This window comes from Streptomyces argenteolus (genome assembly GCF_042902585.1).
Lineage (GTDB): Bacteria > Actinomycetota > Actinomycetes > Streptomycetales > Streptomycetaceae > Streptomyces > Streptomyces argenteolus.
The window spans coordinates 1372544-1457847 of sequence record NZ_JBIBEG010000001.1; the positions used below are offsets into that span (position 1 = coordinate 1372544).

Genomic DNA, 85304 nt, shown 5'->3' on the forward strand with positions numbered 1-85304 from the left:
CCCTCCCCGACCGCGTGCAGTCGGCGCTGCTCCGGATCGCGCAGGGAGCCCTCGCGAACATCGCCGAGCACGCGGAGGCCACCATCGCCGCGCTCACCCTGACCCACCTGGACGACCGGGTCGTCCTCGACATCGCCGACAACGGACGCGGCTTCAGCCCCGCGCAGCAGGCGGCCCACCCCTCCGCCGGCGTACGCGGTCACGGGCTCCCGGCGATGCGGGCCCGCGTCCAGCAGCTCGGCGGGACCCTGACCATCGAGTCGGCGCCCGGCGAGGGCACCGTGCTGTCCGCCGCCGTGCCCCTCCCCCACTCACCCGCCCCCGCCGCCACGGAGGAACACGCATGACCGTACGGATCCTGCTCTGCGACGACCACGCCGTCGTACGGGCCGGGCTGCTCGCCCTCCTCGGCGGCGAGCCGGACATCGAGGTCGTGGGCGAGGCGGGCAGCGGCGAGGAGGCCGTCGCCCTCGCCTCCAGACTCGCCCCCGACGTCGTCCTGATGGACCTCCAGCTCGGCCCGGGGATCGACGGCGTCGAAGCCACCCGCCGCATCGCCGCGGCCGGAACCGTCCACGTGCTCGTCCTCACCACGTACGACACCGACGCCGACATCACCCGAGCCATCGAGGCCGGGGCCACCGGTTACCTGCTCAAGGCCGAGCGCCCCGAGGAACTGTTCGCCGCGATCCGCGCGGCGGCGCAGGGCCGCACCACACTCTCCGCACCGGTGGCCAGCCGCGTCATGGCCCGGATGCGCAGCCCCCGCCCCACCCTGACCGACCGCGAGCGCGACATCCTTGGCCAGCTCTCCCAGGGGCTCGGCAACCGCGACATCGCGCGCGCCCTCTTCATCAGCGAGGCCACCGTCAAGACCCACCTGGGCAGGATCTACGACAAGCTCGGCGTGGACACCCGGGCGGGAGCGGTCGCCGTCGCCAAGGAACAACGACTGCTGCCGTAGGGCACGGGTGCCTGAGCCCTTCAGCCGGCCCCACCGACCGGGGGGCACCCGCGACAGCTCGGACGACCCACCAGGGCCCGGACCCCACCGGGCCAGCCGCCCCACCAGGGCCCGGAACTCACCGGGCCGCCCGGCGGCCGTCCGGACCGGCGGACAGCGCGACGTCACGCGGGGACGAGCGGCGGGTGCTCCAGCACCCGGGGCTTGTACTCGACCAGCTGGATGCGGCCGTCGAAGGTGCGATGCTCGATCATCTCGAGGGCGACGTCCGGATAGCCGTCGTAGATGCGTTCCTCGCCCGTCGCCCCCGTGATCACCGGGAACATCACGACCCGGAAGCGGTCGACGAGTCCGGCGCGGAGAAGCGACCGGCACAGGCTGAGGCTGCCGATCGTGGTGAGGAGCCCCGAGCCACTCGACTTCATGGCACGGACCGCCTCGACGGCGTCGTCGCGGACGAGCGTGGAGTTGGCCCACGCCAGGGGCTCCTCCAGCGAGGAGGAGAACACCACCTTGGGTGATCGCGTGAGCTCGTCGACGGACGCCTCTTCCTCGGGCCTGAACTCGTCGAGGCCACTCGGGACCTCGCCCGCGGCGAAGCCCGACATCAGGCGGTAGGTGTTCGCTCCCATCAGGTGCGTGGCCTCGGGCTGCTCACCGAGCCATGCGAGGTACTCCGGGCCCTCGAGGCCCCAGAACCCGGGCCATCCTTCACCCGATGCACAGCCGTCGAGGGAGGTGATGAAGTCGACGAGAAGCTCCGACATGGCGGTCTCCTTTTCTAGGCTTTCACGAGCTTGGACCGGCCGGGAGCGGCAAACTCATCGGACGCGCTGCGCAGCGACGAGAAAACGGCCCGGCCGGCCGTCACGCCCGGCCGGGCCGAGTGCCACGCTCAGGGACCGGCCGCGCGGCAGGTGCGCGCCCGGTCGGCGCGCCGCGCACGCTGCCGTAGCCCTGCGCCCACGGATCGGCGCCGCAGGAGGTCCCGCCCCACGGTGACGGCCCGTCCCGCAGGGCTTCTCCCCGCCCGCCGCCGCACCCCGCCCCCGGCAGCCGCCGACCGCCACCCTGGGCCCGCCCGGCGCAACGCCTGCCCCTGGCATGACACCATCGAACCGTGCTCGACATCGGCTACTCCCTCTCCCGGCGCTTCCCGGACCCCCCGCAGACCGACTACCGCCGCGCGGACGTCCGCGCCCTGCGGCACGACCTGTTCTCCGGGGACGTCTACCTCGCCGACACCAAGGCCGACCGCGAAGTGTCCACAGCCTGGGGATGGGTCCCCGTGCTCGACTTCGCCTGGGCACTCTGCGACATCGTCGAGCAGATCGACCGCGACCCCCGGGGCAACCGCTCGCACCGCCGGCAGTTCGCGGAGCTGGACTTCACCGAATCGTCCGACCGCATGTTCTTCGAGCGCCGCTTCGGCTGGGTGGACGTCGAGGCCGACTGGATGCCCGGCGACGAGCCCCCGCTCACCTTCAGCCACTCCGTGCTGCGCCGCGAGGCCCGCGACTTCCTGCACGACCTCGTCGCCGACCTCGCCGACATGCACGAAGGGCTCGCGGACAACCCCGTCGTCTGGGACCTCCAGGCCCGCTTCCCCCGCATCTGAGCCCGGCCGCCCCACCTCCCCGCGGACGACGGCGCCCCCGCCTCAGGCCTCCACCCGCACCCCGATCTGCGCCGCGAACGCCGGAGCCAGCTCCATCAGCTGGAGCGGACTGATCACCGCGCCCGCCAGCCGCTCCACACCACGGGCGATGTCGAGCTCGGCGACCGTCCGCAGATCCACCGACTCCATCCGCGCGGAGCTGAAGTCGGCCCGCTTCAGCACACAGTCCCGGAACTCCACCCGGACCAGCTGCGCCTCCCCGAAGTCCGGCTCCGAGAGCACACAGCCCTCGAACACCACGTCCTTGAGCCGCGCCTTGCGCAGATTGAGGTAATCGATCTTCCCGCCCCGCACGAGCACCCGCTCCAGCACCGCACCGTGCAGCTGCACGCCACCCAGCCGGGCGTCCACGACCTCCACATCTCGCAGCGAGGCCTCCGCGAGGTCCGTGCCCACCCCCCGCACGCCCGTCAGCACCGAGTCGATGATCCTGGCCCGCCCCAGCTCCGTGCGGTCCAGGACGCAGCCGCTCAGCTCGCAGTCCATGAAACGCGCGCCGCGCCCCGACGCGTCGGCGAGATCCGTGCCCTCGAACCGCAGGCCGTCGTAGTCCCCGTCCGGCTCCAGCTCCGTCCCGCCGAACACCGTGAGCGGCGGAAGCCGGACCTCCGGCCGCCGTGCCGCCGCCACCCCGTCCTTCGCGCCCGCGCCCCTGCCGCTCCTGTTGCCTGTGCGTGCCATGCCCCCCATCGTGACGCACAGCACTGACATCGCCTCCGGCCCGATGTCACAGAACCGGCCCCCGGACCGTCCCCCGTGAAGAAACGCCCACCGCGAGGAGACCAGCCATGCAACGCATCCACGTCGTCGGCGGCGGCCTCGCCGGGCTCACCGCCGCCATCACCGCCGCGGAATCCCGTGTCCCGGTCACCCTTCACGAGGCGCACCACACCCTCGGCGGACGGGCCAGAACCTCGGACGGCCGCTACCTCACGAACGAAGGCCCGCACGCCCTCTACCGGCGCGGCCCGCACCGGACCTGGCTCCAGCAGCGAGGACTCCTGGGCCCGCTCGCCTCCGTACCGCCCCTCGAAGGCACACGCTTCCTCTTCCACCGCGGCGGCACCCTGCGCAGAACCCCTCCCCTGGGCATGCTGCGCCTGGCCCGCCGCGGCCCCGCACCCGTGGACGCCGACTTCCTCAGCTGGGCCGGCGGTCAGGTCGGCGAGGCGGGAGCCCGCGCGGCGGCCCACTACATGGGGGTGGCGCTCTTCCACCACGACCCCGGATCGCTCTCCGCCGCGTTCGTACAGGAACGGCTCCGCCGGGCCACGGCCCTCCCGCCCGAGGCCCGCTACCCGGTCGGCGGCTGGGCGCAGCTCATCGAGCGGATGGCCGCCCGCGCCTGGGACCTGGGCGTACGCATCAGGACCGGGACACGCGTCGGCCCCCGCGAACTGGCCGGGCTCCGGCGCGGCGGGCCCGTCGTCGTCGCCACCCAGCTCGACTCCGCCCGCACACTGCTGGAGGACCCCACCCTCACCTGGGACAGCGGCCGGACGGCCCTGCTCGACCTGGCCCTGCGGACCCGGCGCGGAGACCCGTTCGTCATCTCCGACCTCGACGCCCCCGGCTGGATCGAACGCTTCACCGCCCAGGACCCGACGCTCGCCCCGCCCGGCGAACAGCTCGTCCAGGCCCAGATCCCCCTCGCCCCCGACACACCGCGCGCCGACGCCGTACGCCGGGCCGAGGGCATGCTCGACCTCGGCTTCCCCGGCTGGCGCGAACGCACCACCTGGCGCCGCGAAGCCCTCGCCTCCGGCCGCACGGGCGCCGTCGACAAGCCCGGCACGACCTGGCGCGACCGCCCGGCCGTCGACCGTGGCGACGGAATCCTGCTCGCCGGGGACCAGGTCGCCGCACCGGGGCTCCTCAGCGAGGTCTCGTTCAACAGCGGCATCGAAGCGGCGGTCCTGGCCATGAAACTCCTCGGCACGACAGCACCGACCGCCACCCCCACCGCCTGAACGCCTCGGCAGAACGGCACGGCCGGGGCGCGGGAGACCCGGGGAAGCATCGCGGGAACCCCTTGACCTCAACCGCACGTGAGGTCGAAGGCTGGTCGCCCCAGCCGAAACCAGCCCCGGGAGCCCCGCCATGTACGCCATCCGCCTCCACGCCTTCGGCCCCGCCGAGAATCTCCTCCACGAACAGACCGACGACCCCGTCCCCGCCCCCGGCCAGGTCCGCATCGCCGTGGCCGCTGCCGGCGTGCACCTCCTCGACACCCACCTGCGCGAAGGCAGACCCGGCCCCTACCGGTCCACCACCGGCGAACTCCCCACGATCCCCGGCCGCGAGATCGCCGGCACCGTCGAAGCCCTCGGCGACGGCACCGACCCCTCCTGGCTCGGCCGCCCCGTCGTCGCCCACATCGGCATGGCCCCCGGCGGCTACGCCGAACTGACCGTCGTGGACGCCGCGAAACTCCACCCGATCCCCGAAGGCCTCTCCCCCGCCGAAGCCGTGGCCATGATCGGCACCGGCCGCACCACCCTGGGCATCCTCCAGTACACCGACCTCGGCCCCCACTCCGTCGCCGTCGTCACCGCCGCGGCCGGCGGCATCGGCACGCTCCTCGTCCAGTACGCCAAGAACGCCGGAGCCACCGTCATCGGCCTCGCGGGCGGACCCGCCAAGACCGCCCGCGTCACGGCGAACGGCGCCGACCTCGCCGTCGACTACACCCTCCCCGACTGGCCCCGCCACGTCCGCGCCCACCTCGACGCCCTCGGCCGCCGCGCCACCGTCGTCCACGACTCGGTCGGCGGGAACACCGCACGCGCCGCCGTCGACCTGCTCGGCGAAGGCGGCCTGCACCTCGTCCACGGCAACTCGGGCGGACAGGCCCTCTCCCTCAGCGAGGAGGAACTCACCGCACGCGGCATCACGTCACGCAACGTCCTGGGCCCCGCGATGATTGAGAAAGGCGGCGGCATACGGGCCCTGGAGACCCGCGCCCTGGCCGAGGCCGCCGCAGGACGCCTCCGCCCGGCCGTCACCCGCTTCCCCCTCGCCGAGGCAGCCGCCGCCCACCGCGCCCTCGAGACACGCGGCACGGTGGGCAAGGTCGTCCTCGTACCGTAGAAAAGCTCAGACCGTCCCGAGCTCCGCCAGCGCCCCGTCCGTCAGCCGGTACACCGTCCACTCCTCCTGCGGACGCGCACCCAGCGACTCGTAGAACGCGATGGACGGGGCGTTCCAGTCCAGCACCGACCACTCCAGGCGCCCGTACCCCCGCTCCACGCAGATCCGTGCCAGCTCCGTCAGCAGCGCCTTCCCATGACCGCCACCACGCCGCTCCGGACGCACGTACAGGTCCTCCAGATACACACCGTGGACCCCGCGCCACGTCGAGAAGTTGAGGAACCACAGCGCGAACCCGACCACCTCGCCGTCCTCGTCCGACACCGCCATGTGCGCGTACGCGGCGGGCCGCTCCCCGAACAGCGCCTCCCGGAGCTGCTCCTCGGTGGCCTTCGCCTCGTCGAGGGCCTTCTCGTACTCGGCGAGTTCACGGACCATGGCGTGGATGGCGGGGACGTCTTCAACAGTGGCTGTACGAATCATGGGCGCAGCCTAGACAGACACGACCGCCGCACGCCCCTCAGTTCCGTCCCAGCAGCCGCCGGGCGATCTCCACGTCACCCGCCGGCAACCGCCGCGCCCCGCCCCCCACCACCCAGAGCCCGTTCTGCAACACCCTCCCCAGCGTCCACGCCCGCGCCCGCTCCCGCTCCAGCCCCAGCACCGCAGTCAGCAGATCGAACCTCCACAGCACCTCACCGGCGTCGAAACGGTTCGTCAGCGCCGGGAACAGCTCGAAGCCCGGATCCCCCGCCAACGGCTTCGGATCCAGCGCGACCCACTCCCCCGCCCGGCCCTCCTCCGCGCGCCCGGCCAGGATGTTGCCGTCATGCAGGTCCCAGTGCAGCAACCGGTCCCCCGGCTCCCCGGCAACCTCCCGCACCGCCGCCGCACAGTCCAGCAACAGGCGCCGCTCGCCCCCGTCGGCCAGGCTCGCAGCCGCCCCGGGCGCCGCCCCCAGCATCCGCGCCGCCATGTCCCCGAGCCGCCGCATCCCGGGAGGCGCCGCCACACGCACCAGCCGGGCCGACGTCTCCGCGAGCACCCGCACCGCGGCCCGCGCATCGGCCACCCCGGCCAACGGCCGCCGCTCGTCCAGCCGTTCCAGCAGCATCGCCCCGGCCGCCGCGTCCTGCTCCAGCAGTCCCACCGCCCCCGCGCCCGCAGCGCCCCACACCCGCAGCGCCTCCGGCTCCCCCACCGTCTCCTCGTCCACCCGCTGCAACTTCAGCGCGGCCCCACTGCCGTCCCCGCGCACCACCGGGAGCACCAGCGCACAGACCCCGTGCATCGCCGGCCCGTCCCGCCGCAGACCCCATTCGTCCAGGTACGCGGCAGCCATCCCCGGCAGCGCGTCGGCGAACACCCGGCCCTCCGCCCCACCATGGGCGCACAGGCTCACGACCAGCTCGTCCGGAACCTCGATCACGACCCGAGCGTAGAGGTACCGTCCCTCCAGCGACACGGCTGGACACGGACAAGCAGGGGACACATGAGCACCGTCAGTACCGTCAACGGCGGCATATCGTTCTGGTACGCGAGCGAGGGCACCCCACCCCCACGCGAGCCCCTCCCCGGCGACAGCACCGCCGACGTCTGCATCGTCGGCGGCGGCTACACCGGGCTCTGGACCGCCTACTACCTCAAGAAGGCCGTCCCCTTCCTCAACATCACCGTCCTGGAAGCCAAGTTCTGCGGCTACGGCGCCTCCGGCCGCAACGGCGGCTGGCTCTACAACGGCATCGCGGGACGCGACCGCTACGCCCGGCTGCACGGCCACGACGCCGCCGTCCGCCTCCAGCAGGCCATGAACGCCACCGTCGGCGAGGTGATCCGCGTCGCAGGCGAGGAGGACATCGACGCGGACATCCACCACGGGGGCGTACTCGAAGTCGCCCGCACCCCGGCCCAGCTGGCCCGCCTGAAGGACCTCCACTCCGTCGAGATCGCCTTCGGCGAGACCGACCGCGTCCTGCGCGGCGCCCGCGAGACCGCAGAGCACATCCGCGTCTCCGGCGCCGTCGGCTCCAGCTGGACCCCGCACGGCGCGCGCCTGCACCCCGCCAAGCTGGTCAAGGGCCTCGCCGACGCCGTGGAGGCCCTCGGCGTCACCCTCCACGAATCGACACCCGTCACCGAGATCAAGCCCAAGCACGCCGTCACCCCGTACGGCACGGTCCGCGCCCCCTACGTCCTGCGCTGCACCGAGGGCTTCACCGCGGGCCTCAAGGGCCACCGCCGCACCTGGCTCCCCATGAACTCCTCCATGATCGTCACCGAGCCCCTCTCCGAAGCCCTCTGGGACACCATCGGCTGGGACGGCCGCGAAACCCTCGGCGACACCGCCCACGCCTACATGTACGCCCAGCGCACCGCCGACAACCGCATCGCCATCGGCGGCAGAGGCATCCCCTACCGCTACGGCTCGGCCACCGACAACGACGGCCGCACCCAGCCCGCCACCGTCGAGGCGCTCCGCGACCTGCTCGTCCACTTCTTCCCCACGACCGCGCGCACCCGCATCGACCACGCCTGGTCCGGTGTGCTCGGCGTCCCCCGCGACTGGTGCGCCACCGTCACCCTGGACCGCAGCACGGGCCTCGGCTGGGCCGGCGGTTACGTCGGCTCGGGCGTCGCCACCGCCAACCTCGCGGCCCGCACCCTGCGCGACCTGATCCAGCAGGACTCCGGCCAGGCGGGCCCCACCGAACTGACCACCCTGCCCTGGGTCGACCACAAGGTCCGCCGCTGGGAACCCGAACCCTTCCGCTGGCTCGGGGTCCACACCCTCTACGCCGCCTACCGCACAGCCGACCGCCGCGAGGCCACCTCGTCCCGCCCCACCACGGACCCCCTGGCGAAGGCGGCGGACCGCATCGCGGGGCGGCACTGACGCCGGCGGGCTTTCACGGGCACCTCCGCCTGCCGGAGCACGAACAACAGAAAGCCCCAGGTCACGACGGAGTGACCTGGGGCTTTTTCGAGCCCCCTGTCGGATTCGAACCGACGACCTACGCATTACAAGGGCCCACGAGATCCTCCGGGCTGGTGCCGGACGATGCCATAGAATCCCGTTTCCCCAGGTCAGGGACACCTGGCCTTGATCACTATGACGCTGGGTCCACCCTAGTGCTACCCAGTCCGCTCACGCAGCGCTCACGCAAGCGAGACGTTCGACGACCGAAAAACCGCAGGTCGCTGGCCTTCGAAAGACGACCATCCGTACGGGCCCTCACTCCTGGCCCTGCGTGACTCGCCCCCGAGCCGGGGGCCTCAAACCTCACCCCTCGGCTGGAGCCCAGGGGCTCCGGGCGCTTCCTTCCGATCATCGCGCTGACCGTTGAAGATGGCGGCGAGGTGGTGGTGGCTTCGTCATAGCGGGTGGCCGGCCCCACCGCCGCTTCAGGGTGAAGCGGTTGCACGCATGCGGTGAGGCAGGGCCCGTCCAGCGAGATCCGGAAGGGCCCTGTCTGGCCTTGCCGGGATCATCAACCCTTGCTGATCACGAGCCCTGCCATCGCGGCGCTCAACGTGAGAAAGGCTCCGAACGCCGTGCCAGCCTTCAGCAGGACAGCCGGAAGAGGGTTGCCGCCGAGGTGGTGCAGTACGCCCGTGATCCCTCCGCAGATCACGGCCGTTTCCACGGCTACCACCCCGCTCAACACCCAGATGACGATGTACTCGTATGACACCTGCAGCCCTCCTTCGTCGTTGTCCGGACCTACCTTCCACCCGTGATCGACACTTTTTGTTCACCATGCACAATGGTGCACAGAGATGAACAAGGGGATCGGGGGAGGGTGCGTGACGAACGACCCGCTGGCTGAACTGGGCCAGCGCCTGACTGACTTGCGTGTGATGAGCGGCTGGAACGTCAATCAGCTCGTCGCTAGGTGCGGTTCTCTGGGGCGGACAGTGATCAGCAACGCACTGAACGCCCGTAAGGGCCGGAAAATCCCATCTGCGGACACGGTCGTTAGGATCTGCCAGGCTCTCGGCGCGGACTCGACCCCGTTGCTTGAACTGCTCAGGCAAGCCAAGGAGGATCGGCGGACTCCGCCCCCCGGCCGCGAGCAGAGGACCGGAGCCGGCAGTTCGCCCGAGAACCCAGCTCTGAGGTAGACGATGCCGCCGACACTTCAGGCCGGTTCGACCCGCTACGACGCGAGAACCTGGAACGGTCAGTGCAGTGGGCGCTGGAAAGTGCTCCACCCGTCCCGCTTGCCTCGTTCCCTGCGGCGCCGGTCGAAGGTCTGTACGCCCTGTACTACGTGGGGTCGCACTCGCTCTATCGCCCGGTGTCCTCATCGGCTTGCGCGGTTCCGATCTATGTCGGCAAGTCCCTGTCGAGTGGGAAGTCTCGTAGCGGGATGGTCGTCCGGGGTTCCATGAATCGTCGGCTGCGCACTCATCTGAGATCGCTCAAGGACGTACACGACCTTGATGCCCAGGACTTCCTGGTGCGGTATCTCCCAGTAGACGAAATCTGGACGATTGGCCCTGAGCGGCTCATGATCGGTGATCACCGACCGGTCTGGAACGTCGTCGTCGAAGGCTTCGGGGTCCACATGCAGGGGAGCGTTCGGGCGCCAACGACCCCTCGGACATTCTGGGATGAGCTGCATCCGGGAAGGCCGCAGTCCGAGCGCCAGAGGGACGCCGAGTTGAGCCGCGCCGATCTGCAACGGGCGGTGCGGCAGCACTTCGCTCGCATGGCAAGTGACTAAAGCGCATGGCGTCGACCGACGGACCAGGGGCTGGGGGCGCCCGGACTACAGCATGCCCTTCTCCAACAGATCACGGATCGCGTCGTCTCGCCTGCGAACAACGATCCCGCCCATCCCCGGCGCTATACACAACGACAGCGGCTCCTGGAGACAGCCCCGCCTCCGCGAGTACCCCCAAGGGAATCTCGATGGCGCCTGCTTCGGAGATGGTGGCCTCGGCTGGTTCCCTGATCATTCCGCCAGTGTGCCACCGCCCACGGGTCGACTTAGAGCGTGATCAGATCGCTCCGGGGGGCCGCCCGGCCGCGCTCGTCGGAGGCGTTGCATGCAGCTTCAGGTGCTCGCGGACCGCTTCTCGGAGTGGCATGGGCCCCGATGGCTGGGAGCGCATCCCGTCGGCCCACGCCACACCGGTGTGGACCTCATGCCACTTTGGTCGCATCTGTTCGGCCTGGCGGGGCCCTCCCTGGGGGTTCACGCCGAAGCCCTCAAGTATCACGTTCCAGACAGGCTGGAGGTCTTGGATCATCAAGCGCTCGGCCATCGGCGTGAAGAGGTCGTCGGCGGGGAGGTAGCGGACGTAGAAGTCTTCCAGTTCGAAATCAGCGGCCGCTTTGAGCTTCCGCCGATGGGTCGAGAGTCGCTTCCAAAGCGGCGTTCCTGCCCACGCTTCGGCGACCTCAACGCCCTTGCGGCCGCCCTCAGGATCAGACTTGCCCACATAAATGGGCACCTCGAACGATCCGGAGATCGGCGCGTACAGCTCGTGGTCCCCCGCGTAGTAGATCGCGTAGATCCCGCAGCCGTTGAACGACCGGACCCTGTCCATCCGAATAGGCTCGCCGGACGTTAGCGCCCAGAGCACACTGCGCCCGAGGTTTTCCCGTCGAAGCGGGTCGTAGATGCTGTCGGCGCCAGCCTTTGGCGGCTCGTCCACGACGCCATCGAAGGGAAGTTGGGCTGACACGGCGGCTTCTCCGTTTCTTGTTCGGAATCGTTGGCTACTGGATGGGATGCTGGCCCGCGCGGGCTGGGTCAGCCCCCTGTTGTTGGCGGATCGACTTCGATGTCCCCTGCCGGCTCGGCCTCGGGCACGGCGTTGACGCGTTGGCCAGCGCGGTAGTACCGCCACGCGCTCTTGTAGTCACTGGGGCTGTCGTCGTACATGATCACGTAGCCCATGAGAGCGGCGACCTGCCATTTAGCCGGTATCTCCGCCGAGACCAGCTGGAAGACCTCGTCGGCGGTCATTGCGGCCGATGGCACGTGAACGCTTCGAGCCTTGAAGTCCGCCGACTTTCCGTACCTGAAGTTGTACGGGAGGCCAGCCTTGATCGTCTCCAGGAGTTCCTGCAGCGTCGTCTCGCCGGGCAACAACCCCTTGATCGGCCGGTCAAGATCGATGGGGAACACGACGTCGAAGTGGTTCTGCTTCAGGACGGTGCTGTCCCGCTGGCGGCCAGGATCCTTGTTACCGAAGCCGTTGTTGTTCCAGGGGATGTCGCCCATGCCCTTGTGGTGGGTGATGAGCAGCTGTTCCGGGGCGAGGGCGGAGAAGTCCTCGGCTACGTACAGGCACGAGAAGGCCATCTCGTCCGGGGAGATGTTGCGGCGCCCCGAAATCTTGCCGAGGTGGTTGCGGAGACGGGCCGGCAGGGACTTGTCGGCCTTGCCGACGTAGACGAACTCGCCGTTCAAGTAGAGCTGGTAGACCCCGGGCTTCTCCTTGAGCCGCGCGATGTTCGGCTCCGTGAGTGGAGCCCTGTCGAGTCCATCGAGGGCGGCGGCCAGCTGGTCACCGAGCGCCTTGGTGATGCTCAACGTGAAGTCCTTGTGGTACTGCGTCCCGTCGTCGGAGCCCACCACCGGCGTCATCGGTCCCACTCCCTTGTCGGCATGATCGCGGGCAGCCTATCGGCGACCTGCACACACTGACGAACCTTCAGCTCGAAGTGGCTTGAAGATCTACAACTCCGCGGTATGCTTTTGAAATGGCTGAACTGCAAGAAGGATCAAAGAAGGATCGCACGGGTGTCGAGCTCTTCGCTGGCGCCGGCGGTCTGGCCATGGCCGTCCACCGTGCCGGATTCCGCCCCCTGCTCTTCAATGAGTTCGCCAAGCGGGCGTGCGAGACCCTGGAGGCCAACGGGGCCCAGCGGCTGCCGGACGGCCAGAAGCCGACGCGGGCTCCCGAATCCGACGAGAAGGTGCCCCTCGTCGCGGGCGATGTCCAAGAACTCGACATGGACTACCTGGCCGGCGAAGTGGACGTCCTCGCTGGCGGCCCTCCCTGCCAGCCGTTCAGCCTCGGCGGCGTCGCCAAGGGCGACGAGGACAAGCGGAACATGTTCCCCCAGATGTTCAAGGCCGTCCGGCAGATCCAGCCGAAGGCCGTGATCTGCGAGAACGTCCGCGGTCTACTCAGGCCCTCATTCCGTCGCTACTTCGACTACATCCAGCGCGAGCTGGAGCTGCCTTTCGAGGAGCGAGTCGACGGCACCGACTGGGAGCAGCACTACGAGTACCTGCTGGAGCGCCGCGAGAAGGAGCTGGACGATCCCGGGAAGCGGTACGACACCGTCATGATGCCGGTGAACGCAGCCGACTACGGGGTCCCGCAGATTCGCAATCGCGTGATCATCGTCGCGTTTCGTCGCGACCTGAACGCCGACCTTGAGCTCTTCAAGGACCTCGTGAGGCCGACGCACTCCGAGACTGCCCTCTTCCGATCCATGGAGGACGGGAGCTACTGGGAGCGGCACGCGAATGTGCCCGACCACGTGCGCGAGTGGGTCATGGCCCGCCTCCCGAAGACCATGCCCATGGACGACGGCCTGCTCCCCTGGCACACCCTGCGTGACGCGATCGTCGGTATCGGTGACAACAAGCCACTGCCAGAGGTACCGGACGAGTGGCTGGACCGCACCGAGCACTTCCTCGGCGGGTTCACGGAACACGTCGGTTGGCCCGGTGCCCGCATCTACGACGGGCACACCCCCAACGAACTCGACCGCCCGGCGAAGACCGTCAAGGCCGGCGTGCACGGCGTGCCCGGCGGCGAGTCGGTCATGCTCCTGGACGAGCTGGTAACCGACAAGGCCGCTCAGGGCGGCGTCCGGTACAAGTACCGGTACATGACGGTTCGCGAAACCGCTCGCGTCATGACCTTCCCCGACACGTGGGAGCTCAAGGGCCCGCGGGGGGAGAAGATGCGCCAGCTCGGCAACGCCGTACCCGTTGCCCTTGGCGAGGTCTTCGCCAAGGCGGTCGCCGCCGTCCTGGACGAGGCGGAGGAGCGCCAGAAGTGACGGCGCCCACCAGCAGAGCGCAGAGCGGCTGGAAGCACGACCCGCCGCCGGACCGGGCGTGGAAGGGGCGGCCCGGCAGGGCACGCTCCGCCATCGCCGCTGAGCAGGACCGGGCGGCCGGCGGTCGTCACAGACGATCTGTGGACCTCGGCGAGGGGCGCTTCGCCCGGGCCTCTGTGGAGCTGAAGGTTCTTCCCGACACACGACGCATTCGCGCGTACCTGCGCTGGTCCGACGGCGGCAAGTCCCCGGCCCGCTACCTCGGACAGGTCGAGCACGAGACCCGGGCCGCGAACCTCGCCGAGGGTTGGAGGATGGCCTGGGAAAAGGGCCTTCTCACCGAGGAACCGCCGGCTGAGGGCTCCTGGGCTTCCTCGCCATCCGTGCGTGCGGTGATGCGGGGCAACAGGAACAAGGACACCCGGCCAGAGCTGCGACTCCGCTCCTTGCTGCACAAGCAGGGCCTCCGCTACCGCGTGGCGGCACGGCCGCTTCCCGAACTGCGACGAACCGCCGACGTGTTGTTCTCCAAGCCAAAGGTTGCGGTCTTCGTTGACGGCTGCTACTGGCACGGATGCCCCGAGCATCTTCGGGAGTCACACAAGAACGCCGAGTTCTGGCGTAGCAAGATCGAGGGCAATCGCGCTCGCGATGCCGAGACCGACCGCCTGCTTGGTGAAGCGGGGTGGACCGTCGTCCGCGTCTGGGAGCACGAAGATCCTGTGGATGCCTGCGCTCGGATCGAGGGCATAGTGCGACAGGCATCAAGGGACTCGACCGGTTAAAGGCAGCATCCGGGAAGTGCGTTCGCGGCTACGTGCTTGACTCCACCATTGAGGCATGAGGCATGGCATGAACGATTCGATCGTTGAGTGGGCGACACTGGTGGCGGAGGCAGAGCTCCGGAGTCCCCTTCCCCGCCGGTGGGCGCATACGCGAGGTGTGGCTAGTCGTGCGGCCGAGGTTGCGTCCGCTATAGGCAATGACGCCGCCCTACTCGTCGCCGCCGCCACGCTGCACGATGTCGGGTACGCGCCTCGGCTGGCTCTCACAGGGTTCCACCCGCTGGACGGTGCTCGGTTCCTCCGCGACAAGCACGGGGCCGACGAGCGGCTGGTGCGGCTGGTGGCCAACCACTCGTTTGCGCTCCTTGAGGCAGAGGAGCGCGGGTTGCGCGAGGAGCTTACGACGGAGTTTCCCTTGCTGGAGCAGCCGCTGCTTGTGGACGCCCTCGTGTACTGCGACATGACCACGACGCCCGACGGGGGCCGGACCACCGCGCAGGACCGGGTCGCGGAGATCCTCAGCCGCTACGGGGACGACAGTGTGGTCGGGCGGTTCATTCGCCGGGCGGCACCGGAGATCTGCGCCTCCGTGGAGCGAGTGGAAGCCGCTGTTGCGGCTCAGCCTAGGTAGGGGTACGTGCCGTCGAGGTAGTCGCCGATCTGCTGGCGCATGCTGGGGTGGATGTCGTAGTCGTCCAGGTCGTTCGGCTGGACGTAGCGGACGCCGTCGGCTTCGTCGTTGATCGTGGGCTCGCCGCCCACGGGACGGCCGATGTAGGTGTTCTCGTACTGCTGGCGGATCTCACCGTCCGTGTAGGCCACGATGTGGTTCGGGTTCGTGTAGACCCCCAAGAATCCCGTGACCTCGGCGATGATCCCGGTCTCCTCCAGGCATTCGCGCACGGCGCACTGGGCAGCCGTCTCGCCGATGTCCTGCGCGCCGCCCGGCAGGGCCCACTGGCCGGTGTCCCTGCGGCGCTGGAGCAGTATGGCGCCGTTTTCGTCGACGACGAGGAGGTTGTTGGCGGGGATGAGCGTATTCGCCTTGGGGGCCTTGGGGTCGTTGTAGTACTCAGTCCTGCCCATGTGACGAGGGCCCCTCCTGGTCTGGTGTCCAGGGCCGTGCGGTGGCCCAGACAGCTTCGAAACTCTGAGCGTAGTTGTCGAACCAGCCCGTGGTGTCAGCTCTGCGGAGATGCAGGATGGGGTTGGCGCTGGCCGGTTGGCCCCAGACGTGTGGGTTGGCCAGGAGGTTGTTGTCGTAGCGGAACATGGAGGTGTAGAGCGTGGTGTCGTGCAGTCTTACCTCGCAGCCTGCATTGGAGAGTAAAGGCCGGTAGTAGGTGAGGGAGGCGCGGATCTTGGCGGCGAGGGTGTCGCCGATGCCCTCCTCTCGGCCTCGAATGGCTACTGCCTGGCCGTTCGAGTCGCCGAAGCAGAGCCGCACTCGAACCCCGTCCGATGCGCGCTCGGCGAGCATCTTTGCGACGTGAGGGTTGGACTGGGCGAAGAAGGTGCCGGAGAAGACGAGGACGCCGATCTGCTCCTGCGCACCTTTGAGCAGCGACAGCCACGTGTCCCGTGGGACGCTCGCTCGGTTCTGGTAGGTCGTGACCAGTTCCGGCTCTGACCCGGCGGACTGCTGTTGGGCACCACGTACCGGTGTCGGCCACAGGAACAGTTCCTCCACCCGCAAGTGCCGTGCGACGCGGAAGCGGTGGCGAGCGTGGGGCACACGTCCGCCGAGCCATCGGCTCACCGTCTTGGGGTCTACCTCGCAGACTTCGGCTAGGGATTCGGGTGGGATGCCGCGCTGGGCGAGTACGGAGTGCAGTCGCTCGTTCACAGGCGCCATACAAGCTGAAGGGGCCGGGAGCGGCAAGGACGTTCCGGGACGTTCTGCGGGGCGTCGACGGCACGACCAGGGTGCTTACGCTGGGCGTATGGAGCTCATCGTCCTGTGGGACATCGACCACACGCTGATCGAGAATGCCGGGGTCAGCAAGGAGATCTACGCCGCTGCCTTCACAGGGCTGTCGGGGAAAGAGCCCATGGGGCCGGCGCGGACGGAAGGTCGCACGGATCGCCTGATCATGCGCGAGATGTTCCACCGAAACGGTGTGGCTGAGCCGGACTGGGCTGCTGTCGAGGAGGCCCTCACGGCCGCAGGTGCCGCGCGTCTGTCCGAGCTCAGCCGACGCGGAACAGCGTTGCCTGGCGTGCGTGAGATTTTGAAGGAAGCCTCCGTACGCAGTGCCTGGGTGTCCTCGGTACTCACCGGCAATATCGCGGCCAACGCCCGAGTGAAGGTATCGGCCTTCGGTCTCGATCCCCTGCTTGATCTGCAAGTTGGCGCCTATGGTGCTGACGCCCTCCAGCGGCCGGACCTGGTTGCTGTCGCCCGTGATCGTGCCCAACAGCTGCGAGGCGCACCAGGCGACGTGCCCGTCGTGCTCGTGGGCGATACACCCAGGGACGTCGCGGCCGCAATCTCCACGGGTTCCGACATCATCGCGGTCGCCTCCGGCGTCCACAGCGCCGAGGAACTGGCCGCTGCCGGTGCGCATAGGGTTCTGCCCGACCTGACGGACACCGCTCATGTGCTCGGAATCCTGGAGACATTTGCGGCGTCCTGAAAACGTCCCAGGACGTCCTTGGAGCGTCCCGATCCGCGGTGACGGGGTCCGTACCTGTCCCGCCAGTATCGGGTCTCCCACCAGGCAATCGCCCGAAGGAGACCCTCGTGATCAGCGAAGTCACCGGGATCCGCAGAATCCGGATGCTGTACTTGCAGCTGCTGTACCGCTGCAACTTCGAATGCCTGCACTGCTTCCACGGCAAGCGGCTCCAGCACGCCGACGCCTTCACCGCGGACGAGGCGATCAACCTCCTCACCCTCATGCGCGACCAGTACGGCACCGACGCTGTCACCCTGCTGGGCGGCGAACCGTTCGTCTACCGGGACCTCACCCAGGTCGTCCAGTACGCCAAGCGGGACCTGTGCCTGCGGGTCGAGATCTGCACCAACGGCTACCGGATCGAGCGCCGGCTGACCGAGATCGCCCCCGACCTGGACCTGCTCCGGGTATCGCTGGAGGGCATCGGCTCGACCAACGACCACATCCGCAAGTTCGGAAGCTACCGCAGCGCGCTGAGCGCCCTCGAAATCGCCCAGCGACTCGGTGTCCGCACCGGAGCCACCATGACGGTCACCTCACGCAACATTGAAGAGGTACTGCCGCTCGCTCGCGTACTCCAGGGCTACGGCGTGGAGCAGCTGAAACTGCACTGCCTCCGGCCGGTCGGCAACGCTGCCGATCACCCCGAGCTCCTGATCACCGACCCTGCGGCCTACGCCCGCCTTCGCGGCCGGCTGGATGCGGCCGACCTGGAGATCGAGGTGATCGTCGACGAGGACCTGTCCGAGGTCGGCGCCCCGGACTCCTGCCTTCCCGACGGGGGCCCCGTCGAAATCGAGCGGATCGAGGCCGACCCGCGCGGCGCGCTCACCATGTCCTGCAAGGCGGTCGGCAAGGACTCGCACGCGTTCTGGTACGACAAGCTGGCCGACCACATTGACCACCGGCCCTCCCCCACCGACGAGCTCACACTCGCGGTACCGGATGTGGTGTACGCCCGTGTCTGACGGTCCGCTGTTCGAGAGCCTCGAAGGGCTCCGCGGCACTGGAAAGTCGACCATCGCCCCGATGCTGGCAGCGGCACGCCACGCCGTCCTGGTCCCGACCGTGCCTCTCTTCTACCAGCCTCTGCGCCGAGAGGTGGACCGGCGTGGAAACACCGAGGCCCGGATGTGCTTCTACTTGTCCGCACTGTTCACCGTGACCGATGAGATCCGGCGTCTCCTTGCCGAGGGCACCCCGGTGGTCGTGGAGAGCTACTTCACGCGCTGTCTGGCTAACCACCAGGCACTCGGGTCCGCCCTCGGCGTCAGGCTCCCGCCCAGCTTGCCCCAGCCCGTGACGTACCAACTGACGTGCGGCAAGGGCGAGCGGGGGCGCAGGCTCGCCGAGCGCATCAAACCGGTCTCCCGCTGGGACGTCCTGGCAGAAGAGGTGGCAGACCGCGTCACCGACGCCTACACCCAGTTCCCGATGCACCACGTGGACACCACACATCTGGACCCCGACGAGGTCCTCCAGACGATCCTGTCCATCGACACGCAAGGAGCCCCCCACCGTGCAAACGCAGAGCCTGTGGGAGCACACCCTCACGTTCTTCCCCCAGTTCCTCGCCGCGCTGAAGGAGCGTGCCGCTCCTGACGCCACGGTCATGGTCGTGGGGGCGAGCGACGGAAAATTCGTCCTGCCCCTGGCTTCCGCCGGCTACCAGGTGATCGCGGTAGAGCACGACCCGCTCGCTCTGCATGGAGGCGAGGTCATCCTCCCGGGTGACAACCGGGCCCACGCGATGGGCCTCCTCGACCGCCTCAAGCTCGAATCACTCCACGACCGCGTGCAGATCGTGGAGGAGGACTTCCTCCAATGGGAGCCTTCGGGCCCGCCCTGCGATGCCATCTGGACCAGCTGCTCCTGGCATTACAGTGCCAACCATCATCGCCCGCTCGCTGATTTCGTCACCCGCATGCAGTCCTCTGTCGGCCGGAACGGCCTGTACGGCGCGGAGTTCATGATGCCCATCACCCAGCGCCAGCACCTGATCGAGCACTACACGTCCCCCGAGAAGCTCAGGCGTCACTTCATCGGCGACTGGGATGTCCTGCTGACCCTGCGCACGAACGAGTTCACCGAGCGAGCCCACATCGGCCAGCTCCAGGACCACACCCACCGAATGGGCCTGCTCCTCGCGGCCCGCACTCCCTCCTAGTACGAAGGAAGAACCCGTGAAGCACGAGTACGAGGCCAAGTTCCTCGCCATCGACGTTACCGGCCTCCAGGCCAAGCTGACCACCCTGGGCGCCACTCAAGCGTTCCCGCGTACCCTCCTGACCCGCAAGATCTTCGAGAACGACGCACTCGAAGGAGGCGCCTGGGTGCGGCTGCGGGATGAGGGCACTCGATCGACGCTCACGCTCAAGCAGGTCACCGACGCCACCACGATCAACGGCACCACCGAGATCGAGACCGAGGTCACCGACCTGCACGCCATGGCCGAGATCCTGCGCAGCCTCGGCATGCGCGAGGTCCGTTACCAGGAGAACTACCGCGAGGAATGGCGCCTCGGAGAGGTCGCCTTCGACTTCGACACCTGGCCGGACCTCCCCACCTTCGTCGAGATCGAGGGCCCCGACGAGGCATCGGTCCGCCAGGCAGCCGCCCTGCTCGACCTCGACTACTCCGAGGCCCGTTTCGGCAGCGTCGATGAGATCTACAAGAGCGAGTCCGGCCGGGACATCCTGGCCGAGCCCACTCTCCTCTTCGCCGACGCCGACAAGCAGGCTCCGGCCGGGGCAGCTGTCCCGAGCGAGTGATCTTGAGGACCGAGCTGTGTTGATAGAACTGGCCGTGACGCCTCGGGTCATACCCGGCATCGCCGAGTTCGCGCGCGGCGGTCTCCCCGCTGCGGCAGACACTGACGACGGCAATACGTGGACGGACGGATTCTGCTGGCTCTACTGCGGCCAGCGCTGGACCCGTGTGCTGTGGATCGGCCCGGTGAGTGTGGCCGGCGCGCAGGCAGCCATGTTCGCGTGCGGCCCGTGCATCCGCGTTTTGCAGGAGCAGGTCTGGCAATCCCTTCTCCTTCACGATGAACCGGCTCGTCAGGCCCCGGCGAGCACGGTCCCCGCGCCCGAGCAACCTGGCGAACGCCGTGTCGGAAGACATCGCGCGCGGGGCGGCCTGTTCAGTCGTGGATAAGGCCGTCGGAGGCATCGAGCCGGTGCCGCCCCCACAAGTGCTCTCGGAACAATGGCGCTCTCCGGCGGCTGGGCCGGTCACCAGGCGTGGTGACCGGCCCAGCCGCGGTCAGCGGCGAGGTCGGCTCGGCTGACTCGTGGGGGCGGTTGCCGCGCGCGGCTGGGTGCCATGGGGCGGCGCGCTGAAGGCTGAGGCGGTGGCGCTTCGCAGGCGGGCTGCTTCGGCGCGGCGGTTGGGTACGGGGTTGCGGCTGGTGTGCTGGATGCGGGTGATCAGGACACGAGCGGGCCTGTGGGCGGTGCTGAGCTCGCGGCGGACGGCGGCTTCTTTGAGGAGCTGGTGGGGTTTGTGGCCGCCGGCTTCGGCGTCGGCGAGGACCGTGGCGAGCGCGGGCCAGCCGGGGTCGGAAAGGATCCGCTCGGCGTGTTCGGGGACAGCTGCACGTACGTCGTTGGCCAGGATGCGACGGGTCTCCTCCTTGAAGGGCCGTGCTGCCAACTCGGTGAGCGTCGGACTGAGCGCGTCGGCGGCGGCTGACTGCAGGTGCTGAACGGCTTGGCGGGCGGCGTCGGCCTGGTGAGCGTGCCCCTTGGCCTCGTGCCAGCGTGCAGCAAGGATGGCGGCCCAGAGGAGTGCGGCGGTCAGGGCTGCAAGGGCGCTGCCCTCGGGGCCGGTGGCGGCGTGTGCGATGTCGCGGGCGGCGGTCCGCAGGGCATGGGCGGCACGATCTTCGGCTCGGACTTGTGACCACTGGGCACGGGCGAATGCCGCACTGGCTGAGCGCAGTTGAGCACGATGGTCGGCGGGCGCCGCCTGGGCGGTGGCTTCGAGCAGTTCGCCCAGAGCGCCGATGTTCGCTTGCATCCGTGCATCCTCGTCGGCGCTCGTGGAGGTGGACTCTGTGTGGAGGGTGTCGAGGGCTTCGGTGGCCTGATCCCAGGGAGTGATGGGTCGGTCGCGGCGGGCGGTGGGGTGTTCCTCGGGGGCGCCGGTCTCCAGGCGGGCCCTCAGCTTGGGCAGGGACAGGTCGGGGGCGATCTTCCCGCCGGGGTGGTAGATCTGCTCGCCGTCCTTGTTCAGGTCGCCGGGGCGGCCTACGGCGTAGCCGAGGAGGTCTCCGGAGGGGCCGCAGCGGGGCTTGACCAGGATGTCTCCGGCTTCGAGGTAGGCGAGGAGTTCCTCGGTGGTGGTGGCGTGGGGGATGGCGGCGCGGATGCGGTCCTGGAGCCATTCGCGGCTGGTCTGCTCCCAGCCGAGGCGATCGGCTTTGTGCATCTCGGCTTGGGTGGGGCGCCGGGTGCCGGTGCGGTCGCCCTTCTTCAGGCGGCGCAGCCCGTAGTCCTTCTCGATCTCCCGGCAGGCGTCGCCGACGCGGATGCCGCTGTCGTGGAGTTTGGGGCGTCGGCCGTCTTCGCGGACGGTGGTAGCGAGGATGTGGATGTGGTCGTCGGCGTGGCGTACGGCGATCCACCGGCAGGCAAGATCGTCACCTTCGGGGGCGATGCCGGCTGCCTGGACGATGCGTTGGGCGATCTCGCCCCACTCGGTGTCGGAGAGGTGGCGGTCTTCGGGTGCTGCGCGGACGGGGCAGTGCCAGACATGGTCGGTGACAGGCTTGCCGAACTCGCTGTTGCGCAGGCGTACGGGCTCGTCGAGGTGGCGGCTGAGTTCGGTCAGGGTGGCGTTCTCGTCTCGGCCGGGGTCGGGCATGCCGAGCATGGCGAAGCCGGTGACGAGGTGCGGGTCGAGGTGTTCGTCGTGCCGGCCGGGACCGTAGAGGTAGGCGAGCAGACCGCGGGTGTTGGACCCAGCCGGTTTGATGGCGGCGATCACGCGGATCAGCCCTCCCTCGGGTCGGAGGGTCCGCGCAGGGCCTCGGCGATCAGGCTGAGCAGGTGGTGGAGTTCGTCGAGGCGCTGGCGAATGTCAGGCGGGGTGAGGTCGCTGTTGAGCGCGCGGGCGATCTGATTGACGTTGGCTCCGATGCGGTTGAGGGCGCGCAGAACCTGGGCACGGAACATGTGGGTGCGGCGGCGGTCCTCGGACAGGGGGAGGTTCGCGGTGAAGCGGCCGTCGACGAAGGCGAGCACGATGTCGGCGGCGAAGCCCGATTCGCCCTTGTAGCCGTGCTCAGCTACGGCCTCGCGCAGGCTGGAGCGCTCGTCGTCGGTGAAGCGCAAGGGGCCGACGCGCTCAAGGCGCGCGTCGCCGGTGAACCGGCGGATCGTTGGCTGGACTCGCTGCACAGAGGGTTCGCCGACGACGGGGTCAGCAGGCGTCGGGCGGAGGATCATTTGCTGGGCGGCGTGAAGCCTGTCCGGGTCGGGGCCTTCCTCGGCCCCGGCCACTTGGTCCGGCGCCCCCTGTCGCTGGGCCGTCTCCGCCACCCCCGGGGCGGAAACCCCCGAAGACCGGCCTTGAGTCGGACTCGGGGTACTACTGGCTCCGCCAGGAGCCGTCCGTCCGAACGCCCGCCGCAGACGTGCGAGCAACGTGGGGGACTGCGCTGACGCGGAAGGCTCAGCGTGGGTGTCGTCGGGCAGATGCTGGTTGTGCGTCAAGGGAGCTGCTCCAGGTACGGCTGGGCGAGCGGGGCGGGGATGTCTGCGCGGCGGGGCCATCGCGTTGTCCACAGGTGTGAAAATCTGCGGGCCGGTTGGCCGTGCTCGGGTGACCGGATGGGTTCCGGTCACCCGAGCAGGCCGGCGTCAGCGCCTGGATACCTCGATACCGGCAGCTTCGAGTTCCGGCCGAAGCCTCTCCATCACCTCGGTCTGCCGCTCACTGCCGATCGTCAGGTCTCGGTCCTTCACAGCCGCTCGGAGCAGGCCGCGCGTGAGTTTGCCGTGCTGATGACCGGTGGCCCGGCCGATATCCGTCAGCTCCGCGATGGTCGCCTTCGGCGGTCGGCCACCGCTCGGCTTGCTCTCCGGCACCTGGGGTGCGGGTTCCGTCCGCTCGTCACTCGGGGCTTGCGCACCATCGGGAGCTGCGTCCGGCCGGTGGCTTTGGCTGAAGCCGCCGACTGGTCGCTCCTGCGCCTGTACGGAACCGGTGTCCGAATCTTCGTCTGACAGTGCGACGAGCTGGTGGATCTGTCGCATCAGGACGCCGAAGGCGACCATCGCGGCGGCCGGAGGAACGGCTGCGACCACGTAGTCGAGGAACGGTACGGTGCCCACGTTCCCGGTGCCGCTGACCCCGGCGACGTTCAACGCGATGGAGCTGACCGATCCGGCGGCGGTCACGGCGATCGCCCAGGGGTCGGTGACGCGGCGCAGTGCTGCGCGCAGCATGAGCAGTTCGCCCGCGATGATGAACGCGTCCAGGGTGGCGGGCCAGGCCCAGCGGCGGATGGGGGATGCTCCGAGCCCGTGCTGGCCGGCGACGTCGGCGAGGTGCGCGTAGGAGAGCCAGAACGCTCCGGCTGTCAGGGCGACGATGACGATGCCGGCCGCGCCGAGCACGAGCTGTTCGGCGTCAGCACGCTCCTTCGGCTGCCTTTCGGTGCGGTCGTCCTCTCGTAGCTGTGGTGATGGCGTGGTGAGGTGCGGGGCGGTCAAGCGGGAAGCTCCTGGGGGTAGTGGTGTGGGGCGTCTTTGCCGTCTCGGCCGTTGCACGTGCAGGTCAGCGCGGGACGGCAGCGCTCCGGACGTGCCGTCTCGGCAGGCAGCGCGTGCGTCTTGTCCCGACTCGGGACAGGGAAGTGGCGGCTCCCGATCCGGGTTCTGCCGACGAGCAGGGCCAGGTCTTGTTCCGACTCCGAACAAGGAGGCGCCGCCTGGGTTCGGTCTCTTCCTTGGGTCGGCTTGCCTCCTGCCGGGACGGCTGCGTTGCGGCAGCCGTCCCGGGGAGCAGGACTGCGACCAGCGGCGATACGGCAAGGACGCCTGGGACGGGGCAAGACGGATCCGGGCGGTATCCCCTGGCGGGCTGCCAGCGCGGGGACGTCTGCGTTGCCGTCTTGCCCTCGGCTGCCGTCTTGCCGGTGCGTGCTCTGACCTGCGAGATCACGGCAGGGACGGCAAGTACGGCAACCAAGAAGGGTGGAGTTCAGCCTTCGCCGCGAGGGGCATCGGCTGGGTGGACGGTGGGGCAATACCGCCGCCACGCGTCGAGGAATTTGTTGCGCGTATAGCCCTTGCGCTGCGACCGGTCAGCCATGCGCACGTTGCCGGGCCGGATGTCGTAGTCGCGCAGCATCCCGCTGAGCTCCCGGGAGGTCAGGCCGTAGCGCCCCCGCTCTCCCCACGGGGCTTCAGCGTCCGCGTTCAGGTAGTGCAGGAGATCCTCGGTGGAGAGGCTGTCCGCCTCCCGCTGAGCGAAGAAGACCCGCCGGATGTCGGCGAGGATGCGCGCCCCACTGGGGTGGTCTTCCTCGGCTGCCACTTCGGCGGCAACCATCCGCGCGCACGCGACCCGCGCGAGCCGGGGCCAGCGACCGCCCGCCAGATCGGCGACGGTCACCAGGGGCTCCCAGGTGTCGGCAGCACGATCCTCTACCGGCATGCCCGGCTCCAGGTTCGCGGCATCCTCCAGCAGCGGGCGGGCCCAGGCGTGGATGCGGTCGCGCAGCTCGTGCAGGGCCGGAATGTCGCGCCGCGAGCGGAAGGGTTTGACCTTCTCCCCCTCGGCCCTGCGGCGCATGCGGATGACGACCGACCGGTCCATGACCGTGTCCGGGAGGTCCCCGATTCCCGCGATGGCCGCCATGGCGAAGGTGGCGAACTTGTGCGGGGTGTGGTCGTTGCCGACGACCCGGGTGACGTACCGGCCGCGCTGATGGCCGGCGTTGAGGAGGCCGCGTGTCTCCTCGTTCTTCTCCGCGACCTTGGAGCCGAAGATGGTGTCGGCCTCGTCCACCAACAGCGTCGGCGGCTCCTCGCCGTCGATGGAGCGGAAGATGGCCGCTGGTGTGGTGTTGATGGTGAGCATCGGCTCGTGGACCGTCTCGGTCAGCACGTCCAGGAGCCGCGACTTGCCGCAGCGCTTCGCCGGCCCCACCACCGCCAGCCGTGGGGCGTGCTGCCACGAGGGCTGGAGATGCGTTGCCACCACCCACAGGGTGATCGCATCCAGCGCCTCGGATGAGGGTGGGATCACGAACTGGGCTATCTGGGAGCGCAGTTCGTCCAGCAATTCCGAGCCGGATGTCGGTTCCGCGTCCGGTATGGACTCCAATCCGCTCGCCGGATCCGCCTCGCTGGCGCTGCCGTCGGCCGTACCGTCGCCCGGGTCCGCCGTGGCGCTGCCGGCCTGAGTGGGGCGCAGGTGGGCGCCGGGCTGGCCGGGGATGGCTGTGGTGGGCCAGGCCGCTCGGGCAGGGGTGGAATAGGGCTCGGGGTTCTCGGGTTGCACTGGGCGGCTCCTCGTCTGGCGGTCTCGGGCTTGCACGCCCCTGCCGCCGGGTCGGTTCTCATGGGATTGCTGGGGAGTCCTGGGGCCTCCGGCGTTGCACCGCCGGAGGCTCTCCCTCTTCTCTCGGGCTTTTCGGCACCGCGAGCGACCACGGACAGTACGTCCAAGCCGCACCACAGTCCAGCGTTTCTGTGTCAGCTCAGCGCAGAAGCGTCTGCTATGCGGCAGGCAGTTCATGCCGCCAGTCCCAGCAGGGCCAACAGGTCTGCGGTCACCACCCGGTAGGCGTTCCCGAGCCTGAGCACCTTGCACGGGTACTGGCCACGCTTGGCCAGCTCGTACCCCTTGCTCCGCCCAAGCCCCAGCGCCCGGTTGCCTGTCTCCAGGTCAACGGCCGCAGGCAGCTCCAGAAGCTCCCCGCGACTCATTCCCTTCACTCGGCCGACCTCTTCGTTCTCGCGCATACGTGCTCCATCCATCACTGAGCCCACGGCGAACGCGGCTGCCGCGTCCGTCTCCAGGTCTTGGAATCAACGCTAGGCGAGTTAATGTGTCTTCATGACACAGCGCCGTAGCGACCATAGATCCAAGAAGGCCGACGACGAGGACGACGTCCTGGAGTGGGTGGACCAAGTCATGGCCACCGTGGCTGCAGAGGTCCGCAGACGACGGAGGGAACTGGGTTGGAGCGCGCAGGACTTGGCCGACAAGTGCGAGGAGATGGGTCACCCCATCCCCCGCAACGTCATCGCCAACATGGAGTCCAGGCGCCGCTCCAACCTGCCCCTGGTCGACGTCATGGTTCTGGCCCAGGCGCTGAACACGCCGCCCATCTGCCTCATCTACCCCGTCGGCTACGTCGACGACGTGCAGCGACTTCCGCTCCAGGACTCCACCTCCCCCCTGGACGCGCTGCGCTGGTTCACCGGGGAGGAGACCGAACTCGGCGCGGACGACGACATGCTCCGCTACTTCCGGGCCCACCAAGCCGCCCAGGAGCGACTGCGGAGCGCGCGACGCGACGAGGAGTACGCCCGCTACCACGCACAGACCGCGCCGAATGCCGACCGGAAGGCCGAGGCCCTCCGTTCCCAAGCCCGTGCCGCCGAGGCGGCCGACGGCGCCGCAAGCCGCCTGCGCAGAGTTCGCGCCTTCATCGAGGAAGAGGGCGTCACGCCCCCGTTTCTTTGGCCGGACGTGGCCGACGTAATCGACTCACCCGGGACCGATCCCGATACCACCGAGGAGAACGATCTTTGAAGGGCTCCACCTATCGCCGCTGCTCCTGCCGCGACCCCAAGACCGGCAAGGAACTCGGCACCTCCTGCCCCAAGCGCAACAGCAGGAACCACTGCACCTACTCCATACGCCAGGAGCTGCCATCCCGCGAGGACGGCAGCCGGTGCTCCTTCGCCCGGGGCGGGTACAGCAGCCTCAAGGCGGCTCAGGCCGACCTCGACCACGTACGCGCCCTCTTGGGGCTGGCCCAGTCGGACGACCCCGAGGGCATCGACCTCATCGCCGAGATGCTGGCCGAGGTCAGCCGCGAACGGTCGCCTCTGCCCGAGGTCGAGGAGACGAGGCGGCGGCTCAACGCCGGCCAGGACCTCATCGGCAGCCTGACCGTCGCCGAGTGGCTCGACCGGTGGCTGACCGGCAAGCGCATACGCAAGTCCGGCCTCAACCGCTACGAGACCGACATCCGCATCCACCTGAAGCCGCACATCGGCAACCGCCGTCTGGACCGGCTGCGCGTCAGCCACCTCAGCGAGATGTTCGCCGACATCCGCGACACCAACGCCCAGATCCTGGAGGACAACACTCAGCGACGTGCCGCACTCGACGAGCTGGCGACCGTCCCGTGGAAGGGCGTGGAGAACCGTGCCCGACGTAAGGCGATGAAAGCGGCCATCGACGAGATGGCGCCCTTCCGCCGCATCACCGGACCAGCCACGCGCCAGCACGTCAAGGCAACCCTCCGGGCATCGCTGAACGACGCGATCGGGCAGCAGATCATCACTTTCAACCCCGCCGCCCACGTCGAGATCGACCCCGCACGCAAGCCGAAGGCGCTCGTGTGGACCGACGAACGGGTCACCAAGTGGGAGCAGACGGGCGAGAAGCCGTCGCCCGTCATGGTCTGGACACCCCAGCAGACCGGCGCCTTCCTCGACTTCGTCGCCGAGGACCGGCTGTACGCGATGTGGCACCTCATCGCCTTCCGCGGCCTGCGCCGGGGCGAGGCGTGCGGGCAGCCATGGTCGGAGACGAACCTCGACACTCACTCCCTCACCGTCTCCTCCCAACTCGTGCAGGACGGCTGGGACATCGAGGCATCCGATCCCAAGACCGACAGCGGCTACCGCGTGGTCGCGCTCGACGACGACACCGTTGACGTACTGAAGCGCTACCGCGAACGGCAGGGCCGAGACCGCGAGAAGTGGGGTACGGCCTGGGTCGAGACCGGCCACGTCTTCACCCAGGAAGACGGCTCCTGGCTCCACCCGGGCAAGGTCACCGACCTCTTCGAGCGCCTTGTCGCCGCTTCCGGCCTCCCGCCGATCCGACTGCACGATCTGCGTCACGGTGCGGCGACGCTCATGCTCGCCGCCGGTATCGACATCAAGATCGTGTCGGACACCCTCGGCCACAGCGACACCCGGATCACCCGGGACATCTACCAGAGCGTCCTGCCCCACGTCGGCAGGAGCGCCGCCGAGGCCACCGCGAAGCTCGTCCCCCTCCAGCGCAAGGCCGAGGCCGAGAAGGCCGCGCTCAAGGCCGCGAAGAAAGAGAAGGCCAAGAAGGCCGCGGCCAAGAACGCCGGCAGGGCCAAGGGCGGCAAGGCGGGCAGCAAGGCGAAGGCCCAGGCCAGGGAGGCCAAGCGCCGGAAGTCCAAGAAGTAGGTGGCCGAGCGCCACGCTTACCAATCGCACACGCAGCGGCTCGGCGTTCCGCCCTGCGGGTGCGGCAGTAGGGTCCGCCGATGGGTCCAAGCGAGCAGCCTCCGGCCCATGCGAGGAAGGGCCCTGGGGCGACACCTCCATGGGGTGTGTCGCCCCAGGACTGGGTCAGCCGGACTCGCGCCCGAGTGACAGGACCATTTCCGGAAGCTCCCGCAGGTCAATCGAGATCTGCGTCAGCTGCACAACGAGTTCAGCCGCCCGAGCCTCCGGCATCGGCCGGCCAATGCCCGCTGCACGGGCGTGAGCGCGTACCTCGTCCAGGAACTCGGGTACCAGCTTGACCCCTTCCTGCAGCCCGTCGATCGTTGCCGCGATCTCGCGCAGAAGTCGTGCCACGGCAGCGGTATCGCTCTCCGGAGGCGGAGCCGTGGCACCTGGGTCAGCCTTGATCACGATGCGGCCTCGGACGGCCGCGGCCTTCGGGAAGACCTCGTTGAACCAGTCGCGGCTCGCCTCACCCTCGACGGTGTCGCCCTCCGCGTCGATACGGCGTGGCTGGTCACGACCCTCGTCCATCGTCGCCGCGATCTCTCGGAGAAGGCCCAGAGCGCGAGTGCGGTCGGCTCGCATCGCCTTTAGCGCGTTGGCAGTTCCTCGCCGAATCCTCAGCGCAACTTCCTCACCGTCTTCATCCTCGCTTGCAGCAGCGTGGACACGCTGCGCACCCATTGAGCCTCGGTCTGCTTCGACGATGTCGAACGCGGCCAGCCAGTTGGGTGCGCGGTAGAGGAGCAGTTCATCGAAGGCCACCACATCGGTCTCGGCGTCCTCCAGAAGGTCCGTCAGGATGCGCTCGGAAGGCGCGATGCCTTCTCTGGCTGTCTTGACGTCGAGTACGTCTGCGACACGCGGGTTCCACGGAGTTGAGAAGCTGACCGAGGTAAGAGCAGACCACGCGCGCAGTCGCTGATTCACATGTTCGCGGTTCAGCTGCGAGGGTGGGGGTTCGCTGAGGGAGGCACGAATAGCCCTACGTCGGGCAGTCTCCGTCTCTGTCGGGAAGAACTCCGTGAGCAGCCGCATCGACCGGATATCACGCTGAACAGAGATAGTCGCACCGACGGGCATCCCAGGGAGTTCACTGAGCGGCAGGTCACCGGTCAGGACATCCGCGGTGACTGGGTCAAGGATGCCCTCGTTAACGTAAGCACCGATGATCGTTCGGCCCAGCGCACGCGCCCGGTCATTGGGCTTGAACTGCAGTGGCGGATGCACGTGATCACGGCGGTTGCTGGTTTGCACGATCTGGTATAGCCGCTTCGGTGTTGGACTGCCAATCACCAGGTCGGAATCCACCACGGCCACCATGCGGGCACGGTAGGCACGTGCACTCACGTCGTCGTCAGCGACAGCCCGGCTGAGCTCTTCGTTCAGCTGGTCGGAGACCCTCTTCGACCAGAACGACGGATTGACCGACACGTCGTGCCCGCCTGCTCCGAGCTTCTCCATCGGAACGCCCGTCAGTACCTCCGCTGACGTCAGCCCGAAGAGGCTTTGCCTCGCCATCGTCCGGTTATTGCCACGTACTGCAGCCCATCCCCAGAAGTCCTGCTGGGGTTCTCCGGACCCGCTCGCGTCCTCAGCGGGGGTCACAGCCTGCTGTGCCACGTACAGGCACGGCTCGATCTGCCCGTTGAGCGCAAGGTCTTCTTGCAGATCGTAGGGACGGTCGCCGTCACGGGTGCCGAGCTCGTTGGCCGCACGCTCCACGACAGCAATGAGGTCCGCTCGACTGGCAACCTCGGTACGTAGAGCAGCAAAGGCCATCTCTTCCCCCTGGGCCGAGTGAACGGTCCATGCCCTGAGGGGTGGAAGAGCACGAGCTGGACCACCGATGGGATTGGCAGGGGACCGCCAGGCAGTACTCTGGCGCTCGTTCCGCTCCCAGACCATGCCGGCGTATCCAACCAACGGGACGGTCATGACGACCATGCTCCCGGCGTTGGTAGAGATCGACCGCACTCGTTCGGGACGCAGTCTGGCCGGTGTGTCGTGTGAGGCGCGAGTAATCAGGTCTTTCGGGCGACTGACGAACGGAGCGACGGCTTCCACTGCTGGCCTGGGCACATTGACCCCAGGCGTTGCAAGAACCGCGTCCGTGAACTTCTCTTGCCACTCCCGAGTCGGCGGTGGCGGGAAATGGGCTTCGTTGGTCGGTGCCATCAAGGCTGTGGGCCTTCCGAAATCGGCGGCCCAACGCGTGTGCAGGTAGCACGTCACGAGCACGAGCCGGGCCGCTGTCAACCAGCGGTTCCTTCAACCACTGGGAAGTGGGCCCCGACCTCGGAAGATCTGGTGCCGCCAGGCCGGTCACAATCCGCCTGACCGGCGGCACTTACCTACCTGGACGCCCTCTGTACTGATGCCCCGCACGGTCTTTTCCCCTGGCCGCCCGACGGCGGTGTGGGGTACGGCGACGGCCCTCCTGAGACTTCCGGCACGGGCCTTGCGGGCACACGCCAGCAACGGGCGCGCTCCGTGAACAGTTGTAGCACTATGTGTTCTTCCGTGTACGGCAAATACGAGAAGTGAAGGTCGCCTCCCTTGCCCCCGTACTCAGCGGCACTCGGATCACATGGGACACCCACAAGAACGCCCAAGCCCAGGCCGCCAAGAGCGCCTCCAGGCTGGTCCGCTCTGTCTAGCGGGAGACCTAGGCAGAAGAAGCGGCCCGCAAGGCGGAGACGACACAGAGGAAGGCCCAGTGCCACGAACTCGAAGAGGCCGAAACGGAAGAGGCAGTCGAAGTGGGGTCCGCCGGCCCGCTTGCTCGCGCACCGCTCACGCAGGCCCTCTCGCCACACCCCAACCATCCGGCACACCAGCCTCCGGACAACAGAAAACCCCAGGTCACGGACACCGTGACCTGGGGTTTCGTGGAGCCCCCTGTCGGATTCGAACCGACGACCTACGCATTACAAGTGCGTTGCTCTGGCCGGACTGAGCTAAGGAGGCGTGCGGGAGCAGTGTAACCAACAGCGCGGCCGGAATCCGCGCCATATTCGAGACCTCAGGCCTACTGACAGATCCCAAAACGCCAGGTAGCGTCACCTCAGGTTCACTCCAGTGGACCACACCACTCCCTTACTCGGATCGTCCGGCACGTTCCTGCCGGTGGAGGAGAAGAATCGCCATGGCCAGTGTCACGTTCGACAAGGCGTCCCGCGTCTACCCCGGCTCCACGAAGCCGGCTGTGGACCAGCTCGAGATCGACATCGAGGACGGCGAGTTCCTCGTCCTCGTCGGTCCTTCCGGTTGCGGCAAGTCGACCTCCCTGCGCATGCTCGCGGGTCTGGAGGACGTCAACGGCGGTGCGATCCGCATCGGTGACCGCGACGTCACGCACCTGCCCCCGAAGGACCGGGACATCGCCATGGTGTTCCAGAACTACGCGCTCTACCCGCACATGTCCGTCGCGGACAACATGGGCTTCGCGCTCAAGATCGCCGGTGTGAACAAGACCGAGATCCGGGCGAAGGTCGAAGAGGCCGCCAAGATGCTGGACCTCACCGACTACCTGGACCGCAAGCCGAAGGCGCTCTCCGGTGGTCAGCGCCAGCGCGTGGCGATGGGCCGCGCCATCGTGCGTGAGCCGCAGGTCTTCCTCATGGACGAGCCGCTGTCGAACCTCGACGCCAAGCTCCGCGTGTCGACCCGTACGCAGATCGCCTCGCTGCAGCGCCGCCTCGGCATCACCACCGTCTACGTGACCCACGACCAGGTCGAGGCCCTCACCATGGGTGACCGTGTCGCGGTCCTCAAGGACGGTCTCCTCCAGCAGGTCGACTCGCCGCGCAACATGTACGACCGCCCGGCGAACCTCTTCGTGGCCGGCTTCATCGGCTCCCCGGCCATGAACCTCGTCGAGGTCCCGATCACCGACGGTGGTGTGAAGTTCGGCAACAGCGTCGTCCCGGTCTCCCGCGAGGCGCTGACCGCCGCCGCGAACCGCGGTGACACCACCGTCACCGTCGGCATCCGCCCGGAGCACTTCGACATCGTCGAGCACGGTGGCGCCGCCGCGACCGGCCTCTCCAAGGCCTCCTCCGACGCCCCGGCGGGCCTGGCGGTCTCCGTCAACGTCGTCGAGGAGCTCGGCGCCGACGGCTTCGTCTACGGTGGCGCGCAGGTCGGTGGCGAGCACAAGGACCTGGTCGTCCGCGTCGGTGGCCGCGCCGTTCCGGAGAAGGGCACCGAGCTGCACGTCGTGCCGCGCCCGGACGAGCTGCACGTCTTCGCGACGTCGACCGGTGAGCGTCTGACCGCCTGATCCGCAGGAACCACGCCCACGGCCCCCGTCCTTCTCCAGGACGCGGGGCCGTTTGCGTGGCGCGGGCGGAATCGGGTTTTGGATCGGCGGGGCGCCAAATACCCCGGCACACCGGTCAATTCGACCTGCCTCGTCAACCTGTGATTCGAAAAGTCCCCTCGAACCATCCCCCGCAAGGGTGACGAAATGTCGCCACGTCGTCACTGGCCGCTACGCTCGCCTGCGTGACCCACACCGCGCGCCGCATCGGCCGAACCCTCGCCCTCGTACTGCCCGTCGTCATGGTGCTGTCCGGGACCCTCGCGGTCACCCGCGTGCAGTGGTCGGGGCAGGACACCGAGACCCAGTTGCTGACCGCCGCATCGGAGACCGTGTCGAAGCAGGCGAAGGCACGTGCTCCGCAGGACGTCCTGCGCGACAAGCTTCTGCTGGAGCTCCGCGAGAAGGACCCGGGTGCCGCGCTGACGAGCCTGCAGCGCACCGTCGAGGGCCGCCCCTCGCTGGCGAAGCACTGCATGTCGATCGCCAAGGCGCTGGGCAAGGCCGCGGTCGACCAGTACGGCCCGACGCGCGCCCACCGCTTCTCCCGTCCGGTCTGCGACACCTCCTTCGCCTCGGGAGTCGCTCAGTTCAGCTGAGCCGGGTGTGTCCGGGCACGGCATATCGTGCCTGGCATGCATACGTATCCGACGCAGGCCGTGATCCTGGCGGGTGGTCAGGGCTCGCGGCTGCGCCCGTACACCGATGACCGTCCCAAGCCGATGGTCGAGATCCCGGGGACCGGGACCCCGATCATCGGCCATCAGCTGTCCTGGCTGGCCGCCGAGGGCGTCACCGACGCCGTGGTCTCGTGCGGCCATCTCGCCGATGTGCTGCAGGACTGGCTGGCGTCCGCCGATCTTCCGTTGCGTGTCACGACCGTCGTCGAGACCGAGCCGCTGGGCCGGGGCGGCGGTCTGAAGCATGCCGCGACGCGGCTGCCCGATCCGTCGGAACCCTGGTACGCGACCAACGGCGACATCTGGACCCGCTTCTCGCTGCGGGAGATGGCCGCCTTCCACGCCGAGCGGGACGCCGTCGCGACGCTCGCTCTGGCCCGTCCGCGGATCCCCTGGGGTGCCGTGGAGACGGACACGTTCGGGCACATCACGGACTTCATCGAGTCGCCGCCCTCGCCGTATCTGATCAACGCGGGTGTGTACGTCTTCGCGCCGGCCTTCACCTCGATGCTGCCGGACCGCGGCGACCACGAGCGCACCACGTTCCCCAGGCTGGCCCGGGAGCGACGGCTGGCCGGGTACCCGCTGCCGCACGGGGCGTACTGGCGGGCGATCGACACCGCGAAGGACCTCACGGAAGCGGCCAAGGAACTCGGCGCCCACGCGGGCAGCTGAGCACCCGGCGGACGAGAGAGCCGCGGCGCCCAGGTGGGCAGCTGAGCGGGCCCGTGCGGACGAGAGGCCCACATTGCACCCGCGGGCACCTGAGCGCGCCCGGCGGGACGACAGCCCGCAGCGCACCTGCCGGGGCTTCGCGCGGCGGCAGGTGCGCTGGGGAGACGTAGCCGAGGGCGGCCACCGGATGTCCGGTGACCGCCCTCGTGGTGTGCGGTGCCTTCGTGGCCCTGCTCAGCCGAGCAGGCCGCCGATGGGGTTCTGGCCGGCGCCTCCGGAGGAGGAGGATCCGCCGTCGGAGTCACCGCCGTCCGAACCACCGGTCGTGCCGCCGGAGCTCGTGGACCCGGAGGAGCTGGGGCCGGTGTCACCGGTCGGGGGCTCCTGCGGGGCCGGTTCCTGCGGAGGTGCCTGGCCGGTGCCCTGGGTCTGGCTGGGGCCCGCGCTCGCGCCGGCGGAGGGGGCGGACTCGCTCGCCGGGCCGGAGCCCGGCGTGGACTCCTCCGCCGAGGGGGTGCCGGGGGCGCTGGAGGGGGTCGTCTCCGGGGTGCCGCCTTCGGGGGTGCGGGAGGGCTTGCGCTTCTTGCCCTTGGTCTCGTCGGGGAGGGGCGAGCCAGGGAGCTGGTTGGTCGGGTAGCTGTCGGGGCCCGGCACGGTGACGACCTCGGTGGAGCGGACCGCACCGCCCAGCATCGAACCGACCAGCAGGGTCAGGCCGACCACGACCGTGGCGACGACCGTGCCGCGCCGCAGCACCCGGCGGCGGAGGTCCCAGATCTCGGAGCGCGGGCCGAGCGTGCGCCAGGCCTCTCCGGCGAGGCGGCCGTCCAGGGAGTAGACGGGGGCGCCGGCGATGACGAGCGGGCTCCAGGCGGCCAGCAGGATGATGTCGGGGGTGTCGTAGGCGGCGGCGGTACGCCAGCTGACCGTCACCAGGAGGGCGGCGGAGAGCAGGGCGCCGAAGGCGGCCGCGACCCGCTGCCAGAGGCCGAGGACGGTCAGGACACCGACGATCACCTGGAGGAAGGCGACGGAGAGCCCGGAGCCCACGGGGTGGGACAGCGCGAAGTCCCGCAGAGGTTCGGCGAGGGCCCAAGGGTGCAGCGAGGTCAGCCACTTGACCATGGAGCCGCGGTCGCCGCCGTCGAAGTAGGCGGGGTCGCAGAGCTTGCCCATGCCGGCGTAGATGGAGAGGAAGCCCAGGATGACGCGCAGCGGCAGCAGGACGACGCCGAGGTTCATCCGGCGCCCCGGGTAGTAGGCGTGCCGGACGTTGTCGGCGTGGCGCCGCTCCCCGGTGGAGGCACCGCCCCTCGCCTCGTCGTCGGGGCCTTCGTGGGTGACGTCGTACGCGTCGTCGCGCGGGGTCTCGACGGCGTCGTAGGCGCCGACGGCCTGCCGCATGGGCGGCAGGAGTGGTCCGCTACGGCCGCCTCCGGGCTGGTGGGGCGGCCGGATGAGGGGGTTGGGCTGGGTCTCGTCGAGGCGCGGGATGACCTGCGTGCCGCCGCCCGCGTCGTCGTACCCCGGGCCGAAGTCGCCGCCGGAGCGGGTGTCGAGATGGCCGGCGGTGGAGTTCCGTACGGCCTGCAGGAGTCCGGTGGCTCCGGGGTCGCCCGGCTCGGACCTGCCGCTCCAGACGACGGGGGCCCGCCTCCGTCCTCCCGCGCCGCTCATGGCGGGGATCCTGGCCGGTGCGGGGCCGCCGACCGGGCGCAGCCGGGTGCGCTGACCCGGGGCGAGCTGTACCCGGAAGCTGGCGTGGCTGACGATGACCTGCGCGGGGTCGCTGTCCACCTTTGTCATGCTCAGGGCGGGTTGGTCGTCGAACCGAGGCGTTCTGGTGTCCACACTCATCTAACCGAGTGATGTGTGATTAGGACACTGCCTTGACGCGTCCGAAGTGTCCGAGACCCGTCAATACGTCTCCGCGCGGATCGGGTTCGCGCGCGAGAGGGGCCCTGGGTGAGTGGGGGCGTACCCCGCCCCGGCCGCTTCCTGCGGGGGACACCGCGTTCGTTCCGGCGCCCAGCCCTCGGACGGCCGACGAAGTTCCGGTCGGCGGCGTCCGGTCGTACCCCCTCCCGGCGCCCGTCCATGGGGTGAGGCGATGCGGAGATCTGCTGCCGCATCGAGTACGGCGCCCCGCAGACAGGTGACGTACGTCGTCCGGCCGGGCGGCAGTCCGGCGTAGTGGATTGCGCGTAGCGCCCCGTGCCGGAAAGCGTGCGGGGCGAAGGGCGGGCGCAACGGGCGTTGCCCGTGCACCGGTTCCGCAGCAGACGGTGCGCGCGGCCAAGGCCGGCCCCAGCCGACGGTCCACGCGACCCGGGGGCGGTCCCGGCCGACGGTCCACGCGGCTCAAGGCCGGCCCCCGCCGACGGTGTAAGGCCTCACGGCACGCCCACCGCCGGTCGCCCTGCGCGTCACGGCCGGTGGCGCCCCGCCCCTCGTCGGCCGCCCGCGAGGAACAGGCCGGTGCGCGTGGCGGCCGGCCTGACGACGGGCCCGCGCCCTGCCGTCCGGCTGCGGGCGTCCTCGCTGAGCAGCGCCGCGGGGCCCGTGACTACGGGTCCCCACGGCGTCCGGTGGCTCACGCCCTGCGGCGGGCCACCTCGTAGAGCACGATGCCCGCGGCGACACCGGCGTTCAGGGACTCCGCGCCGCCCGGCATGGAGATCCGGACCCGGTAGTCGCAGGTCTCGCCGACCAGACGGCCCAGGCCCTTGCCCTCGCTGCCGATCACGATGACGACCGGACCGGCCAGCTCCTCCAGGTCCTCGACGGTGTGCTCGCCGTCGGCGGCGAGACCGACGACCGTGAGACCGGCCTTCTGGTAGCCCTCCAGGGCGCGCGTCAGGTTGGTGACCCGGGAGACGGGGGTCCGGGCCGCGGTGCCGGCCGAGGACTTCCAGGCACCGGCCGTCATCCCGGCCGCCCGGCGCTCGGGGACGACGACACCGTGGCCGCCGAACGCGGAGACGGAGCGGACGATCGCACCCAGGTTGCGGGGGTCGGTGACGCCGTCGAGCGCGACGATCAGCGGGTCCTCGTTGTTGTCGTACGCCGCGGCCGTGAGGTCCTCGGGGTGCGCGTACTCGTACGGCGGGACCTGGAGGACGAGGCCCTGGTGGTTCAGGCCGTTCGTCATGCGGTCCAGCTCGGGGCGCGGGGCCTCCATCAGGTGGATGTTGCCGCGCTCACCGGCGAGCTGGAGCGCCTCGCGGACCCGCTCGTCGTTGTCGATGTACTGCTGGACGTAGAGGGTGGTCGCGGGGACGCCGTCGCGCAGCGCCTCGAAGACCGGATTACGGCCGACGACCATCTCCGACGTGCCCTTGGCACCGCCACGGCGCGGGGCGGGACGGCGGGCCGCGGCCTGCTTGGCCTGGGCGTTGGCCACCCGGTTCTTCTTGTGTCCCTTACGGGCGGAGGCGGGCGGCGTCGGTCCCTTGCCTTCGAGACCACGGCGTCGCTGGCCACCGCTGCCGACCTGCATGCCCTTCTTGTTGGACGTGCGGCGGTTCCTGCGCTGGCTGTTCCCGGCCATGACCTACCTGTTTCGTTGCTTCAGAAAAACGTCGTCAAGTGAAAGTGTGCCGCCCGGACGGCCGGGCGGCACATTTGCGCTGCTCACGCATGGTGCTGGTTCCGCTCAGCGCGGCCCGAGGGTCCACCGGGGTCCGCTGGGGCTGTCCTCGATGACGAGGCCGGACTGGTTGAGCTGGTCGCGGATGGCGTCGGCGGCGGGCCAGTCCTTGCGCTCGCGTGCCGACTGGCGCTGGTCGAGGACGAGCCGTACGAGGGTGTCGACGACGCCGTGCAGGTCCTCTCCGCGGTCGCTCTCGCCCGCCCAGTGGGGGTCGAGCGGGTCCAGACCCAGGACGCCGAGCATGGCGCGCACCTCGGCGAGGCGGGCGACGGCGGCTTCCTTGTCGTCGGCGGCGAGGGCGGAATTGCCCTGCCGGACGGTGGTGTGGACGATGGCGAGCGCCTGCGGGACACCGAGGTCGTCGTCCATGGCCTCGGCGAACGCGGGCGGCACTTCGGCGGCGGCCTCGACCGGGCCCCCGGCCTTCTCCACCACGCGCTGGACGAAGCCCTCGATCCGCGCGAACGCGGACTCGGCCTCGCGCAGCGCCTCCTCGCTGTACTCGATCATCGACCGGTAGTGCGGGGTGCCGAGGTAGTAGCGCAGGACGATCGGACGCCACTGCTTGACCATGTCGCTGACCAGCACGGAGTTGCCGAGGGACTTCGACATCTTCTCGCCGGACAGGGTGACCCAGCCGTTGTGCACCCAGTACTTCGCGAAGTCGTCGCCGAAGGCCTTGGCCTGGGCGATCTCGTTCTCGTGGTGGGGGAAGATCAGGTCGATGCCGCCGCCGTGGATGTCGAAGGCGGAGCCGAGGTACTTGTGCGCCATAGCGGAGCACTCCAGGTGCCAGCCGGGACGGCCTCGGCCCCAGGGCGTCTCCCAGCTGGGCTCCCCCGGCTTGACAGCCTTCCACATGGCGAAGTCGCGCTTGTCCCGCTTGCCGGTCTCGTTGTCGCCGGAGGGCTGGCGCAGGTCGTCGAGGTCCTGGTTGGAGAGCTCGAGGTATCCCTCGTACGAGCGGACGTCGAAGTAGACGTTGCCGTCGGCCTCGTAGGCGTGGCCCCGCTCGATGAGGCCCCGCATCATCTCGATCATCTCGGGGACGTGCCCCGTGGCGCGCGGTTCGTACGTGGGCGGGAGGCAGCCCAGGGCGTCGTAGCCGTCGTTGAACGCGCGCTCGTTCTCGTAACCGATGGACCACCAGGGGCGGTTCTGCTCGGCGGACTTCTTGATGATCTTGTCGTCGATGTCGGTGACATTCCGGATGAACGTCACGTCGTAGCCGCGGTATTCGAACCAGCGGCGCATGATGTCGAAGTTCAGCCCGGACCTGATGTGCCCGATGTGCGGGGCGGCCTGGACAGTCGCGCCACAGAGGTAGATCGAGACACAGCCCGCTGTGAGCGGGACGAAGTCACGGATCTGCCGGGCGTTGGTGTCATGCAGGCGAATAGTCACTCCTCAAGGGTAGTGGGCCCGCACCAGTGCCCAGCGCCCCCTGTGGAAAACGTGTCACAACTAATCGGTGACGCCGGTGACGGGCCCCGGTGCGCGGCGGCCCGCGGGCAGGGTCAGGGCCAGTCCCGCACCGGCCAGGGGGACGGCGGCGAGGACCGCCCACAGGAGGGGACCGGGTGCGTCGAGCAGCGTTCCGGTGGCCGCGCTGCCCACCAGGACGGCGAGGCCGGACACGGAGGACAGAGCCCCCGTGGCGAGCCCGAGCCGGCGGTCGTCCACCAGGTCGGGTACGAGCCCCCGCGCGGCCGGGACCAGCAGCATCTGCCCGAGCGTGAGCAGGACGACGAGCGCGGCACCGGGAAGCAGCCCCGCGGGCCCGCCGGGGGCGATCGGCACGACGGCGAAACCGGCGGCGACCACCCCGAGACCCGCGACGAGGGCGGTGCGGGGCGTGAAGCGGCGCACGGACCAGCGGGTCAGGGGCAGCTGCGCCACGACGACGAGCAGCGAGGAGAGCGCGAACAGCCCTCCGAGCGCCCCCTGAGAGCCGGTGGCGCGCTCCACCTCGCCGGGCAGGGCGAGGTAGAGCTGGTTGTAGGAGACGAGGTAGCAGCTGTACGCGAGGCACAGCGCGAGGAACGGCCGGTTGGACAGGATGCCCGGGGGAAGGCGGGATCCCGCTCCGGCGGGCGGGACGCGGCGTGGCCCGCGCGGCATCAGGCGGGCATGTCCCGCGAGTACGCCGACGAAGACCACGGCCCCGGCGAGGCACGCCGAACGGAAGCCGCCTCCCAGGAGGAGCAGCAGGCTGCCGAGCAGCGGCCCGATGAAGGCTCCGGCCTGTCCGGCGGCGGAGAACACCGCCAGCACCTGGGCGCGCGGGGTACCGGAGGCGTGCTCCTGGGCGACGGCGGCCCGGGTGGCCTCGGACTCGACGGCCGGCGAGAAGAGGGCTGCGGCGAAGCCGATGAGGAGGACCGCGCCGATCACGGTGGTGGTCGAGCCGGCCTGGGCGAGCCAGCAGAAGCCGGCGATGCGCAGGACGCAGCCGGTGAGCACGACGGGCCGGGGGCCGTAGCGGTCGGTGAGGGCGCCGCCGACGACGAACAGGCCCTGTTGGCTGAAGGTGCGCAGACCGAGCACGAGCCCGACGAGCCATCCGGCCATGCCGAGCCCGTCACCCAGGTGGGCGGCGAGGTAGGGCAGGACGGCGTAGAAGCCGATGTTGAAGGCGAACTGGGTGGCGGTCAGGAGCCGGACGTAGGACGTGAGCGCGGACGCCTCGGTACGCGCCCCGGCGGACTCCGGGGGCGTGGGCCGCTCGCCCGGCGACCGGGCGGCCTCCCTCTGCGAGGGCGTCTCGGTACGCGGCCCGGCGCTTTCCGGGTACGCGGACGCCTCCGTACGCGCCCCCGCGGCTTCCGGGGCCGCGGGCGCCCCTGTGTCCGCCCCCGTGTCCGCCGCCGCGCGCCCCGGGTGCGCCGTCATCCTCGGCCCCTGCCGCGCACGGCCGCCGAGGTCAGCACCGCGAGGGCGCCGAGGGCGGCCAGGGCGGCGGCGGGTGCGAGGACGGCCCAGGGGGCGCGCTCGGCGTAGGCCATGTTCTCGGAGAGCATGCGGCCCCACTCCGGCGCGGGGGCCGCCGTCCCGAGTCCGAGGAAGCCGAGGGAGGCGAGCGCCAGCGCGACGGCCGGGATGCGCAGCACGGCGTGGCGTACGACCGGCGGGACGACGCCCGGCAGGATGTGGCGGCGCAGACGGTGCCACCGTCCGGCGCCGAGGGCCCGGGCCACGGCCACGTGCGGGGCGGCCCGTTCCTGCGCGCAGAGCGCGGCGGTGTGCGCGGCGAGCGGGGCCCAGGCGACGGCCGCGACGGCGCCCGCCGCACCCCAGGGGCCGGGGCCCGCGACGCCCGCGACGAGGAGGCCGGCCAGGACGGCGGGCAGCGCGTTGGCCGTCTCGATGAGCGCCCCGGCGCGGACGGCGCCGGCGACCAGGCCCAGGACCAGGGTGACCGCGCTGACGGCGACGGCGGCGAGCACGGTCCTGGCGGCGCCGTGGGCGAGGCGGGCGAGCACGTCGCGGCCCAGGGAGTCGGTGCCCAGCGGGTGGGCCGCCGAGGGGGACGCGAGCCGGGCCGCGGCGTCGGCGTGGAGAGGGTCGCGCGCGAGGCCGGTGAGGACGACGGCGGCGAACACTGCCGCCAGGACCACCGCGGCGACGGTCACCGCGTGGCGCGTCGGGAGGGCCGGTGCGACCAGCGGAGGCAGGGCGCCGTCGGTACGGGCGGGCCCGAGCAGGGCCCGGGACCCGAGCCGGGCCGCGAGGCCCGCGGCGACGCCCAGGAGGAGCAGGAACAGCACGCAGGCCTGGAGCACGGGCAGGTCCTGGGCCAGCGCGGCGGCCAGGGCCGTCCCCCCGAGCCCGGGAACGGCGTAGAGCGTCTCGACGGCGACCGCGCCCCCGGTGAGGCCGACGACGACCAGGCCGAGCTGGGGCAGCAGGGCGGGCAGGACGCGGCGCAGTGCCTGGCCGGCGATCCGGCGGGCGGGCAGCCCGTGCGCGGTGGCGGCGCGCGCCCAGGGCTCCGCGAAGGCGGCGGGCAGCGCGTCGTCCAGCAGCCGCCCGAGCAGCGCTCCGGCGGGCACGCCCATGGCGAGGGCGGGCAGGACGATCTGCTCGGGTCCGCCCCAGCCGAGGGCGGGGAACCAGCCCAGCTGCACGGCGAGGACGGTGGCCAGGACCGCGGCGAGGAGGAACTCCGGCAGCGCGGCGAGCACGGCCGCGCCGGCTCCGGCCCGGGTGGTGACGAGCCTGCGGCGGGCCCCTCGCCGGAGTGTTCCCCCGGCGAGGGCGAGCGCGAGGAGCGCGGCGACGGTGAGCGATACGCCCATGAGGGTGAGGGAGACCCCGAACGCGGACGTCACGTCGGGGCCGACCGGCTGCCCGGAGACCCAGGAGTCGCCCAGGTCGCCGCGGAGCAGTCCGGCCGCCCAGGCGCCCAGTACGCGCAGAGGGCCGCCGTCGAGTCCGGTCTCGGCGCGGATCGCGTCGAGCACCTCCGGCGTCGGCGGCCGGTCCGCGTACCGGGCGTGCAGGATCGTCAGCGCCGGATCGGTACGGGTCAGCCTGGGCAGGAGCCCGATCACGGCGACGACGGCCAGCAGCGCACCGGCCCGTCCGGCCAGGTACCTCACGCGGTCAGCCGAGGCGGGTGTCGGCGGTGATGAGCGTGCGTTCCATCGGGTCGAGCGCGACGCCTTCGACCCGGGCGCCGTCGTACCCCTGCACGAAGCGCTCGTGGACGAGCGGCACGAGTGCGTCGCTGCCCAGGACTGCGGCCTCGGCGGTCATCTCGGCGCGGTGGCGGGCGCCGGTTCCGGTCTGCGCGGCGGCCTTGCCGACGGCGGCGTCGACGCGCTCGTCGCAGAGCTGGGAGATGTTGAAGCTGCCGTCGCAGGTGAAGTCGGAGGCGAGGTAGGAGAGGGGGTCGGCGGTGTCCAGCAGGGTGTTGCGGGCCTGGATGAACGCGTCGTACTTCCCGGCGAGCGCGTCGGCCTCCAGCTGCGCGTAGTCGCGGACGACCTGCCTGACGGTGAAGCCGCGCTTCTCCAGCTGCTGCTGGACGAGCGTGGCGACCTCGGGGAGTTCGGGGCGGTTGCTGTAGGTGGCGAGGACGACCTCCACGGTGCCGGCCACCTCGTCCCGGCCGGCGGCCTTCGCCCGGCCGGAGGGCGCTGTGCGCTGCCCCGCGGCCCAGGGGACGCCGGGGCCGAGGAGGCCCTGCGCGGTGTCGGCACGGCCCTCGTACACCCCGTCGACCAGGGCCTTCGAGTCGATGGCCTCGCGGGCGGCGGCGCGCATGGACGGGTCGGCGAAGACTCCGTGCCGGGTGTTGAGCGAGAGGCCGTTGGTCCGTGCGGAGGGGAACTCGTGGACGTACGCGTCGCCGAGCAGCGACGCCTGCGATATCGGCACGTATTCGGCCACGTCGACGGCGCGCGTCCGCAGCGCGTTGGCGCGGGCGGTGCCGTCGGCGACGAACGTGACGTCGACGCCCGGGGATTCGGCCTTGTCTCCCCAGTAGTCGGCGTTGCGCTCCAGGGTGGCCGCGACCGCGCCCTTGACGTCGGTCAGGGTGAACGGGCCGGTGGCGTGCCCGGCGGGGTTCACCTTGCCGTTCTCGTACGCGCCTGCGGACAGGATCGTGAGGGACGGGTTGGCGAGCCGTTGCGGAAGCAGCGGGTCCGCGTCCTCGGTGACGATCCGTACGGTGTCCGGGGCCGTTGCCGTGGCGACCAGGCTGGTGTCGGACAGCACCCGGGGCAGCGGGGACGCCTTGCCCGCCGCGGTGAGTGACCGGACGACCGCGTCGGCGTCGACCTTCGCGCCGTCCTGGAAGACGGCGTCGCGAAGGGTGAACGTCCAGGTGGTGGGGTCGGCCTGCTTCCAGGACGTGGCCAGGGCGGGCTGGGCCGCGCCGTTGCTGTCCAGGGTGGTGAGGCCCTCGACGACGGCGAGCCGGCTGAGGGTGACCGCGTCGTCCCCGTACGGGGACATGGCCTGGGCGGGCGGGAAGGCCATGACGACCCGGAGCCTCTGCGCGTCACCGTCTCCTCCGGAGCCGCCGGAGGAGGAACAGGCGGCGAGCGGGAGCAGCAGGGCGGCGACGACCGGCAGGGTGGCGCGGCGGTTTCGGAGCAGAGGCATGACGAAGACCCTATATGAAAACGATTATCATCAGATGTTCGGGACAGCGCGGCCGTCGGCCACCGGCATCGGCAGCTCGAAGTGGACGATGCCCTGCCCTCCCCCCGGCAACCGGCGTTCGTCACAGACCTCGTGGGCCATGGAACGCCAGAACGGCTCGGCGCCCGGTACGGCCGGGTCGGTGTGCAGATACAGCGAGGTGTAGCCGCCCACCGTCGCGGCGAAGGCACCGAGCTCCCGCACCAGCGCGCGGGCGAGGCCGTGCCTGCGGTGTCCGGGGCGTACGTAGACGCGGCACAGCTGGGCCGTCGTACCGGAGGGGAAACGGTCCGCCACCCACTGCGGGTTGGGCGGTGCCTGCGGACCGCGGTCGCGCACCGCACCCGTCGCGACGACCTCGTCACCGTGCAGGGCGACCAGGAGCGTGCACCGCGGGGGCAGCAGGTAGGAGCCTTCGAGGTCGATGATGTCGGCGTGCCAGCGCGGCACGTAACCCGACCGCAGGTCGTGGTAGACGGTGTCTAGCATCACGGCCCGCGCGCCACCGATGTCCTGTGCGGTGGCGGTCCGCAGGACGTATCCGCCCGCCACCGCCGGCCCGTACGGCATGGTCGTCGTCCCGGCGCTCGCACCCACCACTGACGCTCACCCTCGCTCTCGCCCGTACGGCACCCTCACCTGCCGCACCAGCGTACGTGCAAGTGATGTGCAATAAGACGGCGGGGCTCATGCGGGGCGCGAGACGCCAGGAGCCGCCGGGGGAACCTGCCCCACGCGGAGCAGCGCACCGCGCGGCAGGTCGGCCCCGGCGTTGCCGCTCCGCGTCGGCGCCGTCCACCGCGACGGACCGGCACGGCCCGCGTCAGCCCTCGGTGCGGTACACCAGGCCCGCGTCAGCCTTCGGTGCGGTACACCAGCGCGGTCGCGATGCCTGCGATCCCCTCGCCCCGGCCGGTGAACCCGAGACCGTCCGACGTCGCCGCCGAGAGCGACACCGGGGCTCCCACCGCCTCGGAGAGGACCTTCTGCGCCTCCTCGCGCCGCTTGCCGATCTTGGGGCGGAGGCCGACGACCTGGACGGCCACGTTGCCGATCTCGAAGCCGTCGGCGCGCACGATCCGGGCGGCCTCGGTGAGCAGGGTGACGCCCGAGGCACCCGACCACTCGGGCCGGCCGGTGCCGAAGTGCTGCCCCAGGTCACCGAGTCCGGCGGCGGAGAACAGGGCGTTGCAGGCGGCGTGCGCCACGACGTCGGCGTCGGAGTGTCCGGCCAGACCGGGCCCCTCGCCCTCCCACAGCAGGCCCGCGCACCAGAGTTCGCGGCCCTCCTCGAAGGCGTGGATGTCGGTCCCGATGCCGACGCGCGGGATCACGGGAGCGGGAGCGGACCGCGCCCGCACGGTCTCAGAATCCATCGTGTGCCCTCCGGCGTGCGAGAACGGCCTCGGCCAGCACCAGGTCCAGCGGCCGGGTCACCTTGAACGCCTCCTCGTGGCCGGGCACGACGACGACGGGCGAGCCCGTCCGCTCGACCATGCCGGCGTCGTCGGTCGCGCCCTCGCCGTCCACGGCCACGCTCTCGTGCGCCAGGACCAGCGCGTCCCGCGCGAAGCCCTGGGGGGTCTGCACGGCCCGGAGCCTCGCCCGTACGGGAGTCGAGAGCACCGGTTCCGGACGGCCCGGCTCGCCCGGCTCGACCTCCTTGACGGTGTCCGCGAGCGGAAGTGCGGGGACGACGGCCGGAGCCCCGTCCCGCACGGCCTCGATGACGGCGTCCACGGTGTCGACCGGCACGAGGGGCCGGGCGGCGTCGTGGACGAGCACCACGGAGACGTCCTCGGGCAGGGCGTCGAGGCCGAGCTTCACGGACTCCTGGCGTGTCGCGCCACCGGGGACCACGACGTAGTCGGTGCGCTCGGGCAGCGCGTGGCCGTCGATGAGGTTCTTGACCTCCGTCGCGCCGTCCGGCGGGGCGACCACGACGACGAGACTGACCGCGCGGGAGGCGGCCATGGCCCGTACGGCGTGGATCAGCATGGGGGTACCGCCGAGCGCGCGCAGCGCCTTGGGGGTACCGGGGCCGAGCCGGACCCCGCGGCCGGCCGCCGGGATCACCGCGGCGGTGCGGGAGGGGCTCGGTTCAGCAGGCGTCGGTGACATCGGTGACATCGGTTGCACTCCGAAGCTTCGGCAGGTTTGTTTCCACGGCCGACATGGGTATGGCCTGGGCGTGCCCCCGACCGTAGGTGGGGGGAGAGCCTGGCGCGACGCCGTGACCTGACCGGGAACCCTTCCGTGACCCCCGGTCGGCCGAGCCGCGCAGGGCTCGGTGGGGCTTGCTGAGGGGGACGGCACCGAAGCGACCTGCGGATCCGGGCGGATTCCGTCGTACCCGTGCCGGGTGCGAACATGCCGCAGCGCCCGACGACGTACCGTAAAAACGGCTGGTCAGCGGGCACCGCGGCATGATGTGTGACGACCGGATTCTTCAGCCGGTGGCACCGGTCGCCGGTGTCGTCCGGTTCAGGACGCGAGGACCTCGTCGAGCAGGGCCTCGGCCTTGTCCTCGTTCGTGTTCTCCGCGAGAGCAAGCTCGCTCACCAGGATCTGGCGGGCCTTGGCGAGCATGCGCTTCTCACCTGCGGAGAGTCCGCGCTCACGCTCACGACGCCACAGGTCACGCACTACTTCCGCGACCTTGATGACATCGCCCGAGGCGAGCTTCTCGAGATTTGCCTTGTAGCGTCGGGACCAGTTCGTCGGCTCTTCGGCGTACGGCGCGCGCAGCACCTCGAAGACCCGGTCCAGCCCTTCCTGCCCGACTACGTCGCGCACGCCGACGAACTCCGCATTGTCCGCCGGTACACGAACCGTCAAGTCGCCCTGGGCGACCTTGAGCACCAAGTAGGTCTTGTCCACGCCTTTGATCTGGCGAGTTTCGATAGCCTCGATCAGCGCGGCCCCGTGATGGGGATAGACCACGGTGTCGCCAACCTTGAACGTCATGTGACAGGTACCCCTTCCGTGGCTATCCAGAGTAACACGAGAACGGCTTCTCCTGAATGGCGTTTTCGCAGGTCAGGGCATATCTCGGGGCTTGACAACTGCGCCACGAACGTGCTGCGCGAGGCTTCCGGAAGGCGATATTCGCAGGTCGGAGCGGGCGTGCGGCCGGGCGGAAACACCCGCGTCACACGTGCCGGAAGCCCTCCAGAAGGGGCCGAACGTCCCGTTTTGTCGGATTCCGGATGGTGAACTTTCCGTACTCCGTTCGGACATCGATCACTCGTACGGACCTTAGCGTGCGTGGCCATTGAAATTGATCACCGTCCGGGCGCCGGGTGGATTATGCGCGGGAAATGCGCCACGGCCGGAAAATCGATCACCCGCCGATCAAGATGCCGCTCACCCGGGATTTGTGAACGGCGTGCGAAACGACATGGCCAGGAGGGGTACGGCCCGCGTACGGGAGCCGGCGCACCCTCGTACGGGAGCCGGCCGGAGCGCGGACGGCGGCCCGTCCGGGCGTGGCGAAGGCTTTCGGTCCACAGCTCGGCCGCCCGGAGGGGCGGGTCGGGTGCGGGCCCGGGAGGGCGGCTCGGTAACCTGAGCCCGCTGACACACACTTAGGGCGGCTTTACGGCCGCTCGGGCCTTCCTGTCCGCAGAGTCCGAAGTCCGCAGTCCGATCGTTCAAGGAGTTGCCGCCGCCGTGAGCCGCAGCCTTCGACACGGCGCCCTCGCCGCCACTGCCCTCGTGTTCTCGATCGCCACGCTGTCCGCCTGTGCGGCCGGCAACAACGCGCAGACGCTTCAGGTCAGGCCGGACAACGCGGCCACCACTGTCGGCTCCCTCAAGATCCAGAACCTGAACGTCATCACGCAGCCCGGGCACGAAGCCGAGGGCCCGGCCGTCATCGCCGGCACGCTGTTCAACGACAGCACGAAGCGTGAGGTCCTGGAGAAGATCACGCTGCCCGGGAGCAACGCCACGGTGAAGCTGAACGCCGCCAAGGGCAAGGGACCGCTCGTGGTCCCGGCCGGTGGGCGGGTCATCATCGGTGGCGCCGACAACGCCTCCGCCGTCATCGAGAACGGCCGCCAGGTCGGTGCCGACGGCAGTGTGCAGACCGTCGTCTTCACCTTCAGCGAGACCGGGGACGTCGAGCTCGGCGCCGCCGTCGTACCGGCCACCAGCTTCTTCGAGGGCTTCGGCCCGAGCACGCTGCCCACGCCGAAGCCCACGCCCTCGGAGTCCGAGACCGGCGCCACGGGCGAGCCGACCGACGGCACGTCCGAGAGCCCCTCGGCGACCGGCTCCGCCTCGCCGGAGGGCGAGGGCGCAGCTGCGCCCGAGGGCGACGCCGCCGCCGACACCCACTGATCACACGAGTGGGGGGTGACTCCCCCGGAGTCACCCCCCACTCGGCCTGCGGTCACGTCACCGGTACCGGCGGCACGCGGCCCGAGCCGGCTCGGGCCGCGTGCCCGGTCACCGGTCCACGGCACGAACCCGTTCAGCGCGCGTGCCGGGTCACCGGTCCATCGCGCGGACCGCACTCGGCCCGCGTGTTCTCGCCGTCCACGGCCGGAACCCGATCGGCCCGCGTGTCCGGTCACCGGTCCCAGTGACGCACCCCGCCTGCCGTCGCCGGTCCCCGGCCGGAACTAACTCCGCCCGCGGGTCGTCGCCGGTTTACGGCTCGAACTTGTAGCCCAGGCCGCGCACCGTCACCAGGTACCTGGGCGCACCCGGGTCGGGCTCGATCTTGGCGCGGAGCCGCTTGACGTGGACGTCCAGGGTCTTGGTGTCACCCACGTAGTCCGCGCCCCAGACCCGGTCGATCAGCTGCATACGCGTCAGCACGCGACCCGCGTTGCGGAGCAGCATCTCCAGCAGGTCGAACTCCTTCAGCGGGAGGTCGACCTTGCCGCCGGAGACCGTGACGACGTGGCGGTCCACGTCCATCCGGACCGGACCGGCCTCCAGCGCGGCCGGAGTGACCTCCTCCGGCTCACCGCGGCGGCGCAGGACCGCGCGGATGCGGGCCACCAGCTCCCGCGAGGAGAAGGGCTTGGTGACGTAGTCGTCGGCTCCTATCTCCAGCCCGACGACCTTGTCGATCTCGCTGTCCTTCGCGGTGACCATGATCACCGGGACGTTGGACCGGACCCGCAGCTGCCGGCAGACCTCCGTGCCGGGCAGGCCGGGAAGCATCAGGTCGAGGAGGACGAGGTCGGCGCCGTTGCGCTCGAATTCGTCGAGGCCGTCCGGGCCGGTGGCCGCGATGGCCACCTCGAACCCTTCCTTGCGCAGCATGTAGGACAGGGCGTCGCTGAAGGATTCCTCATCCTCGACGACAAGCACTCGGGTCACGGAAGAGCCTCCGGGGCAGGAAATGGTTCGTAAGAATCGGTCTCGTACGGTCCCTCGTCGTCGACTGCACCGTTGACGACGAGCGCTCCGCCGGTTTTGCGTCCCCGTACGACGCCCGACTCGGGCAGTCGCAGGGTGAAGGTGGAGCCCTGGCCTTCCGAGCTCCATACGGTGACCTCCCCGCCGTGCGAGGCGGCCACATGCTTGACGATGGCGAGGCCGAGACCGGTGCCACCGGTGGCCCGTGAGCGGGCCGGGTCGACTCGGTAGAACCGCTCGAACACGCGCTCGCGGTCCTTCTCGGAGATGCCGATGCCCTGGTCGGTGACGGCTATCTCGATCAGATCCCCGCCGGGCGCGGACAGCTTCCGCGCCGCGATACCGACGCGTGTGCGTGCGGGGCTGTAGTTGACGGCATTCTCCACGAGATTGCCGAGGGCGGCCGCCAGCTGGCTGCGGTTCCCCCACACCGTGAGGTCCGCCGCGCCGGCCGAGGCCATGGTGATCTGCTTGGAACCGGCCTGCTGCCGGCACCGGTCGATGGCCTCGGCGACCAGCTGTTCCACCCGTACGGGTTCGGCGTCCTCCAGCGGGTCGTCGTTCTGCACCCGGGAGAGGTCGATGAGCTCCTGCACGAGGTTGGTGAGCCGGGTCGCCTCGATCTCCATGCGGCCGGCGAACCGCTGCACCGCCTCCGGGTCGTCGGACGCGTCCATGACCGCTTCGGAGAGCAGGGAGAGCGCGCCGACCGGGGTCTTGAGTTCATGGCTGACGTTGGCGACGAAGTCGCGCCGTACCGCCTCTATGCGACGGGCTTCGGTGAGGTCCTCGACCAGCAGCAGGACCAGGCGTGAGCCCAGCGGGGCGACCCGCGCGGAGACGGCGAGCGCCTCGCCCCGGCCCGTACCGCGGCGCGGGAGGTCCAGCTCCACCTGTCGTATCTCACCGTCGCGCCGGGTGTCCCTGGCCATGTGGAGCATCGGCTCCACCGACAGGCGTCCGCCCCTGACCAGGCCCAGCCCGTACGCCGCGGAGCTGGCCTTGACCACGCTGTCGCTCTCGTCGAGCACGACGGCCGAGGAGCTGAGCACGGACAGGACCGTGTCGACCCCCGGGGGCAGGGCGGCATTGCCGTCCGGCCGCAGGGACGTACGCGTGGGCCGCCTCTGCTCGCGCTCGCTCCAGCGGAACGCCAGCATGGCGATCACACCGGTGCAGAGCCCGGCGATCGCGGCAGCTGCGGCGACCGCCGCGTTCACGTCCATGCTTCAAGGTTATGCGGGCTCGCCGACACTCTCCCAGCCATCCGGGTGCCTTCTCGAACACTCGTCGCCCAGAGTTCACCGAGGGGATAGAGCCGGTTCACTTGGTCGGCCGGAACCCGACGCGTAGAACCCGCACCGTGGCAACGTGGGGGTCGGCCCTAGACCCCGGCTCAGCAAGGATCTGGAGAGGGACTTCCATGCGCGACGCTTACCACGAGGAACTCGATTCGATCGGCGAAGGCCTGGTCGAGATGGCCCGGCTCGTCGGCTCGGCGATCGGACGGGCCACGACCTCCATGCTCGACGCCGATCTCAAGCTCGCGGAGAGCGTGATCGCCGCGGACCAGAAGGTCGACGACCTCCAGCACGACCTGGAGGCCCGCGCCATCGCGCTCCTCGCCCGCCAGCAGCCCGTCGCCACCGATCTGCGGATCGTGGTCACCTCGCTGCGCATGAGCGCCGACCTCGAGCGCTCGGGCGACCTCGCCCAGCACGTCGCCAAGCTGGCGCGGCTGCGCTTCCCCGAGTCCGCCGTGCCGCACGACCTGCACGCCACCATCCTGGAGATGGGCCAGCTCGCCCAGCGGCTGATGGCGAAGGCCGCCGAGGTCATCATCACCAAGGACGTCGACCTCGCGCTCCAGCTGGAGCAGGACGACGACGAGATGGACCTCCTACACCGCACGCTGTTCCAGCACCTGATGGACGACCGCTGGAAGCACGGCATCGAGACCGCCGTGGACGTGACGCTGCTGGGCCGCTACTACGAGCGCTTCGCCGACCACGCGGTGTCGGTCGCCAAGCGCGTCGTCTACCTGGTGACCGGCGAACACGCCGACGAGCTCCAGGCGGCCACGCCGGTCGAGGGGGCGTAAGGGGGCGCGGGGGCCGGGACGGTCGTACGTCAGTCCCAGCCCTCGTGCGCCGTTGATGCGCCCTCCAAGCTGGGCATGCAATGGGTGCGGGGGCGGCGCGGCATGCCTGCGGCCCCCTCGCCGTCGGCATGTGTGTCCCCACATGTGCCGTACGCCGTCGAGTCGTACGCCCTGAGGAGGGACCATGGCCGATACCCCCGTGACCGAACCCCAGCAGGAGACCCCGACCGAAGTGGTGCACCTGCCCCTGCTGGGAGCCTGCGGCTGCGGCTCGGGCTGCGGATGCGGCTGCCAGTCCGGCGCACCGTGCCAGTGCGGCGGCTGAGCCGGGCCGAATCCTGCGGCGGTGCCCCGTCACGGACGCGTGTCCGTAGCGGGGCACCGCCGTGTCGTCGGCACGTGGCCCGGCGGTGCGCCGCCGGGCCGCATCGGGCGCCTCAGACGGCGGGCTCGGCCAGGGGCCGGTCCTCGGAGGCCGTCCGTTCCCCGGGCCCGGTCCGGTGCACGGACGCCGTCAGGTCCCCGGGAACCGCCGGTTGCTCGGGCCCCATCGGGTCCGCAGACCCCGGACGGGCCTCGGGCCCCGTACGGTCTTCGGGCCCCGTACGGTCTTCGGGCCCCGTGGACGCGGCGACCACCGGTTCCGGCAGTTCCAGGTTCCGCATCAGCAGCCAGTAGCCCGCGGCCGTCACCGTGCCCAGCACCGCGCAGGTCGCCCACAGCCACCCGGCGCCGTAGTGGTCGATGACGAAGCCCGACATCAGGGGCGCGACGAGCGCCGCCACCGACCAGGACATCGTGTACATGCCCTGGTAGCGGCCCCTGCCGTGCGCCGGGGACAGCTGGACGACGATTCCCGTCTGCGTCGGCGCGTTGACGATCTCGGCGACGGTCCAGACGCACACCGTCAGCGCGTACACCCCGACCGACCCGGCGAAGGCGGTCAGACCGAAGCCGTAGCCCGCGAGCAGGGCCGAGAGGATCAGCAGCCGGCGCGGATCACGGTGCTGGATGAAACGGGTGACCGGGATCTGCAGGACCACGATCAGCACGCCGTTGACGGCGATCGCCGTGCCGAAGTCGGAACTGGACAGCCCGTCCGTGCCCATGGCCACGGGCAGCCCCACGTATCCCTGCTGGAAGATCAGCGCAACCAGGAAGGACAGGCCGACGACACCCATGTAGCGCCCGTCGCGCAGGACGGTGCTCAGCCGCACGTCGTCGGGTGCGGCGTCCCCGGCCTTCCGGGGCACCGCCTCCGGCCGGGATTCCGGCACCTTGAGGAAGACGACGACGGCGCACAGCAGCGTCAGAGCGGCTTCTCCCAGGAAGCCGGTCAGATAGCTGTACTCCGCGATGAAACCGGCTCCCGCCGAGGAGACGGCGAACCCCAGGTTGATCGCCCAGTAGTTGAGCGAGAAGGCCCGCACCCGGTCCTCGGGCCGCACGATGTCCGCCATCATCGCCTGCACGGCCGGCCGCGAGGCGTTGCTCGCCATGCCCACGACGAAGGCGACGCCCGCGATCGCGACCGGATGCACCATGAACCCGAGCACCGCGACGGACACAGCGGTCGAGAGCTGCGCGATCAGCATGGTGGGCCGGCGGCCCAGCCGGTCGGTCATCACCCCGGCACCGAGCGACGAGACGACCCCGCCGAGCCCGTGCAGTGAGGCGACGAGACCGGCGTACGAGGCGGAGTAGCCCCGGTCCAGGGTCAGATAGAGCGCCATGAAGGTGGCGACGAACGCCCCTAGGCGGTTGACCAGCGTGCTGGTCCACAGCCACCAGAACTCCCTGGGGAGCCCGGCGACCGTCTCGTGCGCCGCCTTTCTCAGGCCCGCGACAGACATAGGACTTCCCCCCGGGGACGCGCGTGTACGGATGCGTGCGGGCGGACGGTGTAAGCGGCCCAGCAACTGTCCGAACATTACGAAAGGGGCTTCCCCGGCCGCCACCGGATTGACGCCGACCGTCAATCGTGGGTTCGGCTTCCCGCCCCGTGTCCGCCCTGTGACCGAGCGCGCGGTGGGCGCGCGGGTTCGATTACGCTCGGACCCATGGCCGACGCACCGTACAAGCTGATCCTCCTCCGCCACGGCGAGAGCGAATGGAACGCGAAGAACCTGTTCACCGGATGGGTGGACGTAGACCTCACCGACAAGGGCGAGAAGGAGGCGGTCCGCGGCGGTGAGCTGCTCAAGGACGCCGGCCTGCTCCCCGACGTCGTGCATACCTCCCTCCAGAAGCGCGCGATCCGCACGGCCCAGCTCGGGCTGGAGGCCGCGGACCGCCACTGGATCCCCGTGCACCGCTCCTGGCGCCTGAACGAGCGCCACTACGGCGCCCTCCAGGGCAAGGACAAGGCCCAGACGCTCGCCGAGTTCGGCGAGGAGCAGTTCATGCTCTGGCGCCGCTCGTACGACACCCCGCCGCCCGCCCTCGAGGACGGCACCGAGTTCTCGCAGAGCGCCGACCCGCGCTACGCGACGATCCCGCCGGAGCTGCGCCCCCGCACGGAGTGCCTCAAGGACGTCGTCGAGCGCATGCTGCCGTACTGGTACGACGGCATCGTCCCGGACCTCCTCGACGGCAAGACCGTCCTGGTCGCCGCCCACGGCAACAGCCTGCGCGGCCTGGTGAAGCACCTGGACGGCATCTCCGACGACGCCATCTCGGGCCTCAACATCCCGACCGGCATCCCGCTCTCCTACGAGCTGGACGCCGACTTCCGCCCCCTGAACCCGGGCGGCACGTACCTGGACCCGGACGCGGCGAAGGCAGCGATCGAGGCCGTGAAGAACCAGGGCAAGAAGAAGTAACGCGACACCAACAAGCCCCCCACCTGCGGGTTCTCCGCGAGGTGGGGGGCTTTTTGGTGCGCTGGGCCGTCTGTGGGCCGTGGAAGGGACTTAGGGGCGTTGTCAAGCGTTCCGGAGCGCAGCAGTGAACGACGGTATGACCGGTATGCTGGTCCCGCCTCGTCTGAACCTCCCCTGAACTCCGCGTTAGAACGCGTGAGTTCGAAGGCTCCGACCCAATGAGTGGGTCGGTTGGAGGAGAAGGGAGGCGGTAGAGGTGAGTCTTGAGAAGGACAAGCCCCGCGGGTGGACCAGTGCCGAGAGGTGGCAAGTCTGGCTCGCAGGAGGTGGCCTACTCGTAGCCATTGCTACCAGCGTGATGCAGTTCGCTCGATGAGCGGGTCACGCGCGAGGTCGGCCGCGACCGGGAGCTGCACATGCAGCGAGCCCGGTCTACTGCTAGGCGACCGGGCTCGCTGACTGCATGAGGGCCTGGATCTGGTTGGAGCCGGATCCAGGTCCGCAGTATTTCTAGACACCAATCTCTCACGCGTGAAATCACGAATCAACTTTGTGAGCCTGTCCGCGAACTTTGCTCGCCCGCTCTTTCAGCGAACTTTTCCAGCACAATGTTCGGACAGATACAGCGTTGCTGGCCTCTGACCATGGTGTACGCATCACCGGTGATCACAGACCGAAGCCACAGCCTTCCTCGTATGCTCCTGGCTCGACGGCATCAGGTGCGCGTACACCCACAACGTCAAGCCGGGGTCGGAGTGCCCGACGTACTCGGCGAGCGCCTTGATGTTCTCCCCGGCGTCCAGCAGCACCGACGCGCAGAAGTGCCGCATCGCGCGCATGCCCTTCTCGCGTGACTCAGCGTGCGGAGCGCCGGCCGCCGGGGTCGGGATGGCTCCGGCCGAGGCCAGAGCCGGTGTCCACGCTTCCCCGTGCAACGAGGTGCGCCAGACATGACCACCGCGCGGTGACCGGCCGGGGTCCGCGTCGCAAGGCATCTGAAGAAGACACCTGTTGGCCCGCGCCGCCTCCCTTCAATTCGGTTGACGTCCAGGGGTGGCGTGGCGGACGTTCAGCCGGACCCACCGATGCGCCACAGCGACGGAGAGACGGTAGGCAGATGACTTTCAGCGGGGGGAACCCGAAGCCGGAGCGCGGGAAGCGTCCAGCGGCGCCTGGCGTGGTGGAGGCTGGCTCGCCGTATGAGCTGGGGCCGTCGGTCCACGGGAAGAGCGTCTCGGAGCAGGTGCACACCGCAGGGCGGGTCAAGGACTGCGGGACGACGTGGGAGTTCAGCTGGCCCGGGGTGTACTTCGAGGGCCGCATCCGTGGGACCGGGCTCGGTGTGATGATCGATTGCGCGGCGGCCGACTACGACGTCCAGGTCGACGGGGCCACCGTCGCCACCCTGGTCACACCCGGCGACACCACGCACTGGATCGACGGGTTACGGGACGGCGAGCACACCGTCCGGGTCGTCAAACGCAACGACACCCCGGGGAACACCAGCACGTTCGGAGGCTTCGTCGCGTCGCCCGGGGGCGCCGTGCTGAGCAAGCCGACGCCCCGGGACCGTCAGATCGAGTTCATCGGGGACTCCATCACCGTGGGCTACGGCAATGTGTCGGGCCCCGGCGACTGCGATCCGGAGCACGTAAAGCGGAACACCAACAGTGACGTGAGCCACGGCGCCCTCACCGCCCAGCAGTTGGACGCCGATTACCAGATCAACGGCTTCTCCGGCCTCGGCATGGTGCGCAATATCGCCGGCATCTGCCCGGACGTCACGTACCGGACCTACTACGACCGGGCCCTGCTGAACGTGGACGGCGACGTCTGGCAGAACCCCGGGACATGGCGCCCCCAGGTCGTGGTGGTCAATCTCGGCTCCAACGACTTCTCCGACCTCGCCCCCGGCGAGCCGTGGACCCCCGACAGCCTCGCAGTCGCCTACCGCACCGCCTACGGCGAGTTCCTTCGGAAACTCCGAGCGCGCTACGGGGCCGATACCGCCCTCGTGGCCGTCGGCTTCGACAGAAACGCCGAGCATGTGCGGCAGGTGGTTGCGGCGCGCAACGATGTCGGCGACAGCGGGGTCCACTACTGGTTCCTCGATCAGTCGGGCCTGGACTTCCTCGGATGTGACGGGCACGCCTCGGCTCGCGACGACCGGGCCATCGCCGATCGTCTTGTCCCGTTCCTCAGGAGCCTGCCGACGGGATGGTGAGGCTGCACCGCCGAAGTGGCCGCACGGACGACCGCGGCCGGAACGTCACGGTCGCCGGTCCCGACGAGCGCCCACGCCGTAGGAGACACGTCCACGCCGGGAGCCGTCTGGGCCGTCCGCGGCTCAAGGGCATCCGATGACGACCCGTGGTGCCCCGCTCGCCCGGTCCGCTCGCGGCGGGTGTGGACACGGGTCGCGCTCACGCCCGAGACGCCAAGCTCCGCTCGCCCGGGAGCAAGGGACTTGCCTTGGAGCGCAGTTCAACGTCTAGCGTCGGGCCTCATGACCACACCCCAGCACACGATCGGAACGGGCTTCGGTGCCCGGAGCACCGCTGACGACGTCCTCGACGGGATCGATCTGTCCGGCAGCACCGCGATCGTCACCGGTGGCTACTCGGGCCTCGGCCTGGAGACGACCCGTGCCCTGGCGGCGGCCGGGGCGCGCGTCGTCGTGCCCGCCCGTCGGCGGGCAGCCGCTCGGGAGGCGGTCGAGGGCATCCACGGGGTCGAGACCGACGATCTCGACCTGTCCGACCTCGACAGCGTTCGCGGTTTCGCCGAGCGGTTCCTGGATTCGGGCCGGCAGCTCGACATCGTGATCGACAACGCCGGAATCATGGCCTGTCCAGAGACCCGGGTCGGCCCGGGGTGGGAGGCGCAGTTCGCCACCAACCACCTCGGTCACTACGCGCTGATCAACCACCTCTGGCCGGCGCTCGCCCCCGGTGGCGCGCGCGTGGTCGCCGTGTCCTCCGGCGCCCACGGCATCACGGGCATCCGCTGGGACGACGTGCACTTCGAGCACGGCTACGACAGATGGCAGGCGTACGGGCAGGCGAAGACGGCCAATGTGCTGTTCGCCGTGCAGCTCGACGCGCTCGGACGCGACGCCGGAGTCCGGGCGTTCGCCGTACACCCGGGCAGCATTCTCACCCCGCTGCAGCGCCACCTCGCGAAGGAGGAGATGGTCGAAGCAGGCTGGATCGACGAGCAGGGCAATCCCACCGACCCCACCTTCAAGACGCCCGAGCAGGGCGCGGCGACGCAGGTGTGGGCCGCGACCTCTCCCCAGGTGGCGGGCATGGGCGGCGTGTACTGCGAGGACTGCGACATCGCCGAGCAGGCCGGCGACGGCTCGGACGGCGGCGTGCACGCGCACGCGACCGACCCCGGAGAGGCCGCGCGCCTGTGGGCCCTGTCGGCCGAGCTCACGGGCGTCGACGCCTTCGCGGCAGCGGAATAGAGGGGCCTGCGGGCGGGCCCGGCCCTCCGCTGTCGCGCGCCTGGCGCCACCCCGGCTGCCCTCCGGCTGCGGAACGTCGCAGGCGGAGGCCGGTTCACGGCTGACGGACCGTCGTTCGGGCCCTCAGCTGGGGTGACGCCGGCCGTGGAGCCCGACATCGAGGATGATCAGGAGCGCCACCGGGAGTGCGATCTCGGCAGGTGCGTCGATCCAGAGGGATGGCGGCCGACAGGAACAACGTTCCTTGGCGGACCTCGTTCCTGCGCCGCCCAGAGTTTTGCACCACGGGTGCACACCAAGCACATGCCCGGCTCATGTGAGGGTTTTCCTCGTACGGTTTCGGGAGCCGCCTTCGGCAGGCCTTGGCCTCCTCCCCCTGCGGCCGCACCGCGTGCGCGGCACAGTGGAGGGATGGACACAGAGCACAGCGCAGATCTCCTGGCCGCCCGGGCACTCGGTGTGGCGACCCGGTTGCCCGCGCAGGACCTGGAGCGGGCGCGGCGGTTCTATGCCGAGAAGCTCGGGCTGGAGCCCGTCGACGAGCGGCCGGGCGGGCTGCTCTACCGCGTCGGGGGGTGCGAGTTCGCCCTGTTCAGCTCGGCCGGCGCGGCCTCCGGCAGCTTCACGCAGATGGGGTGGCAGGTCGACGACATCGACGCGGTCGTGACCGAACTCCGTCGTCGTGGCGTGGTGTTCGAGGAGGTCGACCTGCCCGGCCTCCGGACCGAGGGCGGGATCGCCGAGATCGAGGGGAACTATCCGAGCAAGGGCGCGCGGGGGGAACGTGGCGCCTGGTTCCGGGACAGTGAGGGGAACTTGCTGGGCATCGGCCAGGCCGTGCCGTAGCAGCCGCCCCGCCTGCAACCCTGGACGGTCATGCGGGGCGCCACGGCCCGCCGCCACGGACGGTCCCGTCGCAGCTACCCGGCCCGCAGGCCCAGGCCCTCCCGTCGCAGCTACCCGCCCGCAGGCCCAGGCCCTCCCGTCGCAGCCACAGCCCGTAGCATCGGTCCGGCCCGTAGCCCCGGACCGTCCCGTGGCCCGGGCCGCGCCCCGTCGCCGTAACCCCTCCTCCGCAGCCGCGATCCGCCGCAGCCCGTCGCTCACGCATCCCCCTCGCACCCGCTAACGTGACCTGCACAACAGTCCGTTACCCAGGGACGCACCCCCGCCGTGAGGGGCGGGCAGGGCGCGGAGAGCAAGGAGATCGGGGAGAGCGATCATGGGCGAGTCTCTGAAGACCTTCGTCGGCGGCGCCGAAGTCGAGGTGCCCAACAGCATCCCGGCGATCCGAGCCGCGCTGCCCGAGGAGAGACGCGAGGAGTTCGACCACGCGATCAACGAGGCCGGGGTGCACGAGATCCAGGCCGTCATGCGGCACTGGATGCTCGAGTCCGTACCTGATCCCGAGGCCGAACAGATCCTGGACCGGCTGGCGCAGGACGAGGCCGAGAGGCGGAACGTCGCTTGAGTTTCCGCATCTCCTACGCACCGCCCGCCGATGACACCCTGGCCAAGATGCGCGACGGCGACTCGTTCCGGGCCGAGATGGCGCGCACGCTGGGCCTGGACCCCTACGGACACGCCTCGACCGCCGTGAAGCGCGAACGGGACCGGCGCGAGGCGACCGTCGGCGGGGCCATCGTCCTCTACTACGTCTCCGGGACCGTCCTGACGGTCACCGTCGTCAGGCTCGTCCCGCTGCCGTGAGTCCGGCGATCAACAGCACTAAGTCAAGACGTCGGCTCCCGAGTCCGCCTGACCGTCACTCGCGGTCGACCGCCGGGTCCGCCTGACGGTCACACGCCGAAGGCCGCCGAGCGCATCTGCCCCGGCCGCCACCCGCGCCCGCCCACGCGCCCGGCCGCGAGCGCACCCCGGTCACCGAACGCCCCGGTCACCGAACGCCCCGACCGTCGGCCGCCCCCGACCGTCGGTCAGGCTCTCAACCGCGCCCCACCGTACGGCCCGTGTCGCCGAGGGACTCCAGCAGACCGCGCAGCTCGCCCGCGATCCGTACGCGCTCCTCGCCCGTCAGCCCGGAGAGCATCCGCTCCTGGTTGTCCACGTGGTCGACCAGGACCCTGTCGATCAGGTCGCGCCCCGCGTCGGTCAAGGCCACATGGACGCTGCGGGCGTCCTCCTGCCTGCGGATACGGACGACGAGGCCGCGGGCCTCCAGGCGGTCGAGGCGCTGGGTGATCGCGCCGGACGTGACCATGGCCGACCGCATCAGGTCCGCGGGGGTCAGACGGTGGGGCGCCGGGCTGCGGCGCAGGGTGGCCAGGACGTCGAAGGCCGCCGCGTCGAGGCCGTGCGCGCCGAAGACCGTGCGCTGCTCCGCCTCGACGATCTGCGCCAGCCGCTTGATACGCCCGAACACCCCCATCGAAGAGGCGTTCAGCTCGGGATACTGCTCCGCCCACTGGGCCAGCACGCGGTCCACATGGTCACTCATCGCTCCAGTCTACCTATGACTTAGCGGTGAGATACCTACTTGCTTAGCGCTAAGCAAACGCTGTACGTTCTGACGCATGACGCAGGCCGCCGTTTCCCCGACCGCGCCGCTGGCGATCTCCCCGCGCCGCGACATCCACCCCCTCGCCACCGGCGGTGCCAGGTGAGTGACCACCGGGTCCTCCGCGACTCCGCCCTCACCGCGCTCGCCCCGCTGATCTGGGGCTCCACCTACCTCGTCACCACGGAACTGCTCCCGCCGGACAGGCCGTTGCTGGCCGCCACGGTCCGCGCCCTGCCCGCGGGCCTGATCCTGCTCGCATGGGGCAGGAAGCTGCCGCAGGGCAGTTGGTGGTGGCGCGCGGCCCTCCTCGGGCTGCTCAACATCGGCGCGTTCTTCTACCTGCTCTTCCTCGCCGCCTACCACCTGCCGGGCGGAGTCGCCGCCCTGGTGATGGCGGTGCAGCCGACGATCGTGCTCGGCCTGTCGGCGCTGCTGCTGAAGGCGCGGATCACGCCCGCCCACGCAGTCGCCTGCGCACTGGGCATCCTGGGTGTCGGCCTGCTGGCGCTGACCTCCCACGCGGCCCTGGACGCCGTCGGAGTCGGCGCGGGGCTCCTGGGCGCGGTGAGCATGGCGAGCGGGATCGTGCTCACGAAGCGCTGGGGGCGTCCGCCCGGTGTGGGGCTGCTGACGTTCACGGGGTGGCAGCTGACCTTCGGAGGCCTCTTCCTGCTGCCCGTCACCCTGGTCGCCGAAGGGCTTCCCGAGGCCGTGGACGGACGGAACGCCGTGGGCTTCGGCTATCTCGGGATCGTCGGGGCGCTGTTCGCCTACACAATGTGGTTCCGGGGCGTGGAGCGGCTGCCCGCCCTGGCCGTCTCCATGCTCGGCTTCGCCTCGCCGCTCGCCGCGACGGCCCTGGGCTATCTCGTCCTGGGCGAGACGCTCTCCCCGGCCCAGCTCGCGGGCTCGCTCCTGGTGGTGTGCGCCGTCGTGCTCGTCCGGCCCCGGACAGCGGGCGAGGGGCCGGGGGCCGGACCGTCCGGCCCGCCCCCGGCCCCTCGCCGTGTACGGATGATCAGCCGAGCTTCTTGACCTGGGCCGCGACGAGCTCCGTCGGCATCTCGAAGTCCGGGGCCGCCCCGCCGGAGACACCCAGGTTGAAGGAGAAGAAGGTGGCGACGGTGCCACCCTGACGGAGGCTCACGAGCTTGAAGGGCACCTGCTCGCCCTCCTCACCCATCAGGACCGTCCACGCGAGGGCCTCCTCGCCGCCGGTCACCTTCTCCTCGGTCAGCTTGGTGACCTTCTGCTTCGAGCCCTTCATGGTCAGGGAGAACCCGCCCTCGGCGCACGCGGCGGCCGACTCGCGCAGCTCGGCGAGGCTGTCGGCCGCGCCCTGACCCTCGTACGAGGCGAGGGTGACCAGCGAGGACGTGACGTCGAGCATGCCGGCGAGCGCGTCCTCGGGGTCCGCGGTCTCGTCCTTCTCGGGCTCCTGGACGACCTTGCGCCCGGCGTTGCCGACCGGCTCGCCGCGCTTCACACCGTAGAAGGCCTGCCCGATGGGCTCGCACTCCTTCTTGTCCACGGTGAGGTCCGCCGCCTTGCCGATGTCCTCCGGGCCGGTCTTCGAGATCTTGTGACCCGCGAGGTCGCCGTCCTCCAGGGACACCTTCTCCAGCTCGGCCGAGGTCAGCGCCTTGACCGCGGCGGGCTTGGACGCGGCGTCGTCCTTGGCCCCCGAGGTGCCGCCGTCGCCCTTGTCGCCGGAGTCCGAACCGCTGCATGCGGTGGCGAGCAGGGTCAGGGACGCCACGGCGGCGGCGAGGGCGGTACGGCGTACGGCAGTGGCGCGCATGGTGGTTCAACTCTCCGTCCGAAGGAGCAACAGCCCGCTTCCGGCGCGGAATTCGTCGCCGGCACGCGAGAACTGCCGCAGTGCGTGACACTCTACGATCGGACACCTGTCCGACGATCGGCCCGAGCGGTCACGGAATGTGATCGTGACTCCGCTGTGATCATCTTGTGAAGCCGCTGTGGGTCGCGCGCCCACCCGGTCGTGAGCAGGAGAGGAGCCGGGCCGTGCCCGTCGACACGACAACAGCGGTGCTCGAAGCCCTCGGGATCGACGCCCGCGAGATCACCTCCCGTGCGGCGCTCACCGGAGGCACCTACAACACCGTCACCCGCGTGAGCCTCCGGGACGGCAGCGACTGGGTGGTGAAGGTCCCGCCCGCTCACAGCACCGGGATGCGTTACGAACAGCGGCTGCTGACCAACGAGGTGACGTTCTACGAGGCAGCCTCGGCGCGGGGCGTCGAGGCGGTCCCGTCGGTCGTGCACAGCGAGCTCGACCCCCGGGCCCCGGCCGGTGCGTACGTCGTCATGACCGCGCGGCCCGGCCGGCCCTGGCACGAGGCCGCCGACGGGCTGACGGCGGGTGACACGGCCCGGCTGCGCAACGAGTTCGGGCGGATCGTGGGCCGCTTGCACAGCGTGACGGGCCCCGGCTTCGGTTATCCGGCCGAGCCCTTCGGCCCGCTCTCCCGCACCTGGCGCGAGGCGTTCACCGCGATGACCGACGCCGTGCTGGCCGACGCGGAGACGTACGGAGCGCGGCTGCCGCACCCCGTGGACCGGATACGCGAGACGCTCCGCGCGGCATCGGGCGAACTGGACGAGGTGACCCGGCCCGCACTCGTCCACTTCGACCTCTGGCAGGGCAATCTGCTGGTGACCGGGGAGCCGGGCGCCCACCGTATCGGGGGGATCATCGACGGCGAGCGGATGTTCTGGGGGGACCCGGTCGCCGACCTGGTCTCCACCTCTCTGTTCGGCGAACCGGAGGCGGATCCGGACTTCCTGGCGGGATACGCGGCCACGGCCGGCGGCCCCCTCGGCTTCACCCCGTCCGTACGCCGCCGGCTCAGCCTCTACCGCAGCTACCTCTACCTGATCATGCTCACCGAGACGGTGCCCCGCGGCGCCGGACCGGAGGCGCGGGCCTGGACGTGGAAGGAGGTCGCGCCGCGGCTGGAGGCGGCGCTGGAGGAGGTGGCCCGGCCGAGCTGACCGGCCGCCCCGCTCAGGAGGGGCGCTGGGTCAGATGCGCGAAGGCGTCCAGGTTCCTGGTGGATTCGCCGCGCTCCACCCGCCAGGCGTACTCCTTGCGGATCGCGCCGGCGAAGCCGAGCTCCAGCAGCGGGTTGAACGCGCCGTCCGCCGCTTCCAGGACCACGCCCAGCAGCCGGTCGAGCTCCTCGGGCGTGACGACCGAGAGCGGGAGCCTGCCCACCAGATAGATGTCGCCGAGCTGGTCGATCGCGTAACTCACTCCGAACAGGCGGAGGTTGTGCTCCAGGAGCCAGCGGTGCACGGCCGCTTCGTTCTCGTCCGGGTGCCGGATGACGAACGCGTTGAGCGAGAGGGAGTGCTGCCCCACGAGCAGCGAACAGGTCGTGGACAGCTTCCGGGTGCCGGGTAGTTTCACGACGTAGTTGCCGGGCTCGGGGCTCTCCCATTCGAGCTCCGCGTCGTCCAGCGTCGCCTCGATGACCCGCGTCGCTGCTGCCTCGTCGGATACGTCAGCCATGGTGCGAGCGTACGACAGCTCACGCGGACCCTCAGCCCGGGTGCGAGCCGGACGCGGCCTCAGCCGTGGTGCGAGCGTGCGCGGCGGCGGTGGTCGTGCATCGCCGCCGTGTACACGTCGGCGGTCGACGAGGCCGCCGTGTCCCAGCCGAACGACAGCGCGTGCGCCGCGGCGGCCTCGCCCATCCGGCCGGCCAGCTCCGCACTCTCGGCGAACCGGCCCAGCGCCTGCGCGTACGCCTCCGGGTCGTGCCCCTGGATCAGGAAGCCGCTCACCCCGTCCCGCACCGCGACGGGGAGGCCGCCCACCGCCGCCGCGACCACGGGCGTTCCGGCCGCCTGGGCCTCGATGGCGACGAGCCCGAAGGACTCGCTGTACGAGGGCATGACCAGCACGGACGCCGCCCGGAACCAGTCCGCCAGCTGGTCCTGCCCGACCGGCGGGTGGAAACGCACCACATCCGCGATGCCGAGCCGCGCGGCCAGCTTCTGCAGCCCTTCCGGCTTGGCGAGCCCGCTGCCGCTGGGGCCGCCCACCACGGGCACGAGGATGCGCGAGCGCAGCGAGGGATCGCGGTCCAGGAGCACGGCCACCGCGCGCAGCAGCACGTCCGGGGCCTTCAGCGGCTGGATACGGCCGGCGAACAGCGGTATCAGGGCGTCCTGCGGCAGGCCCAGGCGCGCCCTGGCAGCCGCGCGGCCGTCGGCGGGGCGGAAACGCTCCAGGTTGACCCCCGGGTGCACGACGGCGACGGAGGCGGGGTCGGCGTCGTAGAAGCGGACGAGTTCGTCGGCCTCGCCCGAGGTGTTCGCGATGAGCCGGTCGGCCGCGTGCACGATCTGCGTCTCCCCGATGACCCGCGCGGCGGGCTCGGGGGTGTCGTCCTCGGCGAGCGCGGCGTTCTTGACCTTCGCCATGGTGTGCATGGCGTGCACGAGGGGCACTCCCCAGCGCTGGGCGGCGAGCCAGCCCACCTGGCCGGAGAGCCAGTAGTGCGAGTGGACCAGGTCGTAGTAGCCGGGGCGCTGGCCGGCCCACGCCTGCATCACGCCGTGCGTGAAGGCGCAGAGCTGTGCGGGCAGCTCCTCCTTGGCGAGGCCCTCGTAGGGCCCGGCGTCGACGTGGCGGACCAGCACGCCGGGGGCCAGCTCCACCGACGGGCGCAGCCCGCCGGTGGTGGCCCGGGTGAAGATCTCGACCTCTGTGCCGATCGCGGCCAGGCGCGTGGCGAGCTCGACGATGTAGACGTTCATACCGCCCGCGTCGCCGGTGCCCGGCTGGTGCAGCGGGGAGGTGTGCACGGAGAGCATCGCGACGCGACGCGGCTTGCGGTGCCCCGCGAAACCGCCCGGGAAGCGGAGACGGGGTGCCGCACGGCTGCTGCCGAGCCGGGAGACGTACTGGCTCACGGGTCCGCTCCTCCTCTTCGCTCGGGGCATGACACATACCGGGCGCGGAGACCCTTCGAAGGGCGAGAACAGCGGAACACTGCCTTTCATTTCCGTTTTGCCAAACCATTACGTTGCTCTCGGCGCGCCGAGGGCCCTGTCACGCGTTCCGCCGTTCTCGCGGGCCTTCGCCGCTCCGCGCGTTCCCTCCAGGGCGTCGCATACGCTCTTCGTCATGCACCAGCGCCCCATCGGCACCGCGACCCGCGGGACCACCAACCCCAACCGGCTGCGCCGGATGGACCGCTGGATCGCTGCGACCCACGGCCCCGCCCTGCGCCGGAGCGACTCCCCCGTCGCGGTGGACCTCGGCTACGGCGCGGCGCCCTGGACCGCCGTGGAACTGCTGGAGCGACTGCGTGCCGCCGAGCCCCGCACGGCCGTGGTCGGCGTCGAGATCGACCCCGAGCGGGTCGCCGCGGCGCGGCCGTACGCGCGCGAGGGGCTCACCTTCGTGCACGGCGGCTTCGAGATCCCCCTGGCGGGCCGGCCGGCGCTCATCCGGGCCGCGAACGTGCTGCGCCAGTACGACGAGGGCGAGGTCGCCGCGGTCTGGCACCGCCTCTGCGCGCGCCTCGCGCCGGACGGGCTGCTGGTCGAGGGCACCTGCGACGAGATCGGGCGCAGGCACGTGTGGGTCGCCCTGGGCCCGGAGGGCCCGCGCACCGTCACCTTCGCGACCCGGCTCGGCTCCCTGGAGCGCCCCTCGGACCTCGCCGAGCGCCTGCCCAAGGCGCTGATCCACCGCAATGTGCCGGGCGAGCCGGTCCACGCCTTCCTGCGGGACCTCGACCGGGCCTGGGCCTCCGCCTCGCCGTACGCCTCCCTCGGGGCACGGCAACGCTGGATCGCGGCGGTACGCGCGGTCTCCGCCGACTGGCCGCTGACGGACGGCGTACGGCGGTGGAGGCAGGGCGAGATCACGGTGCGGTGGTCCGCGCTGCGGCCCGAGGCCTGATGCGGGCAGGGGTCGGCGGGCCGCCGTAGGGCCCGTGGGAAGATCACAGGGCATGCGGCGCGGGAGCACACGGCATCCGGCACGCGCGCTCCGGCGCACGGGCCGCGCGACCCCAGGACTCCGTGCGTGCGGCGCACGGACACGCCCCGCCCGGCGCTCGAAAGGAGCCGGATCCGGGAACACAAACGGATCACCGTTCGTCCCCCTGTGTGACGAGACGGCCTGCGTGCACCTCTGTTGCTTTACGGGACGACATGGCACGATCGCGTCGTCACCTGAACGTTACTGACGGTAAGTCACATGTCCGCGATCTGGCTTTCATGGCCTTTCGCCCGGAGGGGGAGCTTGTGAACCGACGCCACTGTGCCACTGCCGCGATCACTCTGGTCTGCGCACTGGCCCTGCTGACCGCGCCGGTCCAGGCCATGGCCGCCCCGATCCCCGAGCCCGGCCCGACGGCCGCCGCGCCCGCCGTGCCCACCGCCGGGAAGAAGAGCCTCGAAGAGGTGCGCGAGGAGATCGACACCCTCTACCGCAAGGCCGGCGCCGCCACGGACGCGTACAACCTCGCCCAGGAGCAGGCCGAGAAGCAGTCCAAGGAGATCGTCGCGCTGACCAAGGCGATCGCGGACGGGCAGGCGAGGATCGCCGAACTGAAGGACTCGGCGGGAGCGCAGGCCCGCGAGCAGTACCGCACCGGCGGACTCCCCCCGGGCGCCCAGCTGATGCTGAGCGGCAATCCCGACCTCTTCCTGGACGGCGTCAACCAGGCCCGGCAGAGCCAGCAGGCCACCAAGGGGATGCTGACGGAACTCGAGCAGGCGCAGGCCGACTTGGAGACGTACACCCAGGACGCCAGCCTCAACTGGGAGAAGCTGGAGGCCAACCGCGTCAAGCAGGCCAAGGCGAAGAAGAGCATCAACGCGCAGATAGCCGCGGCGAAGAAGCTCGAATCGCAGCTGGCCGAGGAGGAGCGGGCCAGGCTCCTGAAGCTGGAGCAGGACGCGGCGTCCACGGCACAGGCCGCCTGGCTCTCCTCCGGCGCACTCCAGGACATCAACCGCGAGGCGAGCGCCGGCGGGAAGCTTGCGGTGGCCTTCGCGACCGCCCAGATAGGCAAGCCGTACGTATGGGGAGCCGAGGGCCCCTCCTCGTACGACTGCTCCGGACTGACGTCCCAGGCATGGGCCGCGGCGAAGCGCCCGATCCCCCGGACGTCGCAGGAGCAGTGGCGCCTGCTGCCGCACATCCCCATCCAGGACATGCGCCCCGGTGACCTGATCATCTACCACAGCGACGCCAGCCACGTCGGGATGTACGTCGGCGACGGGTCGATCGTCCACGCCCCCCGGCCCGGCCGTCATGTCACGCTGGCGGGAGCGGGTTCGATGCGGATCCTCGGAGTGGTGCGCCCAGACAAGTAGGAGCAGGGCTCCGGGCGGACGGGCCTTCCGGGCCGGGTGACCTGGGCCACGGGGATTGTGTGCGGGGCGTGTCCGGCGCGTGATGTTTGTCATGACCCCTTGTCCCTTTCGTGCGGACGCGGCACGCCGGATCCGTGGTGGGACGCGGCTTATGGCCGTGCACAGGACGCAGGATGACCGCCGGGCGCCATTCCGTTCCCCCGCCGCGGACCGCTATCGTCCCCGTCGGCGGGTCGTCGATCGTCGTCCCGTCGCGCCCTCGGGGGGAGGGAAGGAAACCCGAATCGATGCCCGTACCCGTACCGCAGCAACGTGCCGTTCCCGCTGCGGAGACCACTCATGGCGCCGGCCTCACACTCCTGGTGATCGAGGACGACCCTGCGGGCACCTTCACCGTTCCCGAGCTGTCGTCCACCACCGGAGCGCGGGTCCGCGTCCGCACCGCCCGTAACCTCACCGAGGCGGGACGCCTGCTGACCGACGACGTCGACTGCATCCTGCTCGACCTCGACCTCGAACTGGCCTCGCCGCCCACCGCCGCGCGCGCCGAAGGCCGCGACGAGGGGACGGCCCAGCCGGACGAGCTCGCCACCCTCAAGCACGTCCTGCGTATCGCCCCGCAGCACGCGGTCCTCGCGCTCACCGCCGAGGGCGACGCGGAGCGGGCCGCCGAGGCCGTGCGCGTCGGCGCCCAGGACTACCTCTTCCGCGACGAGCTGGACGGGCGCCTCCTCAGCCGTGCCATCCGGTACGCCGTGGAGCGCAAGCGCGCGGACATCGCCCAGCACCAGCTGACCGAGTCCCGGCTGCGCGCCCAGGAGAACGCCCGCCTGGAGCGCGGGCTGCTGCCCACCCCCCTCCTCGAAGGCTCCGACCTCGCCTTCGCGGCCCGCTACCGGCCGGGCCGCAGCCGCGCCCTGCTCGGCGGCGACTTCTACGACACGGTCCGCACCCCCGACGGCACGGTCCACGCGATGATCGGCGACGTCTGCGGCCACGGCCCCGACGAGGCGGCGCTCGGCGTCGAGCTGCGCATCGCCTGGCGGGCGCTGACCCTGGCGGGGCTCTGCGGCGACGCGCTGCTCTCCACGCTGCAGCAGGTCCTGGAGCACGAACGGCAGAGCGAGGAGATCTTCGCGACCCTGTGCACGGTCGACATCGCTCCCGACGGCCGCCGCGCGGGACTGTGCATCGCGGGCCACCCCGCGCCGCTCATCGCCCGCCAGGGGCGCGCGGCTCATCTGCTGCCGTACGAGGACGGCGGCCCGGCACTCGGGCTGCTGCCGCACGCCCGGTGGCCGCGACGGCAGGTCGAGCTGGGCGGCTCCTGGAGCCTCATGATGTACACCGACGGCCTGATCGAGGGCCGCGTGGGCTCCGAGAGCAGCCGGCGACTGGGCCAGGACGGCATGGTCGCCATGGTCAACGGCCGGCTGGACGAGGGGCTCCGCGGCGAGGCGCTGCTGGAGGCCGCGGTCACCCAGGCACAGGAGCTGAACGGCGGCGAACTCACCGACGACGTGGCGGTCCTCCTGCTGGAACGCGACGAGACCCGGATACGCCGAAGGGGCGGGAACGCCTCGCGTTCCCGCCCCGGTGCCGCCTCGGTCGCGGGCGCTCAGCGCCCGCCGTTGTAGGGGCCGTACGGTCCGTCGCTGCTGGAGCCGCCGCGCCGGCCTCCGCCGCCCGACACCGCCTTGATCGCCGGGCGCACGTCCACCATGAAGACGATGGACGCGATCACACCCGCGATCTGCAGGAACAGGATCGGGATGACGAGGTTCACGAAGACGGTGACCCCCAGGATGATCAGCCAGAACGACTTCTTCTGCTTGTCGGCGGCCCGGTAGGCGTCCTCGCGCGCTGTCACGGCGAAGACCAGCGCGACCACCGCCAGCACGAGCATGGCCAGATACAGCAGCTGGAGGAACGAGCCGAAAGCTTCGAGCAACACGGTGAGCACCGCCTAGTCAGTGGATGAGCGCCTCGCGGCCAAGGTACCGGGACAACGACCCGGGCACCCTCAAAGGTGCCCGGACCGTTCTTCCGGTACTCATGGGACCGCTTCCGCCTACTTCGCGGAGGGGGGGGTGGTCTTCTTCGCGGCGGGCTTGCGCGCGGGCGCGGTCTTCTTCGCGGCGGGCGCCGCCTTGGACTCCACCGGCTTCGGCGCGCTCTTCTTGGCGACCGGGGCGGCCGGCTTCGCCGAGGTCACCGGCTTCGCGGGAGTCACCGGCTTCGTGGCGGCGTCGGACTTCTGCTTCGGCACCGGCTTCGGCTCCGCCTCGACGACGGCCGCGATCTCGACGATCTCGTCGGCCGTCTCGCCGCGCCAGATCCGCACGGTGTTCTCGCCGCGCTCGGCGACCTTCTCGTACGTCTCCCGGGCCCGGACCGCGTACTCGGCAGCAACACCCACGCTCCGCAGCGCCAGGTCCTGGGCGGTCTCGCCCAGCTTCTTCAGGTCGGTGTCCAGCGCCCCGAAGACCTCGCTCACCTTCGCCTGCACGCTGGCCTGCGCCTCCTTGGCCTGCGTGGTGACACGCTCCTGCACGGCCTTGGGGTCGGTGTTGCGCACGGCCTCGATCCGCTCGGGCGCCTCGGCCCGCAGCTGCTCGATCAGCGCGGGCACCTTGCGCGCCTGCTCCACGGCGAGGTCGGCCGTGCCGGCGGCGAAGTAGAGGGGGGTGGGGTCGGTGAGGGTCTTACGCAGGTCATCGGTGATGGCCATGACTGGGGTCCTCCCGGATCATCGGATTCAGTTCAGGGGTGGGTCTGCATCACTGCCGTCGGCCGTACGGGGGCCGCGAGCACCCGGACCGGCACCGTTCGCCCCCCCGGCACCGCTGTCCGCGTCGGCATCGATTCTGCTCTCCGCGTCCGCGGCACCGTGGGACTCGGAGCCGGTGTCGGGTGCGACATCGAATCCGTTCTCCCGGCGGAAGGAGTCGTAGATCTGCAGCAGCACGCTCTTCTGCCGCTCGTTGATCGACGGATCGGCCAATATGACCGCCCGCGTCTCCAGCTCCTCCCGCTCCCGCTCGTCGAGGATCCCGGCCCGCACGTACAGCGTCTCGGCGGAGATCCGCAGGGCCTTGGCGACCTGCTGCAGCACCTCGGCACTCGGCTTGCGCAGACCGCGCTCGATCTGGCTGAGATACGGATTGGACACTCCGGCGGCGTCGGCGAGCTGCCGCAGGGAGAGCTGCGCGGTACGCCGCTGCTCACGCAGGTACTCGCCGAGATTGCCGACGTTGAGTGATGCCATGCCCCGATGGTGCCCCACCCTTGCTAACTTTTGCAAGCGACCGCTTGCAAAAGTGTTCGCACCCTGGTGTGACGGGCTGGTGACCGTCCCGCGCCCGCGCCGGGCCGAGGGCCGCCAGGGGCGGTTCGCGCGCCCGTCGCCAGCCGTGTCCGCCCGGCGGCTCGGGGGTGGTCCTGCGGCGTGGCACGAGGTGAGGGCGACCGGGACCGCGTACCGCCCTCGGCGAAAAGGCTGTGCCCGTGGGTCACCCCGACGGCAGACTTGCCCCCCATGACGACCACTGATCCCAAGGCCGACCTGCACTTCTACCTCCAGTCGGCGCGCGACGCCCTGCTGTGGAAGCTCGAAGGACTGCGGGAGTACGACGCCCGGCGTCCGCTCACCCCGACCGGCACCAATCTGCTGGGCCTGGTGAAGCACGTCGCCAGTGTGGAACTGGGCTATCTGGGGGACACCTTCGGCCGGCCGTCCGGCGAAGCGCTCCCCTGGGTCGAGGAGGGAGCCGAGGACAACGCGGACATGTGGGCCACCGCCGACGAGTCGCGTGAGCAGATCGTGGGGCTCTACCGCCGGGCCTGGGCGCACGCGGACGCGACGATCGACGCCCTGCCGCTGGACACCGTCGGCACGGTGCCCTGGTGGCCGGCCGAGAGGGCCGAGGTGACCCTGCACCACGCGGTGGTGCGCGTGATCGCGGACACCCACCGGCACGCCGGCCACGCCGACATCGTGCGCGAACTCATCGACGGCGCCGTGGGGATGAACGAGGGCAACGGCAGTGTCCCGGCGGGCGACACGGCCTGGTGGGAGAAGCACCGCGACCGGGTGGAACGAGCCGCCCGGGACGCGGGCGGGGAGGCGTGACGCCGTGAGGGGAGGGCCGGGCCGCCGCGGCTGCCCGGCCACCGGTGTGCGGCAGGGCGCGAAGGCCGAAGCGGCGCCTCACAGGCTCCGCAGGCCACGGTCGGCGAAGGCGATCAGCCACTCGAAGCTCTCGTCGACGTCCGCGCTCCACCGGAAGCCGTCTCCCGCCTGCAAGGTGGAGAAGCCGTGGCAGAGGCTGCGCAGCATGCGCAGGGCGTGGGCCTCGTCGGGCTCGGCGATCTCGTAGCCGCGCAGGACCGCGGTGAACGCGTGGAGCAGCCTCTCCCCCGCGACGGCCAGCGGATCGTCCGGGCCGGTGGGTTCCACGCCGACCGTCGCGGCGTAGCGGCCGGGGTGCTCCAGCACGAAGGCGCGGAAGGCGCGGGCCGCGCCCGCCAGTGCGTCGCGGCCCGCACACCCCTGGATCGCGCTTCCGACGGCGTCGGCGGCCTCGCTCAACGCCAGCGCCGCGATACGCCGGTTGAGGTCCTCCTGGCCGCGTACGTGCTTGTACAGCGACGGGGTACGCACCCCCACCCGCTCGGCCAGCAGACCCATCGTCAGGCGGGCGATGCCCACCTCGTCGGCGAGGGCGGCGCCGGCCGAGACCACGGCGGCCGTGTCCAGGCCCGCCCTAGGCACGGGCGGCGTCCGGACGGAGGAAGGCGAGCACGAGTGCAACCACCTGGTCGGGGACCTGGTCGTGCGGGTAGTGCCCGGCACCCTCGATCATCTCCAGGCGGCCGAGGCCGGACGGCAGCGCGTCGACGATCGCCGAGCCCTCGGCGCGCGGGTCGGCCCAGTCGGGATCGAGCGTCCCCATCACGACGAGCACCGGGCAGCGGACGTCGCCGAGCTGGTCCCCCGCGTCGGTCGGCGCACTGCGGCCCATGCCCTGGAGGGCTTTCATCCGGCCCGGCTCACGGAGCATGGACTCGATGCGGCCGATCCGCCCGGCCCAGTCCGCCGGCTTCACACCGGGGTAGGCGACGTCGAGGTACGAGGACCACAGCGGCACGCTGCCGAACAGCCCCGCGCCGACCAGCCGCACCATGCCGCGCCGGCACCGCTTCACCCGCAGGTCTCCCGGGCTGATCGACTGCTTGCGGGTGAACGGCGCCAGTTCGACGACCGCGCTGACCAGCGAGGGCTCACGCGCCGCGGCGATGGTGGCCGCACCCCCGGAGAACGAGTGGCCGACGAGCACGGCCGGGCCGCCGAGGTGGCGGATCACGGCGAGCAGATCGCCCGCGACGGCGGTACGGCTCCACTCGGGCCAGCCGGTGCTGGACTCGCCGCAGCCGCGCAGATCGACCGCGGCGACCCGGTATCCCGCCGCCACCAACCGCGGAACCATCGCCCGGTACGCGGCGCGGCTGTCGCCCATGCCGTGCGCGAGAACGATCAGCGGCCCCTCTCCCGCGACCTCGTACGCGATCGTGCCGCCGTCGACAGCAAGGTGTTCCGTCATGACGCCCCTTCACAACCATCCGGCTAAGTTTGTTAGCTAAAAGCTACTGGTGTTAGCTACCCATGTCAACGGTGACAGCAAGGCCGGCCCACCGCGCCCCGACGGCGACGGGAGCCCCGCCCGGAGGCCGAACTCCGGGGCGCAGCCGGACCACCGGGGTCCTCGCGGGCCGCGAGGCGGGGCGAACGGAGGGGCGCCGCCCTCTCAACAGCAGGCCCCAGGTCCCGTAGCGTCGGATGCGTGAACGACCTCCTGCCGCTCCTGGTGCTCACCGTCGCGCTCCTCGCGGTGATGGGCTTCTTCCGGCTGCTGGTGGCCCGCGTCCGGCGGCGCGGCACCGCGGGCGCCGCCCTCACCGCCGCGCTGGCGTCGTACGACGAGGCGTTCCGGGTGACCGCGCACGACGCCCACCACGAGATCAGGGCGCAGGCCGACCGCAAGGCTCCCCTGCTCTCGCCCGACCGCCCGTGGGAGACGGGGCACGCGGCGGCGGCGCGGACCGGCCCGGCCCGACGCCCGGGACCGCGGCGCCGCGCGGGGCTCCTGTGGCGCCGGCGGCGGTCCGTCACCGGGTGAGCGCGCAGGCCCTCGAAAACCGGTCGACCGCCCTCACGCCTCGGCCTACCCTGACCGCATGCCGCCCGCCAAGACCTCGTACGTCTGCCTGCCGTGCAGGGCTTCGTACAAGCAGCCCTACGACAGGGAGCGGCCGGACCGCGTCTGCCCCCGGTGCGCCCGCGCGCTGATCCACGCCGGTTCCGCCTTCGCCCCTCCGCGGCGGCGGGACACCTCCGCGTGGCGTGCGCTCTCCGTGGTGCTGCACGCCGGCGTCCGCTTCCACAAGAGCTGTTGCGGAGGCCCGGGCTACCGCCCGCGCAGCCTGCGCGAGGTGAAGGAGCGCATGGCGTACGCGGAGTCCTCCGGCGAGCCCTTCGCCCGGGCGCTGGTCCGGTCGGAGCTGCCCGGATAACGTCCCCTTCGGGACGATCTGCCACGGTACTAGTTGCTACCCTGGGGGACATGACCGCCCTGACCCCCGCGAACACCGCGCCGGACCTGTCCTTCCTCCTCGACCACACCAGCCACGTCCTGCGGACCCGGATGGCGGCGGCCCTCGCCGAGATCGGGCTGACGGCACGCATGCACTGCGTCCTGATCCACGCGCTGGAGGAGGAGCGCACCCAGATCCAGCTCGCGGAGATCGGCGACATGGACAAGACCACGATGGTGGTGACCGTGGACGCCCTGGAGAGCGCCGGGCTCGCCGTACGCCGCCCCTCCAGCCGCGACCGCCGCGCCAGGATCATCGCCGTCACCGACGAGGGGGCCGAGATCGCCGTACGGAGCCAGGCGATCGTCGACCGGGTGCACAGGGAGGCGCTGGAGACACTCCCCGAGGGCGACCGCGAGGCCCTTCTGCGCGCCCTCGGCATGCTGGCCACGAACCACCTCGCCACGCCGGCGGAGAACCCGCGCCCGGTACGGCGCGCACGCCAGGGACAGAAGTAGACCCCGGGCCGGGGAGCCCCGGAAGCACCGCCAAAAAGGTCCGACAAATATAGTCTGCAACAAAACAATCTGCTACGGTCTTCTCTTGTGAGCCTTCCGACAGGAGAAGACCGATGACCGTCGACGCTTCCCGCACGATCTCCGGCACGTCCACGGCACCCCCCGCGCCCGGGAGCGCCGAGCCCGCCCGGCCCGCCCGTGACCGCGCGCTCGCCCTGGGAGTGATCGCCGCGGGGGTGCTGACACTCACTCTCGACGGCTCCATCGTCACCGTGGCGATGCCCGCCATCCAGCGCGACCTGGGGTTCACGTCCGCCGGTCTCAGCTGGGTGGTCAACGCCTACCTGATCGCGTTCGGCAGCCTGCTGCTGCTCGCCGGCCGGCTCGGCGACCTGCTCGGCCGCACCCGCATGTTCCTGGCCGGGACCGCCGTGTTCACGCTCGCCTCCCTGCTGGCCGGCGCCGCCACCACCCCCGCGGCACTGGTCGCCGCCCGCTTCCTCCAGGGCGTCGGCAGCGCGACGGCCTCCGCCGTCGCCCTCGGCATCCTCGTCACGCTGTTCCGCGAGCCACACGAACGGGCCGGGGCCATCGCCGTGTTCTCCTTCACCGGAGCGGCGGGCGCGTCGATCGGGCAGGTGCTCGGCGGGGTCCTCACCGACGCGCTCAGCTGGCACTGGATCTTCTTCATCAACCTGCCGATCGGTCTGGCGACCCTCCTGGTCGCACGCCGGGTCCTCCCGTCCGACCGGGGCATCGGCCTCGCCGCGGGCGCCGACGCGCTCGGCGCCGCCCTCGTCACGGCCGGCCTGATGCTGGGGATCTACACGGTGGTCACGGTGGAGGAGCACGACTGGATCTCCGTGCACACGCTCGGCCTGGGAGCGGTCTCCCTCGCGCTCCTCGCCGCCTTCACCGTCCGTCAGGCCACCGCCCGGACCCCGCTCATGCCCCTGCGCATCCTGCGGTCCCGCAGCGTGGCGGGGGCCAATCTGGTCCAGGCGCTCCTGGTGGCCGCCATGTTCTCCTTCCAGATCGTCGTCGCCCTGCACCTGCAGAACGTCCTCGGCTACGGCGCCACCGCGACCGGTCTCGCCCTGCTCCCCGCCGCCGTCGTCATCGGAGGCGTCTCCCTGGGGATCTCGGCCCGGCTGAACGCCCGGTTCGGCGAGCGCGCGGTCCTGCTCGCCGGGCTCGCCCTGCTGATCGGCGCCCTCGGCTTCCTCACCCGGCTCCCGGTGCACGCGCAGTACGTCACCGACGTGCTCCCCGTGATGCTCCTGGCGGCCGGTTTCGGCCTCGCGCTGCCCGCGCTGACCTCGCTCGGCATGTCCGGCACGGGCACGGACGACGCCGGGCTCGCCTCGGGACTCTTCAACACCACCCAGCAGATCGGCATGGCCGTCGGCGTCGCCGTCCTGACCACCCTGGCGGCGTCCCGCACCGAGCGGATGCTCGCCGCGGGCCATGACCGGGCCGAAGCGCTGGCGGGCGGATACCGGCTCGCCTTCACGGTCGGCGCCGGCCTGCTCGTCACCGCCTTCGCCGTGGCACTCCTGGTCCTGCGCCACTCGCCCTCCCGCATCCGCCCCTGAAGGAGCAGCACATGAACACCGTCGACACCGCCGAGGCCACCGGGCCGACGAGCGGACCCGCGCCCCGCCCCCTCACCGAGCCGGAGGCGTCACGGCTCCTCGCCGAGCAGCAGTTCGGGGTGCTCGCCGCCGTACGGAGCACCGGCCATCCGCACCTCTCGACCGTGCTGTACCGCTGGGACGCCGAGGAGCGGGTCGTGCGCGTCTCCACCACAGCCGGCCGCCTCAAGGCCCGGATGCTGCGCCGCGATCCCCACGCCTCGCTGCACGTACAGGGCGGTGACGTCTGGTCGTTCGCGGTGGCCGAGGGCGAGGCCGAGGTCTCGGAGAAGACCGTCCGTGCCGGTGACGCGGTGGGCCGTGAACTACTGTCACTCACACCGGGTTTCGACGACCCTGCGGAGGAACGCGCCTTCCTGGCCCAGGCGGTGGACGAGGAGCGCGTGGTGCTCCGGATCCGGGTGTCACGGATCTACGGAACCGCCCTCGACATGCCGTCCGAGGAGTGAGAGCGGCGGGCACTGCGGAGCGGTGCTGTGCGACGGACAGGGGGCCTGCCCCCAGCGCTCCGGAGCACCGTGCGCGGCGGGGGCGTACGGCCCGCGACGAGCAGCGACCCGGGTGGGCGGCCGGACCCACCGCACGCCGCTCACCCGCCGGTTCGTCCGCGCCCGTCCGCGGGAGCTGCGCCAAGCAGGCCGTCCTCCAGCTGCCGGAAGGCGACGTGGGCCGCCGCCACGGCGTCGTCGTGGACCTGCCCGGCGGTCTCACCCGCGTCGATCCGCCGCCAGTTCTCCATCGCCAGGATGCGCAGCACGGCGATGATCTGCCCCGCCGCGAGCTGCGCCGGAAGAGGGCTGCCGGGGTCCAGGGCGCGGGCGAGTGCCGCCTCCGACCGGCCCTGGTAGGCGTACATGCGGGCGACAAGTGAGGGCGTGCCGTAGAGCAGCCGGTGGTAGGCCAGCACCTCGGGGACGTCGCAGAGGCCGGTGACCGGGTCACGGCGGTCCAGGCCGTCCAGGTGGTGCAGGCGCAGCGCCTCCAGGGGCGTGGTGCCCTCGGGCCGGCCGGCGACGACGCGGGCCGACTCGTCCTCGTGGTCGGCGAACCGGTGCAGGACCAGGTCCTCCTTGGCCGGGAAGTACCGGAACAGCGTGGGCTTCGAGATGTCCGCCGCAGCCGCCACCTCCGCGACCGAGACCTGGTCGAAGCCCCGCTCCAGGAACAGGGTGATCGCCGCTTCGGAGACGGCCTCGTAGGTCTGCTGCTTCTTGCGTTCGCGCAGGCTCGGCTTGCGGGTGCTCATGACGGCTCACCCTTCCCGATCAGCAGTTCGACACCGTCGAGCACCCGCTCCAGCCCGAAGACGAAGTCGTGGTCGGGTGCGTCGGGCTCGTCCATGACCCCGGAGTCCAGCAGCCGGGTCAGCGCGGGATGGTGTACGGGGTCCGCGAGCCGCCGCACCGTCCGCTCCCACTGCGCCATCACCTCCTGGGGCGGGACCCCCTTCGCCTCGACGGCCGCCGCGATGTCGCTCATCAGCAGGGCCTCGTTCCGCACGAAGCCCGAGACCAGGAGGATGACGGAGATCTTGTCGCCCTCGCTCAGCCCGGTGCCCTCCATCGCCTGGAGCCCCTGCTCCCACCACGCGACGGAGTGCGGGCTGGCCGGCGGGCCCGAGATCGGGATGCGCAGGGACCACAGGTTGCGCTGGAAGACCCGGCGCTGGGCCCAGGCCCACTGGCTCAGCGCCTCCCGCCAGCCCGCTCCGTCCTCCAGTGCGGGCAGCGGCGAGGGGGCGCCCATGACGGCCTCCTGCATGAGGAGGTACAGCTCCTCCTTGGCGGAGACGTAGCGGTAGAGCGCCATGGTGGAGGCGCCCAGTTCCCTGGCGACCCGGCCCATCGAGACGGCCTGGAGCCCTTCCGAAGCGGCGACCGCCACGGCCGCGTCGACGATCCGGTCCAGTGTGAGGCCCGGCTTCGGCCCCTTGACCGGACGCTCCCGCAGCCCCCACGCGGCCTCGATGCTGGCCGGCAGGCCCGTGCCGCCCGCCGCACCGCTGTTCTCCGTCACCCGAAGCCGCCTTCCCCAGTACTGGCTTGCCACCATCCTAAGTTTGCGTAATGCTTACGCAGTAACGCGTATGCCATACGCATAAGGGGGATCCTCGTGCACGACGACGTCATGATCGAGGCACACGGCCTCACCAAGTCCTACGGAGGACCCGGCGCCCGGGTCCGCGTCCTGGACGGTGTCGGACTGCGGGTCGCGCCCGCCGGCATCCACGCCCTGCTCGGCCCGAACGGCGCCGGCAAGACGACGACCGTGCGCATCCTGTCCACCCTCACGACGCCCGACTCCGGTTCGGCGCGCGTCGCCGGGTACGACGTCGTCGCGGACCGGCGCCGGGTGCGCCGGCTCATCAGCCTCACCGGGCAGTCCGCCGCCGTCGACGAGACGCTGACCGGCCGGGAGAACCTCCGGATGGTGGCCCGGCTGACCGGACTGAGCCGCCCCCGGGCCCGGCAGCGGGCCGACGAGCTCCTCACCCGCTTCGACCTCCTCGACGCCGCGTCCCGCCAGGTCCGCACGTACTCCGGCGGGATGCGGCGCCGCCTGGACCTCGCCGCGGGCCTGGTCGGCTCGCCGGACCCCGGTGTCTACTTCCTCGACGAACCCACCACCGGCCTCGACCCCCGCAGCCGCCGCGAGCTCTGGCAGGTGGTCCGCGACCTCGCGGACCAGGGCGCCACGGTGCTGCTCACCACCCAGTACCTGGAGGAGGCGGACCAGCTCGCCGATCGCGTCGCCGTCCTCGACCAGGGCCGGATCGTCGCCGAGGGCACCCCCGCCACCCTGAAGTCACGCCTCGCCGGACACCGCCTGGACCTCGTCCTCAGCAGCCGCGAGGCCTATCTCCGGCTCGCCACCAGGGCCGTCCACCACTCCCCGGAGACCCTCACGCTCGGCATCCCCACGGACGGGACCGCAGCCCACGCACGCGCCCTGCTCGACGACGTCGATCCGCACCGCACCGACGTGGAGCGCTTCTCCCTGCACAGCGCCACCCTCGACGACGTGTTCCTCGCCCTGACCACCGGCCCCACGGAGGCACCGGCCCATGTCTGACGCACCCGGGATCCTGACCCACGCCACGGTCCTGACCGGCCGCAGCCTCCTCCTCAGCCGGCGCAACGTCGACGCCGTCATCACCTCGATGATGCTGCCGGTCCTGCTGATGCTGATCTTCGTCTACTTCTTCGGCGGGGCGATCGACACCGGCGGCGCCTACGACGCGTACGTCATGTACGTCGTCCCCGGCGTCCTGTTCCTCTGCGCCGGCTTCGGCTCGGCCACCACCGCGGTCGCGGTGAGCGAGGACATGAAGGGAGGCATCATCGACCGCTTCCGCTCCCTGGACATCGGCGGGACGCCGATCCTGGCCGGACACGTCGTGGCGAGCACCGTACGCAACCTGTTCTCCACCACGCTGGTGTTCGGCGTCGCCGTGCTCATCGGCTTCCGCCCCGCCGCCACACCTGCGGGCTGGCTCGCCGTCGCCGCGGTACTGCTCGCCTGCATCGTGGCGCTCTCCTGGCTCTCGGCCGCCGTCGGACTGCTCGCCCGCACCCCGGAGGCGGCCGGGGGCTTCAGCTTCTTCATGTCGTTCCTGCCCTACCCGAGCAGCGCGTTCGTCCCCGTCGACACCTTGCCGGACTGGCTCCACGGTTTCGCCGAGCACCAGCCGGTGACCCCGGCCATCGAGTCGCTGCGCGGCCTGCTGCTGGGCCGGCCGGTCGGCGACGCCCCCTGGATCGCGCTGGCATGGGCGGCCGGGACCCTGGTGGTGTCCGTGGCGCTGTCACGGGTGCTCTTCAGGATGCGGACCCGCTGACGCCGGGCCCTGGATCCAGCGGGCGTACGCACCCATGACCCGGCGGAGCGAGGGGACCGCGTCCAGGCCGAGCGGCACCCGGGCCCGCGACAGCACCTCGCGAACCCGGTGCGCGATCACCGGGAGCCGGCCCGGGACGGGCCCGGCTCCCGGCTGCTCCAGCGCGATGGCCCCCCGGATCACATCGGTGTAGACGGACTGCACGCGCTTGTAGGCGAGGAGCGTCGCCAGATCCTCCCGCCAGCCCCTGGCGCACTCCGGTCGCACGCTCTCCACCGCGCCGGCCCAGAGGCAGGCGGTCCGCCCGGCCTCCCGGGGGGAGTACCGCATCAGGTGCAGATGCGTGGCGAGGTCGTACAACGGATCGCCGATCATGGACAGTTCCCAGTCGATGGTCCAGAGATCGTCCGCCGCGTCCACGACGAAGTTCAGCCGGTGCAGGTCGCCGTGGACCAGCGTGAACGGCCGGCTGGTGAGGCCGCGCGACCGGGCCTTGATCGCGTCCAACGCCCTTTCGCCGACCCCGAGTTCACGGAAGAGCGAGCCGAAGCGGTCCTGGTGGAGGCGGTAGACCTGCTGCTCGGTGAAGGTGACCAGGCCGTCGAGGAAGGCGCCGGTGTCCCCGTCCGCCGGAGGGCCCACGGGATCGTGGAGCCGTCGCGCGCCGATCGAACCGGCGTCGAGTGCCACCAGCTCGCCGAAGAGCTGCCCCAGCTGCCCGGCATGGCGCGCGGAGAGCGTCCCGGCCGGGCTCCTGCCCAGGGTCCGCCCCTCGATGAACCGCTGGAGCAGGAGGTGCTCGTCGAGGACGGTGATCTCGGGTATCCGGCTCACCCGGCCCCGCAGGTCCAGCAGCAGTCGGTCCTCGGAGACGAAGCTCGTGCGGTCGAACCGGAAGAGTTCCGAACGCGGTTCGTGCACCTTGCACCGCAGTGGACCGCCCGGCAGGGCGAAGACGTACGTCTCGCGGTAGTGCCCTCTGTACGGACCCTCGATCGCCGTGCCGTCGGAGACCTGGCCGGGACGGCCCCTCGGATACCCGCGCATGTCCACCGTGGTGGCGACTGTCACCGCCTGCTCCCTCGACCGTGAACGGGTGCCGGGAGCGACCACCGAACCGGTCCCCCTGCGGGCAGAACCTGCCTCTACCCGCGGCTCCCGGCCCCCGGCGGCCCCGCTCCCGGCTCCCTCGACCGCACACGCTGCCGGGCCGTCTCCAGCAGGCCCCGCAGCGAGCGCACCGAGCACCGGGCACCGACGTCCTCGAGTGCCCGGCGCTTGCGCTCATTCACCGCATAGCCAATGAACGGTACACCGACCGCCTTGGCGGCCAGGCAGTCCGCGGGGGAATCCCCGATCATCACGGCCGCCGCCGCGGCCGTGCCCGTCGACTCCAGGGCACGGACCAGGCAGTGGGGATCGGGCTTGAGGAGCGCGGGGTCCGACGTACGGCCGTGGATGTGCTCGGCCGCAGGCGCGGACGCGTGGTGGCGCCGGAGGAAACGGGCCACCGCCACCGGCGAGTTGTTGGTCGTGACGGCCTGCTTCCAGCCCCCGGCGTCCAGGGCTCCGATCAGCTCCAGCGCATGCTCCGTGGGGGTGGCGCCGGCAGCCGCCTGCGTCTCCTCCGCCGTGAGGAGCCACTCGGCACGGGCCGTCACCGGGCCGTCGCCGTGGTGCTTGGCGACCTCCTGGAGCAGGGCCAGCGGGTCGTCCGTCCTGGCGGCCAGCACCTCCGGGTCGCACCCGAGGGCGCTCAGCCCCTCGGCCAGCCTGGCGGCCACCCCGGCGGCCGGTCGCCCGGCGAACAGCCGGCACAGAGGGCCGTCGAAGTCGAAGAGGACGCATTCCGCCGCCGAGAGGAGCGCGGCCGGGCCGGGCTCGTCCGCTTCGGAGGGCGTGCCTGACGAGGAGGTGTCTGCGGGGGAGGCGGCTTCGCACCGGGCAGTCATGTCGTCGGTCCTCTTAGCGGCGGCCGGGGCAGGGGTCGTCGTGGCGTGCACGGTCAGAACGTCACCTTCGTGGCCAGGTTCTCCCAGTTGGCGTCGAAGAACTTCTTCGCCGCCCGCACCACCCCGGCCTGCTCGGGGGTGGAGTCGGCGGAGGCCCGGAACGGATACAGCGTGGCCCCCGTGCCGTACGCGTCGTAGGTCGCCACCTCCTCGCCGTCCTCCAGCGTCGCCGTGCCCTCCTCCGGGATGTAGAAGCCCTGGAGCACCACGCGGTTGTTCAGGATGTACAGCTTCATCTGGGGCGCGAAGGGGACCATCCGCACCTGCACCGCGACCTCCTCGACCAGCTTGAGCCGGCGGAGCTCGTACAGGGCGGAGCGCAGCATCGTCACGTGGCTGCGCAGGATGCCGCCGAGCCGCTGGCGGACCCGTGGATCGTCCTCGCCCGACACCTGCCGGGGGATCGCCAGGGCGGAGGAGTCGGTGTTCGGGAGCAGCAGCCGTGCGGTGATGCTGCGGGGCGGGCTGATCTCCCCGGCGACGATGCGGTCCTTCTGGTCGACGACCCGGGCGGCGAGCGATTCGGTGGTCATCGAGAAGACGTCGAGCTTGACCACGTTGGCCTCGAACGCCTCTACCAGATACGGCTTGAGCAGCACCGGCGGTACGCGCTCCGAAACGACGGCCCACACCTTGCCCTCCGGGCTCCTGGCGGGCCCCGGCACGTGCGAGGGCTCCCCGGGCTCGGACGCCACGAAGGACCCGCTCCCCTGCCGGGTGACGATCAGCTCCTCCTTGCGCAGCAGGGAGAGCGCCTGATTGACCGTCGCGCGTGACACACCGAAGCGCGTGGCCAGCTCCTCCTGCGTGGGAAGCCGCTCGCCGGGCCTGTGCGCCTCGCTGTTGATCTCCTTGCGCAGTTCGTCTGCGACCCAGAGGTACTGGAACTTGGCATCACGCGGGGCGGAACCATGACTTGTCACACTGCAACCCTACAACTTCCGCACCCACACGGTCAGATGCCACGCACAACCGGGACGACCGATGTTCACAGGACCTACAACTAACCAAATAACCAGACAAGTTTGCGGCAGGAGCCCCGGAGGAATAAGTACGACAAGTCAAAACGGGGGACTTGTACAGCAGTTGTTCGGTTCTTGCGCAGCGTCGCGCGAAGTCGCCGGTCTCCCCCACCCAGAGGCGCATCCGCGCCTGTCCCGCACCTGGGAAGGAGTGACCACCATGCCCCTGTTCACCCTGGGCCTCGAGCAGATCATTCAGTGGAAGTACGGCGTCATGGGCACCGTCGGTGTCAGCCTGCTGAGCTTCGGCCTCAAGGTCGGCAACGCGAACTTCGCCTGCGCCGGGGCGCTCGTCCTGGCCCTGCTGTTCGCGCCGGGCGACTGAGACCTGTTTCGCCGGCGGTCCGCGCCGGCGAAACAGGTCGGCGGCGAGGTCCTCAGTCCGGCAGGTCCGTCGCGGCCTGGGCCCACAGGCCGTCGAACCACCGCTGCGACCGCTCGACGAACGCCAGGTCGTGCGCCCGGCCGGACGACTGCGCGAAAGCGAGGAGCACCGGGCGGTCGCCCAGCCCCCCGGACGTCCCGGCCGTCGATCCGCCGGCCTCCTCGGTCCGCCGCTCCACGCAGTGGTGGCCGAACAGTGCCTCGCTCCCGTTGAGCAGGTAGAGCTTCACCGGCGGGGTGAACGGGAGGTCCCCGAAGGACACCTCGACGTCGAGTCCACGGGCCCGGCCCACCGCCGTCAGCGAGTGCCTCAGCACCGCGCTCTGCGCGGCGCGGACCGCCCGCCACCGCTCGTGCGCGGGGCCGGCGCCCTCCCGCCCCGGGGGCGCCAGGTGCAGGTCGCCGGACGGCAGCAGCACACGCACCCTCACCGATCGTGGGGCCGAGCCGCCGGAGAAGATCCGCCGGGTCGGTTCGGCGAGGGCCAGGGTGAGGGATTCCGTCGTCAGGCACACCGCGTCGATCCGAACGTCGGGTGCGTCGAACGCCTCCAGGACGCGGGTGCCCAGGGACACCCGCGCGGGCGGCGGGCCGTCCGCGTCCGGGGCGACGCGGGCAGGAACACCCCGCATGCCCTCGGCGAGCAGCCCTTCCTCCCGCAGACTCCGCAGCGCCGCCCTGATCGCGGCCCGCTCGACGCGGAACTCCGCCGCCAGCTCCGCGAGGGCCGGCAGGGGATCCCCGGCCCTCAGCACGCCGTCACGGATACGCGCACGCAGGACCTGGGCGACCTCCTCCCAGGAAGGAGGCACCTCGCCGCCACCCGTCGCCGTGCGCTCCCACGTCATGACGGAACGCTACAACCCCGCTTCGCCGCACGGAAGTTCCGCGGAACCGGCTGCCACGGCGGACAGCGGCGGCGAAGTCGCGGCGAGCACCGCGCCCTCCGGCCCGCCGTCGCCCGCCGGACGCGGCACCCCAGGCCCCGGGACCTCGCCGGTCGCCCGACATGCGCCGTATGCCCTGATGTGGAAGATAGGACGGGGACCGGAGAACGTCCGCCTCGCCCCCCGCCCGGCTGCCCGGTCCCCGGGTGAGCCCGCCCGGATGCGGGCCGCCCCCCGGTGGCCGGGCCGCCACAGAGCCGAAAGGTACGCCATGCCGATCTGCACGACCCGCGACGGTGTCGACATCTTCTACAAGGACTGGGGCAACGGCCGCCCCGTGGTCTTCATCCACGGCTGGCCGCTGAACGGCGACGCCTGGCAGGACCAGCTGAAGGCCGTGGCCGACGCGGGCTTCCGGGGCATCGCCCACGACCGCCGCGGCCACGGGCGCTCCACGCCGGTGTACGACGGCTACGACTTCGACACCTTCGCCGACGACCTGAACGACCTCATCACCCAGCTCGACCTCCGGGACGTCACTCTGGTGGCCCACTCGAT

General features: G+C 70.8%; 90 protein-coding genes, 1 tRNA gene and 1 pseudogene (1 of these 92 cut by a window edge). 46 read left to right on the plus strand and 46 right to left on the minus strand.

Annotation, left to right across the window (positions count from 1 at the left end):
• Both ACFY8O_RS06210 and ACFY8O_RS06215 read left to right on the plus strand, forming a co-directional pair.
• On the plus strand, positions 1 to 347 hold the 3' portion of the coding sequence (locus tag ACFY8O_RS06210; protein WP_387899293.1) for a sensor histidine kinase. 1093 nt of this gene lie to the left of the window's left edge; only the last 347 of its 1440 coding nucleotides appear in the window; its start codon lies off the left edge, out of view; its stop codon occupies positions 345 to 347.
• Positions 344 to 964, plus strand: a complete 621-nt coding sequence (locus ACFY8O_RS06215) for a response regulator (protein WP_387899296.1) — start codon at positions 344 to 346, stop codon at positions 962 to 964. The genes ACFY8O_RS06210 and ACFY8O_RS06215 overlap by 4 nt, the downstream gene beginning before the upstream one ends.
• A 164-nt stretch (positions 965 to 1128) precedes the next feature.
• Here ACFY8O_RS06215 and ACFY8O_RS06220 read toward each other — a convergent pair whose 3' ends face one another.
• Positions 1129 to 1731, minus strand: coding sequence for a dihydrofolate reductase family protein (locus ACFY8O_RS06220; protein ID WP_387899299.1), 603 nt, complete (start codon positions 1729 to 1731; stop codon positions 1129 to 1131).
• Between the two features lie 353 nt (positions 1732 to 2084).
• On the opposite strand from ACFY8O_RS06220, the gene ACFY8O_RS06225 reads away from it, so the two are divergent.
• Positions 2085 to 2582: a hypothetical protein gene (locus ACFY8O_RS06225; RefSeq protein ID WP_145804520.1), complete on the plus strand. Its 498-nt coding sequence runs from the start codon at positions 2085 to 2087 to the stop codon at positions 2580 to 2582.
• A gap of 42 nt (positions 2583 to 2624) precedes the next feature.
• Here the strand turns inward: ACFY8O_RS06225 and ACFY8O_RS06230 are convergent, their stop codons facing one another.
• A complete protein-coding gene (locus tag ACFY8O_RS06230) occupies positions 2625 to 3332 on the minus strand; it encodes a pentapeptide repeat-containing protein (protein WP_145804881.1) in 708 nt (235 codons plus the stop codon).
• Between the two features lie 98 nt (positions 3333 to 3430).
• Between ACFY8O_RS06230 and ACFY8O_RS06235 the strand changes: the two genes are divergently transcribed.
• Together ACFY8O_RS06235 and ACFY8O_RS06240 are read left to right on the plus strand one after the other, a co-directional pair.
• Positions 3431 to 4612 (plus strand): NAD(P)-binding protein, encoded by a 1182-nt coding sequence (locus tag ACFY8O_RS06235; RefSeq protein WP_387899303.1) that lies wholly within the window; start codon positions 3431 to 3433, stop codon positions 4610 to 4612.
• A 130-nt stretch (positions 4613 to 4742) separates the two neighbouring features.
• Positions 4743 to 5732, plus strand: a complete 990-nt coding sequence (locus ACFY8O_RS06240) for a zinc-binding dehydrogenase (protein ID WP_387899306.1) — start codon at positions 4743 to 4745, stop codon at positions 5730 to 5732.
• 6 nt (positions 5733 to 5738) lie between these two features.
• On the opposite strand, the gene ACFY8O_RS06245 is transcribed toward ACFY8O_RS06240, so the two are convergent.
• Together ACFY8O_RS06245 and ACFY8O_RS06250 are read right to left on the minus strand one after the other, a co-directional pair.
• Positions 5739 to 6215, minus strand: a complete 477-nt coding sequence (locus ACFY8O_RS06245; protein ID WP_145804525.1) for a GNAT family N-acetyltransferase — start codon at positions 6213 to 6215, stop codon at positions 5739 to 5741.
• A 37-nt stretch (positions 6216 to 6252) separates the two neighbouring features.
• Positions 6253 to 7161, minus strand: a complete 909-nt coding sequence (locus ACFY8O_RS06250; RefSeq protein WP_387899310.1) for an aminoglycoside phosphotransferase family protein — start codon at positions 7159 to 7161, stop codon at positions 6253 to 6255.
• 63 nt (positions 7162 to 7224) lie between these two features.
• On the opposite strand from ACFY8O_RS06250, the gene ACFY8O_RS06255 reads away from it, so the two are divergent.
• Positions 7225 to 8625 carry an NAD(P)/FAD-dependent oxidoreductase gene (locus ACFY8O_RS06255; protein ID WP_387899313.1) on the plus strand — a complete coding sequence of 467 codons (1401 nt, stop codon included), beginning with the start codon at positions 7225 to 7227 and terminating at the stop codon, positions 8623 to 8625.
• Between the two features lie 595 nt (positions 8626 to 9220).
• On the opposite strand, the gene ACFY8O_RS06260 is transcribed toward ACFY8O_RS06255, so the two are convergent.
• Entirely contained in the window at positions 9221 to 9424 is a 204-nt protein-coding gene (locus ACFY8O_RS06260) for a hypothetical protein (protein WP_387899316.1), read from the minus strand.
• Positions 9425 to 9509: 85 nt separating this feature from the next.
• Here ACFY8O_RS06260 and ACFY8O_RS06265 point away from each other — a divergent pair, with 85 nt between their 5' ends.
• Both ACFY8O_RS06265 and ACFY8O_RS06270 read left to right on the plus strand, forming a co-directional pair.
• Complete coding sequence (locus ACFY8O_RS06265) at positions 9510 to 9854, plus strand: helix-turn-helix domain-containing protein (protein ID WP_387899318.1); 345 nt, start codon at positions 9510 to 9512, stop codon at positions 9852 to 9854.
• Positions 9855 to 9916: 62 nt separating this feature from the next.
• A complete protein-coding gene (locus ACFY8O_RS06270; RefSeq protein WP_387899321.1) occupies positions 9917 to 10459 on the plus strand; it encodes an Eco29kI family restriction endonuclease in 543 nt (180 codons plus the stop codon).
• 277 nt (positions 10460 to 10736) lie between these two features.
• Here the strand turns inward: ACFY8O_RS06270 and ACFY8O_RS06275 are convergent, their stop codons facing one another.
• Positions 10737 to 11426, minus strand: coding sequence for an Eco29kI family restriction endonuclease (locus ACFY8O_RS06275; RefSeq protein ID WP_387899324.1), 690 nt, complete (start codon positions 11424 to 11426; stop codon positions 10737 to 10739).
• A 68-nt stretch (positions 11427 to 11494) separates the two neighbouring features.
• On the minus strand, positions 11495 to 12334 hold the full coding sequence (locus ACFY8O_RS06280) for a GIY-YIG nuclease family protein (RefSeq protein WP_387899327.1): 840 nt from the start codon (positions 12332 to 12334) through the stop codon (positions 11495 to 11497).
• A 116-nt stretch (positions 12335 to 12450) separates the two neighbouring features.
• Here ACFY8O_RS06280 and ACFY8O_RS06285 point away from each other — a divergent pair, with 116 nt between their 5' ends.
• From ACFY8O_RS06285 to ACFY8O_RS06295, 3 genes are all read left to right on the plus strand, one after another.
• A complete protein-coding gene (locus ACFY8O_RS06285) occupies positions 12451 to 13767 on the plus strand; it encodes a DNA cytosine methyltransferase (protein ID WP_387899330.1) in 1317 nt (438 codons plus the stop codon).
• Positions 13764 to 14552 carry a very short patch repair endonuclease gene (locus tag ACFY8O_RS06290; protein WP_030624935.1) on the plus strand — a complete coding sequence of 263 codons (789 nt, stop codon included), beginning with the start codon at positions 13764 to 13766 and terminating at the stop codon, positions 14550 to 14552. Before ACFY8O_RS06285 ends, ACFY8O_RS06290 begins: the two co-directional genes overlap by 4 nt.
• Positions 14553 to 14619: 67 nt before the next feature.
• Positions 14620 to 15183, plus strand: coding sequence for an HD domain-containing protein (locus ACFY8O_RS06295; protein ID WP_387899334.1), 564 nt, complete (start codon positions 14620 to 14622; stop codon positions 15181 to 15183).
• Here the strand turns inward: ACFY8O_RS06295 and ACFY8O_RS06300 are convergent.
• Together ACFY8O_RS06300 and ACFY8O_RS06305 are read right to left on the minus strand one after the other, a co-directional pair.
• On the minus strand, positions 15171 to 15638 hold the full coding sequence (locus ACFY8O_RS06300; RefSeq protein WP_387899337.1) for an NUDIX hydrolase: 468 nt from the start codon (positions 15636 to 15638) through the stop codon (positions 15171 to 15173). The two genes, ACFY8O_RS06295 and ACFY8O_RS06300, sit on opposite strands and share 13 nt — an antisense overlap.
• Positions 15625 to 16398 (minus strand): XRE family transcriptional regulator, encoded by a 774-nt coding sequence (locus ACFY8O_RS06305; RefSeq protein WP_387899340.1) that lies wholly within the window; start codon positions 16396 to 16398, stop codon positions 15625 to 15627. Before ACFY8O_RS06305 ends, ACFY8O_RS06300 begins: the two co-directional genes overlap by 14 nt.
• Positions 16399 to 16495: 97 nt before the next feature.
• On the opposite strand from ACFY8O_RS06305, the gene ACFY8O_RS06310 reads away from it, so the two are divergent.
• From ACFY8O_RS06310 to ACFY8O_RS06335, 6 genes are all read left to right on the plus strand, one after another.
• Positions 16496 to 17188 carry an HAD family hydrolase gene (locus ACFY8O_RS06310; protein WP_387899343.1) on the plus strand — a complete coding sequence of 231 codons (693 nt, stop codon included), beginning with the start codon at positions 16496 to 16498 and terminating at the stop codon, positions 17186 to 17188.
• A gap of 107 nt (positions 17189 to 17295) precedes the next feature.
• Positions 17296 to 18198 carry a radical SAM protein gene (locus ACFY8O_RS06315; protein WP_387899346.1) on the plus strand — a complete coding sequence of 301 codons (903 nt, stop codon included), beginning with the start codon at positions 17296 to 17298 and terminating at the stop codon, positions 18196 to 18198.
• On the plus strand, positions 18191 to 18832 hold the full coding sequence (locus tag ACFY8O_RS06320; protein WP_387899349.1) for a hypothetical protein: 642 nt from the start codon (positions 18191 to 18193) through the stop codon (positions 18830 to 18832). Before ACFY8O_RS06315 ends, ACFY8O_RS06320 begins: the two co-directional genes overlap by 8 nt.
• Positions 18750 to 19397, plus strand: a complete 648-nt coding sequence (locus ACFY8O_RS06325) for an SAM-dependent methyltransferase (protein ID WP_387899352.1) — start codon at positions 18750 to 18752, stop codon at positions 19395 to 19397. The genes ACFY8O_RS06320 and ACFY8O_RS06325 overlap by 83 nt, the downstream gene beginning before the upstream one ends.
• 16 nt (positions 19398 to 19413) lie before the next feature.
• Positions 19414 to 20001: a class IV adenylate cyclase gene (locus tag ACFY8O_RS06330; protein ID WP_387899355.1), complete on the plus strand. Its 588-nt coding sequence runs from the start codon at positions 19414 to 19416 to the stop codon at positions 19999 to 20001.
• A gap of 16 nt (positions 20002 to 20017) precedes the next feature.
• Positions 20018 to 20389, plus strand: coding sequence for a hypothetical protein (locus ACFY8O_RS06335; RefSeq protein ID WP_387899358.1), 372 nt, complete (start codon positions 20018 to 20020; stop codon positions 20387 to 20389).
• A 108-nt stretch (positions 20390 to 20497) separates the two neighbouring features.
• Here ACFY8O_RS06335 and ACFY8O_RS06340 read toward each other — a convergent pair whose 3' ends face one another.
• From ACFY8O_RS06340 to ACFY8O_RS06360, 5 genes are all read right to left on the minus strand, one after another.
• Positions 20498 to 22222: a relaxase/mobilization nuclease domain-containing protein gene (locus ACFY8O_RS06340; protein ID WP_387899361.1), complete on the minus strand. Its 1725-nt coding sequence runs from the start codon at positions 22220 to 22222 to the stop codon at positions 20498 to 20500.
• A 5-nt stretch (positions 22223 to 22227) separates the two neighbouring features.
• Complete coding sequence (locus ACFY8O_RS06345) at positions 22228 to 22776, minus strand: MobC family plasmid mobilization relaxosome protein (protein ID WP_387899364.1); 549 nt, start codon at positions 22774 to 22776, stop codon at positions 22228 to 22230.
• A 321-nt stretch (positions 22777 to 23097) separates the two neighbouring features.
• A complete protein-coding gene (locus tag ACFY8O_RS06350; protein ID WP_387899367.1) occupies positions 23098 to 23952 on the minus strand; it encodes a DUF2637 domain-containing protein in 855 nt (284 codons plus the stop codon).
• 490 nt (positions 23953 to 24442) lie between these two features.
• Positions 24443 to 25747, minus strand: coding sequence for a DUF3631 domain-containing protein (locus ACFY8O_RS06355; RefSeq protein ID WP_387899370.1), 1305 nt, complete (start codon positions 25745 to 25747; stop codon positions 24443 to 24445).
• Between the two features lie 233 nt (positions 25748 to 25980).
• Positions 25981 to 26211, minus strand: coding sequence for a hypothetical protein (locus tag ACFY8O_RS06360; protein WP_329868146.1), 231 nt, complete (start codon positions 26209 to 26211; stop codon positions 25981 to 25983).
• Positions 26212 to 26305: 94 nt separating this feature from the next.
• Here ACFY8O_RS06360 and ACFY8O_RS06365 point away from each other — a divergent pair, with 94 nt between their 5' ends.
• Both ACFY8O_RS06365 and ACFY8O_RS06370 read left to right on the plus strand, forming a co-directional pair.
• Positions 26306 to 27007 (plus strand): transcriptional regulator, encoded by a 702-nt coding sequence (locus ACFY8O_RS06365; RefSeq protein ID WP_387899373.1) that lies wholly within the window; start codon positions 26306 to 26308, stop codon positions 27005 to 27007.
• A complete protein-coding gene (locus tag ACFY8O_RS06370) occupies positions 27004 to 28653 on the plus strand; it encodes a tyrosine-type recombinase/integrase (protein WP_387899376.1) in 1650 nt (549 codons plus the stop codon). The genes ACFY8O_RS06365 and ACFY8O_RS06370 overlap by 4 nt, the downstream gene beginning before the upstream one ends.
• Before the next feature lie 165 nt (positions 28654 to 28818).
• Here the strand turns inward: ACFY8O_RS06370 and ACFY8O_RS06375 are convergent, their stop codons facing one another.
• Complete coding sequence (locus ACFY8O_RS06375; RefSeq protein WP_387899379.1) at positions 28819 to 30480, minus strand: hypothetical protein; 1662 nt, start codon at positions 30478 to 30480, stop codon at positions 28819 to 28821.
• Positions 30481 to 31590: 1110 nt separating this feature from the next.
• Positions 31591 to 31668 (minus strand) — tRNA-Thr (locus tag ACFY8O_RS06380).
• Between the two features lie 178 nt (positions 31669 to 31846).
• On the opposite strand from ACFY8O_RS06380, the gene ACFY8O_RS06385 reads away from it, so the two are divergent.
• From ACFY8O_RS06385 to ACFY8O_RS06395, 3 genes are all read left to right on the plus strand, one after another.
• The gene (locus ACFY8O_RS06385) at positions 31847 to 32983 is read left to right on the plus strand and encodes an ABC transporter ATP-binding protein (protein WP_145804533.1); all 1137 of its coding nucleotides are present in this window, start codon (positions 31847 to 31849) and stop codon (positions 32981 to 32983) included.
• Positions 32984 to 33207: 224 nt separating this feature from the next.
• Positions 33208 to 33621, plus strand: coding sequence for a hypothetical protein (locus ACFY8O_RS06390; protein WP_099174121.1), 414 nt, complete (start codon positions 33208 to 33210; stop codon positions 33619 to 33621).
• A 36-nt stretch (positions 33622 to 33657) separates the two neighbouring features.
• A complete protein-coding gene (locus ACFY8O_RS06395; protein ID WP_387899384.1) occupies positions 33658 to 34377 on the plus strand; it encodes a nucleotidyltransferase family protein in 720 nt (239 codons plus the stop codon).
• 234 nt (positions 34378 to 34611) lie between these two features.
• Here ACFY8O_RS06395 and ACFY8O_RS06400 read toward each other — a convergent pair whose 3' ends face one another.
• From ACFY8O_RS06400 to ACFY8O_RS06450, 11 genes are all read right to left on the minus strand, one after another.
• Complete coding sequence (locus ACFY8O_RS06400) at positions 34612 to 36234, minus strand: DoxX family protein (RefSeq protein ID WP_387899387.1); 1623 nt, start codon at positions 36232 to 36234, stop codon at positions 34612 to 34614.
• Positions 36235 to 36294: 60 nt separating this feature from the next.
• Positions 36295 to 36645, minus strand: a complete 351-nt coding sequence (locus ACFY8O_RS06405; RefSeq protein WP_387899390.1) for a dTDP-4-dehydrorhamnose 3,5-epimerase family protein — start codon at positions 36643 to 36645, stop codon at positions 36295 to 36297.
• A 325-nt stretch (positions 36646 to 36970) separates the two neighbouring features.
• Complete coding sequence (gene rlmB / locus ACFY8O_RS06410; protein ID WP_356736833.1) at positions 36971 to 37927, minus strand: 23S rRNA (guanosine(2251)-2'-O)-methyltransferase RlmB; 957 nt, start codon at positions 37925 to 37927, stop codon at positions 36971 to 36973.
• A gap of 105 nt (positions 37928 to 38032) precedes the next feature.
• Complete coding sequence (cysS, locus tag ACFY8O_RS06415; protein ID WP_387899393.1) at positions 38033 to 39433, minus strand: cysteine--tRNA ligase; 1401 nt, start codon at positions 39431 to 39433, stop codon at positions 38033 to 38035.
• Between the two features lie 60 nt (positions 39434 to 39493).
• A complete protein-coding gene (locus ACFY8O_RS06420; RefSeq protein WP_387899396.1) occupies positions 39494 to 40921 on the minus strand; it encodes an MDR family MFS transporter in 1428 nt (475 codons plus the stop codon).
• The gene (locus ACFY8O_RS06425) at positions 40918 to 42630 is read right to left on the minus strand and encodes an ABC transporter permease subunit (RefSeq protein WP_387899399.1); all 1713 of its coding nucleotides are present in this window, start codon (positions 42628 to 42630) and stop codon (positions 40918 to 40920) included. The genes ACFY8O_RS06420 and ACFY8O_RS06425 overlap by 4 nt, the downstream gene beginning before the upstream one ends.
• Before the next feature lie 4 nt (positions 42631 to 42634).
• Positions 42635 to 44143, minus strand: coding sequence for an ABC transporter substrate-binding protein (locus tag ACFY8O_RS06430; RefSeq protein ID WP_387899401.1), 1509 nt, complete (start codon positions 44141 to 44143; stop codon positions 42635 to 42637).
• Positions 44144 to 44173: 30 nt separating this feature from the next.
• On the minus strand, positions 44174 to 44752 hold the full coding sequence (locus ACFY8O_RS06435; RefSeq protein ID WP_387899637.1) for a GNAT family N-acetyltransferase: 579 nt from the start codon (positions 44750 to 44752) through the stop codon (positions 44174 to 44176).
• A gap of 284 nt (positions 44753 to 45036) precedes the next feature.
• Positions 45037 to 45558, minus strand: a complete 522-nt coding sequence (gene ispF, locus ACFY8O_RS06440) for a 2-C-methyl-D-erythritol 2,4-cyclodiphosphate synthase (RefSeq protein WP_145804551.1) — start codon at positions 45556 to 45558, stop codon at positions 45037 to 45039.
• Positions 45548 to 46312 (minus strand): 2-C-methyl-D-erythritol 4-phosphate cytidylyltransferase, encoded by a 765-nt coding sequence (gene ispD, locus ACFY8O_RS06445; RefSeq protein ID WP_145804553.1) that lies wholly within the window; start codon positions 46310 to 46312, stop codon positions 45548 to 45550. The genes ispF and ispD overlap by 11 nt, the downstream gene beginning before the upstream one ends.
• Before the next feature lie 354 nt (positions 46313 to 46666).
• Positions 46667 to 47149: a CarD family transcriptional regulator gene (locus ACFY8O_RS06450; protein ID WP_006380568.1), complete on the minus strand. Its 483-nt coding sequence runs from the start codon at positions 47147 to 47149 to the stop codon at positions 46667 to 46669.
• Between the two features lie 705 nt (positions 47150 to 47854).
• Here ACFY8O_RS06450 and ACFY8O_RS06455 point away from each other — a divergent pair.
• Complete coding sequence (locus tag ACFY8O_RS06455; RefSeq protein ID WP_387899406.1) at positions 47855 to 48526, plus strand: DUF461 domain-containing protein; 672 nt, start codon at positions 47855 to 47857, stop codon at positions 48524 to 48526.
• Between the two features lie 312 nt (positions 48527 to 48838).
• Here the strand turns inward: ACFY8O_RS06455 and ACFY8O_RS06460 are convergent, their stop codons facing one another.
• Positions 48839 to 49519, minus strand: a complete 681-nt coding sequence (locus ACFY8O_RS06460) for a response regulator transcription factor (RefSeq protein WP_014047499.1) — start codon at positions 49517 to 49519, stop codon at positions 48839 to 48841.
• Complete coding sequence (locus ACFY8O_RS06465; RefSeq protein WP_145804557.1) at positions 49516 to 50784, minus strand: sensor histidine kinase; 1269 nt, start codon at positions 50782 to 50784, stop codon at positions 49516 to 49518. Before ACFY8O_RS06465 ends, ACFY8O_RS06460 begins: the two co-directional genes overlap by 4 nt.
• A 197-nt stretch (positions 50785 to 50981) precedes the next feature.
• Here ACFY8O_RS06465 and phoU point away from each other — a divergent pair, with 197 nt between their 5' ends.
• Both phoU and ACFY8O_RS06475 read left to right on the plus strand, forming a co-directional pair.
• Complete coding sequence (gene phoU / locus ACFY8O_RS06470; RefSeq protein WP_145804559.1) at positions 50982 to 51659, plus strand: phosphate signaling complex protein PhoU; 678 nt, start codon at positions 50982 to 50984, stop codon at positions 51657 to 51659.
• A gap of 184 nt (positions 51660 to 51843) precedes the next feature.
• On the plus strand, positions 51844 to 51984 hold the full coding sequence (locus ACFY8O_RS06475) for a hypothetical protein (RefSeq protein ID WP_167526148.1): 141 nt from the start codon (positions 51844 to 51846) through the stop codon (positions 51982 to 51984).
• A 112-nt stretch (positions 51985 to 52096) separates the two neighbouring features.
• On the opposite strand, the gene ACFY8O_RS06480 is transcribed toward ACFY8O_RS06475, so the two are convergent.
• Positions 52097 to 53512, minus strand: a complete 1416-nt coding sequence (locus ACFY8O_RS06480; protein WP_387899412.1) for an MDR family MFS transporter — start codon at positions 53510 to 53512, stop codon at positions 52097 to 52099.
• A 207-nt stretch (positions 53513 to 53719) separates the two neighbouring features.
• Here ACFY8O_RS06480 and ACFY8O_RS06485 point away from each other — a divergent pair, with 207 nt between their 5' ends.
• On the plus strand, positions 53720 to 54481 hold the full coding sequence (locus ACFY8O_RS06485; RefSeq protein ID WP_129264856.1) for a phosphoglyceromutase: 762 nt from the start codon (positions 53720 to 53722) through the stop codon (positions 54479 to 54481).
• A gap of 656 nt (positions 54482 to 55137) precedes the next feature.
• Here the strand turns inward: ACFY8O_RS06485 and ACFY8O_RS06490 are convergent.
• Positions 55138 to 55446, minus strand: a pseudogene (locus ACFY8O_RS06490) (site-specific integrase); the annotation flags it as partial.
• A gap of 278 nt (positions 55447 to 55724) precedes the next feature.
• On the opposite strand from ACFY8O_RS06490, the gene ACFY8O_RS06495 reads away from it, so the two are divergent.
• The 5 genes from ACFY8O_RS06495 to ACFY8O_RS06515 all read left to right on the plus strand — a co-directional run bounded on the left by ACFY8O_RS06495 (position 55725) and on the right by ACFY8O_RS06515 (position 59660).
• Complete coding sequence (locus ACFY8O_RS06495; protein ID WP_387899415.1) at positions 55725 to 56705, plus strand: SGNH/GDSL hydrolase family protein; 981 nt, start codon at positions 55725 to 55727, stop codon at positions 56703 to 56705.
• A gap of 282 nt (positions 56706 to 56987) precedes the next feature.
• Positions 56988 to 57950, plus strand: a complete 963-nt coding sequence (locus ACFY8O_RS06500; protein WP_387899418.1) for an SDR family NAD(P)-dependent oxidoreductase — start codon at positions 56988 to 56990, stop codon at positions 57948 to 57950.
• 411 nt (positions 57951 to 58361) lie between these two features.
• On the plus strand, positions 58362 to 58796 hold the full coding sequence (locus ACFY8O_RS06505; protein WP_387899421.1) for a VOC family protein: 435 nt from the start codon (positions 58362 to 58364) through the stop codon (positions 58794 to 58796).
• A 376-nt stretch (positions 58797 to 59172) separates the two neighbouring features.
• Positions 59173 to 59421 carry a hypothetical protein gene (locus ACFY8O_RS06510; protein ID WP_145804569.1) on the plus strand — a complete coding sequence of 83 codons (249 nt, stop codon included), beginning with the start codon at positions 59173 to 59175 and terminating at the stop codon, positions 59419 to 59421.
• Positions 59418 to 59660 carry a hypothetical protein gene (locus ACFY8O_RS06515; RefSeq protein WP_145804571.1) on the plus strand — a complete coding sequence of 81 codons (243 nt, stop codon included), beginning with the start codon at positions 59418 to 59420 and terminating at the stop codon, positions 59658 to 59660. The genes ACFY8O_RS06510 and ACFY8O_RS06515 overlap by 4 nt, the downstream gene beginning before the upstream one ends.
• A 235-nt stretch (positions 59661 to 59895) precedes the next feature.
• Here the strand turns inward: ACFY8O_RS06515 and ACFY8O_RS06520 are convergent, their stop codons facing one another.
• A complete protein-coding gene (locus ACFY8O_RS06520) occupies positions 59896 to 60408 on the minus strand; it encodes a MarR family winged helix-turn-helix transcriptional regulator (protein ID WP_145804573.1) in 513 nt (170 codons plus the stop codon).
• A 162-nt stretch (positions 60409 to 60570) separates the two neighbouring features.
• Between ACFY8O_RS06520 and ACFY8O_RS06525 the strand changes: the two genes are divergently transcribed.
• A complete protein-coding gene (locus tag ACFY8O_RS06525; RefSeq protein ID WP_387899426.1) occupies positions 60571 to 61506 on the plus strand; it encodes an EamA family transporter in 936 nt (311 codons plus the stop codon).
• Here ACFY8O_RS06525 and ACFY8O_RS06530 read toward each other — a convergent pair.
• The gene (locus tag ACFY8O_RS06530) at positions 61490 to 62272 is read right to left on the minus strand and encodes a hypothetical protein (protein ID WP_387899429.1); all 783 of its coding nucleotides are present in this window, start codon (positions 62270 to 62272) and stop codon (positions 61490 to 61492) included. The genes ACFY8O_RS06525 and ACFY8O_RS06530 overlap by 17 nt on opposite strands.
• Positions 62273 to 62496: 224 nt before the next feature.
• On the opposite strand from ACFY8O_RS06530, the gene ACFY8O_RS06535 reads away from it, so the two are divergent.
• Positions 62497 to 63486, plus strand: a complete 990-nt coding sequence (locus ACFY8O_RS06535) for a phosphotransferase family protein (RefSeq protein WP_387899432.1) — start codon at positions 62497 to 62499, stop codon at positions 63484 to 63486.
• Positions 63487 to 63499: 13 nt separating this feature from the next.
• Here the strand turns inward: ACFY8O_RS06535 and ACFY8O_RS06540 are convergent, their stop codons facing one another.
• Positions 63500 to 64006 carry a type III secretion system chaperone family protein gene (locus ACFY8O_RS06540; protein ID WP_145804581.1) on the minus strand — a complete coding sequence of 169 codons (507 nt, stop codon included), beginning with the start codon at positions 64004 to 64006 and terminating at the stop codon, positions 63500 to 63502.
• Between the two features lie 59 nt (positions 64007 to 64065).
• Positions 64066 to 65415, minus strand: coding sequence for a D-inositol-3-phosphate glycosyltransferase (mshA, locus tag ACFY8O_RS06545; RefSeq protein WP_387899435.1), 1350 nt, complete (start codon positions 65413 to 65415; stop codon positions 64066 to 64068).
• Between the two features lie 214 nt (positions 65416 to 65629).
• Here mshA and ACFY8O_RS06550 point away from each other — a divergent pair, with 214 nt between their 5' ends.
• From ACFY8O_RS06550 to ACFY8O_RS06560, 3 genes are all read left to right on the plus strand, one after another.
• Entirely contained in the window at positions 65630 to 66412 is a 783-nt protein-coding gene (locus tag ACFY8O_RS06550) for a class I SAM-dependent methyltransferase (protein WP_387899438.1), read from the plus strand.
• A gap of 347 nt (positions 66413 to 66759) precedes the next feature.
• The gene (locus tag ACFY8O_RS06555) at positions 66760 to 67836 is read left to right on the plus strand and encodes a C40 family peptidase (RefSeq protein ID WP_387899441.1); all 1077 of its coding nucleotides are present in this window, start codon (positions 66760 to 66762) and stop codon (positions 67834 to 67836) included.
• 287 nt (positions 67837 to 68123) lie between these two features.
• On the plus strand, positions 68124 to 69473 hold the full coding sequence (locus ACFY8O_RS06560; RefSeq protein WP_145804589.1) for a PP2C family protein-serine/threonine phosphatase: 1350 nt from the start codon (positions 68124 to 68126) through the stop codon (positions 69471 to 69473).
• Here the strand turns inward: ACFY8O_RS06560 and ACFY8O_RS06565 are convergent.
• From ACFY8O_RS06565 to ACFY8O_RS06575, 3 genes are all read right to left on the minus strand, one after another.
• Complete coding sequence (locus ACFY8O_RS06565; RefSeq protein WP_033298647.1) at positions 69455 to 69790, minus strand: DUF2516 family protein; 336 nt, start codon at positions 69788 to 69790, stop codon at positions 69455 to 69457. The two genes, ACFY8O_RS06560 and ACFY8O_RS06565, sit on opposite strands and share 19 nt — an antisense overlap.
• 117 nt (positions 69791 to 69907) lie before the next feature.
• Entirely contained in the window at positions 69908 to 70567 is a 660-nt protein-coding gene (locus ACFY8O_RS06570) for a hypothetical protein (RefSeq protein WP_145804591.1), read from the minus strand.
• A 27-nt stretch (positions 70568 to 70594) separates the two neighbouring features.
• Positions 70595 to 71104, minus strand: a complete 510-nt coding sequence (locus ACFY8O_RS06575; protein ID WP_387899446.1) for a helix-turn-helix domain-containing protein — start codon at positions 71102 to 71104, stop codon at positions 70595 to 70597.
• Between the two features lie 270 nt (positions 71105 to 71374).
• Between ACFY8O_RS06575 and ACFY8O_RS06580 the strand changes: the two genes are divergently transcribed.
• The gene (locus tag ACFY8O_RS06580) at positions 71375 to 71968 is read left to right on the plus strand and encodes a DinB family protein (protein WP_145804595.1); all 594 of its coding nucleotides are present in this window, start codon (positions 71375 to 71377) and stop codon (positions 71966 to 71968) included.
• Between the two features lie 78 nt (positions 71969 to 72046).
• On the opposite strand, the gene ACFY8O_RS06585 is transcribed toward ACFY8O_RS06580, so the two are convergent.
• Positions 72047 to 72580, minus strand: coding sequence for a TetR/AcrR family transcriptional regulator (locus ACFY8O_RS06585; protein ID WP_145804888.1), 534 nt, complete (start codon positions 72578 to 72580; stop codon positions 72047 to 72049).
• 22 nt (positions 72581 to 72602) lie between these two features.
• Positions 72603 to 73439 carry an alpha/beta fold hydrolase gene (locus ACFY8O_RS06590; protein ID WP_145804597.1) on the minus strand — a complete coding sequence of 279 codons (837 nt, stop codon included), beginning with the start codon at positions 73437 to 73439 and terminating at the stop codon, positions 72603 to 72605.
• 240 nt (positions 73440 to 73679) lie between these two features.
• Between ACFY8O_RS06590 and ACFY8O_RS06595 the strand changes: the two genes are divergently transcribed.
• From ACFY8O_RS06595 to ACFY8O_RS06615, 5 genes are all read left to right on the plus strand, one after another.
• Complete coding sequence (locus ACFY8O_RS06595) at positions 73680 to 74015, plus strand: hypothetical protein (RefSeq protein WP_387899451.1); 336 nt, start codon at positions 73680 to 73682, stop codon at positions 74013 to 74015.
• 58 nt (positions 74016 to 74073) lie between these two features.
• The gene (locus ACFY8O_RS06600) at positions 74074 to 74409 is read left to right on the plus strand and encodes a deoxyxylulose-5-phosphate synthase (protein WP_387899454.1); all 336 of its coding nucleotides are present in this window, start codon (positions 74074 to 74076) and stop codon (positions 74407 to 74409) included.
• A gap of 50 nt (positions 74410 to 74459) precedes the next feature.
• Positions 74460 to 74948, plus strand: a complete 489-nt coding sequence (locus tag ACFY8O_RS06605; protein WP_387899456.1) for a MarR family winged helix-turn-helix transcriptional regulator — start codon at positions 74460 to 74462, stop codon at positions 74946 to 74948.
• Between the two features lie 113 nt (positions 74949 to 75061).
• Entirely contained in the window at positions 75062 to 76543 is a 1482-nt protein-coding gene (locus ACFY8O_RS06610; RefSeq protein ID WP_387899459.1) for an MFS transporter, read from the plus strand.
• A gap of 11 nt (positions 76544 to 76554) precedes the next feature.
• Positions 76555 to 77052, plus strand: coding sequence for a TIGR03618 family F420-dependent PPOX class oxidoreductase (locus ACFY8O_RS06615; RefSeq protein ID WP_145804605.1), 498 nt, complete (start codon positions 76555 to 76557; stop codon positions 77050 to 77052).
• 140 nt (positions 77053 to 77192) lie between these two features.
• Here the strand turns inward: ACFY8O_RS06615 and ACFY8O_RS06620 are convergent, their stop codons facing one another.
• Both ACFY8O_RS06620 and ACFY8O_RS06625 read right to left on the minus strand, forming a co-directional pair.
• On the minus strand, positions 77193 to 77849 hold the full coding sequence (locus ACFY8O_RS06620; RefSeq protein WP_387899462.1) for a TetR/AcrR family transcriptional regulator: 657 nt from the start codon (positions 77847 to 77849) through the stop codon (positions 77193 to 77195).
• Complete coding sequence (locus tag ACFY8O_RS06625; protein ID WP_387899465.1) at positions 77846 to 78619, minus strand: TetR/AcrR family transcriptional regulator; 774 nt, start codon at positions 78617 to 78619, stop codon at positions 77846 to 77848. The genes ACFY8O_RS06620 and ACFY8O_RS06625 overlap by 4 nt, the downstream gene beginning before the upstream one ends.
• A gap of 111 nt (positions 78620 to 78730) precedes the next feature.
• Here ACFY8O_RS06625 and ACFY8O_RS06630 point away from each other — a divergent pair, with 111 nt between their 5' ends.
• Together ACFY8O_RS06630 and ACFY8O_RS06635 are read left to right on the plus strand one after the other, a co-directional pair.
• Positions 78731 to 79675 carry an ATP-binding cassette domain-containing protein gene (locus tag ACFY8O_RS06630; RefSeq protein WP_387899641.1) on the plus strand — a complete coding sequence of 315 codons (945 nt, stop codon included), beginning with the start codon at positions 78731 to 78733 and terminating at the stop codon, positions 79673 to 79675.
• Complete coding sequence (locus tag ACFY8O_RS06635) at positions 79668 to 80441, plus strand: ABC transporter permease (RefSeq protein WP_387899468.1); 774 nt, start codon at positions 79668 to 79670, stop codon at positions 80439 to 80441. Before ACFY8O_RS06630 ends, ACFY8O_RS06635 begins: the two co-directional genes overlap by 8 nt.
• Here the strand turns inward: ACFY8O_RS06635 and ACFY8O_RS06640 are convergent.
• The 3 genes from ACFY8O_RS06640 to ACFY8O_RS06650 form a co-directional block, all read right to left on the minus strand.
• Positions 80409 to 81512: a phosphotransferase gene (locus tag ACFY8O_RS06640; protein ID WP_387899471.1), complete on the minus strand. Its 1104-nt coding sequence runs from the start codon at positions 81510 to 81512 to the stop codon at positions 80409 to 80411. The two genes, ACFY8O_RS06635 and ACFY8O_RS06640, sit on opposite strands and share 33 nt — an antisense overlap.
• Positions 81513 to 81586: 74 nt before the next feature.
• Positions 81587 to 82393, minus strand: a complete 807-nt coding sequence (locus tag ACFY8O_RS06645; protein ID WP_387899474.1) for an HAD family hydrolase — start codon at positions 82391 to 82393, stop codon at positions 81587 to 81589.
• Positions 82394 to 82446: 53 nt separating this feature from the next.
• Complete coding sequence (locus tag ACFY8O_RS06650) at positions 82447 to 83376, minus strand: GntR family transcriptional regulator (protein ID WP_145804613.1); 930 nt, start codon at positions 83374 to 83376, stop codon at positions 82447 to 82449.
• 259 nt (positions 83377 to 83635) lie between these two features.
• On the opposite strand from ACFY8O_RS06650, the gene ACFY8O_RS06655 reads away from it, so the two are divergent.
• Positions 83636 to 83800: a hypothetical protein gene (locus ACFY8O_RS06655; RefSeq protein WP_167526150.1), complete on the plus strand. Its 165-nt coding sequence runs from the start codon at positions 83636 to 83638 to the stop codon at positions 83798 to 83800.
• Positions 83801 to 83852: 52 nt separating this feature from the next.
• Here the strand turns inward: ACFY8O_RS06655 and ACFY8O_RS06660 are convergent, their stop codons facing one another.
• Positions 83853 to 84707: a winged helix-turn-helix domain-containing protein gene (locus tag ACFY8O_RS06660; protein ID WP_387899478.1), complete on the minus strand. Its 855-nt coding sequence runs from the start codon at positions 84705 to 84707 to the stop codon at positions 83853 to 83855.
• A gap of 310 nt (positions 84708 to 85017) precedes the next feature.
• Here ACFY8O_RS06660 and ACFY8O_RS06665 point away from each other — a divergent pair.
• Positions 85018 to 85304: alpha/beta fold hydrolase (locus ACFY8O_RS06665; protein ID WP_387899481.1), on the plus strand; the 287-nt coding region annotated here is incomplete at its 3' end.

Excerpts from the sequence above, each read along its gene's own strand:
- ACFY8O_RS06215 (WP_387899296.1), top strand. The coding sequence starts at position 344 with ATGACCGTACGGATCCTGCTCTGCGACGACCACGCCGTCGTACGGGCC.
- ACFY8O_RS06220 (WP_387899299.1), bottom strand. The coding sequence starts at position 1,731 with ATGTCGGAGCTTCTCGTCGACTTCATCACCTCCCTCGACGGCTGTGCA.
- ACFY8O_RS06230 (WP_145804881.1), bottom strand. The coding sequence starts at position 3,332 with ATGGGGGGCATGGCACGCACAGGCAACAGGAGCGGCAGGGGCGCGGGC.
- ACFY8O_RS06235 (WP_387899303.1), top strand. The coding sequence starts at position 3,431 with ATGCAACGCATCCACGTCGTCGGCGGCGGCCTCGCCGGGCTCACCGCC.
- ACFY8O_RS06240 (WP_387899306.1), top strand. The coding sequence starts at position 4,743 with ATGTACGCCATCCGCCTCCACGCCTTCGGCCCCGCCGAGAATCTCCTC.
- ACFY8O_RS06245 (WP_145804525.1), bottom strand. The coding sequence starts at position 6,215 with ATGATTCGTACAGCCACTGTTGAAGACGTCCCCGCCATCCACGCCATG.
- ACFY8O_RS06255 (WP_387899313.1), top strand. The coding sequence starts at position 7,225 with ATGAGCACCGTCAGTACCGTCAACGGCGGCATATCGTTCTGGTACGCG.
- ACFY8O_RS06265 (WP_387899318.1), top strand. The coding sequence starts at position 9,510 with ATGAACAAGGGGATCGGGGGAGGGTGCGTGACGAACGACCCGCTGGCT.
- ACFY8O_RS06280 (WP_387899327.1), bottom strand. The coding sequence starts at position 12,334 with ATGACGCCGGTGGTGGGCTCCGACGACGGGACGCAGTACCACAAGGAC.
- ACFY8O_RS06285 (WP_387899330.1), top strand. The coding sequence starts at position 12,451 with ATGGCTGAACTGCAAGAAGGATCAAAGAAGGATCGCACGGGTGTCGAG.
- ACFY8O_RS06295 (WP_387899334.1), top strand. The coding sequence starts at position 14,620 with ATGAACGATTCGATCGTTGAGTGGGCGACACTGGTGGCGGAGGCAGAG.
- ACFY8O_RS06300 (WP_387899337.1), bottom strand. The coding sequence starts at position 15,638 with ATGGGCAGGACTGAGTACTACAACGACCCCAAGGCCCCCAAGGCGAAT.
- ACFY8O_RS06310 (WP_387899343.1), top strand. The coding sequence starts at position 16,496 with ATGGAGCTCATCGTCCTGTGGGACATCGACCACACGCTGATCGAGAAT.
- ACFY8O_RS06360 (WP_329868146.1), bottom strand. The coding sequence starts at position 26,211 with ATGCGCGAGAACGAAGAGGTCGGCCGAGTGAAGGGAATGAGTCGCGGG.
- ACFY8O_RS06365 (WP_387899373.1), top strand. The coding sequence starts at position 26,306 with ATGACACAGCGCCGTAGCGACCATAGATCCAAGAAGGCCGACGACGAG.
- ACFY8O_RS06375 (WP_387899379.1), bottom strand. The coding sequence starts at position 30,480 with ATGGCCTTTGCTGCTCTACGTACCGAGGTTGCCAGTCGAGCGGACCTC.
- ACFY8O_RS06385 (WP_145804533.1), top strand. The coding sequence starts at position 31,847 with ATGGCCAGTGTCACGTTCGACAAGGCGTCCCGCGTCTACCCCGGCTCC.
- ACFY8O_RS06395 (WP_387899384.1), top strand. The coding sequence starts at position 33,658 with ATGCATACGTATCCGACGCAGGCCGTGATCCTGGCGGGTGGTCAGGGC.
- ACFY8O_RS06400 (WP_387899387.1), bottom strand. The coding sequence starts at position 36,234 with ATGAGTGTGGACACCAGAACGCCTCGGTTCGACGACCAACCCGCCCTG.
- rlmB (WP_356736833.1), bottom strand. The coding sequence starts at position 37,927 with ATGGCCGGGAACAGCCAGCGCAGGAACCGCCGCACGTCCAACAAGAAG.
- ACFY8O_RS06420 (WP_387899396.1), bottom strand. The coding sequence starts at position 40,921 with ATGACGGCGCACCCGGGGCGCGCGGCGGCGGACACGGGGGCGGACACA.
- ACFY8O_RS06430 (WP_387899401.1), bottom strand. The coding sequence starts at position 44,143 with ATGCCTCTGCTCCGAAACCGCCGCGCCACCCTGCCGGTCGTCGCCGCC.
- ACFY8O_RS06435 (WP_387899637.1), bottom strand. The coding sequence starts at position 44,752 with ATGCCGTACGGGCCGGCGGTGGCGGGCGGATACGTCCTGCGGACCGCC.
- ispF (WP_145804551.1), bottom strand. The coding sequence starts at position 45,558 with ATGGATTCTGAGACCGTGCGGGCGCGGTCCGCTCCCGCTCCCGTGATC.
- ispD (WP_145804553.1), bottom strand. The coding sequence starts at position 46,312 with ATGTCACCGATGTCACCGACGCCTGCTGAACCGAGCCCCTCCCGCACC.
- ACFY8O_RS06450 (WP_006380568.1), bottom strand. The coding sequence starts at position 47,149 with ATGACGTTCAAGGTTGGCGACACCGTGGTCTATCCCCATCACGGGGCC.
- ACFY8O_RS06465 (WP_145804557.1), bottom strand. The coding sequence starts at position 50,784 with ATGGACGTGAACGCGGCGGTCGCCGCAGCTGCCGCGATCGCCGGGCTC.
- phoU (WP_145804559.1), top strand. The coding sequence starts at position 50,982 with ATGCGCGACGCTTACCACGAGGAACTCGATTCGATCGGCGAAGGCCTG.
- ACFY8O_RS06475 (WP_167526148.1), top strand. The coding sequence starts at position 51,844 with ATGGCCGATACCCCCGTGACCGAACCCCAGCAGGAGACCCCGACCGAA.
- ACFY8O_RS06480 (WP_387899412.1), bottom strand. The coding sequence starts at position 53,512 with ATGTCTGTCGCGGGCCTGAGAAAGGCGGCGCACGAGACGGTCGCCGGG.
- ACFY8O_RS06485 (WP_129264856.1), top strand. The coding sequence starts at position 53,720 with ATGGCCGACGCACCGTACAAGCTGATCCTCCTCCGCCACGGCGAGAGC.
- ACFY8O_RS06500 (WP_387899418.1), top strand. The coding sequence starts at position 56,988 with ATGACCACACCCCAGCACACGATCGGAACGGGCTTCGGTGCCCGGAGC.
- ACFY8O_RS06505 (WP_387899421.1), top strand. The coding sequence starts at position 58,362 with ATGGACACAGAGCACAGCGCAGATCTCCTGGCCGCCCGGGCACTCGGT.
- ACFY8O_RS06510 (WP_145804569.1), top strand. The coding sequence starts at position 59,173 with ATGGGCGAGTCTCTGAAGACCTTCGTCGGCGGCGCCGAAGTCGAGGTG.
- ACFY8O_RS06520 (WP_145804573.1), bottom strand. The coding sequence starts at position 60,408 with ATGAGTGACCATGTGGACCGCGTGCTGGCCCAGTGGGCGGAGCAGTAT.
- ACFY8O_RS06530 (WP_387899429.1), bottom strand. The coding sequence starts at position 62,272 with ATGCGCGCCACTGCCGTACGCCGTACCGCCCTCGCCGCCGCCGTGGCG.
- ACFY8O_RS06540 (WP_145804581.1), bottom strand. The coding sequence starts at position 64,006 with ATGGCTGACGTATCCGACGAGGCAGCAGCGACGCGGGTCATCGAGGCG.
- ACFY8O_RS06550 (WP_387899438.1), top strand. The coding sequence starts at position 65,630 with ATGCACCAGCGCCCCATCGGCACCGCGACCCGCGGGACCACCAACCCC.
- ACFY8O_RS06560 (WP_145804589.1), top strand. The coding sequence starts at position 68,124 with ATGCCCGTACCCGTACCGCAGCAACGTGCCGTTCCCGCTGCGGAGACC.
- ACFY8O_RS06570 (WP_145804591.1), bottom strand. The coding sequence starts at position 70,567 with ATGGCCATCACCGATGACCTGCGTAAGACCCTCACCGACCCCACCCCC.
- ACFY8O_RS06575 (WP_387899446.1), bottom strand. The coding sequence starts at position 71,104 with ATGGCATCACTCAACGTCGGCAATCTCGGCGAGTACCTGCGTGAGCAG.
- ACFY8O_RS06580 (WP_145804595.1), top strand. The coding sequence starts at position 71,375 with ATGACGACCACTGATCCCAAGGCCGACCTGCACTTCTACCTCCAGTCG.
- ACFY8O_RS06590 (WP_145804597.1), bottom strand. The coding sequence starts at position 73,439 with ATGACGGAACACCTTGCTGTCGACGGCGGCACGATCGCGTACGAGGTC.
- ACFY8O_RS06600 (WP_387899454.1), top strand. The coding sequence starts at position 74,074 with ATGCCGCCCGCCAAGACCTCGTACGTCTGCCTGCCGTGCAGGGCTTCG.
- ACFY8O_RS06605 (WP_387899456.1), top strand. The coding sequence starts at position 74,460 with ATGACCGCCCTGACCCCCGCGAACACCGCGCCGGACCTGTCCTTCCTC.
- ACFY8O_RS06610 (WP_387899459.1), top strand. The coding sequence starts at position 75,062 with ATGACCGTCGACGCTTCCCGCACGATCTCCGGCACGTCCACGGCACCC.
- ACFY8O_RS06615 (WP_145804605.1), top strand. The coding sequence starts at position 76,555 with ATGAACACCGTCGACACCGCCGAGGCCACCGGGCCGACGAGCGGACCC.
- ACFY8O_RS06620 (WP_387899462.1), bottom strand. The coding sequence starts at position 77,849 with ATGAGCACCCGCAAGCCGAGCCTGCGCGAACGCAAGAAGCAGCAGACC.
- ACFY8O_RS06630 (WP_387899641.1), top strand. The coding sequence starts at position 78,731 with ATGATCGAGGCACACGGCCTCACCAAGTCCTACGGAGGACCCGGCGCC.
- ACFY8O_RS06635 (WP_387899468.1), top strand. The coding sequence starts at position 79,668 with ATGTCTGACGCACCCGGGATCCTGACCCACGCCACGGTCCTGACCGGC.
- ACFY8O_RS06645 (WP_387899474.1), bottom strand. The coding sequence starts at position 82,393 with ATGACTGCCCGGTGCGAAGCCGCCTCCCCCGCAGACACCTCCTCGTCA.
- ACFY8O_RS06655 (WP_167526150.1), top strand. The coding sequence starts at position 83,636 with ATGCCCCTGTTCACCCTGGGCCTCGAGCAGATCATTCAGTGGAAGTAC.
- ACFY8O_RS06660 (WP_387899478.1), bottom strand. The coding sequence starts at position 84,707 with ATGACGTGGGAGCGCACGGCGACGGGTGGCGGCGAGGTGCCTCCTTCC.